This is a genomic window from Oceanobacillus piezotolerans (genome assembly GCF_003665065.1).
Lineage (GTDB): Bacteria > Bacillota > Bacilli > Bacillales > Amphibacillaceae > Oceanobacillus > Oceanobacillus piezotolerans.
This window is the reverse complement of record NZ_RCHR01000003.1, coordinates 57,672-173,014: the sequence shown is the minus strand read 5'-3', so window position 1 is coordinate 173,014 and position 115,343 is coordinate 57,672. Positions and strand designations below refer to the sequence as shown.

112 protein-coding genes, 3 tRNA genes, 1 other RNA gene, 1 riboswitch and 1 other annotated feature (2 of these 118 cut by a window edge) are annotated in these 115,343 nt (G+C 37.6%); of the genes, 27 read left to right on the top strand and 89 right to left on the bottom strand.

What is annotated here, in order from left to right; translation table 11 throughout:
* A protein-coding gene (locus D8M04_RS08870; protein WP_121522566.1) for a class I SAM-dependent DNA methyltransferase crosses the window boundary here: on the bottom strand, positions 1-207 show its beginning. Its footprint begins 435 nt before the window's first position; the window shows 207 of its 642 coding nt (coding positions 1-207); it begins with the start codon at positions 205-207; its stop codon lies off the left edge, out of view.
* Between the two features lie 183 nt (positions 208-390).
* Positions 391-1,062: a YhcN/YlaJ family sporulation lipoprotein gene (locus tag D8M04_RS08865; protein WP_121522565.1), complete on the bottom strand. Its 672-nt coding sequence runs from the start codon at positions 1,060-1,062 to the stop codon at positions 391-393.
* Between the two features lie 173 nt (positions 1,063-1,235).
* On the opposite strand from D8M04_RS08865, the gene D8M04_RS08860 reads away from it, so the two are divergent.
* Positions 1,236-1,469, top strand: coding sequence for a YhdB family protein (locus tag D8M04_RS08860; protein WP_121522564.1), 234 nt, complete (start codon positions 1,236-1,238; stop codon positions 1,467-1,469).
* 42 nt (positions 1,470-1,511) lie between these two features.
* Here the strand turns inward: D8M04_RS08860 and D8M04_RS08855 are convergent, their stop codons facing one another.
* The 5 genes from D8M04_RS08855 to D8M04_RS08835 form a co-directional block, all read right to left on the bottom strand.
* Complete coding sequence (locus D8M04_RS08855; RefSeq protein WP_121522563.1) at positions 1,512-2,738, bottom strand: anti-sigma-I factor RsgI family protein; 1,227 nt, start codon at positions 2,736-2,738, stop codon at positions 1,512-1,514.
* Positions 2,735-3,460 carry an RNA polymerase sigma-I factor gene (gene sigI, locus D8M04_RS08850; RefSeq protein ID WP_425464020.1) on the bottom strand — a complete coding sequence of 242 codons (726 nt, stop codon included), beginning with the start codon at positions 3,458-3,460 and terminating at the stop codon, positions 2,735-2,737. The genes D8M04_RS08855 and sigI overlap by 4 nt, the downstream gene beginning before the upstream one ends.
* A 307-nt stretch (positions 3,461-3,767) precedes the next feature.
* Positions 3,768-4,589 carry a S1C family serine protease gene (locus D8M04_RS08845; protein ID WP_121522562.1) on the bottom strand — a complete coding sequence of 274 codons (822 nt, stop codon included), beginning with the start codon at positions 4,587-4,589 and terminating at the stop codon, positions 3,768-3,770.
* Positions 4,590-4,744: 155 nt separating this feature from the next.
* Positions 4,745-6,781: an ABC transporter ATP-binding protein gene (locus tag D8M04_RS08840; protein ID WP_121522561.1), complete on the bottom strand. Its 2,037-nt coding sequence runs from the start codon at positions 6,779-6,781 to the stop codon at positions 4,745-4,747.
* Positions 6,778-8,529, bottom strand: coding sequence for an ABC transporter ATP-binding protein (locus D8M04_RS08835; RefSeq protein WP_121522560.1), 1,752 nt, complete (start codon positions 8,527-8,529; stop codon positions 6,778-6,780). The genes D8M04_RS08840 and D8M04_RS08835 overlap by 4 nt, the downstream gene beginning before the upstream one ends.
* A 549-nt stretch (positions 8,530-9,078) precedes the next feature.
* Here D8M04_RS08835 and D8M04_RS08830 point away from each other — a divergent pair.
* From D8M04_RS08830 to D8M04_RS08815, 4 genes are all read left to right on the top strand, one after another.
* Positions 9,079-9,636: a beta-class carbonic anhydrase gene (locus D8M04_RS08830; protein WP_121522559.1), complete on the top strand. Its 558-nt coding sequence runs from the start codon at positions 9,079-9,081 to the stop codon at positions 9,634-9,636.
* A gap of 194 nt (positions 9,637-9,830) precedes the next feature.
* Positions 9,831-11,333, top strand: a complete 1,503-nt coding sequence (locus D8M04_RS08825) for a spore germination protein (protein ID WP_121522558.1) — start codon at positions 9,831-9,833, stop codon at positions 11,331-11,333.
* 8 nt (positions 11,334-11,341) lie between these two features.
* Positions 11,342-12,463 (top strand): GerAB/ArcD/ProY family transporter, encoded by a 1,122-nt coding sequence (locus D8M04_RS08820; RefSeq protein ID WP_121522557.1) that lies wholly within the window; start codon positions 11,342-11,344, stop codon positions 12,461-12,463.
* Positions 12,453-13,595: a Ger(x)C family spore germination protein gene (locus D8M04_RS08815; protein ID WP_158595100.1), complete on the top strand. Its 1,143-nt coding sequence runs from the start codon at positions 12,453-12,455 to the stop codon at positions 13,593-13,595. The genes D8M04_RS08820 and D8M04_RS08815 overlap by 11 nt, the downstream gene beginning before the upstream one ends.
* A 51-nt stretch (positions 13,596-13,646) precedes the next feature.
* Here the strand turns inward: D8M04_RS08815 and D8M04_RS08810 are convergent, their stop codons facing one another.
* Positions 13,647-14,717 (bottom strand): undecaprenyldiphospho-muramoylpentapeptide beta-N-acetylglucosaminyltransferase, encoded by a 1,071-nt coding sequence (locus D8M04_RS08810; protein ID WP_121522555.1) that lies wholly within the window; start codon positions 14,715-14,717, stop codon positions 13,647-13,649.
* A gap of 99 nt (positions 14,718-14,816) precedes the next feature.
* Between D8M04_RS08810 and D8M04_RS08805 the strand changes: the two genes are divergently transcribed.
* Complete coding sequence (locus D8M04_RS08805; protein WP_121522554.1) at positions 14,817-16,157, top strand: MATE family efflux transporter; 1,341 nt, start codon at positions 14,817-14,819, stop codon at positions 16,155-16,157.
* 150 nt (positions 16,158-16,307) lie between these two features.
* Here the strand turns inward: D8M04_RS08805 and D8M04_RS08800 are convergent, their stop codons facing one another.
* The 10 genes from D8M04_RS08800 to D8M04_RS08755 form a co-directional block, all read right to left on the bottom strand.
* Positions 16,308-17,495, bottom strand: coding sequence for a NupC/NupG family nucleoside CNT transporter (locus D8M04_RS08800; protein WP_121522553.1), 1,188 nt, complete (start codon positions 17,493-17,495; stop codon positions 16,308-16,310).
* A gap of 435 nt (positions 17,496-17,930) precedes the next feature.
* The gene (gene odhB, locus D8M04_RS08795) at positions 17,931-19,193 is read right to left on the bottom strand and encodes a 2-oxoglutarate dehydrogenase complex dihydrolipoyllysine-residue succinyltransferase (protein WP_121522552.1); all 1,263 of its coding nucleotides are present in this window, start codon (positions 19,191-19,193) and stop codon (positions 17,931-17,933) included.
* Complete coding sequence (locus D8M04_RS08790) at positions 19,180-22,044, bottom strand: 2-oxoglutarate dehydrogenase E1 component (protein WP_425464014.1); 2,865 nt, start codon at positions 22,042-22,044, stop codon at positions 19,180-19,182. Before D8M04_RS08790 ends, odhB begins: the two co-directional genes overlap by 14 nt.
* A gap of 570 nt (positions 22,045-22,614) precedes the next feature.
* Positions 22,615-23,088, bottom strand: coding sequence for a tRNA (uridine(34)/cytosine(34)/5-carboxymethylaminomethyluridine(34)-2'-O)-methyltransferase TrmL (gene trmL / locus D8M04_RS08785; RefSeq protein WP_121522550.1), 474 nt, complete (start codon positions 23,086-23,088; stop codon positions 22,615-22,617).
* Positions 23,089-23,292: 204 nt separating this feature from the next.
* Positions 23,293-24,141 carry an amidase domain-containing protein gene (locus D8M04_RS08780; RefSeq protein ID WP_121522549.1) on the bottom strand — a complete coding sequence of 283 codons (849 nt, stop codon included), beginning with the start codon at positions 24,139-24,141 and terminating at the stop codon, positions 23,293-23,295.
* 55 nt (positions 24,142-24,196) lie between these two features.
* A complete protein-coding gene (locus D8M04_RS08775) occupies positions 24,197-24,481 on the bottom strand; it encodes a DUF5316 family protein (protein ID WP_121522548.1) in 285 nt (94 codons plus the stop codon).
* Between the two features lie 61 nt (positions 24,482-24,542).
* A complete protein-coding gene (locus D8M04_RS08770) occupies positions 24,543-25,061 on the bottom strand; it encodes a methylated-DNA--[protein]-cysteine S-methyltransferase (RefSeq protein WP_121522547.1) in 519 nt (172 codons plus the stop codon).
* A 2-nt stretch (positions 25,062-25,063) separates the two neighbouring features.
* Complete coding sequence (gene queG / locus D8M04_RS08765; RefSeq protein WP_121522546.1) at positions 25,064-26,206, bottom strand: tRNA epoxyqueuosine(34) reductase QueG; 1,143 nt, start codon at positions 26,204-26,206, stop codon at positions 25,064-25,066.
* Positions 26,207-26,397: 191 nt separating this feature from the next.
* Positions 26,398-28,101, bottom strand: a complete 1,704-nt coding sequence (locus tag D8M04_RS08760) for an ABC-ATPase domain-containing protein (protein WP_121522545.1) — start codon at positions 28,099-28,101, stop codon at positions 26,398-26,400.
* Between the two features lie 204 nt (positions 28,102-28,305).
* Positions 28,306-28,379: transfer RNA gene (locus D8M04_RS08755), tRNA-Gly, on the bottom strand.
* A gap of 201 nt (positions 28,380-28,580) precedes the next feature.
* Here D8M04_RS08755 and dat point away from each other — a divergent pair.
* The gene (dat, locus tag D8M04_RS08750; RefSeq protein ID WP_121522544.1) at positions 28,581-29,447 is read left to right on the top strand and encodes a D-amino-acid transaminase; all 867 of its coding nucleotides are present in this window, start codon (positions 28,581-28,583) and stop codon (positions 29,445-29,447) included.
* 70 nt (positions 29,448-29,517) lie between these two features.
* Here dat and carB read toward each other — a convergent pair whose 3' ends face one another.
* The 18 genes from carB to D8M04_RS08660 all read right to left on the bottom strand — a co-directional run bounded on the left by carB (position 29,518) and on the right by D8M04_RS08660 (position 51,549).
* Positions 29,518-32,742 (bottom strand): carbamoyl-phosphate synthase (glutamine-hydrolyzing) large subunit, encoded by a 3,225-nt coding sequence (gene carB, locus D8M04_RS08745; RefSeq protein WP_121522543.1) that lies wholly within the window; start codon positions 32,740-32,742, stop codon positions 29,518-29,520.
* Entirely contained in the window at positions 32,729-33,811 is a 1,083-nt protein-coding gene (locus tag D8M04_RS08740) for a carbamoyl phosphate synthase small subunit (RefSeq protein ID WP_121522542.1), read from the bottom strand. The genes carB and D8M04_RS08740 overlap by 14 nt, the downstream gene beginning before the upstream one ends.
* On the bottom strand, positions 33,808-35,001 hold the full coding sequence (locus D8M04_RS08735; protein ID WP_121522541.1) for an acetylornithine transaminase: 1,194 nt from the start codon (positions 34,999-35,001) through the stop codon (positions 33,808-33,810). The genes D8M04_RS08740 and D8M04_RS08735 overlap by 4 nt, the downstream gene beginning before the upstream one ends.
* Entirely contained in the window at positions 34,994-35,794 is an 801-nt protein-coding gene (gene argB / locus D8M04_RS08730; protein WP_121522540.1) for an acetylglutamate kinase, read from the bottom strand. Before argB ends, D8M04_RS08735 begins: the two co-directional genes overlap by 8 nt.
* A 9-nt stretch (positions 35,795-35,803) precedes the next feature.
* Positions 35,804-37,030: a bifunctional ornithine acetyltransferase/N-acetylglutamate synthase gene (argJ, locus tag D8M04_RS08725; RefSeq protein WP_121522539.1), complete on the bottom strand. Its 1,227-nt coding sequence runs from the start codon at positions 37,028-37,030 to the stop codon at positions 35,804-35,806.
* Positions 37,031-37,047: 17 nt separating this feature from the next.
* A complete protein-coding gene (gene argC, locus D8M04_RS08720) occupies positions 37,048-38,088 on the bottom strand; it encodes an N-acetyl-gamma-glutamyl-phosphate reductase (protein ID WP_121522538.1) in 1,041 nt (346 codons plus the stop codon).
* A gap of 319 nt (positions 38,089-38,407) precedes the next feature.
* Positions 38,408-39,367 carry an alpha/beta hydrolase gene (locus D8M04_RS08715; RefSeq protein ID WP_121522537.1) on the bottom strand — a complete coding sequence of 320 codons (960 nt, stop codon included), beginning with the start codon at positions 39,365-39,367 and terminating at the stop codon, positions 38,408-38,410.
* Between the two features lie 342 nt (positions 39,368-39,709).
* A complete protein-coding gene (locus D8M04_RS08710) occupies positions 39,710-40,822 on the bottom strand; it encodes an ABC transporter permease (protein WP_121522536.1) in 1,113 nt (370 codons plus the stop codon).
* A complete protein-coding gene (locus tag D8M04_RS08705) occupies positions 40,822-42,084 on the bottom strand; it encodes an ABC transporter permease (protein ID WP_121522535.1) in 1,263 nt (420 codons plus the stop codon). Before D8M04_RS08705 ends, D8M04_RS08710 begins: the two co-directional genes overlap by 1 nt.
* Before the next feature lie 10 nt (positions 42,085-42,094).
* Positions 42,095-43,027 carry an ABC transporter ATP-binding protein gene (locus tag D8M04_RS08700; RefSeq protein ID WP_121522534.1) on the bottom strand — a complete coding sequence of 311 codons (933 nt, stop codon included), beginning with the start codon at positions 43,025-43,027 and terminating at the stop codon, positions 42,095-42,097.
* A 272-nt stretch (positions 43,028-43,299) separates the two neighbouring features.
* Positions 43,300-43,944, bottom strand: a complete 645-nt coding sequence (locus D8M04_RS08695; protein ID WP_121522533.1) for a response regulator transcription factor — start codon at positions 43,942-43,944, stop codon at positions 43,300-43,302.
* A gap of 2 nt (positions 43,945-43,946) precedes the next feature.
* Positions 43,947-44,993 (bottom strand): sensor histidine kinase, encoded by a 1,047-nt coding sequence (locus D8M04_RS08690; RefSeq protein WP_246001167.1) that lies wholly within the window; start codon positions 44,991-44,993, stop codon positions 43,947-43,949.
* A 136-nt stretch (positions 44,994-45,129) separates the two neighbouring features.
* Complete coding sequence (locus D8M04_RS08685; protein WP_121522532.1) at positions 45,130-45,960, bottom strand: energy-coupling factor transporter transmembrane component T family protein; 831 nt, start codon at positions 45,958-45,960, stop codon at positions 45,130-45,132.
* A complete protein-coding gene (locus D8M04_RS08680) occupies positions 45,951-47,663 on the bottom strand; it encodes an ABC transporter ATP-binding protein (RefSeq protein ID WP_121522531.1) in 1,713 nt (570 codons plus the stop codon). The genes D8M04_RS08685 and D8M04_RS08680 overlap by 10 nt, the downstream gene beginning before the upstream one ends.
* A 15-nt stretch (positions 47,664-47,678) precedes the next feature.
* On the bottom strand, positions 47,679-48,230 hold the full coding sequence (locus D8M04_RS08675) for an ECF-type riboflavin transporter substrate-binding protein (protein WP_121522530.1): 552 nt from the start codon (positions 48,228-48,230) through the stop codon (positions 47,679-47,681).
* A 36-nt stretch (positions 48,231-48,266) separates the two neighbouring features.
* On the bottom strand, positions 48,267-49,124 hold the full coding sequence (locus tag D8M04_RS08670; RefSeq protein ID WP_121522529.1) for an SAM hydrolase/SAM-dependent halogenase family protein: 858 nt from the start codon (positions 49,122-49,124) through the stop codon (positions 48,267-48,269).
* 127 nt (positions 49,125-49,251) lie between these two features.
* Positions 49,252-49,527, bottom strand: a binding site (T-box leader).
* 902 nt (positions 49,528-50,429) lie between these two features.
* Complete coding sequence (locus tag D8M04_RS08665; protein ID WP_121522528.1) at positions 50,430-50,942, bottom strand: DNA-deoxyinosine glycosylase; 513 nt, start codon at positions 50,940-50,942, stop codon at positions 50,430-50,432.
* A gap of 160 nt (positions 50,943-51,102) precedes the next feature.
* On the bottom strand, positions 51,103-51,549 hold the full coding sequence (locus tag D8M04_RS08660) for a hypothetical protein (protein ID WP_121522527.1): 447 nt from the start codon (positions 51,547-51,549) through the stop codon (positions 51,103-51,105).
* 249 nt (positions 51,550-51,798) lie between these two features.
* Between D8M04_RS08660 and D8M04_RS08655 the strand changes: the two genes are divergently transcribed.
* Positions 51,799-52,758 carry a DMT family transporter gene (locus D8M04_RS08655; RefSeq protein ID WP_121522526.1) on the top strand — a complete coding sequence of 320 codons (960 nt, stop codon included), beginning with the start codon at positions 51,799-51,801 and terminating at the stop codon, positions 52,756-52,758.
* Positions 52,759-52,898: 140 nt separating this feature from the next.
* On the opposite strand, the gene D8M04_RS08650 is transcribed toward D8M04_RS08655, so the two are convergent.
* The 13 genes from D8M04_RS08650 to menC form a co-directional block, all read right to left on the bottom strand.
* Positions 52,899-54,185 carry a nucleobase:cation symporter-2 family protein gene (locus D8M04_RS08650; RefSeq protein WP_121522525.1) on the bottom strand — a complete coding sequence of 429 codons (1,287 nt, stop codon included), beginning with the start codon at positions 54,183-54,185 and terminating at the stop codon, positions 52,899-52,901.
* Positions 54,186-54,764 carry a xanthine phosphoribosyltransferase gene (locus D8M04_RS08645; protein WP_121522524.1) on the bottom strand — a complete coding sequence of 193 codons (579 nt, stop codon included), beginning with the start codon at positions 54,762-54,764 and terminating at the stop codon, positions 54,186-54,188.
* A gap of 118 nt (positions 54,765-54,882) precedes the next feature.
* Positions 54,883-54,984: riboswitch (purine riboswitch) on the bottom strand.
* A gap of 235 nt (positions 54,985-55,219) precedes the next feature.
* The gene (locus tag D8M04_RS08640) at positions 55,220-55,588 is read right to left on the bottom strand and encodes a VOC family protein (RefSeq protein WP_121523106.1); all 369 of its coding nucleotides are present in this window, start codon (positions 55,586-55,588) and stop codon (positions 55,220-55,222) included.
* A 149-nt stretch (positions 55,589-55,737) separates the two neighbouring features.
* A non-coding RNA gene (gene ssrS, locus D8M04_RS08635) (6S RNA) lies at positions 55,738-55,922 on the bottom strand.
* Positions 55,923-55,977: 55 nt separating this feature from the next.
* A complete protein-coding gene (locus D8M04_RS08630; protein WP_121522523.1) occupies positions 55,978-56,226 on the bottom strand; it encodes a sporulation protein in 249 nt (82 codons plus the stop codon).
* 18 nt (positions 56,227-56,244) lie between these two features.
* Entirely contained in the window at positions 56,245-56,385 is a 141-nt protein-coding gene (sspL, locus tag D8M04_RS08625; protein WP_121522522.1) for a small, acid-soluble spore protein L, read from the bottom strand.
* A 163-nt stretch (positions 56,386-56,548) separates the two neighbouring features.
* Positions 56,549-58,141 (bottom strand): acyl-CoA synthetase, encoded by a 1,593-nt coding sequence (locus tag D8M04_RS08620; protein WP_187695430.1) that lies wholly within the window; start codon positions 58,139-58,141, stop codon positions 56,549-56,551.
* A 416-nt stretch (positions 58,142-58,557) separates the two neighbouring features.
* Entirely contained in the window at positions 58,558-59,172 is a 615-nt protein-coding gene (locus tag D8M04_RS08615; protein WP_121522521.1) for a 3'-5' exonuclease, read from the bottom strand.
* A 45-nt stretch (positions 59,173-59,217) separates the two neighbouring features.
* Positions 59,218-60,144 carry an MBL fold metallo-hydrolase gene (locus D8M04_RS08610; RefSeq protein ID WP_121522520.1) on the bottom strand — a complete coding sequence of 309 codons (927 nt, stop codon included), beginning with the start codon at positions 60,142-60,144 and terminating at the stop codon, positions 59,218-59,220.
* A gap of 111 nt (positions 60,145-60,255) precedes the next feature.
* Entirely contained in the window at positions 60,256-61,005 is a 750-nt protein-coding gene (locus D8M04_RS08605) for an amino acid ABC transporter ATP-binding protein (RefSeq protein WP_121522519.1), read from the bottom strand.
* A 15-nt stretch (positions 61,006-61,020) separates the two neighbouring features.
* Positions 61,021-61,725, bottom strand: coding sequence for an amino acid ABC transporter permease (locus D8M04_RS08600; RefSeq protein ID WP_121522518.1), 705 nt, complete (start codon positions 61,723-61,725; stop codon positions 61,021-61,023).
* The gene (locus tag D8M04_RS08595; protein ID WP_121522517.1) at positions 61,709-62,536 is read right to left on the bottom strand and encodes an amino acid ABC transporter substrate-binding protein; all 828 of its coding nucleotides are present in this window, start codon (positions 62,534-62,536) and stop codon (positions 61,709-61,711) included. The genes D8M04_RS08600 and D8M04_RS08595 overlap by 17 nt, the downstream gene beginning before the upstream one ends.
* Positions 62,537-62,837: 301 nt before the next feature.
* On the bottom strand, positions 62,838-63,953 hold the full coding sequence (menC, locus tag D8M04_RS08590; protein WP_121522516.1) for an o-succinylbenzoate synthase: 1,116 nt from the start codon (positions 63,951-63,953) through the stop codon (positions 62,838-62,840).
* 134 nt (positions 63,954-64,087) lie between these two features.
* Between menC and D8M04_RS08585 the strand changes: the two genes are divergently transcribed.
* Positions 64,088-64,552 carry an S-ribosylhomocysteine lyase gene (locus D8M04_RS08585; RefSeq protein ID WP_121523102.1) on the top strand — a complete coding sequence of 155 codons (465 nt, stop codon included), beginning with the start codon at positions 64,088-64,090 and terminating at the stop codon, positions 64,550-64,552.
* A gap of 71 nt (positions 64,553-64,623) precedes the next feature.
* Here the strand turns inward: D8M04_RS08585 and D8M04_RS08580 are convergent, their stop codons facing one another.
* The 3 genes from D8M04_RS08580 to proB are packed head-to-tail and all read right to left on the bottom strand — an operon-like array spanning position 64,624 to position 67,431.
* Complete coding sequence (locus tag D8M04_RS08580) at positions 64,624-65,049, bottom strand: OsmC family protein (RefSeq protein WP_121522515.1); 426 nt, start codon at positions 65,047-65,049, stop codon at positions 64,624-64,626.
* 34 nt (positions 65,050-65,083) lie between these two features.
* Positions 65,084-66,331, bottom strand: coding sequence for a glutamate-5-semialdehyde dehydrogenase (locus D8M04_RS08575; RefSeq protein WP_121522514.1), 1,248 nt, complete (start codon positions 66,329-66,331; stop codon positions 65,084-65,086).
* Positions 66,328-67,431 (bottom strand): glutamate 5-kinase, encoded by a 1,104-nt coding sequence (gene proB, locus D8M04_RS08570; protein ID WP_121522513.1) that lies wholly within the window; start codon positions 67,429-67,431, stop codon positions 66,328-66,330. The genes D8M04_RS08575 and proB overlap by 4 nt, the downstream gene beginning before the upstream one ends.
* Before the next feature lie 486 nt (positions 67,432-67,917).
* On the opposite strand from proB, the gene D8M04_RS08560 reads away from it, so the two are divergent.
* From D8M04_RS08560 to D8M04_RS08545, 5 genes are all read left to right on the top strand, one after another.
* A complete protein-coding gene (locus D8M04_RS08560) occupies positions 67,918-68,691 on the top strand; it encodes an NRDE family protein (RefSeq protein WP_121522511.1) in 774 nt (257 codons plus the stop codon).
* Between the two features lie 311 nt (positions 68,692-69,002).
* The gene (locus tag D8M04_RS08555; RefSeq protein WP_121522510.1) at positions 69,003-70,346 is read left to right on the top strand and encodes a cytochrome ubiquinol oxidase subunit I; all 1,344 of its coding nucleotides are present in this window, start codon (positions 69,003-69,005) and stop codon (positions 70,344-70,346) included.
* On the top strand, positions 70,343-71,365 hold the full coding sequence (locus D8M04_RS08550; RefSeq protein ID WP_121522509.1) for a cytochrome d ubiquinol oxidase subunit II: 1,023 nt from the start codon (positions 70,343-70,345) through the stop codon (positions 71,363-71,365). The genes D8M04_RS08555 and D8M04_RS08550 overlap by 4 nt, the downstream gene beginning before the upstream one ends.
* Positions 71,362-71,484, top strand: a complete 123-nt coding sequence (cydS, locus tag D8M04_RS20715; RefSeq protein ID WP_425464013.1) for a cytochrome bd oxidase small subunit CydS family protein — start codon at positions 71,362-71,364, stop codon at positions 71,482-71,484. The genes D8M04_RS08550 and cydS overlap by 4 nt, the downstream gene beginning before the upstream one ends.
* 209 nt (positions 71,485-71,693) lie before the next feature.
* Positions 71,694-72,686 carry an L-lactate dehydrogenase gene (locus D8M04_RS08545; protein WP_121522508.1) on the top strand — a complete coding sequence of 331 codons (993 nt, stop codon included), beginning with the start codon at positions 71,694-71,696 and terminating at the stop codon, positions 72,684-72,686.
* 117 nt (positions 72,687-72,803) lie between these two features.
* On the opposite strand, the gene D8M04_RS08540 is transcribed toward D8M04_RS08545, so the two are convergent.
* The 5 genes from D8M04_RS08540 to D8M04_RS08520 all read right to left on the bottom strand — a co-directional run bounded on the left by D8M04_RS08540 (position 72,804) and on the right by D8M04_RS08520 (position 76,641).
* A tRNA-Lys gene (locus D8M04_RS08540) sits at positions 72,804-72,876 on the bottom strand.
* Positions 72,877-73,124: 248 nt separating this feature from the next.
* Positions 73,125-73,197, bottom strand: a tRNA-Lys gene (locus tag D8M04_RS08535).
* A 68-nt stretch (positions 73,198-73,265) separates the two neighbouring features.
* On the bottom strand, positions 73,266-73,487 hold the full coding sequence (locus D8M04_RS08530; RefSeq protein ID WP_121522507.1) for a YdbC family protein: 222 nt from the start codon (positions 73,485-73,487) through the stop codon (positions 73,266-73,268).
* Positions 73,488-73,503: 16 nt separating this feature from the next.
* The gene (locus D8M04_RS08525) at positions 73,504-74,958 is read right to left on the bottom strand and encodes a site-specific DNA-methyltransferase (protein WP_121522506.1); all 1,455 of its coding nucleotides are present in this window, start codon (positions 74,956-74,958) and stop codon (positions 73,504-73,506) included.
* Positions 74,959-75,195: 237 nt separating this feature from the next.
* Positions 75,196-76,641: an amidase family protein gene (locus tag D8M04_RS08520; protein WP_121522505.1), complete on the bottom strand. Its 1,446-nt coding sequence runs from the start codon at positions 76,639-76,641 to the stop codon at positions 75,196-75,198.
* Between the two features lie 188 nt (positions 76,642-76,829).
* On the opposite strand from D8M04_RS08520, the gene thiD reads away from it, so the two are divergent.
* Together thiD and D8M04_RS08510 are read left to right on the top strand one after the other, a co-directional pair.
* Positions 76,830-77,645 (top strand): bifunctional hydroxymethylpyrimidine kinase/phosphomethylpyrimidine kinase, encoded by an 816-nt coding sequence (thiD, locus tag D8M04_RS08515; RefSeq protein WP_121522504.1) that lies wholly within the window; start codon positions 76,830-76,832, stop codon positions 77,643-77,645.
* Between the two features lie 89 nt (positions 77,646-77,734).
* On the top strand, positions 77,735-78,955 hold the full coding sequence (locus D8M04_RS08510; RefSeq protein WP_121522503.1) for an MFS transporter: 1,221 nt from the start codon (positions 77,735-77,737) through the stop codon (positions 78,953-78,955).
* 97 nt (positions 78,956-79,052) lie between these two features.
* On the opposite strand, the gene D8M04_RS08505 is transcribed toward D8M04_RS08510, so the two are convergent.
* The 4 genes from D8M04_RS08505 to D8M04_RS08490 all read right to left on the bottom strand — a co-directional run bounded on the left by D8M04_RS08505 (position 79,053) and on the right by D8M04_RS08490 (position 83,564).
* Positions 79,053-80,465 (bottom strand): MDR family MFS transporter, encoded by a 1,413-nt coding sequence (locus D8M04_RS08505; RefSeq protein WP_121522502.1) that lies wholly within the window; start codon positions 80,463-80,465, stop codon positions 79,053-79,055.
* A gap of 188 nt (positions 80,466-80,653) precedes the next feature.
* On the bottom strand, positions 80,654-81,832 hold the full coding sequence (locus D8M04_RS08500; protein ID WP_121522501.1) for a D-alanyl-D-alanine carboxypeptidase family protein: 1,179 nt from the start codon (positions 81,830-81,832) through the stop codon (positions 80,654-80,656).
* A gap of 350 nt (positions 81,833-82,182) precedes the next feature.
* A complete protein-coding gene (locus tag D8M04_RS08495) occupies positions 82,183-82,881 on the bottom strand; it encodes a hypothetical protein (RefSeq protein WP_121522500.1) in 699 nt (232 codons plus the stop codon).
* Between the two features lie 122 nt (positions 82,882-83,003).
* Positions 83,004-83,564: an NADPH-dependent FMN reductase gene (locus tag D8M04_RS08490; RefSeq protein WP_121522499.1), complete on the bottom strand. Its 561-nt coding sequence runs from the start codon at positions 83,562-83,564 to the stop codon at positions 83,004-83,006.
* Positions 83,565-83,841: 277 nt separating this feature from the next.
* On the opposite strand from D8M04_RS08490, the gene D8M04_RS08485 reads away from it, so the two are divergent.
* Positions 83,842-84,882, top strand: a complete 1,041-nt coding sequence (locus tag D8M04_RS08485; protein ID WP_121522498.1) for a C45 family autoproteolytic acyltransferase/hydrolase — start codon at positions 83,842-83,844, stop codon at positions 84,880-84,882.
* Positions 84,883-85,258: 376 nt separating this feature from the next.
* On the opposite strand, the gene fosM is transcribed toward D8M04_RS08485, so the two are convergent.
* The 8 genes from fosM to D8M04_RS08445 all read right to left on the bottom strand — a co-directional run bounded on the left by fosM (position 85,259) and on the right by D8M04_RS08445 (position 92,230).
* Positions 85,259-85,678 carry a FosM family fosfomycin resistance protein gene (fosM, locus tag D8M04_RS08480; RefSeq protein WP_425464019.1) on the bottom strand — a complete coding sequence of 140 codons (420 nt, stop codon included), beginning with the start codon at positions 85,676-85,678 and terminating at the stop codon, positions 85,259-85,261.
* Positions 85,671-86,159, bottom strand: coding sequence for a GNAT family N-acetyltransferase (locus D8M04_RS08475; RefSeq protein WP_121522496.1), 489 nt, complete (start codon positions 86,157-86,159; stop codon positions 85,671-85,673). The genes fosM and D8M04_RS08475 overlap by 8 nt, the downstream gene beginning before the upstream one ends.
* 12 nt (positions 86,160-86,171) lie before the next feature.
* A complete protein-coding gene (locus D8M04_RS08470) occupies positions 86,172-87,059 on the bottom strand; it encodes a TetR/AcrR family transcriptional regulator (protein ID WP_158595099.1) in 888 nt (295 codons plus the stop codon).
* A 235-nt stretch (positions 87,060-87,294) separates the two neighbouring features.
* Positions 87,295-87,855 (bottom strand): 5-formyltetrahydrofolate cyclo-ligase, encoded by a 561-nt coding sequence (locus D8M04_RS08465; RefSeq protein WP_121522494.1) that lies wholly within the window; start codon positions 87,853-87,855, stop codon positions 87,295-87,297.
* 17 nt (positions 87,856-87,872) lie between these two features.
* Positions 87,873-88,430: a GTP cyclohydrolase I FolE gene (gene folE / locus D8M04_RS08460; RefSeq protein ID WP_121522493.1), complete on the bottom strand. Its 558-nt coding sequence runs from the start codon at positions 88,428-88,430 to the stop codon at positions 87,873-87,875.
* Between the two features lie 26 nt (positions 88,431-88,456).
* Entirely contained in the window at positions 88,457-89,731 is a 1,275-nt protein-coding gene (locus D8M04_RS08455; RefSeq protein ID WP_121522492.1) for a bifunctional folylpolyglutamate synthase/dihydrofolate synthase, read from the bottom strand.
* Between the two features lie 17 nt (positions 89,732-89,748).
* Positions 89,749-91,428, bottom strand: a complete 1,680-nt coding sequence (locus tag D8M04_RS08450; protein WP_121522491.1) for a formate--tetrahydrofolate ligase — start codon at positions 91,426-91,428, stop codon at positions 89,749-89,751.
* Between the two features lie 460 nt (positions 91,429-91,888).
* Positions 91,889-92,230, bottom strand: coding sequence for a VOC family protein (locus D8M04_RS08445; protein ID WP_121522490.1), 342 nt, complete (start codon positions 92,228-92,230; stop codon positions 91,889-91,891).
* A 97-nt stretch (positions 92,231-92,327) separates the two neighbouring features.
* On the opposite strand from D8M04_RS08445, the gene D8M04_RS08440 reads away from it, so the two are divergent.
* Both D8M04_RS08440 and D8M04_RS08435 read left to right on the top strand, forming a co-directional pair.
* Positions 92,328-92,855 carry a TetR/AcrR family transcriptional regulator gene (locus tag D8M04_RS08440; RefSeq protein ID WP_121522489.1) on the top strand — a complete coding sequence of 176 codons (528 nt, stop codon included), beginning with the start codon at positions 92,328-92,330 and terminating at the stop codon, positions 92,853-92,855.
* Between the two features lie 38 nt (positions 92,856-92,893).
* Positions 92,894-93,352 (top strand): DinB family protein, encoded by a 459-nt coding sequence (locus D8M04_RS08435; RefSeq protein WP_121522488.1) that lies wholly within the window; start codon positions 92,894-92,896, stop codon positions 93,350-93,352.
* 187 nt (positions 93,353-93,539) lie between these two features.
* Here D8M04_RS08435 and D8M04_RS08430 read toward each other — a convergent pair whose 3' ends face one another.
* From D8M04_RS08430 to D8M04_RS08380, 11 genes are all read right to left on the bottom strand, one after another.
* Complete coding sequence (locus tag D8M04_RS08430) at positions 93,540-94,433, bottom strand: LysR family transcriptional regulator (RefSeq protein ID WP_121522487.1); 894 nt, start codon at positions 94,431-94,433, stop codon at positions 93,540-93,542.
* A gap of 99 nt (positions 94,434-94,532) precedes the next feature.
* Positions 94,533-95,879: an LLM class flavin-dependent oxidoreductase gene (locus tag D8M04_RS08425; RefSeq protein ID WP_121522486.1), complete on the bottom strand. Its 1,347-nt coding sequence runs from the start codon at positions 95,877-95,879 to the stop codon at positions 94,533-94,535.
* A 20-nt stretch (positions 95,880-95,899) separates the two neighbouring features.
* Entirely contained in the window at positions 95,900-96,718 is an 819-nt protein-coding gene (locus D8M04_RS08420; protein WP_425464012.1) for an ABC transporter permease, read from the bottom strand.
* Between the two features lie 17 nt (positions 96,719-96,735).
* On the bottom strand, positions 96,736-97,554 hold the full coding sequence (locus D8M04_RS08415) for an ABC transporter ATP-binding protein (RefSeq protein ID WP_121522485.1): 819 nt from the start codon (positions 97,552-97,554) through the stop codon (positions 96,736-96,738).
* 16 nt (positions 97,555-97,570) lie between these two features.
* Complete coding sequence (locus D8M04_RS08410; RefSeq protein WP_121522484.1) at positions 97,571-98,608, bottom strand: ABC transporter substrate-binding protein; 1,038 nt, start codon at positions 98,606-98,608, stop codon at positions 97,571-97,573.
* A 45-nt stretch (positions 98,609-98,653) separates the two neighbouring features.
* Complete coding sequence (gene fbpA / locus D8M04_RS08405) at positions 98,654-98,854, bottom strand: Fur-regulated basic protein FbpA (protein WP_246001166.1); 201 nt, start codon at positions 98,852-98,854, stop codon at positions 98,654-98,656.
* Positions 98,855-98,901: 47 nt separating this feature from the next.
* The gene (ssuE, locus tag D8M04_RS08400; protein ID WP_121522482.1) at positions 98,902-99,456 is read right to left on the bottom strand and encodes an NADPH-dependent FMN reductase; all 555 of its coding nucleotides are present in this window, start codon (positions 99,454-99,456) and stop codon (positions 98,902-98,904) included.
* Positions 99,457-99,574: 118 nt separating this feature from the next.
* Positions 99,575-99,742: a YezD family protein gene (locus D8M04_RS08395; protein ID WP_121522481.1), complete on the bottom strand. Its 168-nt coding sequence runs from the start codon at positions 99,740-99,742 to the stop codon at positions 99,575-99,577.
* 66 nt (positions 99,743-99,808) lie between these two features.
* Entirely contained in the window at positions 99,809-100,696 is an 888-nt protein-coding gene (locus D8M04_RS08390) for a sulfite exporter TauE/SafE family protein (protein WP_121522480.1), read from the bottom strand.
* 477 nt (positions 100,697-101,173) lie between these two features.
* A complete protein-coding gene (locus D8M04_RS08385; RefSeq protein ID WP_121522479.1) occupies positions 101,174-101,596 on the bottom strand; it encodes a GNAT family N-acetyltransferase in 423 nt (140 codons plus the stop codon).
* Between the two features lie 70 nt (positions 101,597-101,666).
* Positions 101,667-102,224: a maltose acetyltransferase domain-containing protein gene (locus tag D8M04_RS08380; RefSeq protein WP_121522478.1), complete on the bottom strand. Its 558-nt coding sequence runs from the start codon at positions 102,222-102,224 to the stop codon at positions 101,667-101,669.
* A 185-nt stretch (positions 102,225-102,409) separates the two neighbouring features.
* Here D8M04_RS08380 and D8M04_RS08375 point away from each other — a divergent pair, with 185 nt between their 5' ends.
* The gene (locus D8M04_RS08375) at positions 102,410-103,372 is read left to right on the top strand and encodes an ABC transporter ATP-binding protein (RefSeq protein ID WP_121522477.1); all 963 of its coding nucleotides are present in this window, start codon (positions 102,410-102,412) and stop codon (positions 103,370-103,372) included.
* Positions 103,365-104,882: an osmoprotectant update ABC transporter permease/substrate-binding subunit OpuFB gene (opuFB, locus tag D8M04_RS08370; protein WP_121522476.1), complete on the top strand. Its 1,518-nt coding sequence runs from the start codon at positions 103,365-103,367 to the stop codon at positions 104,880-104,882. Before D8M04_RS08375 ends, opuFB begins: the two co-directional genes overlap by 8 nt.
* A 36-nt stretch (positions 104,883-104,918) precedes the next feature.
* Here opuFB and D8M04_RS08365 read toward each other — a convergent pair whose 3' ends face one another.
* From D8M04_RS08365 to D8M04_RS08345, 5 genes are all read right to left on the bottom strand, one after another.
* Positions 104,919-105,215, bottom strand: a complete 297-nt coding sequence (locus D8M04_RS08365; protein WP_121522475.1) for a DNA-binding protein — start codon at positions 105,213-105,215, stop codon at positions 104,919-104,921.
* A gap of 21 nt (positions 105,216-105,236) precedes the next feature.
* A complete protein-coding gene (locus D8M04_RS08360) occupies positions 105,237-106,301 on the bottom strand; it encodes a LolA family protein (protein WP_158595098.1) in 1,065 nt (354 codons plus the stop codon).
* Positions 106,298-107,761: a sensor histidine kinase gene (locus D8M04_RS08355; RefSeq protein ID WP_121522473.1), complete on the bottom strand. Its 1,464-nt coding sequence runs from the start codon at positions 107,759-107,761 to the stop codon at positions 106,298-106,300. The genes D8M04_RS08360 and D8M04_RS08355 overlap by 4 nt, the downstream gene beginning before the upstream one ends.
* Positions 107,758-108,468: a response regulator transcription factor gene (locus tag D8M04_RS08350; protein WP_121522472.1), complete on the bottom strand. Its 711-nt coding sequence runs from the start codon at positions 108,466-108,468 to the stop codon at positions 107,758-107,760. Before D8M04_RS08350 ends, D8M04_RS08355 begins: the two co-directional genes overlap by 4 nt.
* Before the next feature lie 303 nt (positions 108,469-108,771).
* A complete protein-coding gene (locus D8M04_RS08345; RefSeq protein ID WP_246001165.1) occupies positions 108,772-109,044 on the bottom strand; it encodes a hypothetical protein in 273 nt (90 codons plus the stop codon).
* A gap of 241 nt (positions 109,045-109,285) precedes the next feature.
* On the opposite strand from D8M04_RS08345, the gene D8M04_RS08340 reads away from it, so the two are divergent.
* Together D8M04_RS08340 and D8M04_RS08335 are read left to right on the top strand one after the other, a co-directional pair.
* Positions 109,286-109,549 carry a hypothetical protein gene (locus D8M04_RS08340; RefSeq protein WP_121522471.1) on the top strand — a complete coding sequence of 88 codons (264 nt, stop codon included), beginning with the start codon at positions 109,286-109,288 and terminating at the stop codon, positions 109,547-109,549.
* Positions 109,550-109,585: 36 nt separating this feature from the next.
* A complete protein-coding gene (locus tag D8M04_RS08335) occupies positions 109,586-109,807 on the top strand; it encodes a YppG family protein (RefSeq protein WP_121522470.1) in 222 nt (73 codons plus the stop codon).
* Positions 109,808-109,907: 100 nt separating this feature from the next.
* Here the strand turns inward: D8M04_RS08335 and spxA are convergent, their stop codons facing one another.
* The 4 genes from spxA to D8M04_RS08315 all read right to left on the bottom strand — a co-directional run bounded on the left by spxA (position 109,908) and on the right by D8M04_RS08315 (position 112,930).
* Positions 109,908-110,303 (bottom strand): transcriptional regulator SpxA, encoded by a 396-nt coding sequence (gene spxA / locus D8M04_RS08330; RefSeq protein ID WP_121522469.1) that lies wholly within the window; start codon positions 110,301-110,303, stop codon positions 109,908-109,910.
* A 109-nt stretch (positions 110,304-110,412) separates the two neighbouring features.
* Positions 110,413-111,198, bottom strand: coding sequence for an AAA family ATPase (locus D8M04_RS08325; protein WP_121522468.1), 786 nt, complete (start codon positions 111,196-111,198; stop codon positions 110,413-110,415).
* Between the two features lie 87 nt (positions 111,199-111,285).
* The gene (locus tag D8M04_RS08320) at positions 111,286-112,503 is read right to left on the bottom strand and encodes an MFS transporter (RefSeq protein ID WP_121522467.1); all 1,218 of its coding nucleotides are present in this window, start codon (positions 112,501-112,503) and stop codon (positions 111,286-111,288) included.
* 1 nt (position 112,504) lies between these two features.
* Positions 112,505-112,930, bottom strand: a complete 426-nt coding sequence (locus D8M04_RS08315) for a MarR family winged helix-turn-helix transcriptional regulator (RefSeq protein WP_158595097.1) — start codon at positions 112,928-112,930, stop codon at positions 112,505-112,507.
* A gap of 336 nt (positions 112,931-113,266) precedes the next feature.
* On the opposite strand from D8M04_RS08315, the gene D8M04_RS08310 reads away from it, so the two are divergent.
* The 4 genes from D8M04_RS08310 to D8M04_RS08295 all read left to right on the top strand — a co-directional run.
* Positions 113,267-113,572, top strand: coding sequence for a PadR family transcriptional regulator (locus tag D8M04_RS08310; RefSeq protein WP_121522465.1), 306 nt, complete (start codon positions 113,267-113,269; stop codon positions 113,570-113,572).
* Between the two features lie 33 nt (positions 113,573-113,605).
* A complete protein-coding gene (chrA, locus tag D8M04_RS08305) occupies positions 113,606-114,787 on the top strand; it encodes a chromate efflux transporter (protein ID WP_121522464.1) in 1,182 nt (393 codons plus the stop codon).
* Between the two features lie 289 nt (positions 114,788-115,076).
* Positions 115,077-115,292: a hypothetical protein gene (locus D8M04_RS08300; RefSeq protein WP_121522463.1), complete on the top strand. Its 216-nt coding sequence runs from the start codon at positions 115,077-115,079 to the stop codon at positions 115,290-115,292.
* A 22-nt stretch (positions 115,293-115,314) separates the two neighbouring features.
* A protein-coding gene (locus tag D8M04_RS08295; protein ID WP_121522462.1) for a YpzI family protein crosses the window boundary here: on the top strand, positions 115,315-115,343 show its beginning. Its footprint extends 112 nt past the window's final position; 29 of the gene's 141 nt are visible here — the first part of the coding sequence; the start codon lies at positions 115,315-115,317; its stop codon lies beyond the right edge, outside the window.

Genomic DNA, 115,343 nt, shown 5'->3' with positions numbered 1-115,343 from the left:
AGAATGGCCAGCATGCAATAACCGTTGTGTTAAATTCCCTGTGCCGACCCCAAACTCCATCACCGTTCCTTTAGATAACCTTACTACTTCATTCAATATCTCTTCGTAATTCTCGAAAACGCGTTTATATTCGGGATTCAGACCCTGCACACTTTTATCATAATCCTCCGCCCAGCCTTCAAAGATATCAATAAATTCTAATCCCATCCTTTTCACTCCATCCAATTTAATTCCAAGTATATTTATAGCATTAATATAAATTATATGACGTTTTGGTTTCCTTTGTTCCTTCTGTTTTACTAAGTTGGTTAAAGGGAATTCATTTGATTCTTACAGTACCAAATAATTAAAAAAAGCCACCAAAAGCATAGCTTTTGATGACACCTCATATTATCTATTTTGTGGGAAAATACGCTGTACCATATTGCCGAATTGATCAAAGAATCCTTCTACAGGTCTTCCTTGATGAACATCTTCCACGTAATTATTAGTCAAATTGAAGAAATCCGGATTTGTCGAAACATATACATTGTCAATATTATTATCAACAGAACGAACAATATCCCCTATTTCATTTTTCATTTCATCTGACAGTTCATCATTATTATCGTTTCTATTTTGGTTATCATTGTCATTGTTATTGTTATTGTTATCATTGTCATTGTTATTGTTATTGTTATCATTGTCCCGTTCTGCAGCAACATAAGCATTATTATCAGTTGTTAGGACATATGCTGTTTTTATTCCCTGAACCTGATTCACTATTCTATCTGCTGCTTCTTTATCAACATTGTATCTATTCTCGTTGTTGTTCACACGATCTACATTGTTCATGTTTCTTCCATCATTATCTCGATCTGTTTGCAGCCTATCTGCATTACGGTCCATCATATAATCCCAGCGATTTGCATTACCTTCACCGGCGTTATTTTGAAACCTTGTTTGTTCTACATTTTGCCCATTGTTATTAGATCTTGCCGCATCATCATCATTATTGTTAGCTTGACAACCGAACAGAGATATGGCAAGAACTAATCCACCAGTAATAAGTTTTTTCTTCAATGGAAATTCCTCCTTTTTATTTAGGTGTTTCAAGATTAGTATGTAAAAGTTAATTTCCTTTATGCCGTATGTCCTTAGCCTTTTTATGGCAAACAGACCAAGAATGTTTTTCACTTTTATTAAAAACTAGGGCACAATAGAAATAACCCTTTTATCCTGAAGGAGGGGTATCTATGATTCCAGATTATGACAAAGCACTTTACTATACACTATGGGGACAGTGGGATGATTTGCTGGTACTAATGGTACGCACCAATGATGATTTACTTTCAAAGAAAATCCAGCAGTTCCTTCATTCTTACAATTACTCGCTGGACCAAAGGACGATTATCGAGCATCATGACAACCTTCTTTATTATATTGACCATGCCATGAAACAAACTCCAACGTTGACCATGGAAATATAATGGAAGATTTAAAAAGGGAAAAGCAATATAGCTTTTCCCCTCTTATTGATTATTGTTATTTGGTTTTCCATTATTGCTATTATTACCGTTATTACCGTTATTACCGTTATTTCCATTATTTTCGTTGTTTCCGTTATTACCGTTATTTCCATTATCAGCTTTGCTATTTCCATTTCCCTGATTATGATTATTGCCTTTGCCATTATTGTGATTCTTAGGATGCTCAGATTCTTTATCTTTATTATTTGAAGGCCTTGCATTTTTGTTTTTTTCTATTTCTTCACTTTTTTCCTTGTGTGGTCGATTTCCTTCTACATTCCCTTTTCCATTTTTTTCTTTATTGATATCTCCATTTTGTCCTTTTAATTCACTTGGATGTCTTTCGTTATCTTTTTCCTCGATGATTACCGGAGACTCTTCTCCGGTTATACCAATTTTATTAGCAGGAGGGATTGTTTCTTGCCTATCTTTCTCAACCTTTTCCTCTTCAGTATCTTCAGCTTTTTTTTCTCCGTTTTCTTCAGTCATTTCTATCTTTGGTTCTTTCTCTAATTTGTCAGTTTCTTCCTCTTCGGAGTAATCATAAAAAGATTCAATAATTGCTTTTTCTTCGTTATTGATTGAAATATCATTATTATTTGAAGTTGTAGCTAGAAGTTTGTTCATAGAAATATTTTCTTCTTCCGCTTGCTCCATTACTTCTTTCGGAACTTCAAAAGCGGCAAAGTTCCATTCTTTTTCCTCAATTAATAAATTCTCAAGATAGTTTATAAAAGTGTTATGATTCCCTTCATTGACAAAACTTACACCGATTAGCACATTTTTCTCTTCATTAAAAAAACCTAAATCTAAACTCTTATCCAATATTTGCTCAATCAAACGATCTACTGATTGGGAATGTATATTGTCTAGATCATCCGTTATTACCTCAGCATCATCATTCATGGCTTGGATAGATCGTACATTATAGTCTTTGTCAATTTCCACTGTAATACTAGGATTAATATCAACCGTTATGTAAGCATATGTTTTATCATTCCCAGTAAGAATAAAGAAAGGCAGTAGCACAATCAAAAGAATTGCTGCTATCGATACAAACTTCACATAATTTGATAAGTACAATTTCTTTTTCACTATAAATGGCTCGAAGAACATTTCTTCTCCAATTGTTGCATCCGAGTAAATAGGATGTCCTTTCTCAAATATGCCTTCTTTCGTTAAAAAAATAGCATAGTGCTTTTCTTTTTCCATTAAAATTCCTTTTTTCACTGACCCACACCCTTAAGATATTCCTTTAAGTACATATAATTTTCGTTTAGTACAATAAAGATAGCAAGAATATATTTCCGATTACGCTCTAATGTTTTCTTACTAACCTCTACCTTTTTCAGCAATTCCTTTATTGGCAGCTTTTTCTTACGTACTACACTATTTCTCATTTCTGTATCCATATACAAAATACGGGCAGCTTTCACAGCAGAGTCACGAGCATCCCTATGTTTAGGGGATATGACAGTAAGCTCATCTAAGCTTAACTTATACTCTTTAAGCTTTTCCTTATAAGCAAGAATCTCCTCTCTTAGCTCCATCCTATGCCGCTTCTCCATATATTTTTCTTTTGATACGGTGATTTCAGCTGGATTCTCCATTTGCTCATTATCATAGTTTTCATCCAAGGAAACGACCTGAGGGATTTTCTTATTCGCCCGTATGTAATCAATTATCTTTCGTTTAATAACAAGCTTTGCAAATGACAAGAAGCTGCTGCCCTTTTCAGAATTAAATGAAAAAATAGCCTCATTAAAAGCAGTTAATCCGATACTAAATTCTTCATCTCTAGTTTGATCAATATATCGTTTGCATACTTCAGAAATAGTCTTAGCTATAAAAGGCTGATAATTTCTAATGAGATAGTCTTGTGTATCTTTATCTCCATTTTGAGCTAAGAGAACCATTTCTTCAATAGTTTTTTCGGTAAGATATTTCCTTATTACCAAACGGAAACACCTCCGATTACTATAATATTCGATTCAGGAAATTGCTTTTTGGGTGTATAATTATATGTAAATTTATTATTAGTTTGATTTAGATTAGACATCATACTTTAGCCTCTTTTTCTTTTTATATGAAAAATCACCTTAACCATTCCATAAATTTCGACAGATTTCCCATATTATTGCATTTCCTTAATCCTAACATGTAAAAGATTGGAGAAGATTACATTTTGTTTAAATGTAGTTTACTTTTATAAGAAAAATGTCTCAAAGCTGTTAAGCCAGAGACACTGCAGAGATATTTCTAATTCTCGCTCTGATACTTTTTAAATAGTGAGACTGGGACAAATAGTCCTACTTTTCCGTGAGTATCGTGATTTAGTGTAGCAAAAATAATACCAATTACTACTCCGTTTTCATTAATGACAGGACTTCCACTATTACCTCGGTAGACGGGGGCATCGATCATGATTACCTTTTCTTTCCAATCAGGTAACTTTAGAGGCCCAATAACTTCTCCTTCGTTGGCAATGCCATTAAATCTCAAAGGATTACCAATAAAATAGATTGCTTCTTGTTCTTCTATCTGTAAATCAGAATCTGCTAAATTTAATGAGGGTAAATTCTCCCCATCTACTTGCAATAGTGCCAGATCAATATCAGGATACTGTTCGATGACACGTGCAGTAAACAAGCCTTCCTCAGGGAAAGCCACTGTAATGGAATGCTTATCCTCAATAACATGGTGATTAGTCAGTATTCTTCCTTCAGGGGTAAAAGCAAACCCTGTCCCCTTACTATCCTCTGTTTCGATAACGACTACAGCTTCTTTATATTCTTGTATATCTTTATTAGCCGACAGCCTTGCAGAGGTTGTTAAAAAATCGATAGCCGGAATGGAAAAGGTTTGTGGAATTAAAGCAAGTACATTAATAAAGAGCGCTAGCGCTATAACCCAAAACGCCCAGTTAGGAAATGGACGTTTTGTATTTTTTCCTTCTTTCGCTTCCTTTGATCTATTTAAAGCCTTCCTTTTCTCTTCTTGAACGAGTTCATATAACTCCTCATCATCGATTTCTTCATATAAATCTTCATCAATTATGTTATCTTTATCATGATCCTTCATTTATGACACCCCGCAACTTATCCCGCATGAACTGGCTGTATGGTCCCAATTTTAAATTTATTCAAATTATAGGGGGGACAATAGCCAGCATATGCCCGATTCGTTCAACTCCCCCTCAGTGGGGATAAAGAACCCCAACAGAGTGAAGTTTCACTTTAAGAAACTGCCGTTTTCATACTTCCCTGCTGCATCTGATACATTTGATAATATAATCCTTGTTCATGGATTAATTGTTCATGATTTCCTCTTTCCATTATTTTACCATGATTTAGAACAAAAATCGTATCTGCTTTCTGTATCGTCGATAAGCGATGTGCAATAATTAATGTCGTTCTCCCTTTTTTTAATACTTCTAATGCTTCCTGAATCGCACTTTCTGTCTCGGTATCTATATTGGCTGTTGCTTCATCTAAAATAAGGATAGCTGGATCAAAAGCGAGAGCACGAGCGAAAGAAATTAATTGCCTTTCTCCTAATGAGAAAGTAGATCCACCCTCTGTTACCACTTCATCATATTGGTTTGGCAGTTTTGCAATGAAACGATCTGCACCTACTGCTTGTAATGCCTGAATCGCCCGCTCCTTAGAGATAGAGGGATCATTCATGGTAACATTTGACAAAATCGTTCCAGAAAACATAAATGGATCCTGTAATACAATACCCATATGGCTTCTCACCTGTTGGCGGGACCAATCACGAGTGGACATGCCATCTATCGTAATTTCACCCTGCTGCGGATCATAAAAACGGAATAGTAAATTCATAATAGAGCTTTTCCCTGAACCTGTATGCCCTACAAAAGCAACCGTTTGACCAGCACTCACTTCAAATGATATATCCTTCAACACATAATCTGAATCATTATAAGCAAAGGAAACATTTTCAAAGCGAATGTTCCCGCTGTATCTAGATACTTCATCATCCACGACGTCTTCTCCTCTAATATCCATTAAAGCAAAGACCCGACCTCCAGCAACACGTGCCTGCTCTAAAAGTGGCAGCTGATTTACAATATCTGTTACAGGTTCGAATAATCGAGTAATATAATCAACAAAGGCATAGAGCATTCCTATCGAGATAATACTGCTTAATTCGAAAGATGAAGAACCATAATACCAAATGAAACCAACAAACGTTAAGTTTCTTATTACCGTTACTAGATTATAGGAAGTCAAAGCACTTAATCGCAATAGCTTTTTCTGGTATTTAAAGTGTCGTTGGTTTAGTACCTCAAAGTCTTCCTTTACTCTTTTCTCTTGATTAAACGCTTGAATAACAGACATCCCTTGAACAGCTTCATTAATATTTCCATTGATTTCGCTATTTGTACTACGAATCACCTTATTATATTTAGTTCCAAAATATTTATAGACTTTCATCCAAAGGTATAGTAGTGGAATAACTGCTAAACAGAGGGTTGCGAGTCTTGCATCCAGAATGAACAAGGCGACAAAGATTCCTAGCATATAAATAACACTTGTAACAATAATGGATAGAACACGTTCATATAAGTCCCGGATTGCTTCCGTGTCATTTGTAATTCGTGCTACTATGGTCCCGGCAGGCTGATCTACAAAATAATTAATAGGAATACGTTGTGTATGTTGAAATAAATCGTTTCTCATCTTTTTTACAATTTGATTAGCTGACTTTTGCAGGTAATAGGTTTTAAAAAACTGAAAGAAACCGGCAATTACAAGCAGAAGCACATATAGCCCAAGTAAATATATAATTGGCCTCTGTTCTGGCTGAAAGAACGGTGTGACTTCAGTCAGAGATAAGCGTTCTCCTGTATAACTGGACTCCCCTTCAGCAGTAGATATGGTAATCACATTATCTTCTGCAGTTCGCTTCCCTTGTAAAGGCACCTCTTCCCCTATTGTAAAATAGCTCCTGCCAACTTGAAGCAGCGTTACTGGATCCCCAATCACCTGGTCACTTTCCGTAACTCGATCCATTCTTTTAAAATGCCCCTCATTATATGAAACGGTATCCCGATCATCGTTATCTGATACTTCCTGCCAGTAGCCTTCAACCCCGACAATATGATTGTCAATTACCCTCATGGCTATAAACGGCCCTGCAAGTTCCAGTGTGACAGCAACGATTAAGCATGCCAGCCCAATTAAAATACCTTTTTTATAATGGAGTGCATATTTAAATAATTTCTTTTCTGTTGATGGCTTTCTCAAAAGCTCTCCACCTCCCCTTTTTCCAGTTGCTGGTCTTGATATTGCTTTCTATACCAGCCATCTAACTGCATTAATTGTTCATGCGTTCCTTGCTCTGCGATTTTCCCATCCTCTAAAACAATAATATGGTCTGCATGTGTGACAGCACTTAAGCGGTGAGCAGCAATAAAAGTCGTCTTATCCTTCCGCTCCTCTCGCAGGTGCTCGATAATCTTTGCTTCTGTTTTTCCATCTACTGCAGATAAAGAGTCATCTAAAATTAAAATCTCAGGATCTTTAATAAAAGCTCTGGCCAAAGCTACTCGTTGCTTTTGTCCTCCTGATAGGGTGATGCCACTTTCTCCAACTTGCGTATCCAGCCCATCCGGCAATTGCTTGATGTCATTTAGAAAATGCGCCAGCTCCATGACACGATATATTTCCGTATCTGTTGCATCTTCCTTACCAAATTGGATGTTCTCTCGTATTGTTTTAGAAAACATCATTTGGTCCTGAGGAACATAGCCAACCCAAGAACGGATTTGTTTTAAAGCAATATCTTCTAGCGGTACACCTGAGATCGTTATTTCTCCTTTTATTCCTGGATATTGACGTAGCAATAACTTAAACAAAGTTGTTTTTCCTGCTCCTGTTTTCCCTACTACACCAATCGTATCTCCCTTGTTTACATGCAAGGTCATTCCTTTCAGCTGATCATTTTCTGTACCAGGATAAGAGAATGACACTTCATTAAAAATAATCGACCCTACTTCTTCTAAATTAGTCGGATTGCTCTTATCTTGAACATCTGCTTGATACGCCAATGTTTGATTTACTCGGTCCAGAGAAGCATTGCCTCGTTGCATGACATTGATTAGTTCGCCAACTGCGAACATTGGCCAAATTAACATACCCAAGTAAACATTAAAGGTAACCAGATCTCCTAAAGTCATGGTGTTCTGAAAAACAAGAAAGGCACCATAACCAATTCCAATTGTGTAAGAAATCCCTACTAATATCTTCATTGTTGGTTCAAATAGAGCATCTATTTTAGCCACTTCTATATTTTTCTCGTATACGTCATTTGTCATTACTTTAAAACGCTTTGCGTCTTGACGTTCCTGCACAAATGCACGCAGCACACGAACACCACGTATCGATTCCAAAACTTCATTATTCATTTCTCCAAACGCTTCCTGTGCGTCTGTAAATCTTGCATGGATTGCTGCTCCGTATTTATTCATAACCACTGCCATAATTGGCAATGGAATTAGGGATACAATAGTCAACTCCCAGCTAATGGTAAAACCCATCATGGCAATAATCATAAACATAAAAATGCTGGAATCTACTAATGTTAAGACTCCAAATCCTGCCGTTTGACTAATAGCCTTTAAGTCATTTGTTGACCTGGCCATTAGATCCCCTGTTCGATGCTTCCCAAAAAAGGTTGGGGTCATTTTTAGAAAATGTGACATCAAACGACTGCGCATCCACCTTTCCAGAATCGCAGCTCCCCCAAATAATGTATAATCCCAGAAAAAAGATATACAATAATGTACGACAATTAGAACGAGATAACCAAGTATTAACGAGGTTAAAATTGCACTTGTTAAGGTGCCAAATTGAATTTGGTCGATGGTGTATCCGACTAATTTTGGTGGTATTAATCCAATTGCACTCGCCACATTAAGCGCAATGATTGCAATTAAATACCTTTTCCAATAATGTTTAAAAAACCAACCTAACTTATTAAAAACCGCAAACATTCTTCCACCTGCCAATCGATTTCGTTTTTACCATGAAAATTTAAGGGACAAAAAAAGCACACGCCTATGACGTATGCATTTTAGAGAATGAAGGAAAAATCCCCTTAGACTCTGACCGATGCCCTTGTCGGATTTCTGCAGGTAAAGATGTACACCTACAAAAATGACAAAGACAGCCATCACTATTTAAAATACAAAAGGCCACAGACTCATGTGACCTTCCAAAATAAACTAACTGTATATCTCGAATGAGCTATCTTTTCCGATGGAGGTCACAATGGCTTATTAAGTTAATGATGAGTTGCTTTCTTACATTTTCCATAATTGGTAACCTCCCTTCTTTAGTATCCTCAATTATTATAGTATTTAGAAAATACAAAGTCAATGACTTTTTTAATGATACTAAACTTTTATTAGCTCCTTTTGAGAATTTCGATTAATTTCCTTCAAGTAAATCAAGGAAAGCACATCTGAATATATTCTAAAAATTTCCCAATTTTCGATAAAAATGATATAGTCTTTTTTAGAAAATAAAAGGAGTTGAATAAAATGCATCTGGATAAAATGCTGGAATATAATAAGAATTTTGTAGAGAATAAACATTATGAAGCATATTCAACAGATACATTTCCTAATAAAAAGATGGTGATCTTTACCTGTATGGAATCAAGACTTATTGAACTCTTACATCGGGCTTTAAATATTGAAAATGGCGATGTAAAAATGGTCAAAAATGCAGGAGCGATTATTCGAAAACCGTTTGACAGTATTATGAAGAGCATACTTGTAGCAGTCTATAAACTAAAGGCCGAAGAAGTACTTGTCATTGGTCATCATGATTGCGGGATGTCAAATGTGAATATTGAAGAATTAACAAAAAGCATGATTGACAGAGGTATCAATGAGGATACTATCGATGCATTAACACATGCTGGCATTGACTTCCATGAAGAGTTCCATGGTTTTAAGACGGTTCAAGCATCTGTCGAACAAAGTGTAGAAATTATTCGCAACCACCCCCTGCTCCCATCTGAAATAAAAGTTCATGGGCTGGTTATTGATCCTGATACTGGTAAAGTTGATGTCGTTACAAGAGATATAGATTAGAAAAAATAAAACTATCGTAAAGAGGTTGCGATAGTTTTTATGTTTAAAGAGAGAAAAAGTATCTGGAAAAATGCATTTCGAAGTAACCACTAAATCCCCCAATATTAAAAACAACGGTATTCTCTAACATAATTTCTCTTCTTCTACCCATACTAAGGAAATGAAAGAATAAACACCTGACATGAGGTGACAGGATGAAACGAAGCCGAAGTCCTGAAAAGGGATCTATTTTTCCAATCAAAGTAGCCGAACTAAAAAAAATCTTACAAGATCAATTTAATAACAACCCTGATCTTAGCTTTTCCATATATGAAAAAAAGGATAAAAAGCTCGCTGTCTTTTTCATTGCCTATTTAGTGGAATCCGAAAAAATAGAGAACTTCTTGCTAGAGCCATTACTATCAAAAGAAATACCATGGGCAAACACTAGTATAAAAAACGAGATTCCGTTAAACGGACCAGAAGAAGTAGTTAATCTGAAAAACATCCTAGCGAATCTCCTTCTTGGAAAAGTCTATGTATATATCGAACAGGAGCAGACAGCTATTGCTTATATGTTATCAAAAAAAGAGAAGCGCTCACTCCAACAATCTGAAACCGAATCATTGGTACTTGGTCCAAAGATTGGATTTACCGAATCGATGGTCACGAACCTTAATATTGTTCGCTGGAATATCCGTAGTGAAGATCTTGTACTAGAAAGGTTTATGCTCGGAAAAAGAGAGCCTCGTGAAGTGAGAATCATCTATTTGCACTCCATCGCAAATAGTGATGACGTACAAACAATGAGGCAAAGACTAACGGAACTGGATATAGATTTTGTTGAGGACAGCGCTATATTAATGCAATATATTGAAGACTCCTCTTCGACAATCTTCCCTCAGTTTTTATCGACTGAATTACCTGATCGTTTTAGTTATAGCATTAACAAAGGGAAAATTGGTGTGTTAGTAGAAAACAGTCCAACAGCAATTATTGCCCCTACTTCCTTTTTTAGCTATTTTGAGTCTACAGAAGATCTTTATATGCGCTGGAATGTTGGTACATTTCTAAGAGGCTTGCGGTTTATTTCCTTTTTATTATCTACACTGCTTACTCCGATGTATGTAGCGGCAGCTACCTTTCATTATGAAATTATCCCACCAACATTGCTGGTTAATCTGGGATTATCGAGAGCAGCAGTACCTTTTCCACCAATATTAGAGGCTTTATTTTTAGAATTAATGATTGAACTCTTACGTGAATCTGGTGCAAGATTACCGACAAAGGTTGGCCAGACAATTGGTATTGTTGGTGGTGTGGTCGTTGGTACGGCAGCGGTACAAGCAGGAATTACTAGTAATGTATTGATTATTTTTGTAGCATTAAGTGCACTTGCTTCTTTCACAGCACCAAATTATCTAATGGGCACAACAGCACGAATTATTCGCTTTCCTATGATTATACTTGCTGGGTTTCTTGGAATTATAGGTATTCTCTTTGGTGCATGCTTTTTAGTTATTCATTTATTAAAGCTCACTTCGCTTGGAAGACCATATCTATCACCAATTTATCCATTGGAAATGAAAGATTTCAATAAGGTTCTGTTTCGCTTGCCAAATCAATTTCAATACAAACGATTTAAATCTTATCGACCAAAAGACTTAATTAGATATCCGAAGCAAAAGGCAAAAAAGAAGAAGGATATTGACGAATAGGTGAGTAAATGGATATTAATATAAACATCAAAAAAAACTTACAGATTCGTGCATTTTATTTATTTTTCGTGATCGCTTCGATTCAATTAGGTATAGGGATTTTAGGTGTATCTAGGCTTATTTACTTAGAAGTGCAGCAGGATGCTTGGATTTCAATTGTCATTGCATTTTTTTACGTCTCTTTGATCATCATGGTTATGCTTCTCATCCTTAAACAATATGAAAATGCTGACATTTATGGTATTCAAGTAGACATATTTGGTAAGTGGATTGGAAAGCTATTTGGTACTTTCTTTATTTTTCATTTTGCACTTTCCTTTTTCTCCATACTCATTACGTATATTGAAGTTATTAAAGTATTCATCTTTCCAACAGTTAATGATTATATTCTTTCATTTATGTTATTGTGCTTGGTTATCTATAGTGTGCTGGGAGGAATCCGAGTTATTATCGGTGTCTGCGTAATTTTCTTTTTCCTTTCCCACTGGTTATTAATCTTGTTAATTCAGCCAGCACTACAGATGGAGTTAACCCACCTGCAGCCTGTATTCGTTACTCCAATAACAGACTTATTAAAAGGGGCAAGGGTAACCTCTTATACCTTTATGGGATTTGAAATCTTGTTTTTGATTTATCCTTTTATCTTGAATAAAAATAAGGCCAAACTCCCAATATTTTTGGGTTTGGGTTGGACAACATTTCTATTGCTCCTCACTACCATTCTTGTCATTGGATATTTCAGCTTTGATCAAATAGAAAGAAGAGAATGGGTATTACTCGGACTATTCAAAATCCAAAGTTTCGCATTTATTGAGCGCTTTGATTATATTGTTGTTGCCGAATGGATGATGGTAGTAATACCATCGTTGATTCTGCTCATGTGGGGAATAACATACGGAACAAAACGATTGTACCAGGTGCCACAAAGGGCAACATTATATACGATTGCCATCCTTTGCTTCATCGGAAGTTTATTTACGAATGAACATTTTCAAATTCAAAAAGTGATTAACTGGAGTTCAGAATACGGTTTTTGGCTAGTTTATGTCTATCCTCTTCTGCTATTACCTATAGTTTTAATTAAAAAGAAATGGCAGAAAAGAAAGGATGGTGATCACCATGTCCATTAAAAGAATCAGTATTCTATTCTTTTCTGTTATATTTTTGACTGGATGTGTGGCAACAAATGAATTAGAAGAATTAGCAATTATTTCAGCAAGGGGAATTGATTTAAAAGAAGATGATGAAATAGAAACGACTTTAAATATTATTCGATTTGACCCAGAGGCACAGAGCATATATACAACAATAAAAGCAGCTGGGAAAAGTGTCAAACAAGCCCGCGAACACGCTGGATACCAGATTGGCTACGAAATTAGTGAAGGGCAACTAAGAGCAGAAATCTATGGAAGAGAGACAGCAACTAAAGGGATTACACCATTACTCGGCGGTCTAATCCGTGATGCACAGGCTTCTGATACAATGTATTTAGTCATCGCAAATTCAACAGCTTCAGAATTAATGGAACACCAAACAGACAACGCGAAATCTATAGGTCGATATTTAGATGCCCTGTTAACGAAAGAAATAAAAGAAAAGGCAATACCCGCTTCTAATATACAGAAATACACGGTAAGTGCCGGTACTATTGGACAAGACCCCGTTCTTGCCATCATTGATATTAAAGATGATTCACCTGCGATTGTTGGAATTGGTCTACTCAAAGGGGATCGTTTAGTAAAGGAAGTTTCCACTCATGAAGGTACGCTGATAAATATAATCTTGGATAGACTAAAAAATACAGAGATGAGTATTACAGTCCCATTAGCTCCTTTCGAAAGCTATATCGACAAGGAATTAATGCATGAACATTATGCTTCAACAGAAGAGGTTACTATTCAGTATTTGGTTAATAAAGGAAAAGGTAAAATTAAGGTAAAAAATGTGAAGAATCTAACCTTTAAAACAGAAATTCAATTAGATATAGATGTTCGCGGGCTGTCTAAACCAGTCAGTCTCAAAAATAAAAATGCTATCAAATTACTTGAAAAAGAAATGGAAAAGAAATTAACGGATCAATACGAAAATTTATTTAAGGAAACACAGGAAGCCAATATTGACCCATTCGGATTTGGGAAATTCTATAGAGCAAATAGACAAGTAGCCAAGTTAACAGACAATGAATGGCGTAAACTGTACCCAAATATCTCCGTTGACTTTCATGTAGATGTAGACATTTTACAAGCTGGAACCATCCAATAACGCTTGATGAGAAAAGACATCCTTCCATTCTTGGATAGGATGTCTTTTCCCTTACTTACTAACGCTATCTAATATTTCCAAAACACGGTCTCTTGATTTTTCACTTTTATATTGTTTCATTTTATCTAACATAATCGGTGCATACTCTTTTAATTTTAATAGTTCTTCCATAAGTTTTTCATTAGTAAGACTTTCTTCCTGTAATACTCTTGCATAATTCTTTTCTGCAAAGGACTTGGCGTTGACTATTTGGTCTCCCCTGCTTGCTTCCGCTGACAAAGGAATCAAAAGCATCGGAATATGTAATGCTAAGAATTCAAAAATAGCATTTGAACCAGCTCGTGATAATACATAATCGGTCACCGCAAATAGGTCCTTAAGTTCTTCGTTGACATACTCGAATTGTACATATCCCTCTTGCTTCAGCGTTTGATCCACTTTTCCTTTTCCACATAAATGAATAATTTGAAAATGAGGCAATAATTCAGGCAGGCTAGCTCTGACTGTTTCGTTAATCTTAACAGCACCACCACTGCCTCCCATTACAAGCAGAATTGGCTTCTCATGGGTTAACCCTGTAAATGCTAATCCTTTTGATTTGTCTCCTTGGAATAATTCATCACGAATTACAGCGCCAACATATTCTGCTTTTTCCTTAGGTAAGTAGTTCAATGTCTCTGGAAATGTCGCCAGTACTTTCTTTGCAAATGGAATGGAAAGCTTATTGGCGAGACCAGGGGTGAAATCCGATTCATGAATAACAGCTGGAACTCCACGAAGTTTCGCAGCAGCAACAACAGGAACAGATACAAAGCCACCTTTAGAAAAAATGACAGATGGTTTTCTTTTCCCGATAATTCGAAATGCCTGCATGGTTCCTTTTAATACTTTAAATGGGTCTTTCAAATTTTCTATGGATAGATAACGTCTTAGCTTTCCAGTGGAGATAGGATGGTATGTTACCCCTTCAAGATTGCTTATTAAATCCTTTTCTATTCCGTTATATGAACCGATATAGTCAATTTCCCAGCCCTTCTCTTGATATACTGGTATTAAGGCCATATTTACAATGACATGTCCTGCCGTGCCACCACCAGTAAACAAAATCCGATTTGATTTCATCTATGTACGTCCTTTCTTTTATCGTCGTGAAACGTTATAATATTCTTTTGCTGCCTACTCTATCCTATTAAAAAAATGCTAATAAAGGAAGCGTTTATCATGTATGAAACAACAACTTTACAAGGAAAAATAAAACTCTTTATTAAAATTCTTATCCCAATTCTTATCACCCAGGTTGGTATCTATTTAATAAGCTTTTTCGACACGGTAATGTCTGGCCGTGCAGGAGCAACCGATCTCGCCGGAGTTGCTATCGGCTCCAGCTTATGGGTTCCGGTTCTTACTGCCATTAATGGTGTCTTATTAGCAATCACTCCTATTATAGCGCATCTTACAGGTGCGAAAGAAAACAAACTTGTACCTAAAAAAGTTCAGCAAGCTATCTATCTTTCCATTGTACTAGGATTCCTCGTCATATTATTAGGTGGAATGGCTCTTGAACCTGTACTAAATTTAATGGCATTAGAACCAGAAGTTCAGCATATTGCCAAGTATTATCTTATTACATTGGGAGCTGGAATTATACCTTTATTTATTTTTAATACCTTGCGTAATTTCATGGATGCACTTGGACAAACAAGAGTTTCCATGTTTATCATTTTACTTTCCTTGCCAGTGAATATTCTCTTTAATTATCTATTCATATTTGGTAAATTTGGCATCCCTGCTTTAGGCGGGATTGGTGCAGGAATTGCAACAGCTATAACTTATTGGATTATTTGCTTGGTTTCTATTCTAATTATCGCTTTTATGCAACCATTTCGTGGTTACCAATTATTTTCTAACTGGCTCCTTCCAAATGGAAGAGCATGGAGAGAACAATTAAAGATTGGCATGCCAATTGGGATTGCCATGTTTTTTGAAACAAGTATCTTCTCAGCTGTTACGATACTAATGAGCGTGTACTCTACCAATACAATTGCAGCGCATCAGGCAGCAATGAATTTCGCATCCCTGCTCTATATGATTCCACTAAGTGTCGGAATGGCTCTTACCATTCCTATTGGTTATGAGGTTGGGGCTAAACGTTATCAAGAAGCTAAGAAATATGCGTATATTGGGATTAGCGGTTCTATTTTTATTGCCATATTCAACGGAGTCATATTATTCGTATTTAGAGAGCCTGTTGCTTCCTTATATAATTCGGATCCGACAGTAATCGAACTAACAGCTTCTTTTATCGTTTTTGCTGTTTTCTATCAGTTGGCTGATGCATTTGGCGCTCCTATACAAGGTGCATTAAGAGGTTACAAGGATGTGAATATGACGTTGGTTATATCACTCGTTTCCTATTGGCTAATAGGCTTACCAAGTGGATTTCTTTTAGCTAACTATACATCACTAGAAGCTTATGGTTATTGGGTAGGTATCATTATAGGTTTAAGTTGTGGTGCAATCGCACTCTTATGGAGATTATTTCACCTGCAGCGCAAATATTAAAGCGAGGATTAGAATCCTCGCTTTTTTTGCTATGCTGCTTGTCCAAAAAGGCGGTAGAATGACAGAAGCTTATTTCACTTAAGCAATGCAGATAAATGCATCCTTACGAAATTATAAATGTCATTTTTACCACACTTTCTTGTTCATCTCTTATATAAACAAGCCTGCAACAGTGGCAGAAAGGATAGACGTTAAAATAGCATTAAATAATAATTTCATTCCAAATCCAGACACAATAGATGCTTTTTTACTATCTATACCTTTTACTGAACCGGCAATAATTCCAATCGAAGAGAAATTAGCAAAGCTTGTTAGAAATACCGTTACAATACCAATTGTCTTCTCAGACATGGAGTCCATCATTGGTTGGAATTCTAGCATTGCAACAAATTCATTTGTAACAATCTTCAATCCCATTATTGCGCCTGCATCCAATACTTCATTTGTTGGAATACCCATTAAAATAGCGATTGGAGCAAGAATATATCCTAAAATTTGCTGTAAGGTTACTCCAGCAAATACAAATTGGATAATCCAGTTAACTAGTTCTAGTGAGGCGATAAACGCAATTAGCATAGCAGCAACAATAAGTGCTATTTTCCCACCTTCTAGTGCACCATTTCCCATTGCTTCAAAAATACTTTTATCATCTGATATATCTTTCACATCTACAATATCTTTTTCCTTTGGAACGACAACTGGATTCATCACCGAAGCCACCATTAATGCACTGAACATATTAAGCGGCAATGCGACAAATATATATTGAGGAGGCAGCATTTGTATATATGCCCCTACAATAGATGCAGAAACGGAACTCATAGCAGATGCACAAACGATGAAAAGTCGGTTGGCATCTAAATGATGAAACTGCGAACGAATAGCAATTATAGCCTCTGATTGCCCAAAGAATATATTGTTTACTGCATTAAATGATTCAATCCTTGGCAGACCAGTTATCTTTGAAAGCAGACCACCTATATACTTAATCACGACTGGCAATATTTTTAAGTAGGTTAAGACGGATAGAATAGTCGCAAAGAAGATAATTAATAGAAGGACATTAAAGAAGAAAACCCCACCTTCTCCAACTACAAATCCACCTAAAACGAAGTTAATTCCTACGGTCCCAAACTCAATTAATTTATTGAATAAAGCGGAAATTCCATTAATAATGACGGCACCAATTTCCGTTTTAAACATAAACCATGTCAAAACAAGCTGAAGAACGAGCATAATACCTATTCCACGATAGTTAATATGTTTTTTATCATTGGATAATAGGTAAGCAAGTCCAAAAACAACCAAAATGGCAATAATACCTAACAAAATATCCATATTACTCCTCCCGTATATTTTCATTGTTGATTATTTGTACTTTTATCATTATTCCCTTGCATCCTTTTAATTAACATAAAATAATGTAAAACTTCACGTTCCAAATAGTGTTACAGGTTTGTGCACATTAAGAGCGACTGAGTATCTGACTAGACTCTGCAGTTACCATTCATTATGTATATCTTTTAGTAAGGGCTTCTAAGCAGTTGGTTAGACGAAGACTTTCATACTACGTTTTAATATTAACTGCTGCTTGAAGTTCAGAAAAATAACCAACGTTATCTATGATATTAGTTAAGAATGTAAAAAGCAAATCATAAAAAGTTTTCTGTATTTATTTATAAAAAAAACACCCTCAAAAGTTAGATTTTTTAATCAAACTTTTGAGGGTGGAGAGCTTCTCCCTTTTCTAAGGGTTGTTTTCTATATTTCCTATTATCCTTCTAAAAGCAAGGTTTCAGGGTCTTCCAGCATTTCTTTAATACGAACTAAGAAGCTAACAGCCTCTTTACCATCAACAATTCGGTGGTCATAAGAAACCGCTAGATACATCATTGGGCGTACCTCAATGGAATCATCTGGCATAACGACCGCACGTTTAACAATATTATGCATTCCCAAGATACCAACCTGCGGTGCATTTAGAATTGGAGTTGACATCATAGAGCCAAATGTCCCGCCATTTGTAATCGTGAAGGAGCCACCTTGTAAATCTTTTAATCCTAGTTTGTTTTCACGCGCTTTCTGCCCTAAGTCTACGATTGCTTTTTCAATACCAGCAAATGTTAAGCGATCTGCATCACGAACAACTGGAACAACAAGTCCTTCATCCGTAGAAACCGCAATACCGATGTCATAGAATTTCTTCACGACAAGCTCATTGCCTTGTATTTCCGCATTTAGTAGTGGGAACTCTTTTAGCGCGCCTACTACCGCTTTGGTAAAGAAGGACATGAACCCAAGTTTCACACCATGCTTCTGCAGGAATTTATCTTTACGTTGTCTTCTTAATTCCATAATGGCACTCATATCCACCTCGTTGAACGTCGTAAGCATGGCTGCTTCTTGTTGAACGTTCACAAGATTCTTTGCGATCGTTTGACGACGACGTGTCATCTTGATGCGTTCTACCGGCTTATCGAACTGTTGCTTTGCAGGCTCCGCTTTTGGCTTCTCTTCTTTAGGTGCTTTGGAAGGTTCCTGCTTCGCTTGTGCTGCAGCCTCCACATCGTCTGGACGAACACGGCCAAGTGGGTCGCGTGCTGCAATCTCACTCAAGTCAATCCCTAATTCACGTGCGCGTTTTCTGGCAGCAGGAGAAGCAATAATTCCACCATTGGACTCAGATGCAGGCTGTTCAACCTTTTTCGTTTCCTCTTGGGGTTTTGCTTCTTGTTTTGCTTCTTGTTTTTCTTCCTTTACTTCTTCTTTCTGCTCTCCAGTGGACGCAGAACCTTCTGAAGCATTTTCGTCTACTTTTGCAATAACATCTCCTACCGCAACATCGTTACCTTCTTCTTGAAGAATTTCGGTGATTACTCCGGAGATTTCCGCATTTACCTCGACATTTACTTTGTCTGTTTCAAGTTCAACGACGGGGTCCCCTTTTTCAATTTTCTGCCCTTTTTTAACTAGCCATTCTGCGATCGTACCTTCTGTAATGGATTCTGCGAGTTCTGGAATTTTAATTTCTTGCACTGGAATTTCCTCCTTCTAGGTTAATTGCTTGTTGTACAATTAGGTTTTGTTCAAATTTATGAACATTTGGCAATCCAACAGCAGGTGCGGATCGGTCTGGACGACCAATATAACGAAGCTTCTGCCCATCCTTTAGTAAGTCTCTCAGGAAATCATCAACAAAATCCCAAGCCCCCATATTCTTAGGCTCTTCTTGCACCCATACAATTTCTTCTAAGTTAGGTAATTCATTTACTATATCCTGTAATTCCTTTTTAGGAAATGGATAAATTTGTTCAAGACGCAATGCACGTAACCAGTTAACATTCTCATCAGATTTCTCTAACGCTTCTTCTATTTCTATCATTATCTTTCCACTGCCAAGAAGAAGCCGTTTGATCTGATCATTCTTAACCTCTAAATTCGGTTGCTCACGTAAAGCTTTAAATTTACCAGTTGTAAACTCTTCCGCTGCAGAGGCCATTCTCTCACTTCTGATCAAGCTGCTTTTTGGTGTCATTACAATAAGAGGTCTAGCTTCATCTCTGCCATTTAATTGAGATTGTCTACGCAATAAATGGAAGTATTGTGCAGACGATGTTGGATAAGCAACAATCCAGTTATTTTCAGCAGCCATCTGTAAAAACCTCTCCAGCCTTGCACTCGAATGCTCCGGACCTTGACCTTCAAAACCGTGAGGGAGTAACAATACAAGATTAGATTTATCTCCCCATTTTGCACGTGCAGAGGAAATAAATTGATCAAAGATCACTTGAGCCACGTTGGCAAAGTCTCCAAATTGCGCTTCCCAAATGACCAATGTTTCAGGAGATTGTATGCTATAACCATACTCAAATCCTAAAACCGCCACCTCAGATAAAGGACTATTTCTAATATCAAATGATGCATTTGCATCTTCCATTCCCTGGAGCGGGCAATATTTCTCACCTGTTTCAGTGTCGTGCAATATCATATGACGATGAGCAAACGTACCCCGTTCTGTATCCTGACCTGTTAGTCTTACAGGGATACCATCCTTTAAGATGGATGCGTAAGCTAATGCTTCTCCAGTACCCCAATCTGCTTTATTTCCTTCTTCTAGAGCATTTTCACGGCGTTTTAGGATTTTTTCTGTTTTCTTAAATCCATTAAATCCTTCAGGTCGTTTTAATAAGTCTTTATTTAATTTCTTTAAAGTTTCCAACTCAACCGCTGTTTCGAATTTATTTAAACCATTACGTAATATTTCCGGCATGTAGGGTGGTTCTGAATTAATTTGATCATTTTCCTTCATGCTATTGTATATATCACGCAGATTAGTCTGAACTTTCTCAGTGATATTATCAAACTCTTCATTGTTTATATAGTTCTTTTCAATCAAAGCGTTTGCAAACACATGAGTAACAGATGGATGATTGTCAATCTCTTTGTACAGTTTAGGCTGTGTCGTTCTAGGTTCATCCATCTCATTGTGACCGTATCTGCGGTAACCTACTAAATCGATAAGAAAATCCTTCTTAAATTTCTTCCGGTATTCATAAGCTATTTTAATAGCAGATAGGCAAGAAATCGGATCATCTGCATTGACACGTATGATAGGAACTTCAAAACCCTTCGCTAGATCGCTTGCATATCTTGTAGATCGGCCATCCTCTCGGTTCGTTGTGTAGCCTAATAGATTATTTGCGATAATATGAATCGTTCCGCCTGTACTGTATCCCGGAAGACCACCTAAGTTTAATGTTTCAGCTACGACACCCTCTCCAATAAATGCCGCATCCCCATGTATAAGGATAGAAAACGCCTTATTAACATCTTGCTTTGGATATCCTTTACTGGAGCGTTCATCTTGTGCTGCACGAGTAAACCCATCTACAATTGGATTAACAAACTCTAAATGGGAAGGGTTATTTGCTAAGGTAACCGTAGTAGTCGTGTCACCGTTATTGATTACTCTCTTTGCACCAAAATGATATTTGACATCTCCAGTCCAACCATTGTTTATTCTTTTTGATTCATTGGAAGGAAGTAATTCTTTATTAGATGCATGATGGAATTCAGAGAAAATCCTATCAAATGGCTTTCCTAATACATGTGCGAGTACAGCTAAGCGTCCGCGATGAGCCATGCCCATCAGTACATCTTCTACTTTATCATCTATACCGAACTCAACTAGTTGATCAAGCATCGGCACCATTACTTCTAAACCTTGGATGGAGAATCGTTTCTGACCTACAAACGTTTTTTGCAAGAAGTTTTCAAACCCTTCTACTTCTGCAAGTCTGGTTAGAATTTGTATTCTATCATCTTTGGATAATTCTAATCTAGCATTGCCTGATTCGATTAAATCAAATAACCATTTTCTTTCTTCTTCATCATCTACATGATCATACTCAAATGTAATTGTTCCTGTATAATACTTTTTAAGTGTTTCCACCACATCCAAGCCATTTTCAACATTACTTTGCTTCTTATCCCAAAGCCAAGATGCAGGCATCTTTTTTAAATCTTCATTTGTTAACCCGTACGTTTTCGGGTCTATTTCCTCTGATCCCGGTTCCTTATGGCCGCCAACAGGATAAATGTCTGCCTGCAAATGACCATAACGACGAATAGCCTCAACAAGTTTAAATGCTGAGGTTAGCTTCTTGACATCAAATTCGGAAGGCGTTTGTGATGTCGCTAAATCTGTTTCTTTATTACGAAGCAACCAATCAGGAGATCCATAACTGTCGAATATCTCTCTTAATGACTGTTCAACAGCTTCTGGGTCCTCTTTGTACAGTTCATACTGTGCTTCGACATACCCCATGTTTGGACCATAGAACTGCTCCCAAACTTTTCTAGTAGACTCTTCCAATCCTACTGCCACGATGAATACCCCCATAATACTTTGTCCGTCATGTAAACGGTTAATATGTTAATATAATGCCCTCACGACTAATATACCTTATTTTTTCAAACGAAACAACTGAAGTTCAGATATTTGTACAAGAAAATGAATTATCGTATTATTCGGCCACATTGCGACCTAAAACAAAATATTCTTATTATTATAGATTGGTTAACATTGGAAGCGTTTTGATTTATAATATATACTATATTTAACACAAATTGGCATGCCTTAAACAAAGGAGGAAGTACATATGAAATTAGCTTTAATACTAGGGGTAGCACTTACTTTTCTTGTTTCCATGTTTACTGCGGGGTATGATGCAAAGGCAGGAACACCAAAGGATAATCAGTAATAGTGTTTCTTGATGCTGCACTATGACAAGCCCGGAACAAATGCAAGCAAGCAAGGGATTAGAGGAAATTATATTCTCTAATCCTTTTTTTAATTCACACCAGGAGCCAATAAATAAAAAACACACGTTATTTTCAACTTAAAATAGCGTGTGTATAAATGCCCCTTAAGCGTATCACTTATTGGCGAAGCTTTTTATGTTAAAGATGGAAATCCTTGCTGTCTTAATACTTCATAAATAATGATAGCAGCGGTATTCGATAAATTTAAAGAGCGAACCTTATCATTCATATGAATTCGGAGGCAACGATCTTCTTTGCCAATCAACAAACCTTTTGGAATACCGTCTGTCTCCCTGCCAAACACAAAGAAATAATCCTTTGTTGTATCACTATATTTATAGTCTGTATAATGCTTGGCACCAAAGTTCTCAATGTAATAGAATTCAGCTCCAGGATATTTCTCGTATAGTTCCTCTAGGGAATCATATTCTTTAACATCTACATTTTCCCAATAATCGAGCCCAGCTCTACGTACCATTTTATCATCCGTAGAGAAACCAAGCGGCCTAATTAAATGTAAAGTTGTATCTGTAGCTAAACATGTTCTTCCTATATTTCCTGTATTTGCAGGAATCTCTGGTTGATATAATACAACATGTAAACTCACTTCTCATTCTCCTAACCAATTTAATGCAACATCCATTATAACACTTTTAAGGTTGTTCAAAAAGTCCGGTGAAAAGGACACTTCGAATTTCTTCGTTGGCTTACTTTTCCGCTACTCACGTATCAAATGCATACGTTCCGTTGCTCAAAGCTTCGCCGCCTCGAACTTCTCGGTCCTTTTCATCCTCCTTTTGAACTTGAACTCCTACTCTCCTATACGGAAAAATTTATATTGGATATCCGGTGTATATGCGCTAGAATCTTCGTACGACCAATAGCGGTGACGGCTATTATCCGTGTGTGCATTCACAAGTGGCATACCATATGCATCCTTTGTGACAACAATTGTATTGTGATCCCATCTTCCATCACCTTGGAAATCATAACAAATAATATCACCCGGAAGTAAGTCCTCAGCAGAGTATAATTCTTTTCCTTTTAACCCTTGCCTCGAACCCGATAAATACCATCTAAGAGAGTGCGCAACGGCCCAGCTATAGCTCCAACTACTACCTGAATACCACCACCCTCGTTCTCTAACAGGTGCTCCACGCATTGGCGCCCCACCAGCTCGCAGACACTGTGATATATAATTTGTACAATCCACATCAAATATTCGGTATGCTGGGTTGTAGCTATTCCACCATCGTTCCGCATATTGAACTGCAGCTCTTCTATCATAGGAGAATCGTTCTTCTTCAAGGACACTATCTCGCTCTTTTGTTATAAAGGACGGTTGAATTTCGAGGGTTACATTCCTCTTTGTTTCTTTATGGTCCACTACTTTTCCATTTTTCATACGATACTCGTGTGGAATCACCTGTTCCTCTATGTGAAAATGTTTATTCTGCTTGATAAGATAGGTTAAATGCAGTAGATATCGGTACTCCGTTTTCCCCTCCAATTGAAGCGTTTGAAAAATTTCTCCTTTTCCTTTTACTTTTACGATTTCTGCATCTCTTTCCTTCCAGAGCTGTTTCTTCCTTTCCCACCAATCGTTCTGTGAGTTAGTAGATTCAAACTCTTTTAGCCACCATTGCTTTATTTTTTTCAAAAAAATCCCCTCCACCAAAAGTATATGGGGAGGGGAGTCAGCTCAAAACTGAATTTTATATAATGAAGCATATAGCTGCTGCTAAGGGGACAATAGCGAAGATACCAGCTATGCCCATGAGTTGATGGCGCTCGTTCCGACTCTCTTTGGACTCCGAATGATAATTTGCCCTTAATTCAGCGCCAGTTAAAAATGTCCCCGAAAACAAGCCACTAATCAATAAAGAAACGAGACCGATACCAAATAAAATATTACGAAACAAATCCAGCTCACCGGTAATAAAAGCAGTAATAACAAGGATAGCAGACACTCCAACACTTAATAGGAAAGACTTTTTCAAATCGAACCCTCCAGGAGATATGTTTATCTTATTATACGGATATGGTAACCAATGTGTTTCGTTATGATTTAAGTAAAATTCCTTCGTGTTGCAGCAAGAATTCTTTTTTATCCAGCCCCCCATTGTAGCCTACTAATTTCCCGTTTACTCCAATGACTCGATGACAAGGGACAACAATAGAAAATGGATTTTGATTGATCGCTCCACCCACCGCACGAACTGCTTTCGGATTTCCAATGAGACTTGCAATCTCTTTATAGGTCTTCGTCTCTCCAAAGGAAATATGCTCAAATAACGTTTGCCAAACTTCTTTTTGAAAAGGAGTTCCATGAAACAGTAGAGGGATAGAGAATGTCTTTCTTCCTTCAAAAAAATACTCTTCTATCTCGACCCTTATTTCTTTGAATAATTCCTTGTCATAAACATATTCAGGTGTACTGTATTGTTTAAGAAACCATTTAAGCCGCTTTTCATTCATGTTTTGCATCGGCCCATAATCAATACGAATAAGCTGATCTCCATTAGAGATTAAAGTTAATGGCCCAATCGGAGAATCGATTTCATCATAATAGAGTTTCATTCTTACGCCCCCGTTTCGTTTCCAAATGCCAAGCCTTTCTTCATTTCATAAAGAACTCTTTCATCTTTTTCTGCCGTCATCGCAGCTTCAATCGCTCTAAATGCCTCATTCGTCCCTATCTTCCCTAGCGACCAAGCCGCAGTCCCCCGAATCACTGGACGTGGGTCATTATTCATTACGTCAATCATTTCTGCAATTGCGGTTGTATCCTTATAATGACCAAGTGCAAGTAATGCGTTTCGTTGCAATGGTTTTTTTCCACGCCATGAACCCGAGATATGTCCAAATTTCTCCTTAAATTCACGATTAGAAATTCGCAGCATCGGCTTTAGCTTCGGTTTTGCAATATCATGCTCCGGCTCAAATTCTGGATGTAAATGAAAGTCAACTCCCTTGTTGCGTGGACAAACTTGTTGACATGTATCACAGCCATAAACACGGTTACCGATTTTGGTACGGAATTCATCCGGCAGAAAGTCTTTTGTTTGAGTTAAGAAGGCGATACAGCGCTGTGCATTTAATTGGCCTCCCTCTATCAACGCCCCTGTAGGACAAGCGTCTAAGCATTTCCGGCAATCTCCACAGCTATCCTCTACTGGATCATCAGGTATAAATGGGATATTAGTCATCATCTCTCCTAAGTACACAAATGAGCCAAATTCCTTTGTAATGATGGAGGTATTCTTTCCACTAAACCCAATTCCTGCACGCTCGGCAACGGCACGATCAGATAGCTCACCGGTATCCACCATAATTTTATTAACCGCGTTAGGAACGCGTTCTTCGATAAACGCAGTAAGCTTTTCTAAACGGTCTCGTAAGACATGATGGTAGTCCACACCCCAGGATGCTCTTGCAAATAATCCGCGTCGCTCCTCTTTGGTACTTTTTGGAGCATTTTTCATCCTTGTTGGGTAAGCAAGGGCGATTGAGATAATAGCCTGTGCTTCTGGCAATAGACGTTGAGGTTCTGTTCTTTCTTCTAATGTTCCTTTTTCAAAACCCGATTGATAGCCTAGTTCCTGCTGTCTTCTCAACCGCTCTCTCAATTCTCCAAAGACATCTGCTGTTGCAAAACCAATCTTATCAATGCCGATTTCCTTTGCGTATTGCTTGATTTCTTCCTTTAATCTCTCCGTGCGCATGGGCCAGACTCCTACTTTCTAAATTGTCGCTGGTTAACCGGGCTGCAGGACCCTCACTCCAAGAATAAGACAATACAATAAGATTTGTAAGTGGGGACCCAATAGTAAGTTAACACCCGATTCGTTCACTTTACTTATATTTAGTGCTGACACTCAGTGGGGAAGATCAAAAATCCCCTCTGAATTTAGTTTCACTGTATCGTTACACTTAACGTACGCATCCGATTAAGCACCGCCGCAATCTCATGTTTTCTAGGACGTGCTAGATCTCCTGGATGCTGTTCCTTATAAAGAGTGAAGGATGCTAGTCCTTCTTTGTCCAGTTTGATTTCTATTTCCTTAAGTAAATCATGAATTGTTTTATTTGTTAACCCTCTAGTACGGTCCAAATACTGGATAATTTCTGCAATCATTCTTGTTTGAGAAGTGTCCACTAATTGTTCGGTATAGGAGAAGGAAATTTCTACTTTCCCCATGAGGATCGTGTTCAACCCTTTAGCCTGTGTTTTACTTTTCTTCCCTTTGTGTGTCTGTAAAGAATGCTGATTCAACAAACGGTGGGTCACCTTCCCAAAATTGTCGTCTCCAAGCATCTCACGTTCTAACGGATATTTTCCCATAATGCTCTTCGCCCTTTTTGTAACATTCTTAGGTACGTATTCATCCATCATAATAACTGAATCTGCGACATCAAAGTAATCTCCTGAGCCACCCATCACCAGAATGGTAGATACATCCAATTGATCGCGAAGTTGTTCAACCTTATTAATAAATGGCATAATCGGTTCTTTTTCCTTCTCGACTAACTGCTGCATTCGATAATCCCGAATCATAAAGTTCGTTGCACTCGTGTCCTCATCAATTAGCAATGTCGTTGCACCAATCTCTAAAGCTTCCATTACATTTGCTGCTTGTGAAGTGCTGCCACTGGCATTGGGTGTTGTGAAAAAGCGAGTATCCTTTTGATGTGGAAGATGAGTAATAAATGGTGAAATATTTACCCCTGTTATTTTCCTTCCATCTTCCGCACGAATTTTTACTGCATCTGGATCTGTTAACACGAATTCACGGCCATCTCCTGCCACATGTGGATATGCTCCACGTTCTATTGCTTGCAGTAGTGTACTCTTGCCATGGAACCCTCCTCCAACAATTAAGGTGATCCCCTTCTTAATCGCCATGCCCTTTAATGGTGCAGATTGATGTGGAATCGATATAGAAACTTCATTCTCCTCTGGACTTTGGAATGGCACCGCATCTTTTAACGGGCGATCACTGACACCACTTTCTCTCGGTAAAATAGAACCATTGGCAATAAACGCAATCCAGTTGTTATTTCTCATTTCTTGACGAATCATGGCTTGTTGATCTGCTAGCATAATAGCTTCTTCTAATTCTTTATCCTTCACTTTAAAAACAGATTCTTTGAGGATCCGAGGGATAACTTGCAAAAATAATTGCTCTGCCTCTCTACCATTTATTCGCCTTCCATTCGCTGGAAGACCAACAGAAAGACAAACCACAATTTGATGTTTCTCAATTTGAACTGCAGTTCTTTCAAGAATCTCCTGGTGGGGTGTATCAAAGAACACCATTCCGCTTTTTCCTGATCCTTTAATAGAGATGCGACTCTCTTCAATTGCTTTTCCAATTATCCTTGCAAAAGCGTCCTCGACAGCAATTTTTCTTGGTTTTGTTTCCAACCAATGGGATTGAACAATCCGTTTCGTATCTGGGATAGAAATTCGCAGCCTAGAAGGTGTTGCAAATGGATCTCCTTGTACATAATCTATCATAAGCGTAAATGTAGAAAAGAAATAGGTTCCTTGAATGCTTTTATATGCTTTATAACCTTTATTATCAATTGCCTTTAATCGCTTTAAGAGTTCTTTCATTTTGAGATATCCTCCTCAAATAGAGTGTGGTTTCTTTTTAGCATACAATGGAAAGGGAATGTCGTTCAACTGAAGAGGAAAAGCGCAGGATAAATACTGTGAGTCTAGCTTTAAAATGAAGTTTACCGCTAGATAATCGGGATGAAAATTAAAAACGCAACGCTTCGTAGACCAAGTACGAAACACTGCGTTAAGACATATGTATGGAGCGGGTGATGGGAATCGAACCCACGACATCAGCTTGGAAGGCTGAGGTTATACCATTTAACTACACCCGCAAATAAAAAATAAGTCGAAATTTGTTAACGAAATCTATTATAACAATCTCTGATTTTCTTTGCAAGGGGGTTTTTACAAAAAAAATACAAATTTTTTATATTAATTTTACATCTACTTCAATAAAGGGATTAGAAAATTCCCTATTTACAAGCATATCAAAAGGTTTTAAACTAGATATAATTTAGGGAAGGGGAAGAAAGATGACTGTTTATCCAATAATCATGACTCAATCTAAATTTACGCATAAGGATAGCTTAAGATATCCTTATGAAGAGCGCGGCATGCAATTCGGTGACGGAATATATGAAGTTATCCGCATTTATCAAGGGAACTATTATCTTTTTGATGAGCATATTGAGCGCTTATTCCGTTCTGCTGACGCAATAAAGCTCACTCTGCCGTACGATCAATCTGAGCTTCGAAACTTATTATTACAATTAATAAAAAGAAATAACATGAATAAAGATGGAAAGCTATATTTACAAGTAACAAGAGGATCTGCACCGAGGGATCATATTTTTCCAGAAGGCGTATTGCCTAATATTTATGCTTATATTCAAGACCAGCCTAGAAACCTGGAAACACTGGAACACGGAGTTAGTGCAATTACACATCGCGACATTCGCTGGGAGAATTGCTATATTAAAAGTCTTAACCTTCTGCCAAATGTTATGGCCAAACAAGAAGCAAATGAAAAGAACAGTTATGAGGCTATCTTGCACCGTAACGGGATAGTAACAGAGTGCAGCAGTTCCAATGTATATATGGTAAAAGACGGTTCGATTTATACTCATCCTGCTACAAACCAAATTTTGCATGGCTGTGTAAGAATGGCAATTGAACGCTTTGCTGATGAATTAGGAATTCCATTTGTAGAAGATGCATTTTCGGTTGAGGATATTCATTTGGCTGATGAACTTTTCTTATCGAGCAGTACATCAGAAGTTACCCCCATCATTTCTGTTGACAGAGTCCAAATTAAAGATGGGAAGCCAGGAAGCATTACCAAGCAAATTCAAGAAGCATATGAGGTGGATGCTAATATAAAAGCACAGCAAACGATATAGTACTCAGCCTTGTCAACTCAAAATAGTACACAAAAAGCAGATTGAGAAAAATTTCAATCTGCTTTTTGCTTTACTTCTCTAGAGCTGAAGTATGTCCCAGGTACTCTTGCAGAGAATATATCTCTTCACTATCATGTTTTTCTTTTTGGCATTCTACCATTACTTGCAATGTTTCAATGCTTGTAAAATATGGGACTCCATAGCGAACAGCTAATTCACGGATAAAGAAACCTATTTTTTCTTTTTCTCTCCCTTGACTTGGAATATTCAAAACAAGATTTGGTGCAGAACTCTTCCAACCTTCCAGAATTTCTGTTTTGTTTGTAACTACATCCTCCACAGAAATCCCTTGTTGCTCCAGATAAGCTGCTGTTCCAGCCGTAGCAGTTATAGCTGCACCAGTCTCATAAAATTCTTTAACAATCGAGACACTTTCCGGTTTCAATCGGTCTGATATGGAAACAAAAATTCTCTTTACGTCCCCAACCATTCCAACATAGGAAGAAACTTTTTCTAATGCCTCATTCTTTTCGTAACCTATACCAATAATTTCTCCAGTTGATTTCATTTCCGGACCTAATACATGGTCCACTCCTTTTAGCTTGCTTGCAGAAAAGATGGGAGCTTTTATCGTATAATAATCCGGTTCCTGAAGTAGATAAAATTCATTTGTTATCTCCGTCAGTGGAGTGCCGAGCTGGGTCTTGACCGCCCATTCAATCATTGGTACACCTGTAACTTTACTCATTACTGGTACCGTTCTGGATGATCGCGGATTAACTTCAAGTACATAAAGGGTATCTTGATAATAAACAAATTGGATATTCATCATTCCAATAATGGGAACCTTTTTACTTATTTTATGTGCCATCTCTACCATTTCCGCTTTCACTGTATCGGATATGGAAACAGGTGGAAACACACTGATACTGTCTCCGGAATGGACGCCCGCTTTTTCAATATGTTCAAAGATTCCTGGTATAACAATGTTCGTACCATCACTAATAACATCAACCTCACACTCTAATCCTGGAAGGTACTGGTCAATTAGCAATGGCCAGCAGCGATCATTCGTATCTTTTTGTATACGAGAGACATAATGGTAAAGTTCTTTCTCGTTATTACAGATAAACATAGATTGACCACCAATTACATAGGAAGGTCGAATTAAAACTGGGAAACCTAATTCATATGCTGATTCCGATAGCTCATGAAGCCCATGGACGATGTGGCCAGCAATATGAGGTATGTTTAATTCATTTAAAACTTCATAAAACTGTTCCCTATCTTCCATTTGATCAATATTCTCTGGCAATGTTCCTAAGACATTAATGCCTTCCTCTTTTAAAGCATTTGCGAGGTTAATGGCAGTCTGACCACCAAATTGAACGAGTACCCCGCTTACATGTTCTTTCTCAATGACAGCTAGAACATCTTCTAAAGCAAGTGGTTCAAAATACAAGCTATCTGCAACGGAATAATCCGTACTAACTGTCTCAGGGTTATTATTAATTACTACCGCTTTATATCCTAGCCTTTTCACCGCTGAAGCTGCATGCACCGAACAATAGTCAAATTCTACTCCCTGGCCTATACGGATAGGACCCGAACCAAGTACTAGAATTTTATTATTAGTTGGAATGACTTGTACTTCATCCTCACCATGCCATGTGGAATAGTAATAGGGAGTTTCCGCCTCGAATTCACCAGCACATGTATCGACAAGCTTATAGACAGGTGTTATCCCGACTTCCTTATAATAAGCTCTCATTTTTTTCGCTGTGGTGCCAAGCAGTTCCGCAATTCGCTCGTCACTAATATTAAATCGTTTTGCTTCTTTTATATTGTCATAGGTGATGTTCGGCCAGCTTAACTGAGCCAGCTTCTCTTCACATTCTAAAATTCTTTTCAGTTTACGAATAAACCAATAATCAATGCTTGTAAGCTCTATTACTTGCTCCACTGTCCAGCCACGGCGCAGTGACTCAGCAATAGCGAATAAACGTAAATCATTTGCGGTTGTTAAAAGTTCTTCTAATTCTTTATGTGACCGTGCCTCCATACCTGGCCAATTTAAGCTATATACGTTTGTTTCCAGCGAGCGAACTGCCTTGTTTAAGGCTCCTTCAAACGTTCTATCAATTGCCATTACTTCACCAGTGGCTTTCATCTGTGTACCTAGTGTTCGGTCAGCCTCTGTGAATTTATCAAAAGGAAAACGAGGAAGCTTTACAACAATATAATCGAGTGCTGGTTCAAATGATGCATATGTATTTCCTGTAATTGGGTTGATAATTTCATCTAATGAATGACCAATTGCACATTTTGCCGCAATGCGTGCAATCGGATAGCCTGTTGCCTTTGATGCAAGAGCAGAAGATCGGCTTACACGTGGATTCACCTCAATAATACAGTAATCATTGGACTCTGGATTTAAGGCAAATTGGATATTACACCCACCAACAACATTTAATGCACGAATGACTTTTAATGAAGAGGTACGTAATAACTGGTATTGAACATCGGATAAGGTCTGTGAAGGTGCAACAACAATGGAATCACCTGTATGAACACCCACTGGATCCATGTTCTCCATGTTACAAACAATCACACAGGTATCGTTGGCATCACGCATGACTTCATATTCTATCTCTTTCCAGCCTTTAATGCTTTTCTCCACTAATACTTGATGAATCGGGCTAAGCTTTAGCCCATTATCTAGCAACGAGACAAACTCCTCTTCGTGATAAGCAAAGCCACCCCCTTCTCCACCGAGGGTATAGGCAGGACGAAGAATAATCGGAAAACCGATTTCTTTAATAAATTCGAGGCCCTCTTCTACCGTTTCCACTATTTTTGATTCTGCAATTGGTTCCCCGATTTCAATCATTAATTGTCTAAACTTTTCTCGATCCTCCCCTTTTTGAATCGAGTCGACTGATGTTCCAAGTAACTGGACATTGTATTTATCTATAATTCCTTCTTCAAAAAGCTTCACCGTTAGATTTAGACCTGTTTGTCCTCCAAGGGTTCCAATTAGACCGTCTGGCTTTTCCTTTGCGATGATTTTTTCAATCGATTCTACCGTTAACGGCTCCATATAAACAAAATCAGCAATCTGCTCATCTGTCATAATGGTTGCTGGATTATTGTTAACCAGGACAACTTGAATTCCCTCTTCCTTTAACGCAAGACAAGCCTGTGTGCCGGCATAGTCAAATTCTGCTGCTTGCCCAATAACGATTGGCCCTGAACCAATGACAAGAACTTTCTCCAAAGATTTATGCGGTGACATATTTTCTCCCCCTTGCTGCCAATACTTGCCCTATAAAATCTGTAAAAATATATGCTGAGTCACTTGGCCCTGGATGTGCTTCAGGATGGAACTGTACGGATTGGACAGGTAAACGGACGTGCTTCACTCCTTCTACAGATTGATCATTTACGTTTTTAAATACAATCTGGAACTGTTCGCTATCCACGCTATCTTCCACAACGACATAGCCATGATTTTGTGACGTCATTTGTACTTTACCAGTAATTAAATCTTTAACTGGATGATTTCCTCCACGATGACCAAATGGCATTTTTGTTGTTCTCCCACCATACGAAAGTACAATCAACTGATGCCCAAGACAAATTCCTAATGTAGGGTACTGTTCCGTGATTGCCTTAATCGTTGGAAAGACCTCGGTCAACTCCATTGGATCTCCGGGACCATTACTAATTAACACACCATCCGGATTCAACGCGCGAATATAATCCATTGTTGTGTTCCAAGGTACAATACTTACCCTGCAACCTTGATCAAGCAGCGCTTGTAAAATCGATTTTTTATAACCAAAATCAACCATTACAATATGGGGTTCTCCATAACCATAGGATTCGTCTTTCTTAACGGATACACTATGAACAAGCTGTATTGCATTCGGTTTATGCCAGCTGCTTCGTTGAGCTTTTTTTGTTTTGACAATTTTACCACTTACTGTACCATGTTTCCGAATTACAGCCACAAGCGCCCGTGTATCTATATTTACTAAACCAGGAATATTCGCGTGCTTTAACTTCTGTGATAAAGATGCAGTAGATTGATAGTGGCTAGGTTCCTCACAAAGATCATTCATAATAACCCCTGAAACTGCTAATTCTTCACTTTCATTATCCTGTTCATTAATCCCATAGTTACCGATAATCGGGTAACAGAAGGTTAAAATTTGCCCTTTATATGAAGGATCCGTTATCATTTCCTGATAGCCCGTCATACTAGTGTTAAATACTACTTCCCCTTCTACCTCTATATCAGCACCAATTAGATTTCCTGAAAAAGTTTCACCCGTTTCTAATATGAGATATCCACTAGTCATGCTGTATACTCCCCCGTCTCGTTTAGAAGCGCTTGGAATGTATTTACAAATGTTTCTAACTCTTCTTTCGTCGTTGTTAAAGGTGGCAAAATCCGAATCGTCTTTGGTCCTGCTGCTAATACGAGGATCCCTTTATTTCGAAATTTTGTAATCCATTCTGCAACATCACCTGCTATTTCAATCCCAATTAAAAAGCCAACCCCTCGAATTTCTTTTATTTGTTTTTCATATTCCATTAATCGATTCAACTCACTGAAAAGCCAATTGCTGTTCTCTATGACATTTACCATAATAGGTTCACTAAGAATCACTTCTAATGTTGCAAGCCCAGCACTTGTTGCCAATGGATTGCCACCAAAGGTGCTTCCGTGTGTACCTGGGGTAAAGGAGTTTGACACATTATCTTTCGCTAACATTGCCCCTATTGGAAAACCTGACGCCAAACCTTTGGCCAGTGTGATCACATCAGGGTCGACATCGTATTGTTGATAAGCAAATAAAGAGCCAGTTCTTCCAATCCCTGTTTGTATTTCGTCAATCATCAGTAAAATATCATTCTCTTTACAGACCGCTTCCAATTGCTTCAACCAGCTAGGATTAACTGGATGAACCCCGCCTTCTCCCTGAACTAACTCTAATAAAACTGCAGTTGTTTTACCATTATTAATTTGTTCTAACGAATCGCAATCATTGTAAGGTAAATAGCGAAACCCTGGTGTTATAGGTGAAAAACCTTCATGAATTTTTGCTTGTGCTGTTGCAGCCATCGCAGAACCCGTTCTGCCATGAAAAGAATCTAGAAAGGTTACTATTTCAATTCTTTCAGGATTCCCCTTATCCTTTGCATATTTCTTTGCCAGTTTAATTGCTGCTTCATTCGCTTCTGCGCCACTATTACAAAAGAACACTTTATCCAATGCACTGTTTTCCGCCAAAAGCTCAGCAAGTGCTTCTTGGTTAGGATTGTGATAAAGGTTTGAACAGTGCCAGATCAAATCTAACTGTTTATTTAATTTCTCCTGTACTGTATCGGGGACATGCCCTAAATTGCATGTCGCTATACCTGATGTATAATCCAGATATGTGCGGCCTGCTTCATCCCATACATGGCTCCCTTTTCCTTTAACTACTGTTATTGGAAAGCGGCTATATGTTGACATTACCGCAGATTTCACTTCTGTGTTAGACATGGTATACCTCTCCCATCGTAATCTTCGTTCCCACTTCTTTCCCACTAAGAAAATCCGTTATATCTGTTGGATTTAGCCCGTTTATAATCGCGGTTTCCTTGACACCTGCTTTTAAGGCTTCAATTGCTGACTTAACTTTGGGTATCATACCGCCATATATGACTCCAGACTCAATCATGGTAGTAATTTCATGATTTGTTAAAGAGCTATGCAGTGTTTCATTTTCATCCTTTGTTTCCAGAACACCCGGTATATCACTAATAAATACCAATGTGCCCCCTAAAGCGGCTGCTACTCTTGCTGCAGCTACATCTCCATTCACATTATAATGCTGCCCGTCTTCTCCGATTCCAATTGGTGAGATGACAGGAATAGCACCATTTTCTATTAATAGCTGTAACCATCCTACCTCTACTTCTTCTACTTCTCCTACAAACCCAAGCTTACCTGATGGATCATAGGGTACCGTTTTAAGTATGCTGCCATCTACACCACTTAATCCGAAGCCAACTCCCCCTGCCTGAACCACTTGTTTTACGATTTCTTTATTGATAGAACCACTCATGACCATTTCAGCAATCCTTAATACTTCTTTCGTTGTAACCCGTAATCCATCATGAAAGACACTTTTTACTTGAGACTTGCTTAACTCCTTATTAATAGCAGGTCCACCTCCATGAACGATTACAGGGTCACATTGTTTTGATTTTTTTAAGAAAACAATAGTTTGGTAGAAATCAGCTGGCAGTTCATCCAAGATACTTCCACCAATCTTAAAAATCACTTTATCCATATACTCACCTCATGTTCGGTAAGAAGCATTTATTCTGACGTAATCATAGGTTAAATCACAGCCCCATGCAGTTGCTTCATGTAGTCCGTTGTTTAATTCAACCGTTAGTTGCACATATTCATTTTGCATATATTGCTTTGCGTCATCCTCGTTAAAAGGAAGTGCAAGGCCATTTTTCACTACTGCGATATCGCCAATTGCTACCGAAACCTTATCAGGGTCAATCGGTTGCTCACTATAGCCTACAGCACAAACAATTCTTCCCCAATTTGGGTCTGCTCCATAAACTGCTGTTTTTACTAGATTGGAAGAAATAACAGCTTTTGCTACCTGTCTTGCAGCAATGTCGGTTGGTGCTCCTTTTACCGTTACTTCGAGAAGCTTAGTCGCTCCTTCTCCGTCTCTGGCAATCTGTTTTGCCAGATGCTCACTGACAATCTGTAAACCTTCTAAAAACACGTTCCACTCTGGATGTGCTTCATGCAGTGGAATATTATCTTGCTTTCCATTCGCCATTAATAGCACCATATCATTTGTACTTGAATCACCATCAACGGTAATCATGTTAAACGATTGATTCGTCGTCTGTCTTAAAGCACTTTGCAAACTCTCCGCTTCCACCGCTGCATCTGTAGTAATAAAGGCAAGCATCGTAGCCATATTTGGATGGATCATTCCGGAGCCTTTTGCAGCTCCCCCTATTGTTATAAGCTTTCCATCAATTTCAAGTTCTACAGCTACTTGTTTTGTAACTGTATCCGTTGTTAGTATTGCCTCTTCAAAATTCACAGGATCCTCATTTAATCCATCATTAATTGCAGCTATGCCTTTTTTTATTTTTTCCATTTCTAACGGGACTCCAATAATCCCTGTGGATGCTACAGCCACATAATCCTTTTGTACCGCGAATTTCTCTGCAGCTAATTTTTGCATTTCTAATGCATCTTTAAGCCCTTGTTCCCCTGTACAAGAATTGGCATTTCCCGAATTCACAATAACGCTTTGGATTTTCATTTCTTTTTCCAAGCTTTCCTTTGTTACTTTTAATGGTGCCGCCTGAAAAGTATTTAATGTATACACTCCCGCTGCCGTGGCAGGGACTTCTGAATGGATCCAGCCAAAATCAAGTCTTTTTTTGCGAATCCCACAGTGAACGCCGCCTGCTTTGTATCCTTTTGGACTGGTTACATGTCCATCACTTTTAATCTTCACCTTTTCTTTCTTAGTTGTAATCACTTGATTTGTCCCCCTTATTACGGATAAACAGGAACGAACCCTAGTCCGTGTCCTTCCTCCCATCCATTCATTAAATTAGCATTCTGAATCGCTTGACCGCTTGCTCCTTTAACTAAATTATCTATAGCAGAGGCAATAATAAGCTGATTTGTTCGTTCATCTACACAAATGCCAATGTCGCAATAATTACTTCCGGCAACTTCTTTTGTTGTAGGGAAAATCCCTTCTTCCCTGATTCTTATAAATGGATGCCCTTCATAATAGGATTGGTATAAATCTATGATTTCCTTAGTTGACATTGGTTTTGTAAGCTTTCCGTAAATGGTACAAATTAATCCTCTTGTCATCGGAATAAGATGGGTCGTAAATGTTGTTGTAATCGATTCATTCGCAATTTCTGATAAGTATTGCTCTATTTCCGGGATATGCTGATGTTTTCCGATTTTATATGGTTTTACATTTTCATTCGTCTCTGAGAAATGTGTCATAGCAGAAGCTTTCCCACCAGCTCCAGACACCCCTGTTTTCCCATCAATAACAATGGAATCTAGTGAAATGATACGGTGCTTGACTGCTGGAATTAACCCAAGTAAAGCAGAGGTTGGAAAGCAACCAGGATTTGTGATAATTTTTGCTTGCTGTACTTCTTCCTTATAAATTTCCGATAACCCATATACAGCTGCATCAATTGTCTTCTGAGGTGCCGCTTCCTTGCCATACCATGTTTCATATTCTTTTCTATTGTTCAGCCTTAAGTCTCCTGAAAGATCGATGCATTGAAGGGAAGTCTCCTGTAAAAGAGGTACAATTTCCTTTGCTACCCCTGCTGGAGTTGCAAGAAAAACGATGTCAACTTCATCTATTAAACTTTCAATATCTAATTTTTCCATTGGTTCTACAATTACACCATGAAGATGCGGATAACTACTCGTAATTTGCTGTCCATGCTGTGAGTGGGAAATAATCTTTTTGAGATGCATATACTCATGCGCTTGAAGTAACCGTATTAATTCTATTGCCCCATATCCTGTGCCACCTATAATTGCTACTTCCTTCAATGAATAACTTCCTTTCGTTTGTATGAATTATTCATTATTATAGAGATTAAAACTCTATTACGCAAGTATAAATATTAAAAAATATTTATATTTATGCATTATATACAGAAATAACATCTTGTTTCTGTATAATATATGTATAAAATGAAACTTCAATCAGTACAGGGCTTTGCATTTCCTCCACGATTGAAATCGGTTGAAGGAGCAGTTCATCTCTGCTTATCTTAATGTTTATCCTTGCACTAAGGAATTCGTGGCTTTACTGTCCCTTTCTAAAATAAACAGGATGCCTCCCCACTTTGTGGAGTAGCATCCTGTTTTATTCCATATGTTTATCTAAAAATCTATATAATGTTTCTAAATATTTATCCTCAGCTAAAATAATCGATTCTCCATGACTAGCACCATCTATAATCAAGAGTTCTTTCTCACTATTTGTGTTTTCATACAACTCTTCAGTCATTTCTGTCGGTACGAATGTATCATTGCTTCCATGAATATATAAAATAGGAATCTCTGTTTTCCTTACTTGATTCAACGCGGAGGCCTCTTTAAAATTGTAGCCTGCCATTACATTTGTAACCAAGCCAGTTGTAGGAAGAATAGGAAATTCTGGCAAATGGAACATCCGGTCCAGCTGATAAGAAAATAGATCATATACATTGGAATAAGGGCTATCTGCCACAATGGCTTTCACATTAGATGGCAATTCTTCTCCACTTGCCATTAACATCGTAGCCGCTCCCATCGATACTCCGTGCAAGACAATCTCAACGTTGTCCCCAAGTTCTTCCACTACTTTATCAACCCATGCAACTATATCCAAACGATCTGGCCAGCCAAATCCAATATAATCCCCTTCACTTTCTCCGTGTCCTCTTAGGTCTGGAGTAAACATATTATATCCCAAATCCTCGTAGTAACGTTGGCCAAATAGCCCCATATCATTTGCTCGTCCTAAGTATCCATGAGCAAATACAACGGTCTTAGTTGTTGGCTCCTCTGCTTCTAAGTAATATCCATTCAGGATTAATCCGTCTTCCGATTCTATATTCCATCTTTCGAACTGATGACTTCGTACCCAGTCTTTCCAGCCGCCTTGTGTAAAAACATCCATGGCTTCTGCAGAGACTTCCAAATCTTGATTGCCACTCAGAAATTCCTTCACGTTCCGAGCAATTGCTAAATCATACAAGTAATAACCAATAGCAAAATTAGCGAATAATAAGACAGCTAGAAACCCTACGGCGCTTCTTATGATAACTTTCTTTCGCTTCACATATTTTTTCTCCTATCTCTGGGTGGATTTACTAATTCTATTATACTATCACTTAAGAAGGATTCGTACCATTTTTTCTAAGCAATTGAAACCAATCATGGGAAGTCTTGCCACTAATATCATATCTCCTTACTAGCTATTTAACCCCTTGATTTTAAATAACCGACTTAGTCGCTGTTTCTGAATCACGGACATAGTTCATATTGAATCGAAAAAATAAAGAAGAAGCTGGGACAAAAGTGTGTATCAAAAGACCAATTCGAACGATGCCTAGTGGAGAAATACCGCCCCATTCGTCTTCTGAATTAACACATTCAGCTAGCCCCAACCTCTTCTTTATAATTAAATATGTCGTCGCTCCATCAAATGAATCCCTATTCCCATCAGCAATACACCCATAAAAAACAGGATACTTATTGGCAATAATAATTCATCAAATGAATAATCATAAACAGCTACACCATTCAATACCTCCATACCAAAGGTAAGTGGGTTGAACTTTGCAAGAAAAAGCAGAATCTCATTCTCTACAATTTCAATTGGCCAGTATGCTCCACCGATCATTGCCATGCTTACCGCCAGGATTGGCAGTACTGTATTAAATTGCTGTGTGTTTTTAACAAGAGCAGTAATGAAAATAGACAATGAAACAATGGAAAACACATATGGAATCAGAACAAGTAACGTTTCTATAAATCTTCCATTAAAGTCAACTCCAACCCAATAACGGAAAATGAAGAAGATAACAAGTACCTGTATATATCCAATAACAAAACTATACAGCAAGTTTGCAACATACATTTCCCACTTCTTGAGTGGTGATAAAATCATTCGATCCCAAATACCTTCTTTCTTTTCTAATAAAATCGGCAATACAGTGTAGGCTATCGTATATATTACAAAGAATAAAGTAAAGCCAAACAAAGAGTGGGAAGCAGTATCATAGATAAAGGCATCATCGCTTCTAAAGGAGGCTTGCTGAATGGAAAATACAGGATTCTCTTTAGCGGTATCTAATTTATCTTGAATAGCTTGCTTCTCAGTTGCTGTGGTCGCTTTCATTGCAGCGTAAAGTTTCTCTTGTTGTAGGACATCCATATAAATCTCTTTAATAGTCTGCTCAACTAATTGAGAGTTGGCGGAATCAACCCCGATAACCACCTGATAATCCTCCTCTTGAACCATAACACCCGCTTCCGCTTTTCCAGTTTCAACCTGTTCAAGCATATCTTCCTCAGATTTCCAAACGAAATTGTATACCTTATTTTCCTTTAGAGCATCCCCAATTGGAGATTCCTGTACAGCTTCACTACCAGTAACTGGGACCTGAATGGTATTAAAGTTTCCGCTGCTCCCTATTAGTATCGCAAACCCGATAGACATGGCAGTGAACAAAAGGAATGTCCAAGGATTACGAATAAACGAACGTATTTTTGCAAATAGGATTCCTGCCATTAAGACACTCCTTTCTTTGGAAAACTAAGTTCACCAATGATAATAGCAACGAGTGCAAATAGAAAAATATAAATGATGTACTGCGAGATATCCAATAACCCATCTCCACGCAGCAAGGCTAAATACGCAGACATCCCAGCACCATTAGGCGTTAGATTTCCTAGAAAAGCAATTACACTAGAGGATTCTCCAATCGGAAAGAAGCTTCCACCCAATACAGCCATAAATGTGACGATAATACTAGAAAAGAAGGAAATAATCATTTCAGAATTCACTCGATAGCTTAATGCTGTTAATAAAACCGCTAATCCACCAACAGCTAAAGAAATAGCAAGGGTAACAAGAATGAAGGAACCTACACTCGGCCAGTCGACATCAAATGCAATCCAAGCAAAACCAAAAACAATCATTAACTGAACCAAAGCAAATAACATACCTGTCAGTAAAACTCCAATGAAATAAATCCATCGTGACATATTCGCTAAAACAATGCGGTCAAAAACATGTGATGTTTTCTCTTTAAAGGAAATGCTCCCGATTGCTGTTGCCATAAATAAAACATTCATCACGGCCATCCCAATTGTGTAATACCCTTTAGAGCTAACAGACTCTTTTGTATCCACAATAGCTGCAGCACCAGGCATTTCAGAGTCTTCTACTCCTGTAACATTAGGGTCAATCCCATTCTCAGCTAAAAACGTTCCAAATGTCAGCTGCTCCTGAATCACAGATAAAAGTTGATTAATAATATTCGCTCCAATTTCTTGTTCTTCATTTTGGTAAATTTTCATTTCTGCTTTATTTTGTTCATTTAGCATTACACTTTTTAATGTGTCATATGTGAAATTTTCAGGAATTTCTATAACTGCTGAATAAGAATCATCATCCAGAGCTGCTTCCTTTTCAGATGGGTCGATCCTCACCAGTTCCACCATCTCATTCACTTCAGCAGATCGAAAGGCATCTTTAATTAAGGTAACTGGCGCGATGACTGAAGCCGTTTCTTTCATTTTTTCAACCGCTTCAGGAGGTATGCCGCTATTCTCAAATTCACTTATAAATTGATTTATTTCATCCTCTTCATTATTCTGTTCGATAAGCGCTACTTTCAAGTTTATCTCAATTTCACCGCTTTCCATCCAGGTACTTAGTGCGGAGCTAAGAATAGTAATTAGGATTATGGGTAACCCGAATAAAAGTAATAATTCCATACGATTACGCAATAAAATTAATGCTTGCTTTTTCACAATCTGCAGTATCATATCCTTCCCCCTAATCCCTTAAAGCTCTTCCTGTTAAATGGAGGAATACATCCTCCAGGGTAGGAGCTTTTATATCGATGGAACGTAATTCAAGTTTTGATTCATCCGCAATTTTCGCAACTGCAGCAAACATATTTAAATCTTTTGGAACGACAATGGTTATTTCTTTTTCTTCCACTTTCATTCGTTGGATCGTGGGGATATCTTGGAGTCTTTTAATGAACTCGTCATTCCATCGATCAGCTTTTATAGATATACTATTTTCCGAGGATAAGATTTGTTTAATTTCATCTTTCGTTCCTGATGCAATTAAATTTCCTTTATCCATAATGTAGATACGGTCACATAAAAACTCTACTTCTTCCATATAGTGACTAGTGTAAATAACCGTCATTTGTTTCTCTTCATTTAGTCGTTTTACAGTCTCTAAGATATAGTTTCTGGACTGTGGGTCAATACCAACAGTTGGCTCATCCATAATCATAATCTCTGGGTTATGAAGCATTGCAACCCCAATGTTTAGTCTTCGCTTCATCCCGCCTGAAAAAGTTTTTACTACCTCTTTTCGACGTTCATATAGCCCAATCTGATCTAGTACTTCCTCTATTTTGTTTTGCAGTTGCTGTCCTTTTAAGCCGTATATTCTTCCAAAAAACTTAAGATTTTCTAATGCTGTTAAATCCTCATATAATGCAATCTCCTGTGGAACAAGTCCAAGCACTTCCCTAAGTGATTGCGGATTTTTAATCATGCTTTTATTGCGAAAACGCACATCTCCACTTGTCGGCTCTACTAAGGAAGAAAGCATGGAAATAGCCGTAGATTTCCCCGCCCCATTTGGTCCAAGCAACCCAACTATTTCACCCTTTTCTATAAACATATTGACATTCTTTACTGCTTCTGTATGTTTAAATGTCTTTGTCAGATCCATCAATTCAAGCATCTTCATCCCTCCTACCTTTATATTACTTATTTTGAAATACAAGAAACACTGTCTGCAGTCACTTCGTTTGCCTTATAAATAGTGACTGAGGTCATTTTTAAGTTGAAAAGAAGTGGGACAAAAGTGTTTTATCAAAAGAAAATGCGAACGATGCACCCTGGAGAATTACTGCCCAAGAATATAGTGCTTCCTTCGTCTTTTGAGTTAAAACATACGTTATGTAACTTTATAATTCCGGAATAAGGCTTGATTGAAAAGAATTAACAGTATCTTTACAATGGTTGCTCCCCAATATGATGCTTAAGTGCAAAGATAGCCAACTGAGTTCGATCTCGTAGATCTGTTTTATGTAAGATGGTAGTAATATGGTTCTTTACTGTTCCAATGGAAAGATGCAGTTCCTCTGCAATCTCTTTATTCGTCTTCCCTTGTCCAACACATTTTGTAATCGCTAGTTCCCTCTGGGATAGTTCTACCGAAATGGCAGGATGCTCTGAGTATTGAAGCAAACGTGGCATTACTTTTGCAGCAACCTCATCATGTAAAGTTAATCCGCCATTCATACAGCTATGCACCGCTTCGATTAATTTCTTTGGTTCGGACGTTTTTAATAAAAAACCATTAGCACCTTCCTTTAATGCTTGAAGCGCGTATTCATCATCGTTAAACGTAGTTAAAATTAGAATTTTCACTTTAGGCCAATTCCGTTTTATTAATCGGGTTGCTTCTATCCCATTCATTTCAGGCATTCTAATATCCATTAATACAAAGTCAATTATATGCTGTTCTAATATCGAGATGGCTTGATTGCCATTTTCCGCTTCGTGTGTAACTTTGATATTTGGGTCCTGCTCCAAGATTACCTTCAATCCCTGTCTAACAATGGTTTGATCTTCTACCAGTAAAACCCGCCACATATTTATTCTCCCTCCCTTGGAATGGTACCAGCCACAATAAACATTTCTTCTGTTTGATATATGGATATCATTCCATGGACTTCTTCCACTCGTTTTTTCATATTGGATAATCCAAAGCCATAACTCCATTTTCTTGGCTCAAATACTCTATTTTTAACTTCAAAACTCAGATCTCCAATAGCTGACTTTCCTAAAGTTACATACACTTCTCTTGCTCCAGCATGGCGCATTGCATTCGTAAGAGATTCTTGTATGATTCTGTATAAGACTACATTTTTAACATTGGAAAGAGGAATGGAAAGAACCCCCTGTTTCATTGTGAATTGCACTAATAAATGGCTTTCTGCTTCTAATTTCCGAATCAAATTTACAACTGTGGATATTCCTTCATTATCTTCGGCTTGCAATGCTTTTACTGCATCTCTGGTTTCCTCTAAGCTCGCTTTAGCTAGTTCCTTCAGTTCATCATAGGCCACCGTATTATTCTGAATGGAAAGCATCTCTAGCTTCATAATTAATGCAGTCAGCCGATGTCCCACCGAATCGTGAATATCTCTAGCAATTCTTGTCCTTTCCTCTAAACGCGCCTGCTGTTCTAACCCTAAGCTCAATCGTTTTAATCTCCGATACTCCCCTGCAACTTCTTCATAGATTTCAATTTGTTCCAATCTATCTCTTTGCATCCTATTAATCTTAAATAAAAGAATAAAAACAAAGGAAATCACCAATAGATTTTCTAATTGGATTCGAGACTGCCAAATCATCATAAAAAGTATTAAGACCATTGTTAGTATCCAAAACCTTATATACTCTTTTTCGGTCAATTGAATAGATGAATCAATGGCCAAAAACAAAGCAAGCAAAATAGTGAAAGCAGCTTGTTCTGTGAAGAATATAAAATGCAGCAACAAAATAAGTTGTATAGAAGCATAATTCCAGAGCATTGCTTTATGTGTTGATAAGAAAAAGAACAGGCCTAAAGCTATAGCGAATGCCAGCATACTTGGAGCAAAATAACTACTTTCATCGTAAATTAACCATACCCACAATAAAACAAACCCCACAAATCTTAGAGTGAACACCTTCAATTTTAAACACTCCGCTTTCTAATAAACTTCCTTTTTACCATAGCAAAGAATGGAAAAGATGGGAATAGAAAGAAGGAATACCATTTTAGGCATTCCTTTACATAAACGGGTTATAAAATCTATTTCCATCATAAAACGTAATGATTAAAGATAATATCAGTAGCAAAATACTTACGATGATTACTATATAGTCTCCACGTTTAAAAGGCTTTGCACTATACCACGACCGTTTCTTATTCTTTCCAAATCCTCTAAGCTCCATTGCATTACTTACTACTTCTATTCTATCTAAACTTGATAGGATTAAAGGGAAAATAATAGTGGACGCATTCCCGACTCTTTTCCATAGCTTTTCATTTTTAGACATATCGATTCCTCGTGCTTGTTGTGATTGAGCTATGGTTCGGAATTCACGTTGAATATCTGGGATATAACGCAAAGTTAAGGAAATAGCATACGAAATTTTATAACTCACACCTATTCGATTAAGTGAAGCAGCGAACTCACTTGGATGTGTTGTTACAATGAATAACAACGCAGCAGGTGTGACAACAAAATATTTCAAGGTAATATTAAGCTGATAAAACAGTTGCTCAATTGTAATGTTATAACGACCGATGATATCGATGATCACATGGCTTGAGCCATATATTTTCACACCTTCTTGCGGTGAAAATATATAAATAGCAATATTATTCAATAGTAGAAAAGCGAGGATAAAATACAGCACAAAGCTAATATCCCGAATCTGAACTTTAGAAATAGCAAAAATTGCTAAACTCAACAAAAGCATCACAAGTAGGACCCGTGTATCGTACGTTAGCATCGCCGCTGATGACCATGCTAGAAAGACAATTAGCTTCGTTGCTCCAGAAAGAGAATGCACAGGAGATTTGCGCTCAATATAGGATAGCAATTCTACTGCCATGTGTCTCTAACCTCCTTATCAAACGCGATAAAACGTGTAACAAAGTCTCTAGGATTATCTATCTGTGTTCGAACAGCAAGGTCAAATAATGACGTTTTCTTTAGATTCGCTTGTTCAATTACAGCTTCATTTGTCAAAATATTAACCGCTGAATCATCGGCTATCACTTGTCCATCTGCAATAGCTATCGCTCTTGGTGTGTACTCAAGCATCAAATGCATGTCATGGGTAATCATAATAATCGTAACCCCACGCTTATTAAGTTCACACAGGAATTCCATAATCTCGGTATAATGTTTCAAGTCCTGCCCTGCAGTTGGTTCATCCAAAATAATTATGTCTGGATTCAAAACAAGAATAGATGCAATGGTCACTCGTTTCTTTTGCCCGAAGCTAAGTGCGGAAATCGGCCAATTACGAAATGGATGTAAACCACATACCTTTAAGGTGGCTTCCACTCTTTCTTTAATTTCTCGCTCCCCTACACCGCGCATGACTAACCCTAGCGCGACTTCATCATAAATCATATGCTTTGAAATCATTTGATTTGGGTTTTGCATCACCATTCCAATCGATTCTGCTCGCTTGAAGATGGTGGCTCTGGTAATATCTTCTCCCATTAAGCGAATCTTTCCTGAATTTACCTTTTCAAATCCACAAATCAATTTAATAATTGTTGATTTACCTGCTCCGTTTTTTCCTACGATACTAACCATTTCCCCTTTATTAATAGAAAAAGATACATTATTTATCGTTTGATTTGGTTGATTGTAACCAAAGGAGACGTTCTCCAACGATAAAATAGGGTCATTCCTACTTTCCTTTTCAACGACCTTTTTCGCTTCAAACCATTTCTGCAATTTGTCCTGACTTCCATCTAATACGATTGTATCTAGATATGCTGCATGCATTTCAGGTGTAATGTTACACCCAGCATACTTAAGGGCTTTTACATAGAGCGGTTCACGGATATTACTAGATTGTAATACATCAGAAGCCATTAATTCATGAGGAGTCGTATCGCTTACAATGCGTCCTTCATCGACGACCACGATTCTGTCAACCTTTCGATGCAGAACATCTTCTAAACGATGTTCGATCATGATTATTGTTTTATTGGTTTCTTGTTGAATTTGATCAATTAAGGCAATAGCTTGTTGTCCTGTAGCGGGATCCAAGTTTGCTAAAGGCTCGTCAAACAATAAAATATCCACATCATCCACTAGAACACCAGCTAAAGAAACCCTTTGTTTTTGCCCACCAGACAATTCATGAATGGAGTTTTCTACTTTAGTCTCTAAATCAACTAGTTTAGAAACTTCCATCACTTGATATCGCATCTGGTCTTGCGGAATCATATCATTTTCAAGAGCAAAAGCGATATCTTCTCCAACCGACAATCCAATAAATTGACCATCCGGGTCCTGCAATACAGTTCCTACCATTTTAGAAAGACTAAAAATACCTAGTTCCTTCGTCTCTTCCCCTTTTATCTTTAAGGAACCTTTCATATCCCCTTTACAGGAAAAAGGTACTAGACCATTAATACAATGGGCTAAAGTACTTTTACCTGATCCAGATGGTCCGACAATGACCACCTTTTCTCCTTCATGAATGGTTAAATTGATATTTTGTAGAGAAGGTTCTGTCTGACTTCTATATTTAAATGAGTAATTCTCAAATGTAATAATTGACTTTTTCATGATGCTCTCTCCGATTTACTGCTTTCGAAGGCTGTTGCTTTGGCTACGAGTCTTAGAATATGCAATAAGTAATAATGTCCCAATAATTCCAACAGTAATGATATTAGACAAGCCTGCTACAATGCCTTGAACAAATACTTTGTTAGCTGGTTCTGCATAGATAAGTATATCTAACACCGGGGCTAACAGGAACCAACCAATCGCTTGGACTACTGCTTGAATAATATTAAACGAAATAATTTGTTTCTTACCAAATATGCCACTCTCAATATCTAGCTTTTTCCAGAATAAACCAATAAATAGTCCGATAAATAAAGAGACAAATACCCAACTCCACCAAACCGAGCCATAGGATAATGCATCATTTAATGTATGTCCGATAAACCCAATTAATCCTCCAGCTATAGGACCGAATACAACAGCCATCAATGCTAAGAATGCATAAGAAGTTTGAATGGTTGTATTTGGAATTCCTGTTGGGATAGCAACAAATCTTGCTAAGATAATAAATACTGCGGCCCCAATCCCAATTGCAACAATCGTTTTAATAGATAATTGATTATTCATTTTTTGTATTCCCTTCTTTTCTATATTTTACAAAAACTAATTATATATAATTTCTGATGTTTTACGTATACTTATTTTCCAATTTGCCCCCGTCTCAATATGGTAAGCTTTAGCAAAAGAACCTTGGTTAATCGCAACCCCAATATTATTAAGAGAATTCACGAATAATAGCGGCTCTCCTAAACGGCTATCTGCAAATGAACGACCGAACTTCATAATATTTTTGTAGATATGGCGACGGTTATTTTCAATGGTTACTTCTAAGGAATCGCCATAGTGGATACCTGCTTCTACAAATAATTCACGATTGATATTCGTCCATAAATTTCCAAATCGCACATCAAGAATATCAATATTTCCTTTTATTCCTGTTTCATCTAGAGTTGCTTCAGTCATTTGTAGCTCAACTAACTCTTCTACATTAAGTGCTGGCCCTACCTCTTCATATGTAATCACACCAGAGGCAAGTCTTGCTCCAGTATAGGCATAAACATCTCTCCCATGAAATGTGTACGATTCACCTGAATTTGGCAATCGATTCACTTTTTCATCAATGATTCTTGCTTCTTTAATGCCATGGCGATGGATAATGTGTGTCAGAGTCCCGTTATCAGGAGTTACAATATATTGATTTGTGAATGTTTTTACGACTACACTTAATCGCTCTGTTCCTACACCAGGGTCGACAACAGAAATAAACACCGTCTCTTCCGGCCAATAGTTAATCGTTTGATATAGACGATATGATGCATCCCATATATTGTATTGTGGTATATCGTGGGTTAAGTTAAAAATACGTAGGCTGGAATCCACCGATAAAGCTACTCCATACATTGCACTTACTGCACCATCACTCAACCCAAAATCTGTTTGTAAAACTAAATTCTTACTCATTCTAATTCCTCCAATACATTTCTATAGTTTAACAATATGATGGCATTCACCTTATAATTTGGGAGAATACCAACAGAATAGGAAATTCCTTTTCTGCAAATAAAAACCACGTCCTCCCCGAAAAATCGGTAAGGACGTGGTTGAACAAACGTGGTACCACCTTACTTTACTGCATGCTCACACATGCAGCCTCATCAAGTACTAAAGGAAATCTCCTTTTTTATACTGTGGTTTGGATAACGAGTACCAAATCTCGTCGGAACCTACTAAGATTAGGGATACTAATCATTTCAGCACGAAGCTCCAAGGCCATTGTTCAGATTCGAATTCTTGCTTCTTCCCAGCTACCGAAGCTCTCTGTGAAAAATTACTAAATCCTACTTTTCCTTTTCAACGCTTTTATTAAGTGTTACTTTATAAGATTAAATTTATTATAGATAATACATTTTTAAAAAGCAAGATATTTTTATTAAATTTACAAATCATTTAAAAATAAGCAAAGTCAAATTTATGCGCCGAATGTTAATTAATCTTTAAGGATGCAAAGAATACAATAAGGTCAGATGTATCCACCGAATGAAAACTTTTTAGCTAATCCCTTATTAAACCACTGGATAAATTTATGAGTAGATCACAGAAAAAAAAACGCCCTTAATATTCATAAAGAATAATTAGCGCTAAAGAATCCATAACGGAAGTACTATAATATTTAATCCTTATAGGAAATTGATTCTAAAAACACATTCCTTTAAATATCACTAGGTATTTTTTATCACAAAAACCTATATTGCCTTTCTTTCCCTACCAATTAACCAAAGAGAAAGACAGCATACTAGGTTATTGCAATCATTTTTTAATAATTATAACTTTTTGGAAAATTTGTATAGTATACTATAGGGGACAGGTGTTTGTAAAGAGCGCAGGAGTAATTCTATACGCAGTGGTAAATCCCCTATGAAAGGGGTGAAGCCTGTGATACCAATTGACAAAACAATAGAGTTGATGCTTGCATTTGCCACACTCGTATTGTTAATTGTGAACAGCCAGGTAAAAAAGTAATCATTCCTGTATCGAACATCATCGTCAGGAGCATTACTTTTTTCAAACCCATAAAATCCACTGCGTACGAATCTCTTTTAACCCTGTCAGAGTCGTAAGTTGCCGCTTACGGCTCTTTTCTGGGCGGATAAGAATAAACACTCTTTCATGTATAAAATGCTACTAAAGCTGCCTTCTGAAAAGCTTGGCAAAAATGAAATTTGCAATTGTCTTTTTGCACACTAATCATCTTATTTTTCGATTGATTTAAATATGATTTAAAATTTCTCTCCAAGCATCCACTTTCTCATCGAATGATTTTGTATACCTGCCAGGTATAGGACTTGTAGAAGGCAATTTAATAACCTTTATTATATCTTCCTCGATTTCTGGAAAATACTTTTTAAATGTAGTATATGATTTCCCCCCATTGCAAGCAATCAAACTAATCGAAGGATGCTTTCCTAATAAATGGGGAATATTATTTGGTTCTTCCTCTGTAATTGCTGCATCCAGACTCCCTTCCCTATAACAAGCGCCAATTGTATCCCATAAAGCAATTCCATGGTTTTTAATAAATAGAATCTTTTCATAATAATCATCTACCGGTTCTCGTTCAAATAACCTGAACATTATCGGCCAAAAATGATTACGCGGATTGCCGTAATACTGCTTTTTCTCTAACGACTTTTTACCAGGGATGGAGCCAAGTATTAATACTTTCGGGTTCTCAGGCAGAACAGGAGGGAAAGAAGATATTTTCGGCTGATTTACGGTCATAATAAATCCTCCTAACATTTCTATATTAAAGATTTTACCCACTCCAGAAGGAAATTGCAATTCCCATACAATTCGCCTTTTATACCTCTATATCTAGAGTCATAAGATTAAGCTCTTTTGCTCACGGAAGTAATTTTGAATTTATGATCCCCTACTCTCCTTATTTACTTTCCACTTTCTTTTCTCCCTCAACGTCTCTTTTCTTATTGAATTTCCATTTCTTAGAGATTCTCTTATAATATGAAATAAATTTACTCCAAAATACCTCTGATTTGGATCTTACAACTTTATTACTGGATAGATAAACGCTTAGGTCGACAATTAATAATATAAACCAACCTATTAAATAAACATAACCAACTGTAAGGAATATAGCCCAATAGTTGCCTTGCTGTATTTCTTTCACATAGTAATCAAATTCATTAAAGTTATCTGGTCGCTGAACAGAAAAAACAAAGGCTATTAATGGAATTAATAGAGATAGAATGATAGATATAGCAGCAAATGCGCTATATCGGCGGAATATCCAATATAGAATGCTGCTTACAAGTGTCATAAAAAGAAATATTAGATAAATTATCCATACTAAATGCGGTATCGTCTCCATCTCTTTCCCCCTCGTAATCTTTCTATCTATCCACTTATATATGTATTTCGGCAAAAGTCACGAATTTCCTGCTTTTTTCATCATAACAAGCATATTTTACTAATCTATACCCAATCGTCTATACCCAATTTATCCTAATATCCCCTCTTCACATAATACAGGAAACGAAACTTATGATAATTGAATTTTAAGATAATTTATATTTTCTTATGATATACTTTAAATATACACATACAGGGGTGATCAATAATGAAGGCAATTTTGATTGGGCTTTTAGGAGCTTTCTTTTTTTCTGTTACGTTTGTGTTAAATCGATCCATGGAATTGGAAGGTGGAAGTTGGGCATGGAGTGCATCTCTTCGTTTCATTTTCATGCTGCCTATCTTATTTCTTATTGTTGGGATTAATAGGAATATAAAACCAGTAATTAACCACCTAAAGCAATATCCATTAGAATGGCTGACATGGAGCACGATAGGATTTGGTTTATTTTACGCCCCATTAACTTTCGCCACGATGTACGGTCCAGGCTGGCTCGTAGCTGCAACCTTTCAGTTAACCATTGTTGCTGGCTCCTTACTTGTCCCTTTCTTAAACAACCAAACGAAAGAAAAAATCCCTGTACAGAGTTTATACATATCGCTGATTATTCTATTAGGTGTTTTCCTAATGCAATCGGTGCATGCATCATCCGTATCAATTCCCGCTATTGCGTTATGCGTGGGGCCACTTATCATTTCTGCCTTTGCCTATCCCTTAGGAAATCGAAAAATGATGCAGATCGTAAAAGGAGAATTAAATACATTTCAACGATTATTAGGAATGACGATGGCTTCAATCCCTTTTTGGATTATTGTCTCTCTTTATGGATTCTTGACAACAGGGCTGCCGTCTGCAAGTCAATTATCCCAAACATTCATCATTGCCGTATCTTCCGGTATTATAGCCACAGCATTATTTTTCTATGCTACAGAACTTGTACAACAAGATAATCGTAAATTGGCGGGCGTAGAAGCAACACAGTCTGGTGAAGTCATATTTGCATTAATCGGAGAAATGATTCTCTTGAGCATCCCGCTACCTAGTTACCTATCCTTTATCGGAATGGCACTTGTTATTATTGGAATGCTTTTGCATAGTGTAGTATCTAGTTATCTAAATAAGAAGGTCTTGCCTGAAAAAGGAGTATTTAACGAAGATGTTCAATAGTTACATTGTAGAGGATTACAGAATCTAAGAATATTTCTATTACATATATTATATTTTCCGCCGGCGGATCGCATGCCTGAGATGCGAGAATTAAATCTCCACCGACGGACTTTTTATACTTTAATAATTCTTTGCATTAATTATGCTTCTTTTTCTTGTAATACAACAACAGGTTTTCTTTCTGGAATCATGTTGAAAATAATATTAAGCACGATAGCTGTCATACTTCCTGCTACAATTCCATTACTAGTTAAAATTTGAATACCGGTTGGCAATACAGCAAATATTTCAGGAACGACAGTAACACCTAACCCCATTCCAACAGAGCAAGCAATAATCATCGAATTCCCGGGTGCTTTTCCAATTTCACTACTTAACATTTTAATCCCTTGAGAGATCACCATTCCAAACATCGCAATCATGGCACCCCCTAATACAGAAGTAGGTATAATGGTAGTAATGGCAGCAATTTTAGGTACTAGCCCTAATCCTACAAGCATAAATCCTGCAACTGCGATTACCTTGCGCGATTTCACACCTGACATTTGCAGTAATCCAACATTCTGTGAGAAAGCTGTGTATTGAAATGCATTGAATATACCGCCTATAAATACGGCAAGCCCTTCTGCACGATAACCTTTTGCAAGATCTTTCTCCGTTAATTTCTTCTCTGTCATATCACTTACAGCAAAATAAACACCTGTCGATTCTACTAATGAAACCATTGCAACTAACGTCATTGTAATAATCGCAGACCAATGGAATGTTGGAGTTCCGAAGTAAAATGGCTGAATAAGATGGAAATAAGAAGCTTCCCCAACCGCTGTAAAATCTACTCTACCCATAAATACTGCAGCAACAGTGCCTAAGATTAAACCAAGAAGAATTGAAATCGAACGCATGAAGCCTTTAGAAAATCGGTAAATCAATACAATTAAAATGAGTGTACCAAATCCCAATGTAATGTTTTGAACAGATCCAAAGTCTGGTGCTCCTTGACCACCACCTAAGTTGTTAATTGCCACAGGGATAAGCGTAATCCCGATAATGGTAACCACTGTACCTGTTACGATCGGTGGAAAGAAACGGACGAGCTTACCGAAGAAACCAGCAATTAGAAAAATAATTAATCCAGAAACGATAATGGAACCATATATAGCTGAAATCCCGTACTCTCCTCCAATTGCAATCATCGGCCCCACAGCAGTGAACGTACACCCAAGAACTACTGGTAATCCAATTCCAAAGAATCTATTACTAACGATTTGCAGAAGGGTAGCAACCCCACACATAAAAATATCAATCGCAACTAGATAGGTAAGTTGCTCTGGTGTTAAACCTAAAGCTCCTCCAACGATAAGTGGTACAAGAATTGCTCCTGCATACATTGCAAGTACGTGCTGTAATCCTAATGCTGCTGTTTTCATCTATTTCTCCTCCTTGAATGTTACTTTTTCATTTTCTAATGATTCAATAATTGCTAGAGATTCCACTCGAATACCACGTTCTCTTAATTCCTTACCACCTGTTTGGAATCCTTTTTCAATCACTATCCCAAAACCTGCTAAAGACGCGCCAGCTTGCTCTACAATATCCATTAAACCAAGGGCAGCTTGCCCATTTGCAAGAAAATCATCGATTATGAGTACGGTATCTTCCGCAGTAATGAATTTTTGTGAAATCGATATTTCATTGGTTTCCTGCTTTGTAAAGGAATGCACTTTAGCTGTGTAGAGATTGTCAATCAAAGTCAGCGATTTCCTCTTTCTAGCAAAAACAGTTGGCACCCCAAGCTTTAGTGATGTCATGACCGATGGAGCAATACCAGAAGACTCTAATGTTAGAATTTTTGTTATCCCTGCGTCCTTGAATCTCTCAGAGAATTCTTCTCCTACTTGCTGCATAAGTTCTGCATCTATTTGATGATTTAGGAACGAATCTACCTTTAATACAGAATTAGACAGAACATTACCTTCTTCTATAATTTTGTTTTTTAATGCTTGCATGCTGATTATCCTCCCTTGTAAAAAAAAAAAAAGCTCGAAACGCTGTTTCACTACGGAAACAAGCATTTCGAGCTTTGAAAAGTCGAAAAACAGGTAAAGAAAAAGGAAACTCCTTGTTCTTCCCAGCGCTTATTTTCATAGTCGGTTTATTTACGGTAAACCGGTAGAAACTTGCAGGCCATATTCCCGCGATTATATGAAAATCGTATTCTTTTGTTTGGTTGAAACTAGTATAGCACGTACACATATAATTACAACCCGTACATTAGATAAAAAATCATTCCGATAATTTGGATTTAACCATTATTCTAGTGGAATATTCGTGTTTTTAGTATACAAAATCTTAATTTCTGTTGCAACTAGCAAATATTCCCATTTTGTAAATTACCTTTACTCAGTGAAGTTTTCTTTTATTCCCATAGAACTATTGCCTTCACAAGGAGAGATTAAGCAAATCATCTTTCTAGAAATTCTAACCGATTACCAAAAGGATCCATAACATAGAAACGGTTGACACTTGGTATTTTATTATCTACTGTTATTTCTATTTCGCTTTCTTTTAGATGTTCCATTAATGCATCTAAACGCTTCACTTGGATTGCTGGGTGAGCCTTTTTTGCAGGGGTAAAGGAAGGTTCCACACCAACATGAATTTCTACATTTCCAGCCTTAAACCAGACCCCTCCATTTCTTCGCAGTAGTGGCGGTTTTTCTATCTCTTGGAACCCAAGAATAGCTTGGTAAAATGCACGTGCTTTTTCTTCTGCTCCAATAGGCGCGGCTAATTGTACATGGTCAATATCTGTATACTTAAATTTATCCATCATTTATCGGCTCCTTTATTACCAGTATACAATTGATATCATTATCTGATTAATACAAAAACATAATCGGTTAATATTATGATTTGTTATCACATAAAAAAAGACCAGTCCAAAAAGGAACTGATCTTCTGTGTTTTTGTTATGTATATATACGAGCCACAATGCCGTATTTATATAATAAAAAGTTTTAAACCACCACTTCACCAAGTGGGTGTTCGCAGAAACCTTCCTGTCTTCCGCTCTTGGCGGCCCGACATTATGATTTCAATGTAAAACTCCCTATTATTTCATTAGAGGTTAAAACTTAAATTAAATACGCACAATGCAGCCTGTAGTAATATAATACACATTTGGATACAGATTTTCAATAGGAATTTATTCCCAATTCACTAAAACAATAATTCGTAAACTTCTGTTAGCTCTTGAACACGTAAATCATTCTCCACGTTTTTTGCATAGTTCAATTCATTGTCTAAAACATTATCTAAGTATTCCATCTCAGACTCACTAAGGTCATCTACAAATTGTTTTTCACCTGCATATTGATTAGCTCTTAATTTTTCTAGTATCTGCCTGCAAACCTCATTCTCACTGTAATTAGAGAGTGACTCTCGTAAATATCTTAATGTCTTATCGATGATTATTCACCTCAATATTTAAATCTTTGTGTTTTTCTTCTTCGCTCGTTGCTCTAATTGTGATTTTGGGTTTTGATACGCCTCATCTTCTGTTAAGCCTTGTGGATTTATACTGGAAGTCACTCTTTTTTTACTGTAGTTATTATTTTTTTGACTCATCATTCCACCTCCTACTGTTATTATTTCTAAGAAGTGACTATCTATGCTAAGAGATGGACTAAGATATCATTGTAAAAAAGTCGAACTACTTCAGAATTCTTCCTTTCGATTCTGAAGTAGCTCGGATTTACTTTATATAAAGATTTATGTCAGCCAGAGCATATTACTCTAAAGCTTTATTATCATAGCGATCTCTTAATGCTCGTTTTAGTACTTTTCCACTTGGATTTTTCGGTAATTCATCGGTTATTTCGACGCGCTTTGGAATTTTAAATTTAGACAACTTATCCTTACAAAACTCCAAAACTGCTTCTTGAGTTAAATCTGTTCCTTTCTTCGGCACAACTATAGCGGTTACCGCCTCAATCCAGTACGCATCAGGGGTTCCGATTACTGCAACCTCTGAGACATCCTTTAGTTGATAAATAACTTCTTCGACTTCTCTACTGGAAACATTCACTCCACCCGTATTAATCATGTCCTTCTTCCGGTCGATAATGGTAATATAGCCTTCCTCATCCATCACACCTAAATCTCCACTGTGAAACCAGCCATTTTTAAATGCCTCTGCAGTCTTTTCTGGTTCATGTAAATAACCATTCATCGCATGGGGAGTACGATGTACAATTTCACCAATTTCTCCTCTAGGCACTTCCTTATCTTGATTATCTACAATCCTCGTTTGTACGTTCAGGACTGTTGTTCCAGCTGAACCAAGCTTCCTGAGCTGATCCTTTGGCTTTAGAACAGTAACTAATGGGGCAACCTCTGTTTGTCCATAGCAATTCCAAAGCCCCATATTAGGAAGTCTCTCACTCAACTCTTTGATAATCTCCCTTGGCATAATCGCTGCACCATAGTATCCCTTTTTCAATGAAGATAAATCTCTTTGATCAAAATCAGGATGGCGAAGTAATCCAATCCAAACTGTAGGTGGACAAAATAAGGATGTTACTTTTTCTTCTTCTACCGTTTTTAATATGGCCTCTGGAGTTGCTGCTTCTAATATAACTCCGCTAGAACCAACATAGATACTTGGGCCCAAGAACACGTGCAATTGTGCACTGTGATAGAGAGGCAGCGCGTGTACAGCAATATCTTCAGCTTCTATTTGAGCATCTACAACCGTACTTACATATTCACTGATGATATTTCTATGGGATAACATGACACCCTTTGGTCTTGATTCTGTACCACTTGTGTAAAGAACATGTGCTAAATCATCATCAGAGATATCTGTTTCTATCTCATATACAGACTGTCCATCTCTTATTTGAGATAAGGGTCTCCAGGCACGTTCATCTATCTCATCTACTGCGTCCATTAAATAGCGATATGGAATATTCATGTTTTGAGAGGCTTCCTGAAGTACTGGAATAAATTCCTTCGAAGCAAATAGTCCTGTCACACCTGCATGTTCAAGAATATAATGTATGTCGGAGGGAGTCAGCATGTAATTAATTGGAATCATTACAGCCCCTATTCTTGCCAAAGCAAAATTAATAATAACAAAATCCAAACTGTTCTTGGACATGACTGTAAGCATATCGCCTTTTTTAACACCATCCGAAAGTAAGCCACGTGCTGTTTGGTTTACTAAATTATCAAGTTCTGCGTACGTAAGCCTTTTCCCTTTGTAAGCGATTGCATTTTTGTTAGGATATCGTTCTTTCGTTCTTTCCAATAAATCTCCTAACGTATTTCGATTAGCACGTCCAATCATTCTGCTTATAGTTTCTTGAATATTCGCTTCCATTTGCTTTCCTCCCTTAGATTTCATAATTTTATATTAATTCAAACATTAGGAGTTAGCAAGTGACACAAACTGATTTTTTCAGGTAGACTGTCGTTAAAATAGTCTATGGCGTGGGGTATGATTGATATTGCACAGTAATTTCTGTGACGAGGACTAAAGTGATTAAGGTAAAGTATTTAACAATTTGCTGCGGATATAGCTGACACGCTGCGGGTATCTCCACGTTTGCTAACGGTATGTTTCACGTCATACAGGTATTTACAGTTGGCTGAAATTAACGAGTGAATGTTCCTTTTGCTGAATGATCCTCTTCTCAGCATGAACATAAACATTAATTTCAGCTTAAAGCAACCTAAATACTTTGCGTTTAGTTCGCCCACTTTTGATATTTCGTACGCATTTTTTATAGATTCACGTTATCTTAAATACAATTTTTTCTTTCTTTTTACCTGTTTTAACTTCGGTGGATAATAGCCATGCTCATAAATACGGCCTTTTACCATTTGATATTTTTCTAGAATCGAATCTATGGATTCCAGCTGCGAGTCTTGCAATGATTGAATAACCAGCTGTGCTGCGAGTCTAGCATCCTCTAACGCATGATGGTGAATTAATTCGAATCCATGATACGCTGCAAGAGTATCAAGTTTATGATTCTCTAATTCTGGCCAGACTTGTTGTGATAATTTTACAGTACACAGATATTCCATATCCGGATAAGCTAGCTTATTGTAATCTAACGTATGTCTAATTACGCTCATATCAAAGCTGGCATTGTGTGCAACAACAAGATTATTAGAAAAATAACGCTGTAATGTTGGCCAAAGTTCAGTAAAGGTGGGAGCATCCATCACGTCTTGTTCATGAATTCCATGTATATAAGTATTATAAGAATGAAAAGCCTGCATTGGATTAATTAAACTATAAAACTCATCTACAATTTCTTTTTCATTCGCAACTACCACACCAATGGAACATGGGCTAAATCGTTTTTCATTCGCTGTTTCAAAATCTATTGCTACAAATTGCACGCTTCCCTCTCCTCTTTTTCTTATTTTTATATTAGCCTTTTATACCTAAAGAGCTTGGAAGGAAATAATACCGTTTTGTTCGATGCGTTCAGCTTTCCCCAATGATTCCAGGTAAATTAATCTAGTTAACGTTGCCATAAAGGAGCTCAAATGAATAATTACATCTGTTGTCCCATATATTTCTTGGCAAATTTCTCGGGCTGTTTTCGGCTGATTTTCTATCGATTCGAGCACTTGTTTCAGTCGTTCATGATGTCTTTCTTCAATTTCATTAATTCTTCGCTGGAAATGTTCGATATTCTCCCCATGACCTGTAAGAGCAACTTTTACTGGATACTCTTTTATTCTTTCAAGTGATGTAAAATATTCCTCAAGCGGATTTCTTTCTACTGCATTCCATAAACCTATAACTGGAGATAATTCTTTTAAAATATGATCGCCTACAATCATTATTTCTGATTCCCTATTATAAAAGCAGAAGTGATCATATGCATGGCCTGGCGTCCAAATTGTTTCATATTTTTCATCGCCAAGCATTATTTCTTCCTTATCTTCAAACAACACATCCGGAGTAAAAGTATAAATGGAGGGATCTTGTTTATATTTCTCAGGAACTTCTGGCCCACCGAATTTCGTAATAAATTGATTAAATTCCTCTACTGTTAATTCCGCAGTTCGTGACATCTCATGATACCCTAATCTTGATACAACAATTGGTATACTATATTTCTCTTGAAACCAGCTTGCCAGGCCAATGTGGTCCTCATGGGTATGGGTCAGGACAACCTTCTCCACCTTTACACCCGTCTCCATAAAAGCTTTCCACCTAGTGATTGCTTCCTTTAGTTTCATTCCTGTATCAATAATGGTATAACCATTCGCTCCTGTTATTAAATAAGAATTAACATCTCCCATTCCACCAGGAAATGTAATCACTTGCTTTTGGATTGTGTCCATTACCTTAGATTGCATCAGAAAATGCCCCTTTTTCCCTTTGTAAAAAAACATACTTATTGTTATTTTAACTCTACCTATCTCAAATGCAAGAAATAAAAAACCAGTCTCCAAATTGGAGATGCTGGTTTATGATGGATTAAGCACCCTTTGCAGAAATTGTTGGGTTCTTACTTCTTTAGGCGCTTTTAATACTTCTTTAGGTGTTCCTTGTTCTACGATATACCCACCATCCATAAAGATAACTTTATCTGATACATCTGCAGCAAATTGAATTTCATGAGTTACAAATACCATCGTCCATTCCTCTTTGACAAGGTCACGCATAACATTTAATACCTCACCAATCAGCTCTGGATCAAGCGCAGAAGTTGGCTCATCAAATAGCATTAATTCTGGCTCCATTGCCAGTGCACGAGCAATCCCTACACGCTGCTGTTGACCACCTGATAGTTGGTGTGGATACAAGTTCATTTTATCCTTTAAGCCCACCTTCTCCAACAGGCCTTCAGCTATGTCCTTCACTTCCTTGGAATTGCGCCTTTGAACGATGATTGGACCTTCTGTTACATTTTCCAATGCTGTTTTATGTGGAAAAAGATTATAGGACTGGAATACCATTCCAGACTTTCTTCTTAAACTTTGGATACTTTGTTTACTTACTTTATTCTCAAAATTTATTTCAAATCCATCATCAAAGGTAATTATCCCTTTGTCCGGCTGTTCCAATGCATTTATACATCGAAGTAAAGTTGTTTTCCCGGAACCAGATGGACCGATTATGGATAATACCTGGCCTTTCTCCACCTCTACATCGATACCTTTCAATACTTTATTATCACCAAATGATTTAGCTAAGCCTTTAATGGTTAAAAACATTTCTCTTCCCCCTTTCTACTTTGCAACAAAGCGGTCCAATCGTCTCTCTAGTGCTGCTTGAACGAGGGATAAGATAAAGCAAATAACCCAATAAATAATTGCCGCCTCTACGTAAAGCAGTAAGAAATCATAGGTTCTAGCCGCTATTTCCTGAGCTTTTCGAAACAGTTCGGCAACAAGAATTAACGAAGCAAGAGATGTATCCTTCACCAAACTAATAAATGAGTTTGATAGCGGCGGGACAGAAACTCTGGCCGCCTGAGGTAAAATAATTCTTCTGAGTGCAGTCCCTTTTGACATTCCAATCGTAAATGCCGCCTCCCATTGTCCTTTAGGAATAGAAAGAATGGATGCTCGGATGATTTCCGAAGCATATGCTCCGACATTTAATGTAAAAGCTATAACTGCGCTTGGAAAAGGGTCAATCGTCACACCAATACTCGGCAGTCCATAAAAGATAATAAATAATTGCACCAATAATGGCGTTCCGCGAACTGCAGATACATATATAGCAGCTGGCACTCTAAACAGGCTCGATTTCGAAAGACGCATCATAGCTGTTAATAACGCTACGACCAAACCAAGTATAAATGAAATTAACGTAAGTGGTATTGTAGCCTGGATGGCTCCTGTAATCATAGGAAGAAGAGAGTTAGAAAATAACTCCCATCCTTCCATATTGGCTGTAATCGTAAATAGCTTATTATTTAATGGATACATCTTCACCAAACCACTCTTCGGAAATTTCAGCTAAAGTTCCGTCTTCTAACATTGCTTCTAATTGTTCATTGACAGCTTCCACTAACTCCTCATTTCCTTTGTTGAACGTAAATGCCATTTCTGAGTGTTCATCTGCTTCAGCAACTACTTTAATGCTTTCATCACCTTGCTGTTTGATATAATCTAAGACAGCCAATTTATCATTAACAGTTACATCCGCACGGCCTTGTTTTATTAATTCAATTGCTTGTGAAAGACCTTCAACTCCAACAAGCTCAGCACCATTTTCTTCAGCGATGGAACCATAATTACTTGTTAATGACTGTGCGGATTGTTTCCCTTCTAAATCTTCAAACGAAGTAATGTCCTCATTATCGGCAGGTACAACTACTACCGCAGACGAGTACGTATAAGGTATAGAGAAATCATAATTCTCTAAGCGTTCCTCATTGATGCCAACTTGATTTGCAATTAAATCAAATCGTTCAGAGTTGAGCCCTGCAAACATAGAATCCCACTGCGTTTCTTGAAAATCGACTTCCACTCCCAAACGATTGGCAACTTCCTTGATAACCTCTACATCATAACCTGTAAGCTCGCCCTCTTCATTATGGAAACTAAAAGGAGCATAAACCCCCTCAGTTCCAACCGTAAGGACGCCTTCTTCTATCACTTTATCATATAGATTTCCAGATCCATTTGTTTTGGTTGATTCATCTGTAGCAGCGTTATTATTATCTTCTTTTGTACCACAAGCTACTAACAATCCAGTAATTAATAGTAAAATAATTCCCAATGCCAACTTTTTCATCTTTTATTAACCCCCAGTAAGTTTATAAGAATTATTAGTATAATACATAATTAATGGTTCGTAAATTATTATTTACTGAAGACGACGTTTTATTATGTAAAAAAGAATAAAGTAATACTTCATTCAGTGGAGGGTGGGACTACAGGTTGCAGGATAAAGCAAGCGAAGACATAAGGAGGTGGCCTTCTTAGTCTGCGTTCTGATTTTTACCCTCTACGAAACAATAATTCTATCTTAAGTAATATTATTTACATGAAATGAAACGCTTAAAGCTAAACTTACCTCTGGTCGATTCTCTATCTCAGAAGTCATATTCCTTCTTCCACTCTGTATATTTTTCAATCACTTCGAAATTCATATCATAACCAATCCCAGGTTTTTTTGGAACTTTAATGATTCCATCGTGCACAATGACCTCGGGTTTTATAATGTCTTGTTCCCAATAGTGTGAGGAACCAGCTGTGTCGCCTGGCAACACAAACTGTGGCAGGCTAGTCAATGCAATATTATGCGCTCTTCCAACACCCGCTTCGAGCATTCCACCACACCATACAGCTATATCATGTTCATAGCAAAAGTCATGAATCCGCTTAGCCTCCGTTAACCCTCCGACACGTCCAATTTTAATATTGATTACCTTGCAGCTTCCAAGCTCCCATGCTTTCCGTACATCTTCAACTGAGTGTATACTCTCGTCAAGGCATATCGGTGTTTGAATCGCAGCTTGCAGCTTAGCGTGGTCTATAATATCATCGTGGCCCAACGGCTGTTCTATCATCAGCAGGTTTAGATCATCCAATTTCTTTAACCGATCTATATCGCCTAACGTATAGGCAGAATTAGCATCTGCCATGATTGATATGGCAGGAAAATGACTTCGCACCTGGCTTAATAGATCTACATCCAGTCCTGGCTTAATTTTTAGCTTGATTCGTTTATAGCCATTATCCAAAGCTCCCTGTATTTTTTCCAACAATTGATTCATCGTTGGTTGAATACCTATTGCTATCCCTACTTCAATTTCTTTTCTCTCTCCTCCAAGCGCTTCCGCTAGTGGAATATCCAATCTTTTTGCGTAAAGATCCCATACAGCTCCTTCAATAGCTGCTTTTGCCATATTATTCCGCTTCACTGGAAGAAAAAGCTCGGAAACTTCATCAGGATGGGTCACCATGTTACTCTGTAAAGTCGGAATGAGTATATCTTCTAACATATGAAATGTTGTAGCTACCGTTTCCTCCGTATACCATGGGGTGGTGAAGGCAACAGATTCCCCGTAACCTCTATTTCCATCTCTGTCGATTAATTCCAGAAGGAAAAATTCTTTATCCTGAACGGTTCCATAGCTCGTTGAAAAGGGATTTTTCAATTTCATTTTTAATTTACGTAAAACTAGCTTATGTAATGGTAATTCCATTTTTACGGTCCCCAATCTGAGTTTTAATTACAGTATACGATAAGTTTGTAAAACGATGAAAGAGATGGCTTAATGGGAGGGGTAAAATATGTTACTATGAAACTACCATAGTAATGAGGAGTGAGCGTGTAGTGGTGAAAAAAATGAATGTGGAGAGTTTTAACCTCGATCATACAAAAGTAAAAGCGCCTTATATTCGTTTAGCTGGAGTAACAGAAGGTGCAAATGGAGATGTTATTCATAAATATGACTTGCGTTTCAAGCAACCAAACAAGACTCATATGGAAATGCCTGCACTTCATTCACTGGAGCATTTGATGGCAGAACTTATCCGCAACCATCATAATACAGTAGTGGACTTAAGCCCCATGGGGTGCCAAACAGGATTTTATTTAACGGTTCTTAACCATGATAATTATGATGAAATACTAGATACCGTTGAAAAAACGTTGAATGATGTATTAACAGCTACAGAAGTCCCTGCTTGTAATGAAGTACAATGCGGCTGGGCGGCAAGTCATAGTTTAGAAGGTGCAAAAGAATTAGCACGTGAAATGTTAGAAAATCGTAACGAATGGCAACATGTTTTTGCCCAGTAATGAAGGAAGGGAATCACCCGGTTTTGGGTGGCTCCCTTTTTTATCGGTGTTTATTTCAATATATCGGCGGCTTATGCCAATGTTATTTTTTCACCCTCATTTATCGAATAGCTTGCAGTTATTTCTGCGTTTAAGGAATGTGCCACAGAGCAATATTTATCCTTCGATAATCTAATGGCACGAACCACCTTATCTTCGGGTAATTCTCCAACTAATACATAGTGAATATGGATGTTTGTAAACCGTTTCGGATGCTCGCCTGCACGTTCTGCTTTTACTTCCATATGAAAAGCTTTAGTTTCTAAACGCATCTTATCTAAGATAGAAATTAAATCTATCCCTGTACAACCAGCTACTGCATTTAATAATAATTCAGTCGGTCGGGAGCCGGTGTTTTCTCCGCCAATTTCGGGAGCAGCATCCATCTTAACTAGGTGTCCCGATGGTGTTTCACCAGAGAAAGCCATTTTTCCATCCCATTTTACTGTTAATTCCATACGTATCGTCCTTTCTACTAAAAACCAATCTCAGTTACTTCCTGATTTGACCATTTCCTGTTATGAAGTATTTGGAAGAGGTTAATGCTTGTAATCCCATCGGGCCTCTCGCATGAAGCTTTTGTGTACTAATTCCTATCTCAGCCCCATAACCGAATTCGAATCCATCTGTGAAGCGAGTCGAGGCGTTATGATATACCGCTGCAGCATCAACAGACTGCAGGAACCTATTCGCATTATTTTCATCTTCCGTAATAATTGCTTCAGAATGCCTTGTTCCATATTGATTAATATGGGCTATCGCTTCTTCAACATTCTCTACTAGTTTAACACTTATCTCTCCGCCAAGATATTCAGTTGCCCAATCTTCTTCTGTAGCTAGCTGTGCATCAGGAAACACTGCAAGCGTTTCTTCATCAGCATGAATGCTCACTTTCTTCTCTTGTAATGCATGTAAAATCCCAGTCCCATTATTCTCAAACCAATCCTTATGGATCAGTAAGGATTCTGCCGCATTACAAACAGAAGGCCGCTGTAGTTTGGCATTAAGAACAATTTCAGTGGCCATCGCCTCATTTGCGGTTTCGTCAATAAAGATGTGACAATTGCCAGCGCCAGTTTCAATAACAGGAACCGTTGACTCCTGAACGACTGTTTCAATTAGCTGTTTCCCACCTCTTGGAATCAAAACATCCAAATAAGCATTTAAGCGAAATAGTTCCTTTGCAGCTTCTCTACTTGTATTTTCTATTAGCTGGACCACATCCACTGGGATATCCGTCTTCGCCAAGGCTGTGTGAATAGATTCCACTAATTGAATATTAGAAAATTTAGCTGATGAACTGCCTCTTAATAAAACAGCATTCCCCGTTTTTAAAGTTAAGGCAGCTGCATCGACTGTTACATTTGGTCTTGCCTCATAAATCATTCCTACCACTCCAATTGGAACGGTTCTTTTTTCAATTACTAATCCATTTTCCTTTTCTATTGCCTTGAGCGTTTCTCCTATTGGATCTTTTAAGTCAATGACTTGCCTTATCCCCTCTGCCATGCCGTCGATTCGCTCGGACGTTAATAAAATCCGGTCTAGAATAGCATTCGATAACCCTTTTTCTTTTCCCATTTCCAGATCTTTTTTGTTCGCTTCTATTAACTTTTGCGCATCGGCTATAAGCTGATCTGCAATCTTGGCTAATGCCTCATTTTTTTGCTCTGTTGTCAAGCTCACCAATTGATAACTAGCCTGTTTTGCTCTTCTTCCTTTCTCTTGTACCTCGGTCATTTCTTCTTCTCCCCTTCCTTTTTTAGTGTTACCCAATTATTGCGATGAATTACTTCTTGGCTGGTGACTGGCTTATGAGTTTGTAAGACTTCCATTAGCACAGCAGACGAGCAATTTACTTCCCCTTTTCCAAGGATCTCTCCCGCACCAATTACTTCAACCACATCCCCAGCCTGAAATGTTCCTTCTACTTTCGTAATTCCCGGTGATAAAAGACTTTTCCCCCGATAAAGAATGGCCTCTTCCGCTCCATTATCTACATAGATTCTTCCGTGTATATCGGAGTGAAGGGCAATCCACTGTTTCCTCGTATTCAGACCATGTTGCCTGAACCTGCCAAGATATGTTCCGTCCCCTTTCTCTTCTAACACTTCAAGAAGCTTCTTCTCTCCATTTCCTTTCCCAATGAAAACTGGTACCCCCAGAGAGATCGCAGTGTTTGCAGCTAGCAGCTTGGACCTCATTCCACCGGTTCCAACCTTTGATCCTGACTCATCTGTTCCTTCAATCATCGCGGCTGATACTTCCTCGATAAAATCATATCTCTGTGCCTGAGGATTTTTGCGAGGATTACTATCGTAAATGCCATTAATATCCGTTAAAATGATTAATCGATCCGCATGTACAAACCCACTCACTAATGCAGACAGCATATCATTGTCGCCGAATGTCAGTTCATCAACAGCCACGGTGTCATTTTCATTAATGATGGGGATAATCCCTCTTTCTAATAGTTCACTTATCGTTGCAAAAGCATTTCGATATCTTGCTTGACTGGAGAAATCGGAACGTGTTAATAAAAGCAATGCTACTTTTAAATCATAGGCTTGGAATTTGTCCATATAACGCTGGATGAGCAAGCTCTGTCCAATTGCTGCTGCCGCTTGCTTGCCCTTTAGTGTAACAGGACGGGAAGAATACCCTAATAAACGAAAACCTGCCGCAACTGCACCAGAACTCACTAAAACTACTTCATGATTCGCCTCTCTTAAAGCAGCCATAGCCTGTACATGCTCCGTCAGCTTCTCTTCATCTATTTCCCCTTTTTCGTTTGTGAGCGAACTACTTCCAATTTTGACGACAATCCGTTCCTTTGCCATGTTTTCATACTCCTTTATATAAATCACTAATGAGCTTTTCTCTACTACTGATTTACTAACTGTTTATATAACAATGTTATGATAAAAAGTAATCTGTTTAGAATTCCTGTTCTCGCCTTATACGGTCACTACCCAAGTTAAAAGCACAAAAAAAGCCCATTCATCCCCTTGTATAAAGGACGAAAGAGCTTCCGCGGTACCACCTAAATTGAATGCTTGCACATTCCTCTCGAATTCGTAACGTGAATAAGACGCCCATGTTTTCATGAGACTAGAAGGCAGGTTCAATGGATATTTTGTGACAAAACCTTTCAGCTCATAGGTTTTGCTCTCTTTCACAACTTATGCCATTTACTAGCCCTTCATTAACGTTCACTTTTTAACCTATTATCAATACTTTAACGGTTTTTGTCAATAGATAAAACTATTTATTATGTTTGAAAGCAGTCACCATATATACTATGAAAAGAGAGGAGAGTATAGAAGATGTGCTTAATTAATTTTCATTTTCAGGATCATTCAACCTATAAATTAATCATTACTGCTAATCGTGATGAAGGATACAACCGACCGACAAAGGAAGCTCATTTTTGGGAAGATACTCCATACATATTAGCTGGCCGAGATCTACTGCAAATGGGGACTTGGCTCGGAATTACTAAACAAGGGAGATTTGCGGCATTAACCAATTATCGTGACCCTCGCCTCCCCGAAACAGGAAGACACTCTAGAGGAGCCATCGTGCGGGACTTTTTATCCCAAAGTACTGAAACAGGAGATTTTTTGACCAGATTACAAAAACATAAGAGTGATTATGCAGGGTTTAATCTGTTAGTTGGGAATTCAGATGAATTGGTTCATTACAACAATATATTGGACAAGATTACGAAAATAGCGCCTGGAACACACGGCTTAAGCAACCACACTTTAAACACACCATGGCCAAAGGTAACGAAAGGAAGGGAACGTTTATCAAGATATTTCAAAGACTCTAATTCCGTATCCGCTGATAAATTATTTGAAATTACAGCAGATGCTGAAAGAGCCCCAGATCACATGTTGCCTGACACCGGGGTTGGAATAGAGCTGGAGCGAATGCTATCACCACTTTTTATTACCTCTCCCGAATATGGGACAAGGTCCTCTACTGTCCTTCTCATAGACAAGAATAATAATGTTACATTTGTGGAGCGGACCTTTGAAAAAGGACGTTTAAAACAAGAAAACACATTTGAATTTACCATTCAGCCTTCAATTTGAAGGCTTTTTTTATGCTTAGGAAACTATAAAATTCTGAACTGTGTATAACTCTTGCTTGAAGAACGGCCACGTCCGGCTCCAGCGCCCAGCGACTAGCGAGACTTCCCTCACCTCCGTACGATAAGTCAACATCGACTTCCTTCGGGCGTCGTGTTTCCTTTATCTCCTACGGCTCAGTCCAGTCCGTACGTCGCTACCCGGGCGCTTGCGCCTTTGTTCTGCAAATTTCTATCTGGATAAATCAACAGCAATACGGACAAGATATAAGATGTTCTATATCTTATAGAAAGTTCACATAAGGAGGGGTGACATTGATTTTTGATGACCCTGTTGCTGCCAGCAGATTTTTAACGATAATAACACTTTCATTCCATATTATCTATGCAACAATTGGAGTTGGAGTCCCCTTACTAATAATGATTGCACAATGGATTGGAATTAAAAGAAATGATGAGCATTATCTCCTTATGGCGAGACGCTGGTCTAAAGGATTTATTGTACCCGTCGCTGTCGGTGTGGTAACTGGAACAGCTATTGGGTTACAGCTTTCTTTATTATGGCCTAGTTTTATGGAGCTTGCGGGAAACGTAATTGCCTTGCCTTTATTTATGGAGACCTTTGCCTTCTTTTTCGAAGCTATTTTTCTTGGCATTTATTTATATACTTGGGACCGATTCGATAATCCTAAAAAACACTTCTTATTGCTAATCCCTGTTGCCATAGGAGGTGCAATGTCGGCCTTCTTTATTACCATTGTTAATTCATTTATGAACTCACCACAAGGATTTGATCTAGTAAATGGTCAGATTGTAAATGTGAATCCACTTGCTGCTATGTTTACACCTGCTATGCCAACAAAGGTGACGCATGTCATTGTTACCGCTTATATGACCATTGCTTTTCTAATGGCTGCTATAGCTGCTTTTCGCCTTTTAAAGGGATCCAACCATGTTTATCATAAAAAGGCTCTATATTTGACAATGAAAATAGGTCTTATTTTTTCTATCGCTACAGCCATTATTGGTGACTTTTCTGGTAAATATTTAGCTGCATACCAACCGGAAAAGCTGGCCGCAGCAGAATGGCATTTTGAGACAGAAGGTGCTGCACCACTATTAATGTGGGGCTTACTAGACGAAGATACCCAAGAAGTCAGCTATGCCTTAAAGGTACCATACGCGTTAAGCATTCTAGCACATGGTGATCCGATGGCAGAAGTAATCGGTTTAAATGAATTCCCAAAAGAGGTACAGCCACCTTTGATTATCCATTATTATTTTGATTCAATGGTATCAATTGGTGTCTTCATGATGGGTCTCGCCCTTTTATATTGGTTCGGAATTAGGATGGGATGGGCCTTTGTTAAGTCTAAATGGTTTCGCTGGATTATCGTGCTTGGCGCGCCATTATCTTTCCTTGCGATTGAATTTGGCTGGTGGATGGCCGAAGTAGGCAGATATCCTTGGATTCTTCGTGGTTTATTAACAATTCAAGATGCAGCCACTACCAGTGAATATGTTGGGATTATTTCCATTCTGTTTATCCTTTTATATTTCGTTTTAGGTGTAGGAACTGTTGTAGTGCTGCGGCGGATGTTCAAAAATAACCCAATTGAAAAAGATATTACCAAGTATGAAGGTGGTGGGCCATCATGATGCTAGAATTAATCGGTATATCTGTTCTTTGGCTCTTCCTTTTCGGGTATATTATTGTTGGCTCCATTGATTATGGCGCTGGATTCTTTAATGCCTATAGCATCATTACTGGAAAAGAACACATATTATCCAAGATTATTCAGCGTTATTTATCTCCTGTTTGGGAAGTGACAAATGTATTTTTTGTGTTTTTCTTTGTCGGTATTGTTGGCTTCTTTCCTCAGACTGCATATTATTTTGGTACTGTATTTTTAGTTCCAGGGAGCATCGCATTAATTCTCCTTGGGGTCAGAGGGGCTTATTATGCATTTGAAACATATGGTTCTAGAGGACATAAAGGCTATGCTTTTATGTATGGTTTATCAGGACTGCTCTTCCCTGCTTCTTTATCGATTGTCTTAACGATTTCTGAAGGCGGTTTTGTTTATATAGAAGAAGGGAATCCAAAGCTCGACTATCAAGCCTTGTTTGCAAGTCCGTTAACTTGGGCGATTGTTGTTCTAAGCATTATAGCAGTACTCTACATTTCAGCTGTTTTCTTAACATGGTATGCCAATAAAACAGGAGACCAGACAGCTACAGCTTTATTCCGAAAGTATGCACTTATTTGGGCAATCCCTTTAATCCTAACAGCAAGTGGAATTGTCTATGAATTAAGCAGTCATAATCCTCCACATTATGAAAGAATTTTTAATCTATGGTGGATGTTCGCCATCTCTCTTATCCTGTGGATTGTAACTGTCTGGCTCATTTGGCATAAAAAGAGATATGATGTCGCAGTTTGGCTGATGATTTTCCAATTTGCTTTTGCTTTCTTCGGGTATGGTGCAGCTCATTACCCTTATCTGCTTTATCCATACCTGACTATTAATGAAGGATTTACAAACCAAGCAATGGCAATTTCACTCATTGTTGCGTTTATTCTAGGGCTTTCATTACTACTTCCGTCCCTCTATCTAATTTTCAAGCTGTTCCTATTTAATGAAGATTATGTACGGGGACGTAAAGAAAAGGAGTGATTATTTTGCTTAATAATTTCCTAATGTTTGTCGCTCCCTTTCTCTTTATGTTTGCAGCTATATTCGTTTCATTTTGGGCATCTCTTAAAGATGATATAGTAAAAAAGGAAGAAGAATGAAAGCATAAAATGTTGTTTCTGAATTCTGGGGAGATGCTGACTAAAAAAGGTTCTAAATTGTTAATACAAAAGATACAAATTTTTGATCTCTAGAGGATGAATTTTTCTTATTACTCGTTCTCTATTAATATTTCATAGCCTTGTTGTCATATCCTTTCAGGTTTTAAGCATACTATAACAAGATTCTTTACCTTTTAGGAGGAATAAAATTGGATAAAACGAGAATTAGTCGAGTAGCATTAATTGGTACCGGGTTTGTTGGTTCTAGTTATGCCTTTGCACTCATGAATCAAGGTGTAGCAAATGAACTTATTATGATCGATATTAATGAGGAAAAAGCAAAGGGGGATGTGCTAGACCTTAATCATGGAAAAGCTTTTGCACCAAGCCCGACAAATATCCATTTTGGTACATATGCAGATTGTAAAAATGTTGATCTAGTTGTCATTTGTGCTGGAGCCAATCAAAAACCGGGTGAAACTAGACTTGACCTAGTAGAAAAGAACTTACAAATCTTTAAGAGTATTGTAACAGAAGTAATGGATAGTGGTTTTAATGGCATTTTCCTAGTGGCAACGAACCCTGTCGATATTCTGACGTATGCAACCTGGAAGTTTAGTGGTTTACCTAAAGAACGCGTTATCGGTTCTGGCACCATTCTTGATACTGCGCGTTTCCGCTATTCATTAGGTGAGTACTTTCAAATTGCACCTACCAATGTGCACGCGTATATCATCGGTGAACACGGGGACAGTGAGCTCCCTGTTTATAGCTCAGCAAGCCTGGGTGCAACCCCAATTAAGAATATCATCAATCGAAGCGATGAATATAAATTAGAGGATTTAGATGTCATATTTACTAATGTCCGAGACGCGGCCTATAAAATCATTGAAAGCAAAGGTGCGACTTATTACGGAATTGCGATGGGATTGGTTCGTATAACCAAAGCAATTCTTACTAATGAAAATTCAATTCTGACCATTTCTGCACACCTAAGTGGAAAATACGGCGAGGATGATGTATATATCGGAGTTCCTGCCGTAATTAACCGTAATGGTATCCGAGAAATAGTAGAACTTGAATTAGATGAACGTGAAAAAGAGCTATTTCAGAATAGTGTCGATGTATTGAAAAATATTCTTGCACCACACTTTGATGAAGTAAAGGCGAATCCATTAAAGCAGACCGCAGAGCATGAATAGAAAACATCTTTATGATGTGGTTTATTCCAAGTTTGGTCCAACCCGCCAAACCTTTTATAAGAAAGCAAAAAAGCACCTCTGCTAGAAAACTAGCGAAGGTGCTCTTTGTTTTGTAAATGGGACATGTAGGGATCGAACCTACGACCCGCTGATTAAGAGTCAGCTGCTCTACCAACTGAGCTAATGTCCCGTATCTTTTGGACGACTTAAATATAATATCACAACTTCAAGTTCATAGCAAGTCTTTTTTACATTTTTTAACAATCTTTTTAGCAAGCATTGGTTTTAACACCTTTATTTCTCTTTATTTATGAACCAGATTTCATATCATCTCTAAAATAGTACTTTGATTCACGGCAGTAAAGATAAATAACTCTAGTTTATACAAAAAAGAGCACATTCTCTAGAAAACTAGTAAATGTGCTCTTTGTTATGCAATGGGACATGTAGGGATCGAACCTACGACCCGCTGATTAAGAGTCAGCTGCTCTACCAACTGAGCTAATGTCCCGTATCTTTTGTCGACTTAAATATAATACCACATCCTCAAGTTCATGACAAGTCTTTTTTCACATTTTTTCAAAACTCTTTTTCAGCAAGCAATGTTTTTAAAGCAATCAATTCTTCTTTTGTTAACGTAATCCCTTTGCCCATCTTCTCTTTATTCGGCGCCCAATCTCTTAAGTCGTATTTCGGTTCACGGCCATTCCAGCTAATTATATTCAATTCTTTTGTCCAGCCTTTAGGTGATTGGGATAGTACTGCAATAGTTTCCATGATTTCATATTTAATTTCTGCCATGTTATATCCTCCCATCTTAGTTCTCAAATTTATAGTAACGAAATCCAGTGTCCTGTTTATTTCCTGAATGGGCAAGGCCTTCCCTTACACGATTCAACCTTTCCATACCTAACTCGCTGATCGTTCTGTATCCTTCTTTATAAGCTTCCGATTTAGGATGAATTTCTTCAGGCGACTGTACAAGGATGAATGACAACCTCTTCCGTAAAGTTTGATTTAGTTGCCAAACCGCTTCTCCTGTTGTTCCTGTTCCGGAGAAAAAATCCAATACAATTGCTTCATCATCTCCATATAAAAGTGATTCTATTAAGGTGCGAATCAGACCTACTGGTTTAGCATAGTCAAATACTTTCTTGCCAAACAGCTTTGTCAATTCCCTATCTGCATCTTCATAGGTTGGAAGGCCATAGCCACTAAGAGTGAAAAGATTTTTTAACTTCTTAACTCCCCCACCTTCTCGCACATAATTTGGCCGGAAAGGAATTTTACTAATACTAATGGTTTCCCCTTTTTGAACAATTTCATTCAGTTTCACTTGGGAATAACGCCATTCGCCTCGAAGTCTAAAAGGGTGTTTATTTACTCCATTCTCAATTTTAACATCATCCAGAAGCTCTGTCCTAATCTTTCCTCTCGACATGTCCTGTGCCTTTACGATTCCATCTCGTAAGTGAAATTGCACCGAGCCTTCAGGAAAAGTAAGTACCCGTTCTGGGTTACCTGCATTATTAAATGGATACTTCTTCCCTTTCTCCGTTCTCTCTAAAGATAGCGCATGTGTCTTCCCCTTGTTTCTGGAGTAGACTACTATATACTCCGTTACATTCCCCACATTACGATCAAGGAAGGACGGTTTTTTCTTTTTTTCCCAGATCAATGTCGTCACAAAGTTATCTTCTCCAAAAATCTCGTCACACATCTTCTTCAAATTATATAATTCTCTGTCTCCAATACTTATAAAAATCATGCCATCTTCCGTAAGCAGGTTGCATGCCAGCATTAATCTTGGATACATAAAATTAAGCCAATTAGTATGCATGCTAGTTAAACGTTCCTGAATGGTCCGTAAGCCCGGGTCCATAAATGTATCATGGTAGATAAAATCCATCCCTGTATTATAAGGTGGATCAATATAAATCATTTTTATTTTATGATGATGAGTCTGTTTTAGCCAGCGTAACGTCTCTAAATTATCGCCTTCTATATACAGGTTTCTGGTTTCATCCCAGTTTACACTTTTAGATATACATGGATACAATACTTTTGTCGGCTCTTGGGTGGCCTCCGTTCTAGCTTCCTGTTTCCCTTTCCAAACGAGCTCATATGGTAACGATTCCACATGGTCCCCTAACATGTATTGCAACTTTTCCATATCAATTTTTGACCCTGTGAATAATTCTGGAAAAACTTCCTTTATAACTTTAAGCTTCTGTTGTATTGGAACATTGTTTACTTCACTTATATTTTTCATATCCAATAATCCACCTTTATTTATTATAAAGTGAAGCTTCTTTTTATAAGTGCTTTTTCATGCAAGCTATATAACAGGATATCCTCAGCTCGGCTTTTATCTACTTATCTTACATCACGTTAACCTATATAAAAAAAGTAACCGCCAGCACATGAATGTCTATGACGATTACTTGAAGTTCAACGAATTATGATGTTATTTTATTATAATTGCAATTAAATTTACAGTCAATTCAAATTATACAGTTTCCTTATCTAAAAGTGGGGCTTTTCGATGCTTCGTAGCTTGTTCAAAAGCATATGCTAGCTTTAATAACTCAGGTTCACTAAATGCTTGACCCGTGAAGGTGATTCCAATAGGCTCTCCTAGTTTTGTGTATCCAGCTGGAACAGTAATAGAAGGATAACCTGCTTTTGCCGCTATGCCGGAACCATAATAACTTGGGAAGAGGAGCGCATCCAATTGATGTTTCTTCATTACTGCATCAATTCCATTCTCTCTAGAATGATAGCCATCTTCCATTAAGCGTTTTAAATAAACCGGATCCGTTAAATTACCACTCGTTGCTTCTGCTTTTAGAAAGATTTCTTGTCCGTAATTTAGAGCATCTTCTCCGATTTCTTTATTTTTCTCAATGAGATCTTTCAGTGTTTTCACTCCTAAGCTACATTCTACTGTGGCTAAATACGAATGAATGTCCCGTTTAAATTCATAAAGCATAACATCGATATTCCAATCTTCATCCGGAGTCGGAAACTTAACTGAATCTACTATTTCTGCTCCAAGCTTTTCTAATACCTTGATTGCAGATTGTACAACCTCTAACCTCTCGTCAGTTAATTCCGTATAGTATGGATCCCTTGCTATCCCTAACCTTTTCCCTTTTAAGCCGTCTTTATCTAAAAAATTAGTAAAGTCTTCTTGCAAAAGAGGGTTAGATAAGGTGACAGGATCAGATTCATCCTGACCAACAAGCACATTTAATATAATAGCGGCATCTTCTACTGTTTTTGTCATTGGACCTGGTGTGTCTTGTGTATGAGAAATCGGGATAACCCCACTTCTGCTAATCAAACCAATAGTCGGTTTGATCCCGACGAGTGAATTTTGACTGGAAGGGCTAAGAATAGAACCAGAGGTTTCTGTCCCAATCGCAGCAGCAGCAAAACTTGCCGCAATCGCAGCACCTGAACCTGAACTAGAGCCACCCACATCAAAACTATCACCATAAGGATTGAGGACTTGTCCACCTCGTGAGCTGTACCCATTTGGCATATCATCGGCAATAAAATTTGCCCATTCCGTCAGGTTGGTTTTCCCAAGAATAATAGCTCCTGCTCTGCGTAAATTTTTCACTAAGAAAGCATCCTCTTTGGCAAATGAGTCTTTAAGCAGCAAGGAACCTGCTGATGTATGCATTTTATCTTTCGTATCAATATTATCCTTTATCACAATGGGGATGCCGTGTAATATTCCTCTTTTCCCTGTCGTTTTTCTCTCATAATCTAACATTTCAGCCAAATGAACCGCTTGTGGATTTATTTCAATCATTGCATTTATCTTCGGATTAAAGGAAGCAATTTGTTCAAGATAAAGAAAAACTAATTGTTTGGACGTAATCTCAAAAGTATCAAGCTTATGTTTAAGCTCTTTTATAGTCGCATTTATAAACCAACTTACCAAATCAAATACACTCCTTTATATTAAGTTATTTCAACTTAATTTAGTTATACCATTTGAAACGTGATTAGACTAATTTGACTGTAAACACCTGAATTAACTAACTCTTTACACATTTCTTCAAAAGGTATATCATTTAAAAAGAACTATTCTAGACTAAGATGCAGTATTGAACAAGAGGGGGAGTCAACATGACAATAAAAAAGACACTAACACTTGCCGGAAATGATTCAAGTGGTGGAGCTGGACAGGCTGCAGATTTGAAGACTTTCCAAGAGTATAACGTATATGGAATGACTGCTTTAACAAGTATAGTAAGTATGACCCCAGAAGGTTGGCATCATCAAGTAGCATCTGTAGATGTCGATACCGTGGAAAAACAATTAGATACCATACTTTCTGTTGGTGTTGATGCTGGAAAATCAGGAATGCTCGGAACAGTTGATATTATTGAACTTGCAGCAAAGAAATTTGCACAACATAAATTAAAGAATTATGTTTTGGACCCTGTTATGGTTTGTAAGGGTGAGGATGAAGTGCTTCTCCCTGAGAATACAGATGCAATGCGGGAATTACTTCTGCCACTTGCGTTAGTAACCACACCAAATCTGTTTGAAGCTTGGCAGCTTGCGCAAACTGACGGTCCTATCAAGGATATCGACGGGATGAAGGAAGCTGCAGTGAAGATCCATGAGCTCGGTGCCAGGAATGTCGTTATCAAGGGTGGAAGAACGCTTGATAACGCGGCAGACCTTTTCTATGATGGGAAAGAATTTATTGTGTTGGAAGGCGAAAAATACGATACAATCTATACTCATGGTGCAGGATGTACATTCGCCGCAGCAGTAACAGCTAATTTAGCACATGGTAAATCTGCAAAAGAGGCAGTTACAAATGCGAAAAAATTTGTGAATGCAGCCATTAAGCATGGCTGGAAGCTTAACCAATATGTTGGCCCAGTAATGCATGGCGCGTATAATCGATTCCCTGAAGAAGTTAAAAATTAAGACCGTTTAAAACAAACCTTGGGAAATGTATACAGATCATTTCCTAAGGTTTTTTCTATTCATTTGCTTTGTTATAGGAGGAATGACGATTGTCTAAATTTCAATCTCTGCATCGCTCTATTAAAATCCGAATTTATTTACAATTCGCAACAACTTTGGCTACCATGATGATTATGCCGTTTATTGCTATCTACTTTAGTAAATTAGTAGGCGAAACTATTACTGGTATTCTACTAATATGTGTGATTATTGCAGGCATCATCGGTGGATTACTAGGAGGATATTGGTCCGACCGAATTGGAAGAAAGAAATTACTAGTGCTATCAGAACTTGGGATAGGAATTACCTATTTAGTGATTGCCTTTCTAAATTCACCATGGCTCGTTTTGCCATATCTTACTTTTCTATTATTCTTAGTAAACTCTTTTTGCAGTGGTATCTTCTACCCTGTTTCCACTGCCATGGTTTATGACTTAATCAAAAAGGATCAACGGAGCTTTGTCTTTACCGCTATGTATTGGGTAAACAATCTAGCTATCGCAATTGGAAGTATTACTGGTGCTTTCCTATTTGAAGATTATTATTTCTTTTTATTTATATTTGTAGCAATCGTCTCGCTAGCTTCCGCAATAATAACATTTCTCTACATTGATGAGACTTTTACTAGAAAAGATGCGAGCATATCTGCAGCTTCTTTATCGATTTGGGCAAATTATCGTAACGTTTTACAAGATCATATTTTTGTGTTCTTTTTAATTGGTTCTGTATTGGTGTTCTCTATAGAGGGACATTTAACAAACTATATTGCTATTCAATTAGAGAAAAACATGAATTCCACCACATTATTCGATACCTTTAGTATTAACGGATTAAATATGGTTGGGATATTACAGGCAGAGAACACTATGCTTGTCGTACTTACGGTTGGGATTGTTGCATGGATGGTGAAGCATCGCTCCAATTCGTGGAAACTCCTTGCGGGGATGAGCTTTTATGTGATTGGTTATGCATGGATAAGCTATACATCTTCTCCATGGTTTCTTATTGGGCTAATGGTTATTGCATCCATTGGAGAACTTATTTATGTACCGGTTCACCAGACATTACTGGCAGAGCTTGCAGATGGAGACCATAAAAGCTCCTACCTTGCCTTGGATAGCCTAGCAGGCCAAGCACAAATGATTATTGCTGGAGGGGCGGTAACCCTCGGGGGCTTTGTCGCCCCAGCTTTCATGAGCGCAGGCCTCCTCCTTTTAGGACTCGTTGGGATAGGATTGATTTATTACGTTATGCGAAAGAAGGAAATTTAAGCTAGTTAGAGAAAACGACGAATGTAATCCAAGCGAGAACTTAAGCTAAACGTTGGATCGTATCTACTACTATAGAATCGAAGAAAACAGAACAGGCTCATCCACGAGCTTGTTCTGTTTTTCTATCTTGAATAAAGAAAGTGATTATTAAACCGATTAGCGCAATGATGCCTGCTACGACAAAAGAAATATTAACGCCATGAATCAGTCCTTCTATTCCTCTATTAGGGATGGCTGTTGTAGTCATAACAGTAATTGGCAGTGCTGTGCCGATTGCACCGGCCACCTGTCTAAACGTATTATTAACAGCAGTTCCATGGGAAATTAAATCGGTAGGCAGTACATTTAAGCCAGCTGTAGTTGTCGGCATCATGACCATAGCAATTCCAAGCATACGAAATGCATGTACGGCTGCAATATACGTAAAGGTTGTTTCCGTTGTAAGGAAAGCAAGCATAAATGTTGTAATAACAATAAGAGACAGCCCTGTAATTCCTAGCCATCTAGCCCCGTATTTATCAAACATCCTCCCTGTTATCGGGTTCATAATTCCTTGAAGAATGGCACCAGGTAAAAGGGCAAGTCCAGATTCAAACGCTGTAAACCCAAGCATATTTTGCATATACAATGGCAGCACCACGGCAGCACCAATCATCGCCATAAATGTAACCATTCCGAGTGCGGTTGTTAAGGTAAACATTTTATACTGAAATACACGCATTTCAAGAATCGGCTGTTTAAGATTCAATTGTCTTAAGATAAACCAGGTAAGTGTAATCGTTCCAACAATAAAGGAAAGGATGACCTGCATGCTTCCCCAACCTTCACTTCCCGCTATACTAAATCCATATAAGAAGCCTCCAAATCCAAAAGTAGATAGGATAATGGACAACACATCGATTTTAGGGAAGGTTTGCTTGGTTACATTTTTAAGTATAAAATAGGCGACAATAATATCGATAATCGCAATTGGAAGAATCATAAAGAATAAGGTTCGCCAAGGAAAATGTTCCACTATGTAGCCGGACAAAGAAGGTCCTATTGCTGGTGCAAAAGCAATAATCAGACCGAACATTCCCATAACTGAACCTCTTTTTTCAATTGGGTAAATGAGCATCATAATGGTTTGCATTAACGGCATTAGAATACCAGCCCCTGCCGCCTGAAGGATCCTGCCAGACAATAACATCGAGAATCCCGGTGCTATAGCTGCCATTAATGTTCCTGCTGTAAACAAAGCCATCGCAGTGATAAATAGACCCCTGGTTGTAAAAGTACCGATTAAAAATGCTGTAACCGGAATCATAATCCCATTAACGAGCATAAAAACAGACTGAAGCCACTGTACTGTACTTTCATTTATTTGCAGATCATTCATGATATGTGGTAATGCTGTTCCTAGTAATGTTTGATTTAAAATAGCTATAAAGGCCCCAGATATAAGCACGATCATGATCGGTGTTTTATTCAATCTTTCATAAGAAGACACATCGTCTCTTTGATCTCCCATCACTTTCATCCCCTTTCGAACAAGCAACATAGTTTCTATATTCTACCATACCTGTTTTGTCCTATACAGGGAATAAAATACTCATTCTATCTCACCTGATTTTTTATTCTTTTTTGGTCCGACTTCCAAGGTTACCCCCTACTATAATGAAAGGCGCATGAATGATATCATGCGCCTTTACTACGATTTTATTTTATAAGAGTGTTTCTCGCACTCTGCCAGAAGAGCAATCCTACTACACTGATCACAACAAAGACAAAAGCAAAAATAAATATCCAGTGACTTCCCATACCAAACAACTCGGATGGCTTATCGTTAGAAACCCTTTGAACAGGAGCTGGTTTATTTTTTTCTACTTTCTCTAATTCTATAGTGGTTGAAGTCAGTGAATCACTTAGTGTAAGAACCCCGTCTTCACTAATGTCCTCATTCGTTGTTTGCTGTGAAGCGTGTGTATAAGATGTGGTTTCCGGAACTTGGAATTCTTTGTTATTCACTGTGTAAGTTTTTCCTTCTTCAAGACTGGAATTTGCAAAATTATCAAATCCATAATCTAGCAATTCCACGGTATCCTCATAGCTTTGAATATCTGAACTTGCTTTCATGGTTACCGCGATAAGTTCCAACCCATTACGCTCGGCGGTTGTGACGAGCGTAAAACCTGATTGATTTACATAACCATTTTTTCCACCGGTAATTGTCTCATAAGGTATCTCACCTTTTAGTAACCGATGATGCGTTTGGATGGTCGTATCCCAGGTTTCTCCATCCCACGCTAATTCCTTTGTACTAAAAATATCCATAAAGGTTTCATTGTCCATCGCATATTGTGTAATCTTCGCCATGTCTTCTGCTGTAGTCATATGCTCAGCGTCAAACAATCCATGTGAATTTTCAAAATGCGTATTCTTTGTTCCAACTTTCTCTTCTAGGTATGTATTGAAATCTGAAGAAAACTGCTCCACACTTCCGCTTAAATGCTCCGCAATAGCGGTTCCTGCATCATTTCCTGAATTAATGAGCATCCCTTGAACGAGCTTTCCTAAAGGAGCTTGCTCACCTTCCTCCAGAAAAACGGATGAACCTTTCGTATTTGCAGCATTTTCACTGATTGTGACAATATCGTCTAAGTTACCATTTTCAATTGCATAAATGGCGGATGCGATTTTCGTAATACTTGCTGGGTACATTGGAGTATCCGCATTTTTCTCATAAAGTATCTGACCACTATTTGCTTCTATTAAAATAGCTGCTTCACTCATTAATCCAGGTTCCTCAGGCACATTTTTTTCGTGCGCTGCTACACCCTGAGCGTTCATGTTACTGAATAAAAAAAAAGCCACTGCCATTGCTATCCACTTTTTCATAAAAACACCTATCCCTAGTTTCATAGATTCTGTTGTAAAGTCACAAATTCTATTCTAGGGTGAAATTACGGAATAAATGTGGCATTTTGGTAACGAATTGTAACAAAATCTAACAATTAAAGACAAAAAGGTACATATTTCGATATAAATCTTTCGACACCAATATTCATGAATTCTATTAATAGGTAAATGTCCTTAAAAAAATGGACAAGTTAGCTTTCTTGTTCAGAGTTTCATGAGTATCCAGCGTTTTACACTATTATCAAAATAAAAGGGCGATAGGTGTTAGTCATGCTTAACACCGATCACCCTTTCTTATCACTTGGATGGTGGCTGAAATCTAATCTTCCTTAATGGTACATATATCTCTCACTAAAAGGATATAGGCTTTTTTCCTTTGCCTCTTCATAGTGATTAGTGATAATCTCTTCAAGCAGGCTTTCTACATCTCTTCCAGTTGTAGCGATACCTAATAAATCTGCTGTTTGTTTTGCTTTCGTTGCATGTATTTCCGAAATCAATGTTTCCACATCCTTTCCTTCTGTTTCCAATCCTAATGCTTTTGCTTCCATTGTTAACCTTGTTCGCATTACCTCTTTTTTCAGTTCTTTTGTATCCTTACCTACCGTATATATGCCCAGATCATTTACATGCTTATTTACTTTTTGTTTCTTAACTTCTTTGGCTAATTCCTTTATATTCTTACCCTCAGTCTTGATACCAAGCACTTCTGCTTGTTTTATTACTTTAGCTTCAAACACCTCAGCCTTTAACATTTCTAATTGTTTCCCTTCCGCTTCTATCCCTAGTTCATCAGCTGCATTTCTAATCATAGTTTGATGAACTTCCTTAGAAAGCGTTTCTGTATCCTTGCCTTCTGCTTCAATTCCCAGTTCTTTCGCATGGATTTTTAGAATGGCTTTGCTTTCCACAACAGAAGGATGGCCCTTCTCCATTACCTCCAAAGCCAGTTTGTCATACTCATTTGCTGATGCTAAGAAAGGAAAAGCTATATATAAACTAAACACCACTCCATAGAAAATATTCATCTGTAAAACTCCTTTCTATGTAGGATAAAAACCTGAAAGTTTACTTTTGTATTATGGACTGGATTCTCATTTTTTATGTATAAAAAATACCCGCCTCAACTAGAGACGAGTATATCATTCTATTAATATGCGCTTGCGTAAATTACTACTTTTTCAATCCAATTCATAAAATTATCTACTACAGTATCAATAAACTGAATAGTTGATTCATCTATAAGGTTGCCATTCTCATCAATCTTTTCGTGTACAGAGCCAACATATACTTCATTTCCTGGCAATGTTAAAGTAGAAACCCCTTGAGAATTCAAAATCTGACGAAGCTGTAATTGTGCCTTTACCGTTCCTAAAGCACCCATTGAAGCGCCAACTATCATTGCTGGTTTGTTTACCATTACCTTCTCCACACGTGAGAACCAATCAATAGCATTTTTTAATACGCCCGGGATGGAGGCATTGTATTCCGGAGTCACAAACAGGATTCCGTCACTTTCTTTAATTTTGTTTCTAATTTCTTTAACAATCTCGGGTGGATTCAATTCATCATCCTGATTATAAAATGGTAGTTTATTAATCGGTAAAATCTCGATTTCTACTTTTTGTGCGTATCTTTTTTGCATAAAAGTAGCAAGCTGCATATTATATGAGTCACTGCGGTTGCTTCCAACCATGGCTACGATTTTCATTTAGTAATTCCCCCATATGTATTGTAATTCTTCCTATAAACTATTATTCCAAAAACAACAAACGTTTTCAAGTGATGGTTTTTTCATAATTTGGTATTATTTGCCTTCATGGTAATATGTAGATATTTCCTTGTAATGAGAGGGACAACTTCAACCCATTTACCAAACTAAAGGTTCCATCATTCTCAAGTCTCGAATTTATTCGCTTCCATTCTTTTCACATCGATTATTTTTTCCTGTACAATTACATATATACTGAAAAACAAGGATGGGGAAAATGCAGCAAATATACAGCGATATTATCCAGTTTAGAGGCAGTCATTATGAGTTAGGGCAGATTCAAGGAAATCAATTGAGTGATTCTCTTATTATGAAAAACAGAAGAAGGCAATGGCAGCTACGAAGACCCCGCTTCGATATTAATGTCCAGGAAACAAAGGACATTTTTCAGAAGTATGCACCTGCCATTCGGGAGGAATTAATCGGAATGCAGGATTCACTGAAGCAGCCGATGGAGGAAATTCTTCGTGACTTTGGTGGATATAGAATTGAAGCGCCACGTAGTGGGTGCTCGACATTTACTGGAAAAGATTTTCTAGTGCGTAATTACGATTATCACCCAAAGACATACGAGGGAAGATTTCATGTTTTTGCCCCATCAGATAGTGGCTATGCAGTCATTGGGCCAGCACAGCGAATCACTGGACGGATGGATGGAATGAATGAAAAAGGGTTAGCTATGGGATATAATTCCATTCATCGCAAAAAGCCTGGCAGTGGATTTGTCTGCCATATGATAGGAAGAATGATGCTAGAAAATTGTGCAACGACACAAGAAGCAGAAGACTTTTTAAAAGAGATTCCGCACCGTCACTCTTTTAGTTATATTGTGTTGGATTCAAATGGAGAAACATCAATTATTGAGGCTACTCCTAGATCAGTAGAAGTACGTAAAGGCAATGCTTGTACAAATCACTTTGAGATATTAAAAGAAGAGAATCGCCATTACTTAGATGAGTCTCATAAACGACTAAATGCGATTCATGAACAGCAGAACGACGCTGATAATATTCATCAAGCATTTCATTTATTAAATGACATAAATAAAGGCGTCTTTGCTACGGATTATAAAAGTTGGTCAGGAACCATCCATACTTCTGGTTACCTGCCAAAAGAAAAGAAGGTTTGGTTTGCGCTTGGCGGAGATCAAGAGCCAACTGTGTTTGATTTTGGGGAATGGTTAAATGGCGAAGATTATGATAGCAATCGCATTTATGGAGAAGTAGATACAGATTTAGGGTTTGCTCATATGAAATAATTTAGCTGAGGGTTGCTTTAATAGAGGAGCAGCCTCTTTTTTTGGTCTATGAGTGTACGACATTTCGTGTGGTGCCACTTCTCCAAATGGAAATTAAAGAAAAGAACCAACAAAATAGCGGAGATAACCGCTACGGAAATATACTTCGCTTTCCACGGGCGGCTGCTGAGCCTCCTCGTGCTAACGCACTGCGGGGTCTCACCTAGGCCTATCCTCCCGTAGGAGTCTACGTATATTTCCTCCGCTAGAATAGCAGAATGTTCGTCTTTTTTGTTAAGCAGATTAATTGTCTCCCAGCCACCAAGCCTGGCGGATGGGCATGCACTCGAAATGCATTAGGACAGGCGCCGCTTTGCTGGTTCCGTGTTGGTAACCTTTAATCGAAAAATTCCATATGATTCTTCTCCGTTTTATAATAATCTATTCTATCCTGCAATGTCCCTGTATGAAATTCAAATTTATGTCCATCTGGATCTGTAAAATATATAGACTTTTTATCCCGCTCATCTCTATCTCGACCAGGCAAAATATTTACACCTAAATCTATTAAACGTTCATACATTCGATCAAAGTCTTTTTCATCAATAGAAAAAGCAATATGTGTATAAGATTGATTAATTTCGTTTCTCGGAATGTCCTTTTCAACATTCAGTGCCAGCCAGATACCATTTAAATCAAAGTAAGCTGTGTTCCTACCTTTCACTAGTAACTTTGCATGAAAAACATGTTGATAAAATGCAATGGATTTTTCTAAATGAGATACAGAGAACAATAGATGATTAATTCCATCAACCACCAATCATACCATCCTTTCTCTTAATCATCGTCATAAATTCCGTGTCATTCTTGTAAAATCGTATTTGTTCTTTAAAACCTACATTTTCATATAACTTAATTGCTCGCTTATTAAAGGTTGCTACTGTGAGCCGAATATCTCGTGAGTCACTTTCTTCGAGAAAGCGAAGGATAAAAGTTAAGAACGTCTTCCCATTCCCTTTGCCCGTCAGTTCCGGTTTTAGCCCAATCCCAATGTCGACACAATCTTCTTCGTATATATAGAATTTTTCTCCCAATGGTACTCGTGCTGGCTTTCCTGTACAGAAAAAGCCAATAACCTTAAGATAATCATCCAATACGACATAATATTTATAAGTAAGCAGTTCCATTATTGCTCCACTGGAAAGAATCTGATTATAAAAATCATATGGCTTGTCATATTTCCAACAGAGAACCTCTGTTGCATACTTTTCTGTCATTTTCCGAACCTGTAAAAGCATGGTCTCAGCTCCTTACTTTAACCGCTTCCTTTTCTCCCTTTCAATCAAACGCCATGCAAGTGAAGAAACTTTTCTTATCTTTCCTTCGTTTATGGTTCCTTCTACTTCTTTACTTAAGGTAAGAAAAATACTCTCAAGAAGGACCATCCTTGGTTTCTCCCGCTGTAATTCCTCTATTATAAAAGCATAATACTCCTTTTCTGGAAAACGGGCTTCGTTTATCTCATTTAAGGTTTCAACAATTTGCTGCTTTAAAACATCCAGGCTGGGCTCTTCCACGTTTAAGAATTTATAGAAATCCTCTTCATGGAAAAATGCGTTACCCACACCACTTTGTGTTTCAATTAGCGAGCTTATCCGATTTAAAGAGAACTGAATCATCGCTTCTGTTTGATCAATACTAGGTTTGGTCCGTTTCACTACATAGGCTGCCTGCTGTACAATCCCAAGAAATATAATGGCATAATCATAAGATAGCGAGTCAATCTCCTGGCCATAAATTTCCTTTAACCTATTAGCAACCCAGTGCAGTTCCATAACATACTGTTTATCTAGAAAAGCTTGTAAGTCTTTATCCTCACTTCCACGTACAGTGGAAAAAAGTGCCATTAAATTATGTTTTTTATCTATATTAAATCGTACAGCCATTTGAGCAGCAAACACCGATTCATCGTCACGCTCCTTACCGTATGCTAGATGAATTCGTTCTTGTATTATTTCTTCGCTTATTAATTCTAATATTGCCATTAAGCATTCATTTTTGGAGCTGAAATAATTATAAAAGGTCCCCTTTGCAATTTCTGCTTCGTCTAAAATATCCTGAATCGAAGTGGATGAGAATCCTTTTTTAATAAAGAGCCTTTGTGCTGCGTCAATAATTTGCTTCTTCTTTTGATTCATCTTTCCACCTTTTCTCATATTTCTTTATACTGTTAGTCTAGTTTTATTCTAATACGAATATATCCTTTATTCAAATCATTTATTAGATTAAATAGACATTTAGTATAGAATATTCTTTTCAGTCCCATAGTTGTATTTGGCCACTCGTTTGTTACTTCCAAAATATACACAGTACCATGCCACTGTTTGCATGATATAGCTTGTAAGCTCTGGAATTATCAAAAAAAGCTTCGTTTTATAAATCAACGAAGCCTTTTTCTGTAATTAAAGTGTTTATCGCAATATCATGTTCATCAACCGGAATCTCATCCATTAATTGAAGCGAGTGCAGGATGGAGACCGTATGCTTTTTATAATTAGCTAAAAACCGGTCATAATACCCGCCGCCAAATCCAATACGATAGCCCCTTCTATCAAAAACAATACCAGGTACGATGATTAAATCCATCTCATTCTTTTTTACTTCAATTGTTTCTGAAGGCTTTGGCTCTTGTAAATTGTAATAAACAATCTCAAGCTGATCAAATTTTTCCAGTTCAAAAAACTTCAGCTCTTTTAGAGTAGGATAGCACTTCGGGACACACATCGCTTTCCCTTGCTTCCAGCCTTCCTCAATGATAGGTTTAGTATTCCATTCGAAGCCATTGGAAACTGTAACACCAATTCTTTTTGCATTTTTCCAGTAAGAAGAAGAAATTAGCTCCTCAAAGAGCTTAGCGTCTACCCTGTTTCTCTCTGTTTCTGATACGTTTTTCAGCTTCTTAATGATATTTTGCCTTATATCTGCTTTATTCAACGCACACTCACTCCATGTTAACGATTGATTAATGCCAGCACTTCATTTCGTGACTTACTATTTGTTTTAAATTCCCCTCGCACTGCACTTGTTACTGTCGTAGAGCCCTGCTTTTTCACCCCACGGATGCTCATGCACATATGCTCTGCTTCAATGACTACCATGACACCAATCGGAGCTAATTCCTCCATTAATAAGTCAGCCACTGATTTAGTTATTCTTTCTTGGAGCTGTGGACGTTTACTTATATCATCCACAATACGGGCAAGCTTGCTTAATCCTATGACTCGGCCATTCTTCGGCATATAGGCAACGTGAGCTACTCCAATAAACGGAACTAAATGGTGCTCACACATAGAGGAGAATTGAATATCCTTCACTAAAACCATTTCTTCATGTGGTTCATCAAATACAGTCTGAGCGTGAATCGCTGGGTCTTTCTCTATCCCGGCAAACACTTCCTCATACATATCTGCTACTCTTCTTGGGGTGTCCATTAATCCTTGACGATCTGGGTTTTCTCCGATCGCTTCTAGGATCATTCGAACTGCACTTTGAATTTTTTCTTTATCCATCACTAATCGACCCTTTCAATATACTGTCACTTTTCCAATTGATTAAAAACACGGCGAATGGAGCCAATATAATAAAGGGAACCAAACGAACAGATAATATCCTCAGTGTTCGCCATCTTGAGTGCAAGCTCCACAGCTTCTTCATAACTTTCACTGGATATTGCATTCAAATTTTTATCTCTTAGCTCATCCGCTAGTTCACCTGCAAGCATTGCTCTTGGGCTGTCCGGTGTTACGGTTATAAAAGTCTGTATTCGACTTGACACTTCTTCTATCATCTGAGAGACATCTTTATCCTTCAATACTCCAAAAATCGCAATCATTCTCTTGTCATGAAAATACGTTGTTAAATTTCCCATTAATGTACGAACACTGTCAATATTATGTGCTCCATCGATAATAACTGTGGGACGCTGCTTTATGACCTCAAATCGACCTGGCCATTTTGTTGCAGCCAGTCCTCTAATCAAAGCTGCTCCATCGATTTTGAAACCTTCTGCGCGTATGGATTCTATTGCTTCTATAACTAAGGCCGCATTCTTTAACTGATGTTCTCCAAGCAATGAAATGTTAATCTGTTTGCAGTCTTTATAATCAAAGGTTTGTCCTTCCAAGCTTTTTTCTATTAGCTTGATTTGTGAAAAATCCGGTATAACCACTTTGCTATTTTTCTCAGAGGCAACTCCTAAGATGACATCTTCCGTTTCCTTTTCCTGAGGGTATAGAATAACTGGACGACCTTCCTTTATTATTCCTGCTTTTTCCCCAGCAATTTCTGGTAGAGTATCCCCTAAATACGCTTGGTGGTCATAACCAATGGATGTAATGATGGATAAAACTGGCGAATGAATAATATTCGTCGAATCTAATCTTCCGCCCAGCCCTACCTCAAGTACAACCACATCACATTGTTCTTCATGAAAGTATTGGAAAGCAATAGCCGTAATTAGCTCAAATTCGCTTAGGCTTACTTGCACAGCCTCCACTTTTTCTTTCACTAACCCCGTAATCCGGCTTAAAGCTTCATTTTCGATTTCCTGGTTGTTAATCTTAAACCGCTCATTAAAGGCTTCTAAAAACGGCGAGGTAAAGAGTCCTGTTTTATATCCAGCGCTGGTTAGAACATGTGATAGATAGGAAGCAACCGAGCCCTTTCCATTTGTTCCAGCAATATGAATCACTTTTAGTTTATCCTGTGGGTTTCCTAGAGCTTCCATGATAAGCTGCATTCTTTCTAACCCAAATTTCATCCCATTTATCATTGGTGTATGGATATAATTTAATGCTTCTTGATAATTCATTTCATAAGGACCCTCCCTTAGAACAATCCCGATATTTTACCGTTTTCATCCACATTAATTTGCTCTGCTTGAGGTCTTTTCGGCAAGCCTGGCATGGTCATTATTTCGCCAGTCAGAACAACAATAAAACCTGCTCCAGCTGATATTCTCACGTTGCGAATATGGATAGTGAAGTCAGTTGGACGTCCGAGTTGCGTTGCATCATCGGAAAATGAATATTGTGTTTTGGCAACACAGATCGGCAGTCTTCCAAATCCTAAAGCTTCCAATCGTTGAATCTCCCGCTCAGCCCCACGTGAAAGTTCGATTCCTTTCCCGCCATATACCTTTTTAACAAGTTTTTCAATTTTTTGCGTAATTGTATCTTCAAGTTCATAGGCATAATGAAGCTCGGCATGCTCTTCCTTAGTAAGACGAATAACTTCTTTCGCTAAAGCCTCTCCGCCAGCTCCACCATTTGCCCATACATCAGATAAAACAACAGTAACACCAAGAGCACGGCATTTTTCTTCAATTACCTGTAATTCTTCTGCCGTATCGGTTGGGAATTTATTAATTGCAACCACGGCAGGCATTCCGTAAACATTCTGAATGTTTTCTAAATGCTTCATTAGATTTGGTAAGCCGGCTTCAACGGCAGCTACATTTTCATCGTTTAATTCCGTTTTTGCTACTCCACCATGCATCTTTAAAGCACGAACCGTAGCAACAAGTACTACTGCAGATGGTCTCACACCTGAAACTCGACATTTAATATCAAAAAACTTCTCTGCACCAAGGTCAGCTCCAAACCCAGCTTCTGTCACGACATAATCGGCATACTTTAATGCCATTTTAGTTGCCATCACACTGTTACAACCATGTGCGATATTTGCAAACGGGCCACCATGAACAAGTGCAGGTGTATGTTCTAATGTCTGAACTAGATTCGGCTTAAGTGCGTCTTTTAATAAAGCAGCCATAGCGCCGTGTGCTTTTATGTCTCCAGCGGTCACTGGTTTATCATCATATGTATAACCAACAATAATATTTTTCAACTTATCTTTAAGTTCCACCATAGAATTGGACAGACAAAGAATTGCCATCACTTCTGATGCTACCGTTATATCAAAGCCATCCTCCCGTGGAACACCATTTACCTTGCCATGTAGACCATCTACAATAAAACGAAGTTGGCGATCATTCATATCCACTGCTCGTTTCCAAGTGATTTTGCGTGAGTCTATGTTCAATTCATTTCCGTGATGAATATGGTTATCAATCATAGCAGCAAGCAAATTATTCGCAGCTCCAATGGCGTGGAAGTCGCCTGTGAAATGCAGGTTGATATCTTCCATCGGTACAACTTGTGCATAGCCCCCGCCAGCCGCTCCACCTTTTATGCCAAAAACAGGTCCCAAGGATGGCTCACGAATAGCAATCATTGTGTTTTCACCTAGGCGATGAAGTGCATCACCAAGGCCAACGGAAGTTGTCGTTTTCCCTTCTCCTGCCGGGGTCGGTGTAATCGCTGTAACAAGAATTAACTTGCCATCCTCCCGTTCCTTTAATTTATCCATTGCCTGGTAATCAATTTTTGCTTTATGATTCCCGTACATTTCAAGGTCTTCTCGATCAATACCTGCTTGTTTTGCTATTTCTTCAATCGGTTTAAGTTGTACTTCTTGAGCAATTTCGATGTCTGTTTTGTGTGTCATAATTTCCCTCCTCAATACAATAATCCTATTATAGAACAAATCGAAAGAAATCGACAGAATTTGTTAGAAATTAGGTCTGAAAGTCTATTTCTCAAAATGGCTGGGAAGTTCATGTATTGGTCTTGTTCTACAAAAAAAGACCGGGACAAAAGTTTTTTATCAAAAGAAAAATCCGAACGATGCTTAGTGGAGAAATACCGTTCCGGAAATATACTTCGCTTTCCGCGGGCAACGTCTCAGCCTCCTCGGAAGAAGGGCACTTCCTGCGGGGTCTTCGCTTGTTGCTTTTCCCGCAGGAGTCTACGTATATTTCCTCCACTAACTTGGTGCTTCGTTCGTCTTTTGGATTAAAAAAATTAGTTATGTCCCAGCCTCAAATAGTATAATAAAAATTCTCTACTCTAAAAAATTGTATTCCTCTAACAAAATGGATAGACTCCAATTGACTTCCCTTTATACACTATCTTTCCTTAGACATATCAATAATTCTCATCACATTCCCATCTATATCTTGGAAAATAGCATATCTGCCTGGCGGAATATCACAAGGTGTTTTTACAAAATTAATTTTCTCCTTATTTTCTTCATAAAATTGATCCACACTCACTACTACGAATACCCCACCTGCTGAAAAACCTTCATCATCATCCTCAATCATTAACTTGATTTCTGAATCTGGCAGTTTTAATGCAGCGGTATGGTCCCCTTCCCTCCATGCTTCCTCGAATCCAAAAACTTCTCGGTAATAATTCAGGGATGCTTTTAGATCTTTTACCGGATGTGATAAAAATGCTAATTTCATCTTAATCCCTCCATAATGGTTTTATTCTGTCTGCATAATCAAGTTACGTTAAACATAATTTATTTACGCACACCTGTCAATATGCTATGATGAAAATATGAAGAATTGGATACCTATACCTGGAACAAAGAAAGAAAAAATTATTGGAGTGGCATTAGAAGCATTTAGTAAGCATGGATATAAAGGAGTCCATATTGCAGAGCTAGCCAAGGCTGCTGAAGTTACGACCGGAGCGATTTATCACCATTTTGGCTCGAAACAAAATCTCTATGAAGTGGTAAAAGCTGAAATAGAACAGCGAATATTGGACCGAATGGAGGGAGCTGCATCATTATTTGAAGATCCGGATAGGAAATTAGAGGCTGCGTTCATCGTTGGATTAGAATTTGCAATAAAGAATGAAGTAAGTGTGTTAATGAGTGAAGAAATCAATCATAATAAGGTAACAAAATTAGAAGAATTTTTTGCTTCTATAAATGATAATGACATTGCTGGACTTGATCGTCTGGTCCTTGCCTTATGGCGATCTGTTTTAAAGGAAATAAACGAGGAGCAAATCACCCCCGAGCAAGGAAAGAGGCTGATTAAGTGGGTGTTTAAAGGAAAAAGGCCTGAATTATCATGATATCAGGCTTTTTAAAAATTAGGAGGATAAAAGTAAAAGTGAAAACACGCCATGAAGTGCTGTTCAAGCAGCTTAATACCTATCGTAAGGAAATAATTGATGCAGTAGAAAACATATCGGAAGAGCAAGCAGATATTATTCCAAAAGGGTTTAGAAATAATATCCGTTGGAATCTCGGTCATGTTTATCTTGATCAATACCTTTGGATGGAAGCTATAACAAAAGAAAAACAGCCTATCCAGAAGGAGTTCTCATCTTGGTTTGGTTTTGGAACTACACCGGCCAATTTTGATGAAACTACCCCATCCTTATTAGATTTAAAGATATTACTCCTCGAGCAACCTTCGCAAATCAGAGCATTATACGGAAATCGGTTAGAGGAAGAATTTCCACCTTCAGAAATGGGTATGCAAACCATAGAACAAGTGCTGATCCGTACTATTTTTCATGAGGGTATGCATTTACAAGCAATTAATGATTTAAAGAAACTTCTTTAAACATAAAATGAACTTCAATCAGTCAGAGAACTTTCCTTCCTGAACCAAATGGTTGGCAGCAACATAAAAAGGGGTCCTATCGACTAAAAGAAATTAAACTTTAACTGGCCGTTTGGCCCCTACTTCTCGTGCTTTTTTCTAAGGATTCTTAAGGTAGAGGCTTACGGCATATAAGTCAAACTGTCATCTATATTTGTGATAAAGAAAGAATATATTTCACAAATGTTTCCGTACTTTTTTTATTAAATCTCTCCGATTTTTGAACTAACCATAAGTCCCTGTTTAATTGAAAGTTGGATACTTTGACTTCCCGAAGATCTCCCTGTTCGAGTTCCTTTTTAACGGTAATTCTAGGAAGAATACTAATCCCTAATCCAGCTTCTACTGCACTTTTGATCGCTTGTGTACTTCCTAGCTCCATGTAACCTCTGATTTCATCTAATTGAATAAATTCCCTTAACGCTTTTTCTACAATCATTCTTGTACCAGAAGTGGACTCCCTCCATATTAAATGTTCCTTCGTGATTTCTTGAATCTCAATGCTTTCTCTTTCATTCCATGGGTGTTCTTTATCACATATTAAGATTAGCTCATCGTCTGCAAACTTCTGGATTTCAAACGCTTTATTTTCCACCACACCTTCTACCATTGCTACGTCAATCACATTATTTTCGAGCATATCAAGAATATGGGCTGTATTTAAAATTTGCAGGGAAAGGTTTATATTAGGATGTTTCTTTTTAAAGTTACCTAAAGCAATTGGCAATAAGTATTCTCCAATCGTTAGAGAGGCTCCAACACTGAGTTTTTGCTCATTTTTTCCAATTACTTGTTGAATGGCCTCTTTAGAGAATTGAAAGCCTCTAACAATTTCCTTCGCAATAGGATATAGTGCTTCACCAGCATCTGTAAGGTATAGCTTTCCATTTGTTCGGTCAAATAATAACGTGCCATATGTATTCTCCATTTGATGAATTTGTCTTGTAACAGCTGGTTGAGAAAGTTCTTTTAGACGGGCTGCCTGGCTTATACTGCCCTCCTCCACCACTAGACAAAAGATACTTAAACTCTCTATGTTCATTTAATCACCCTTATACTAATAGATTAGATTCTTTTATTTCTATTATAGCAAAAAGGAGCCATACATATATGCCCCCTTTAAGTATAAAAAATCTTATGCTCAATGAACGTTCTGTCTAGTGAATGAATTAACTGGAAAACGCAAACCTAGATTCTCCCTTAAAGTACTTCCTTCATACTCTTCTCTAAACAGCCCTCTCTCCTGCAATATCGGAATAACAAGCTGAACAAAATCCTCTAGACCATCTGGAAAATAAGGTGGCATAATATTAAATCCATCTGCTGCCCCATTTTCAAACCACTCTTGCAATTGATCCGCAATTTGCTCTGGAGTGCCTTTAATTTCACGATGGCCTCTTGCCCCAGATACACGTTGGTACAATTGTCGTATCGTAAGATTTTCACGTTCTGCAAGGTCTTTTATTAACTTAAATCGAGTTTTTGCTCCATTCACATCCTCCAATGAAGGTAAATCAGGTAACGGACCATCAACTGGATAACCAGATAGATCTATATTTAAGTGACTAGATAATAAAGCAACACCAGCTTCTTCTGGTATAAGCGATTCTAAAAATGCTTTATTTTCTTCTGCCTCCTTTTCTGTCCTACCAATAACAGGAAAAACACCCGGCATAATCTTTAACTCATCAGGAGAACGACCATATTTTTTCATTCTTCCTTTGACATCTTTGTAAAACACTTGCGCTTCTTCAAGTGTCTGCCAAGCAGTAAAAATAACCTCTGCAGTTCTGGCTGCTAGCTCCTTCCCATCTTCAGATGAACCAGCTTGTATGATCACTGGATATCCTTGTGGAGGGCGAGATATATTTAACGGACCTTCAACAGAGAACCATTCTCCTTTATGGTTTACTCTATGAACTTTTGAAGGGTCATAATACTGTGCTTTCTCTTTATCTATCATTATTGCATCATCTTCCCAGCTATCCCATAACTTAGCTGCAACATCAACAAATTCCTCTGCTCTTTCGTAACGTTTGGAATGAAGCAAATGATGATCCTTACTAAAGTTCCTTGCCTCCGCTTCACCACTAGAAGTAACCACATTCCATGCTGCACGTCCATTACTTAGATGGTCAAGTGCTGCAAATTTCCTTGCAACATGAAATGGTTCGTTATAGGTAGTGGATACCGTTCCTGCTAAACCGATATGCTCTGTAACTGCGGAAAGTGCAGATAATAATACAAAAGGCTCCATACGTATTCCAACAGATTGAGCATTTGCCAAGGAATGTCCATGACCTGCAGTATATCCATCTGCTAGAAAGATCATATCAAATTTCCCTCGTTCAGCTGTTTGGGCCACTTCCTTATAGAATTCTAGATTTAAGATGTTATGGGTCTCTGCTTTTGGATGACGCCAAGCTGCCACATGGTGACCCGGTATCATAAAAAAGGCTCCTAATTTCATTTTTTTATCACTTTTCATTTCCCTTCCCCCTCATAAAATTAAACAGATTTCCATCTGGAGAATCTTTTTTCCAAGCTAACCAGTAATTGATTCAGTAATAAACCAAGTAAGGAAATCGTAATGATTCCTGCGTACATTTCTGCAATTTGAAAATTAAACTGCGTGTAACTAATAAAGAAACCAAGTCCTTCCTTTGCACCTACCATCTCTGCGGCGATTAAAACAAGAATGGAAGACGTACCCGCTAAACGTATTCCAGTAAATATAGTAGGGACAGAAGCTGGAATAATTACTTTGTAAAACAATTGAAAGGAAGTTAGATTCATAGATTTAGCACACTTAATAAGCAATGGGTCTACATTTCGAACTGCGTTAATGGTATTCAGCAATAATGGCCATAAGCATGCGAAAAGGATAATCGCAACTTTTGACGTTTCCCCTATTCCCAAGATCAGGATAAAAACAGGGAGCAGAGCCAGTGCAGCAGTATTTCGAAACAATTCTAATATTGGACTAAATAATTCATGGACAATGGGATACCATCCAATCATAAGCCCCAATGGAATAGCAATAGCTATGGCTAAAATGAATCCCAAAAAAGATCGAGTAATACTTGCCGAGAAGTGGGTAAATAAATCGCCCGATCTTATTAATTCAAACCATGCGACTAGCACTTCCGATAGAGGCGGCAGGAAAATCGCATCTACTAAACCTATTCTTGGTGCTACCTCCCAAATCACAGCGAATAATAAAATGATAATCATTTTCTTGAAGGCATTTTTTAACGTTCGGAAAGGTAAAACGAAAACGGACTGAGCGGATTTCATTGGAATGGCAATTGTTTTTTCACTGTTCAATTTAATCACCTCTTTATTTATACCGTTAAGGTTTCTTTATAACGAGTTTTATTAACTTCTTCGCTTAAGAGTGTCCAAACTTGGTGACGTGCCACAGTAAATTCAGGAGTGGAGCGTAAATCTCCTTCTTCTGTTCTTGAATCAAACGATATATCAATCATTCCCTTTAACGTACCTGGGCGGGATGTCATGACCGCAACTCGTTGACCTAAATAGACTGCTTCGTCTATTCCATGTGTGATAAAAACAATCGTCTTTTTTGTCTTCTCCCAAATTTGCAGCAATTCTTCCTGGAGTGATTCTCGCGTTTGGGCATCGAGTGCTGCAAAGGGTTCATCCATTAATAATACTTCTGGGTCGTATGCAAGACTTCGAGCTATCGCTACTCGTTGTTTCATCCCTCCAGATAACTCATGAGGGTATCGATACGCAAATTCGGACAATCCAACCAGTGCCAAGTATTCTTGAGCTTTTTCTTGTCTTTCCTTCTTAGGGACTTTTTTAGCCTCAAGGCCAAACTCAATGTTAGCTAGGGCTGTTTTCCAGGGAAATAATGCATATTGTTGAAAGACAACTCCCCGCTCTAACCCGGGGCCTTCAATAGGTGTTCCATTTAATAAAACCCTTCCTGTAGTTGGTTTTATTAACCCTCCAAGCATATCTAATAAAGTGGACTTTCCACATCCTGAAGGTCCTACCACTGTAAGAAATTCTCCATCTTTCACTGTAAAATTAAGATCCTTAACTGCAGTAAATTCTCGTGTTGCATTCTTTTTCTGGCTGTCTCTTAACCTAAACACTTTACTTACTCCATCAAATTTTATTTTTTCGGACATGATTTCCCTCCCCTGCCTAATCTTCAAACTCATCTTTATACGGATTAAATTCATTTGTAAATAAATCTTCTACCTTTACTTCACCTTCTTCTAGCTCTCCATTCTTCACTAACCAATCGATCCATAGTTGGAAACTCTCTGGCTGCATATATCCGCCAATTTCTGAAACACCAGCGCTTTTCCAATATTGTAAAGCCTCTGTATCTTCCTGCCTGTCTCTCTCTTCAATAATCTTTTCAAATCTTGCAATTACTTCTTCACGAGGTGTGTCTCTTGCCCATTCAATTGCTTTAGCTGTTCCTTCTACTAATTTTCTAACAGTATTTGGATTCTCCTGGATAAATCTCTCTGTCATCATGAGACTTCCAGCCGTAAATGAACCAAATAACTCATAGTCCTTGAAGATTGGGCGAATTCCACCATTTTCTACTGCTAGTTCACGAGACATACCACTTAGTGTCGCAACATCAATCTGCTTCTCTCTTAAAGCTTGTTCCGTATTAACTGGTGGAACAACAACCATTGTTACTTGTTCGATTTCCTTATCAGTAAGCCCACTTTGTTTGAGGTATTCCTTTAGCATAAATTCTGCATGTGCACCCAACGTATTCATCCCTACTGTTTTTCCGATAAAATCTTTTGCTTCCTTAATTGGACTGTCTTCCAAAACATAATATCCATAAAACTCTTCCTCATCACTGCCGTAATAACCAATTACAGATTTGACAGGCGCACCATTTGCCCTTAGTTGGACAATTGCCCCGTTAAAGGCCCAGCCAAAGTCTGTATCACCTGTTGCCGCTGTTTGTATACTTTGTGGCCCACTTATCGTATTATTCACCCACTCTAATTTGATCGGATCTAAATATCCTAAGTCTTCAGCCAGTTCGGGGAAAAGCACTCTTCCCGCATTCCCTTGATACCTGATCGTCAATGTTTCATACTCGCCTTCTGCTTGAGTGGTGCTGGCTTCTTGTTGACATCCAGCTAAAATAAAGATGCCAATCATTGCAAATAGAATAAAGATTGACTTAGATTTTGAAATGATTTCCATGTTACTTCTCCCCCTTTGAAATAATTTGACACCGAAAATCGTTTCTTAATGATTATTTTTCCACCGAATAGAACGAACGCTGTCATGCGGATGGCTTTCTAATATTAAATTCTTATATTCTCTTTCTAATTCTGTTAAGGACAGGTCGTTTAGACTTTCCTCATTTTCATAGACGTTCCATTTTATTAATATATCTGTTAGTTTCTTTCTCCTTTCCATTACTCCTTTACGAAAAATTTCTCCCAACATGAATTCCCCCTTTCCCTTCTTCAACCTGTTTCTTAATTACCAATTTAATTTGTTGGTTGGTATAAAGCTAACGAGTGATTATTTACCAATTCGATAAAATAATGAAGCTGTTTCTTAGAACGTTGTAATAGATCGTCGTCTATAATGGGAATTGCACTATGCTTATCAATCTGCTTATCTTGTAGATATAAGCCTTTTAAATTATGTGCTTTGAGTGAGGACAATACCGGCTTCAATGCATACTCCAGTGCTAATAGATGGGAAGAGCTCCCACCAGTCATTAAAGGAAGAACTGGCGTGTGTTTTAAGATATCCTGTGGCAGAACATCAAGGAGTGCTTTCAGTACCCCTGAATAGGCTCCTTTATAGACTGGGGAGCCAACAATAACTCCTCTTGCAGCAATTAACGATGCCTTCACCCTTAATACTTCAACATCATCAAACTTTGCCCCAAGAAGTACATCAGGAGAAATTTCTTTAACAGATATATATTGAACTGACAAACCCTCGCTCTCCACTAAAGAACCCAAGTAATGAAGTACTTTATCTGATCTTGACTCAAGAGATGGACTACCAGAAATAATCACAATATCAGACATATATTTATTCATCCTTCCTCATCATTTTTTTAGAAATATTTATTTTTGGCAAATATAAAAGGACACAGAAAGAAATCATCTTCTGTATCCTTTGGTTTTCCAATCGGATATACACTTATCAACTTTTACGTAATTTTGTTGTTTTCGGTAATGCAAATCTTTTCTTTTCCGTTATATCAATTTGTGTAATTTCGCCATCATGAACAGTAATATTTAGAGACCCATAATCCAGATTCTCCAGTTTAGATATAATAATATCTAGCTTATTATTATCAATCTTTTTCATTCGGAACCTCCATTCAATAGAAATGTTCAAATTAAAGCGTCCGATAGCAACACATAATTATGAATTCTAAGAGGCTTTTTCCTTAGCGATTATTTTATTATGTTTTAGCTTTACAACAGCGGCTACTATGGAAATGACCCATACCAAAGCGATAAACACATATATAAAAGGATAAATCGCTTCATTTTCAACCCAAGTCGACAATATTGTACGCGAATTCGTTAAGATGATAAATCCACCAACTAGTACTCCCATTAATTGTCCTGGAATAATTCTTACTAACCAAGCTGCGATTGGAGCTGCGATGACACCACCAATCATTAATGCAATGACCCAGGTCCAGTTAATTCCAGCTGACCCAAGAGCAAGGAGGAATCCAATTGATGCGGAGACCGCTATTGCAAATTCACTTGTATCCACTGTACCTACTGCTTTCCTTGCACTTATTCCCTTTTTGGAAAGTAAAACCGGGGTAGTAATTGGGCCCCAACCGCCACCACCTGTTGCATCGAAAAAGCCTGCAATAAATCCGAGAGGAACCGATTGTTTCACTGATAATCGAGTACCAGCCCTTTCCTCACTCGCTTGATACAAAAATAGAAAGCGGATGAGAACATATACCCCTAACAGAAGTAGAAATAATGACATATAAGGAGCCACTATTTCACCGGGCAAATTGCTTAAAAAAGTTGCCCCTAAAAAAGCACCGATTGATCCTGGGATAATTAATCGATAAATCATTTTTTTATCGACATTTCCAAATTTGATATGAGAAATCCCTGACGCTGCTGTTGTGACAACCTCTGAAATGTGTACTGATGCAGATGCTATTGCAGGACTTACCCCAAAAGCCAGCAATAAAGTTGTTGATGTGACGCCGTATGCCATACCTAGTGAACCATCTATAAGCTGTGCCAATAAACCAATAAAAGCAAATACGATTAGGTTTTTCACCTTACTCCCCCTCTATATACTCTTGTTATTACTTTTTGATACATAAACGGTAAAATGAGATGGCTTTGTCTTTGCTGGAAAAATTCACTATTACATTTTGTTATACCGTATTTAATTATTTTATATTCTAATCACTTAATTCCTATATGTCAACTAGGAAATTGAATTTTTTTATTATTTTTTTAAATAGTATCTATATTTAGATTAGAATTCTAAGTAAAGAATTAATGTGGTTAGAACATGCTTCATAAATAATGGTCCATACTTCTCTTTTAGATGAAAATCTTAAAATTTGTGCATGTAGAAGACTTTAAATTCACGGATATAATACCAGAATAATCACTCTGGAAAAGGAAATAAAAAATGTTTGGATAAGATTATCCGAACATTTTTTGTCCAGCTATAAGAAACAACTAAAACTTTTATAAGTAATTTTATATTGCTAGAATAAATTCTGTTTCCATGATCTCCTCTTGATCACAATTCCTTCTTAAACACATAACTAACTTTGTCGTACTTCATTTTCGTTTCATAAAAACGATGCGCATTCTGTCTTTGTAACCCTGAAGATAAAGCAACTCGTTCAAAGTTATGATTATCTGCCCAATCCTGTACATAATTTAGAAGCTTCTCTCCATACCCTTTTGACCTTTCATGAGAATCTGTCACTAGATCACAAATCCAAATAAATCGTCCGTAGTAAAGGGTAATCATCGGTTGAAAGCCAATCACTGCGACAACCTTACTCTCTGCATATAATGCGAACATCCGATAATGCTCTTTCTCTCTTGCTTCGAGTACCAATTCAATATATGATTCCTCATCAAGGTGGGTTCTTAACTGATTCATCACTGGAAAAGCAGCTAAGATATCCTTTGTAGTAAGTAGTTCTTTTATCATAATTCATTCCCCCAACTAATATTAATTTTGTTTAACCCAAAAAAGGTTGCCTTTCAAGACAACCTTTTTCTTAATTAACGGTTTTAATGACTCTAGCAGGATTTCCACCGACTACAACATTATCCCGCACGTCCTTGGTTACCACTGCACCAGATGCGATAACAACATTGTCCCCAATTGTAATACCAGGATTGATAATTGCACCCCCACCAATCCAAACATTATCACCGATAGTCACTGGCTTGCCAAATTCTATCCCGCTTGTTCTTTCCACTGGATTAATCGGATGAGCAGCCGTATAAATATGTACACCAGGTGCAACAAAACAATTTTTTCCTATTCTTATTTCACAAACATCCAAAAATACGCAATTGAAGTTTGCATAAAAGTTTTCTCCAACATGAATGTTATATCCATAGTCACATCGGAAAGTTGGTTCTATATAAATGTCATCTCCTGTTGAACCAAAAAGGTCCTTTAACAGCTTCTTTCGCTCTTCATCTTCTGTTTCCAATGTTGCATTAAATATTCTTGTTTTGCTGCGGGCGTTGATTCTATCTCTTACAAGCTCTTGATCTGCCGGATTATAAATTTCTCCTTCAATCATTTTTTCTTTTTCAGACACCATGCAAACAAATCCTTCCAATATTCTTGTTTATATACTATCATCATAAACTTAAAACAGATTACGCGCGTTAGCAAGTGAGAAATGTTAAAATAAAAGCGCTTATTACGTTTAACTAGTTTATACCTAGGGTAGATACTATAGAGTTTTTTTACCATGTACAACATTATAATGATAGAGGTGACAATGTGATTAAATTAGAAAATGTAACAAAAAAGTACCCCGATGGAACAACTGCTGTTGAATCCTTAGATCTTGAAATACATAATGGTGAATTTTTTGTCCTTATTGGACCTAGTGGTTGTGGAAAAACCACTACATTAAAAATGATGAATCGCTTAATTCCTTTAAGCGATGGAACACTGTACATAGATGGAAAGAAAATTAGTGAATACAATATTCATGAATTGCGCTGGAATATTGGCTATGTTCTGCAGCAAATTGCGCTATTCCCTCATATGACAATTGAAGAAAATATTGCTATTGTACCTGAACTGAAAAAATGGAGTCCAGATAAAATAAAAGAACGAGTAACTGAACTTCTTGAAATGGTGGGTCTTGAACCTAATACATATCGAAAAAGAAAACCAAACGAGCTTTCAGGAGGAGAGCAACAGCGAATTGGAGTTGCTCGCGCCTTGGCAGCCGATCCAGATATTATTTTAATGGATGAGCCCTTTAGTGCACTTGATCCAATAAGCCGGGAAAAACTGCAGGATGATATGCTCCATTTAAAAAAGACGATTAACAAAACAATCGTTTTTGTTACACATGATATGCAAGAAGCATTAAAACTAGCTGATCGCATTTGCGTGATGCAGGATGGCAAGTGTATTCAAATTGGGACACCAGCGGAGCTTGTATCTAATCCAGCAACAGACTTTGTAAAAGACTTTGTTGGCTCAAAAGGGTTACCAGTTTCCACAGAATTCACTTTAAGTGACTTTATACAGCCGCTGCCTGAGGCAGAAATGGAACCTATCGCTTCTCTACCAAGGACAGCCTCACTAGAAGACGCATTACAAAAATTAAGTATGTATGAATTGGTTGCAATAACAGAAAATGACCAAACCATCGGGATAATTGATCGCCAAATCATCATCCAATATTTCTCTAACCAACTAGGAGAGAGAGGTGCCCTAAATGGCTAACCTTTTGAATGAATTCCAAGCAAGACAAGGACAGTTGTGGCAGGCACTTATGGAGCATATTCAAATATCCTTTACGGCTTTATTCTTTGCTGTATTAATCTCCATTCCTTTAGGGATATATTTAACCAAGAAGGAACGAATTGCGGAACCAATTATTAACGTTACCGCTGTGTTACAAACCATTCCTTCACTCGCCTTACTTGGTCTGTTTATTCCATTGTTTGGCATTGGAAAAATTCCAGCCATTATTGCCCTCGTCATTTATGCGTTGCTTCCAATTTTACGGAACACGTATACGGGTATAAAAGAAGTAGATCCTTCTTTAGTGGAAGCTGCTCGGGCAATGGGAATGAATACACGAAGAAGGCTTATGAGAATTGAACTTCCACTAGCAATGCCTGTTATTATGGCTGGTATTCGAACAGCCATGGTACTGATAATTGGTACAGCCACACTTGCTGCTTTAATCGGTGCAGGAGGATTAGGGGATATTATTTTATTAGGTATAGATAGAAATAATACAGCACTTATTATTCTTGGTGCCATTCCAGCAGCTCTTTTAGCAATACTGTTTGATCTGGTCCTTCGCAAAATGGAAAAACTTCCATATAAACAAACGATGATTACCATTATTGTTATTTTCATAGTTGCCTTTGCTATTACTATTATTCCTAGTCTCATGAAGAGCCAGGAGGAAACCATTGTGATTGGCGGTAAATTGGGAGCAGAGCCTGAAATTCTAATCAATATGTACAAACTGTTAATTGAGGACGAAACGGATTTAAACGTCGAACTTGAGGCCGGGCTTGGTAAGACTACCTTTGTGTTCGATGCTTTAGTGAATGATAGTATTGATATATACCCAGAATTCACTGGAACAGCTATCGCGGAGTTCTTAAAAGAAACTGCGGTTAGCAATGACAGACAGGAAGTATATGAACAGGCGAAAAAAGGATTAGAAGAACAGTATAACCTTGCCTATCTGGAACCGATGGAGTTTAATAACACCTATGCATTAGCTATACCGACCACGTTTGCAGAAGAACATCAAGTAGAATCGATATCCGATTTAGATGGCTTGGAAGATGAAATTCGTGCAGGTTTTACACTCGAATTCTCTGACCGTGAAGATGGATATTTAGGAATTCAGGAGGTCTATGGAATCCAATTCCCGAACTTAGTTACCATGGAACCTCAATTAAGATATAACGCGGTAGAACAGGGTGATATTAACTTAATAGATGCGTATTCTACAGACAGTGAGTTAGAACGTTATGATTTAACCGTATTAGAAGATGATAAAGAGCTTTTCCCACCATATCAGGGTGCACCATTAATGAGAAAAGAAACAGCGGAAGAATATCCAGAAATCGTTAACGTGTTAAATCAACTTGGTGGCAAAATCACGGATGATGAGATGCGTGAAATGAACTATATGGTTGACGTAGAGGGCGTTTCAGCAGGAGAAGTGGCTAGAGAATATTTAACAAATGAAGGTTTACTAGAATAGGAAGAAGCGTGCAATGGACAGATTGCACGCTTTTCTTTATTCTCCTATTTTCATTAACCATTGGCGTAATTTTGCTTTTGGATAATAGATAGATCCATTCAGTTCTATGTGTGGAATATCGGGATACTTTTCTACCAACAGCTTAGCATCCTCTTTGCTTATTCCCATAAAATGGTGCACATCTTTATCCTTTATTAATTCATGCTGGTCATCATCATAAGAATCTCCTAATAAATCCTTCCCATCCGGATTATTAAAATTCTTAATGCCTTCACCAATAAAATACCCTGCAGCAGCTATTCCTATAGCTAGCCAGAAAAAATCAAATTCCATGAACTTACTAACCTCCATTAATTATTGCTCCGAACTAAGGACCATTTCATCTGTTAATTTCTCAATATCCTCTATAGCAATATCTGGATTTGTGATTAATAGATTGTAACGTAAGCCATTTTCATCCCAACTGATTCCGTTAATCATCTTATCATATTCCGCATTATTCCCTCGAATTTTTCTATCTCCTTCGGCAATTGGCATATCCTCTGGTGTTGGAAAAACAGATAGAGAGAACATTGGAATATCTTCTGCTGAGCTGTATTGCAAATCTATTTCACTTCGCTGAAGTTGCTCGGAATAAGGATATAACTGCACATCAGTCAGCTTTATCTCTTCTTCAGGGAAGACGAGAAAGGATTGACCCATCGCTTCTTCTGCTTCCTCAATAGAGACACTGCTTGGACCGAAATCTTCCTCTAAATCAACCTTCTCAGCATTTTCAGGTATTTCCATCGTAAATGTATCCTCAGCAAATTCTGGGGAATAATCTAGTGTTGTATATTGCACTTCTGATTTAGAATCTCCTATCTCTGTCTTCATCTTAACTACAAACCATGTTTTCTGGTCTATCCACAGCTCCATATCACCAATTAAATTATCTTTCTCTTTGGTTGTCATTTTTATATGAAACACATCAAAGTCTAATACCTTATCTTCTCCTACCATTTCATAATCATGGGTAGACTTCATGTTTTCCATCATATTTTTAAATTGTTCTTTTGGACTCATCGAAGCGAGTCCAGCCATTTCTTCCGTTCCCATTTCAAAAACCTGTCCTGTTGCTTCATCATAAACTGTTAATTTATTGTCTATGTTAAGAGCAGTCGACTTCTGATCAAGTATCTTGTCTTGTGTGATAAGTTTCTTCTTCCCATCCTCAGCTACAAACTCTTCTATTGAAAATTCATTAATAAGCTCTTCCCCTTCAAATAGCTTCATTTCTGACTTTCCATAATAAGAGCCTATATCCTTTTCTGATTCGATTGCATTGTGGATGATTTCTTCAGCAGATACATTCATGTCCATAGAACAACCTCCCAAAAGTAATGCAGTAATACTTAATAATGCTAATACTTTTTTCAATATCCTCTCTCCTTCAGCCAACAGGCAATTAATGTTCCTTGCTCCTCTTTCGACCATATCTTTATCTTTCCATCATGTTTTTCCATAATCATTTTCGCTATACTTAACCCAAGACCTGAGGTAGCTCCCTTCCCTCTAGAAGCATTATCTTGATAGAATGGGAGAAACAATTTCTCTAGTTGTTCGGATCGGATTCCCATTCCTTCATTTTGAATGAGCAATACAGTTCCCCCCTGTCTCCATTCTTCTATTTCTTCCTTAAAACTTAAGAAAATCCATTCAGGCAGGGATTTTGTTGAACCAATTGCTGCTAGACCAATTCGACGATTTATTGCTGTATAGCGCATGCTATTGTCCATCAAATTATCGACAACACGAATGACTTGTTTCGGATCTAGCCTATAAGCATTATTAACTTTTAAATCGGTAACTAATTTAATTCCTTTTTTTGCACAGGGTGCTTCATATCCAGCGAATAGCATGTCAAAGAATTCATGGCCATTTACCTGAACAGGATGAATACTATTTCCTGATGATTGCAATGCGGTATAAACAGAAAGATCATCAATCATCTGTTTCATATGGTCCAACTTCTGAAATAAAATAGCTCGGTATTCTTCTCTTTCTTTTTCAGAAAGAGAAGTATCTTCCAATGCCTCAGTATACGTGCGAATAACCGTTAGTGGAGTCTTTAAATCATGAGAAAGAGAGGCAACCATATATTCCTTTTCCTTTTGTTGATTGGCTAGTTCTTCCCTTGTTTGAATGATTTGTTCTTTCATTTTCACAAAGTGGGATGCAAGCTCACCTATTTCATCCTTTGACTCTACTAATGCTTCTTTTGCTTCTTCTCCCTTAGCAAAAGCTCTCATATGAGCTTGTAGTATTTTTAATGGTCGATTCAATTTACGTTGAAGCAAAAGGAAGACTAAGGCATATAACCCAATAAAGAAAACAGAAAACAGAATAATCATCCATAGAGATCGGTTGCTGGCTGTATCTACCCAGGCATTTCTTCCAACCGTAATCTCATATAATCCTATAATACGGTTATCTTCATCCAACATCAGTTTTTTTACATTATGGGTTTGCGGATTTTTTTTATATTCATTTAATCCCTTATACAAATTCTCAATAGTATCTGTTATAAAATGAGTAGTTCCAGGAGAATCCAATGATGAAAATACTTGCACTCCATCATATCGGTACAAATCAATCTTTATATTATTATTTGTTAAATCTCGTAAGTGCTGATAGTTTTCCTCAGGCTGAATGTCGTATAATGAGGCATCCTGCAAATAAGTTTCCGTGTTCGTGACTAGTTCCTGAAATTCTAGATATTCCTTTAAATCTTGTTGCTGATCATAGTGGCTTAAACTAACATAGAGAAGATACAGCGCTGCGATTGGTAAAAGCATAACTATGAGGTAAGTGCCAATAAGCCAATATTTTATCTTCATCCTATTTGTTCACCGATAAACCGATATCCGACTCCCCAGACGGTTTGAATAAATTTAGCAGTTCGACTAGTATCCTGAATCTTTGTTCGTAAACTCTTTATATGCACAGTCACCGTATTATTCCCCTCCACATTTTCCAACTGCCAAATATGCTGGTATATCTTGGGTTTTTCAAAGGTAATAAATGGATTCTTTGCAAGCAATAACAAAATTTCGAGCTCTTTAGCGGTTAGGTTTATTAGCTGCTCATCGAGAAATACTGCACCATTTAAGAAATCGATAGCTAATCCATGCTTATAGTAATACTTTTCTTCATTGTAATGCTTGTTTGTATAACGCTGATACCTTCTCAAATGAGAATGAACTCGTGCTGTCAGTTCTTTTAAACTGAATGGCTTTGTTAAATAATCATCGGCACCAAGGTCAAGTCCATGAATTTTACTCTCATCCTCATTTTTCGCACTGACAATCAACAAAGGAACATCACTTTCTAAGCGAATCGTTTTACAAAGCGTAAAACCATCCATTTCTGGAAGCATTAAGTCAACTAACACCATTGAGTACCTATCTTGCTTAAAATCTTCCCAACCTTCTGTACCAGTTGATGCCCAGGTTACTTCAAAGTTCTCTCTTCGCAGGTGATCACACATAATACGAGCAATTTCATAATCATCTTCTACTATCAGAATTTTACTTTTCTCTGTCATTGTCCTCCCTCTTCCCACACCTAGTATAATTTATATCGATATGTTATATTGAAAAGTTTATTTTTACTTAATATTCTTTGGCAAAACTTTGACAAAACTAATAATTTTCAATTGCTGAGATTCTTTACTCCGAAATCTATCATAACAGAAAAATGTCTAACTACCTTTAGAAAGGTAGTTAGACATTTTTCAGTTCCTTTTCAGAGTTATAGTCATTTACAAAATGGGTACTTAAACACATTTACAGGATTATGCAGGAAAAGAACTCTACAGTAGGATAAAACTTTAAAACACTGAAGATTATTACAATATATCATGGTTGTTTTGCTGAGCTTCCTGCACTTGCTGACGTACATCATGCAATTCCTCATAAGCTTGCTGAAACTGTGAATTTTTAGTTATTTCTAGGCCGCCATGCTCTTGAATATTTTGCAGGACATCTGCAGCACGCTTTATTTTCTGCTCTGCTTGTTCTAATAAATGTTCATCTCTTCCTTGTGCCTGAAGAACTGCCTCTTGTGCTTCATTTATCTCTCTACTTGCCTGTTGTAATTCCGTATGAATATTTTCCATCATTATAATCCCTCCACTTCTTTTACTAATTTGTATTGTTTCTAACAAAGCAGAAATTATGTATTCCTTTTATATCAATTGAAAAACAAAATATCTATCAAAACTCCACTCATTGCCTGATTGATTTATCCTATACAACATCTAGCCATAGACATATCATGCAGTAATGGAGCTTATATAAACTATTTTAATGTATATATATATATCTAGCTTCAGTTGTTTAAAACTATACGGAGGTGTTAGTGTGTCTGTTGGTCATTATCATACTTTATGCAATCGTTATCGAGGAAGAGCAGTAGAAATAAGAACACGTGATGGCAGAGTGCATAGAGGTATAATTCGACATGTAGATAATAGAAGAGTTTATTTACGTCCTCTAGGTGGCGGAAGAAACATTAGAGGATTTGGATACGGCTATTATGGTGGTTATGGTTATGGCGGATTTGGATTTGGAGTAGCTCTAGGTGCAATCGCAACATTAGCGTTAGTTCCCTTCTTCTTCTGGTAATAACTATTTATAAACAAGGTAAAGGAGTGGTATTTCATGTTTATGGAGAGGCCGAGAAGACGTCCAGCCCCCCAACGGCGCCCATTTTCATCACGTCGACCTGTCAAACAAGAGATATCAACTAGTGAACGGTTACTATCGATGTTTCAGGATGATGACGGAAATTTGGATTTTGAAAAGATGACTGGTACCTTTCATAAGCTAAATGATATTTACGGCCAAGTAAGTCCACTAATTACGCGATTCAGGAAAAAATAATGAGAAGACTATTCAATGACTCAGAATATGAAGGATGCTATTATTAAAAAAATACGAATCCATTCATGATATTCCTGAATGGATTCGTATTTTTTTATTTTTAATTAATCATACGTTGTGCTTCTTTTAAATAAAATGTACGTACAGATCTTGGTAGGAATCGACGAATTTCATCCTCATTATATCCAACCTGGAGTCTTTTATCATCATGGATAATTGGGCGCTTCAGCATCCCAGGATTTTCTTGAATCACGCGATATAATTCTTTCATCGGCATCTGATTGAGGTCAAGGTTCAACTCTTGGAAAACCTTTGATCGCGTAGATATAATCTCCTCTGTTCCATCCTCAGTTAACCGTAAAATCCCCTTAATCTCATCTAAAGTAAGCCCTTCTGAAAAGATATTCCTCTCTTTGAATGGAATATTGTTCTTTTTAAACCATGCTTTTGCTTTTCTGCATGAAGTACAGCTCGGTGTAACATATAATGTTACCATTATTCATTCCCCACTTTTTAATCAGTTTTCTCTATCTATATACTGTAAATGTGATATATGTTCTAAGAGTTTATATCTCGAATCTAAATATGTTTAATTAAGTATAATTTTACTCTTTTTCTTTCCTTGTGTCAAACATATCTTCATTAAATAAATGGTGCAATAGCCTGTCCTTATCCTCAAAGAATTGTTTCATAATAGTGTAATGGCCTGTTTTCTCTAGGGGCTTTTCTTCCATACCTTCCACACTTAGCTCTAATATTTTAGCATTAGGATATGCCATTAGGATAGAAGAGTGTGTCGATATAATAAATTGTGATTCCTGTTCAACAAGCTCATGGATACGTGCTAGTATAGATAGTTGCCGCAGTGGTGATAATGCAGATTCCGGCTCATCTAAAATGTACAATCCTTTACCGCGAAAACGATGATTGAAAGCAGCAAAAAAAGACTCACCATGTGACTGCTGATGAAGCGACTCCCCTCCAAAACCATCGATTATCTTTCTCCCTCCGCCAGCTGAATCTAATTCCTCTATATTTGTAGCTAGGTTATAATAACTCTCTGCGCGAAAGAAAAAACCATCTTCTGGCAAATAAGGTCCTTTTGCAATTCGTAAATAGGCATCTAAATTTGAATGAGAAGGATAGCTTATAAAGTTAAAATTTTTCGTTCCTCCCTCAGGATTATATCCTAAGTGAATGGCGATTGCTTCTAAAAGCGTCGACTTCCCTACTCCATTCTTACCTACAATAAATGTTACATTAGGATGGAGAGTCAAGTTATGTAAGGTTTTTACCACGGATAATGTAAAGGGATATACTTTAAAGCTGGGAATAGCATCCCTCCTCAGCTCAATCCTTTTTATGTATTGTGTATCTCGATCTAACCTCATATTGGTATTCCTTTCTCTACTCTACTATATATTCCATAAATACATGGCAAATTCCTTCTTTCTATAGAAAAAAAGAATGTAGTATGCTTAAGAAACTACATCCTTTTCATAAGTTAATTTTTCTGTTGAACTTCCATTTTTTGTTCGTTTTTTACCATGGGCAAAATAATAAACAATAATAGATAGAAAAGCAATAATAGCCATCATCAAATATAAACCACGAAACTCAATATAAGGGAGGATGAATCCTAATAAGAATGGCCCTACTCCTATTCCGAAATCATAAAATACAAAGAAGGTCGATGTAGCCAAACCAATTCTGTTTCTCTCTGCCAAATTAACTGCTACAGTTTGCGCACTAGATTGCAGTGTACCAAATCCTACCCCAATAATCGCCCCCGCTAAAAGTAATATCCATCCAGCATGAGCTTGACTTAAAAGGATTAACCCTACTCCCAGCAATAGAATAGACGGATATATGACCATGTTCTCCCCTTTTGAGTCAAAAAGTTTACCTGTAAACGGTCTTGAAAGCAGTAGAAAAATAGCATACATAACAAAGAAGAAGCTAGCAGCATCAACTAAGTTGATTTCTGTCGCATAGGACGTTAAAAAAGATAGAATACTTGAGTAGACGAACCCACAGATCATAATAAATATCCCTATTGGTATGGTCGTTTTTTCAAAGTAGTCTTTTAAACGGAAGCCCGGCCCTTCCGTTTTCGCTTTAACTGATTCTTCCTCTGGCACACGTAAGAATAATGTTGCAATAAATGCAATAACAGAAAAAACAGTTGTAGTAACAAAAATCATCGAATCTTCAAAGTAACGACTAAGAATTAAACCTATGAAAGGTCCAATTGCCATTGCTAAATTCATACTCGTTGCAAAATATCCCATTCCCTCACCACGTCTTGCCATGGGAATAATGTCCGCAGCGATTGTACCAGTTGCTGTGGTCGAGATCCCAAAAGCAAAACCATGGATAAAACGAATAACTAATAACAATCCTAAATGATTAATCGGAAAATACAAAAGCATCATTCCGAGGAATAATGCAAGCCCAAAAAGCAATAATTTTTTCTTTCCTACATTCTCAATAAATTTCCCTGCAATTGGTCGAACAAGAACAGCCCCTAAAACAAATATACTCGACGCAAGTCCTGCTTCACTTTGTGAGGCTTGAAATTGATTAATCGAGTAAACAGCCAGCGTAACCATGAGCATGTAAAAAGATACAAATAACAAAAAGTTTGATGTAGATACCATAATAAAATCTTTAGTCCATAATTTTGGTTTTCCCAATTTAACCCTCCTGTAGTCTCTCTATTAAATGTTTAATAGTGTTTTCTGTTGCATTTAAATCCTGACTAGATAAATCTTCAAGGAGTTTCCGTTCAAATTCGTCTACCACTTGTTTTGCTTCCTCGAAAACTTTTATCCCCTTTTCCGTTAGCATGATTCGTCTTTCCCGCTTGTCATTACTAGGTATTTTTTTAATTAATTCTTGCTCCTCTAACCGATGAACCGTCCGAGTAATTGTAGGTTTTTCCACATTTAAATAATTGCTGATTTCCACTAATGTTGCCGTTTCAAATTGCTTGAGATAAAAAACGATTAGCCACTGGGAGTGGAAAATACCTGCCTTTTTCAGCTGTTCATTTAATTTTTTTGTGAAAGTTCTTGTGAATTGAAGCTGTTGATGGAAAAAATTAGGATCCAGATGAGTCACCCCTAAAATTAGTTACTTAAGTAACTATATCCCATTTCTTAGTAATTGTAAATTAAGTTAATATTCGCCTGATTGGATTTCCTTTTCATCTCACCGATTGTACGGTCTTACTGCGAGTTAACCCCACTAAAGTATTTCTAAATGACTTGCAGCATTAACTAAACATCTCTTTAGTACATCCCTGTTCTTTTACTGATTTCAATACATTACTTTGTATCTTTAAATTAACGTAAATATTTGCTTTATCACATTGTTTAGTAGCTTAGTCTATGTTAATTTAAATTCGATATCGAATCACGATATTAAAAATCGATATAGGGAAAGGAGTCATTTATAATCGAAGACCGAATTCTTAGAAAGTTATTTTTAGGTTTTATTCAAATACATATTCTACATCATGCAAAAGAACATCCCATATATGGTGCCTGGATGCATGAAGAACTTGAAAACCACGGCTATGAAATTAGTGCAGGAACTCTCTATCCCATCCTTCACAACATGGAGTCAGATGGATTGCTAAAGCGCGAAGATAGGAATGTCAACGGAAAAATTCGCAAGTATTATACAGCTACAAGTAAAGGAGAAGAAGTTCTCATGCAAGCAAGAGAAAAAGCTTACGAATTATTTAAGGAGATTAAATAAAATATTATATATTAAAGAAAGCTGGTGATTTGTATGAACAACAACACCTTTAAAACATGGCTTGAGATTCTAATGGTCTCGACAAGATTGGGACTTACTTCATTCGGCGGCCCTGTTGCACACTTAGGTTATTTCCATGAAGAGTATATCCATCGACGTAAATGGATGGATGAGAAAAGCTATGCAGATTTAGTAGCACTTTGCCAGTTTCTGCCAGGTCCTGCAAGCAGTCAGGTTGGAATTGGAATAGGCGTGATACGGGGCGGTATTATTGGCGGCATTATATCTTTTATCGGTTTCACTCTGCCTTCTGTTATCGCGCTGATTTTGTTTGCATACCTTCTTTATACTTTTAATATGGAAGATGCTGGTTGGATTAATGGCTTAAAGATTGTTGCTGTTGTAGTCGTTGCTCATGCAGTAATGGGAATGGCTAAAAACCTTACACCTGATATTCAGAGGAAAACAATTGCGTTATTTGCACTTGTCGTAACATTGCTATGGCAAACAGCTTATTCTCAGATTACTGTTATCATGTTAGCTGCTTTATTTGGCTTCTTTTTCTATAGGAAGCAGAATCTTCAAACGATAAATGAGAAAGTATCGCAGTTTCCGATTTCACGTCGAGTTGGATTTCTTATTTTAACTATTTTCTTTGGTTTATTATTCTTTCTTCCCTTTTTGCGCAATGTAACATCCCTTGAATGGATTGCCCTATTGGACAGCTTTTATCGCTCGGGTGCTCTTGTATTTGGTGGCGGACATGTCGTTCTTCCACTCTTAGAGCAGGAGTTTGTCCCAACTGGCTGGATAACGAAGGAAGAATTTCTGGCTGGATACGGAGCAGCACAAGCTGTTCCTGGACCTTTATTCACCTTTGCTTCGTATATTGGTGCAGTAGTCGGGGGTTGGAAAGGTGGACTATTCGCGACGTTCGCCATCTTCCTGCCAGCCTTCCTATTGATTGTCGGTACTTTGCCATTTTGGAATGCTCTCCGTAACAACCCGAAAATTAAGGGAGCATTAATGGGAGTAAATGCTTCCGTGGTTGGCATCCTTATTTCAGCACTCTACCACCCTATTTGGACCAGTTCCATTTTTAATCCAGCAGATTTTGCCCTTGCAGCTGTTCTATTTAGTATGTTGGTTTATTGGAAGCTCCCCCCGTGGGTAGTTGTATTAGCTGGCGCGGTTGGTGGAATGATCATTTCCTAAATTTATTAAAAACGGCGGAGCCTATTGTAGGTTCTGCCGTTTTCATGTATTCGTATTCATATCTAAACCAAGATAAATACGTTGAACTACCGTTAGAAACGGTAATCCTTACTCTCCGAATTTTCTTGCCCTTTTGCATACTACATAAAAATGATAAGCATAATCAAACTTGTAAGAATTTCAGAAGTTTTACTTCACCTTACTATAACAATTCCTAAAAATGTTATTAATAAGTTACCAAATAAAGCATAACATATAGCTGTAATTAAATCTGTAGGAGTGAATGACGATGACTCAGCAACCAATTGATGTAAACACATTAAATAAAGCAAAAGCGAACATTTCATTAACACAAACTTTGTTAACACAAGCAATAGAAAAATCGATGTCTGATACTGCTATGGCAGAAGAAGCGATGAAACAGGCTGCTGTTGAAATTGCACAGGCACAAACGTCTCTTAGCCAAGTCCAAAGTGCAATGCAAACACAAAGCGTTTCCGAATAATTATAAAAAGAAGGTGAGCAATATGGGTAGAGACCGTCAAGAAAAAAAGCT

Coding starts and splice junctions, on each gene's coding strand:
- sspL (WP_121522522.1), bottom strand. CDS start 56,385: ATGAGTCAAAAAAATAATAACTACAGTAAAAAAAGAGTGACTTCCAGT.
- D8M04_RS08385 (WP_121522479.1), bottom strand. CDS start 101,596: ATGATAAAAGAACTACTTACTACAAAGGATATCTTAGCTGCTTTTCCA.
- D8M04_RS08595 (WP_121522517.1), bottom strand. CDS start 62,536: ATGAAAAAGTTGGCATTGGGAATTATTTTACTATTAATTACTGGATTG.
- D8M04_RS08490 (WP_121522499.1), bottom strand. CDS start 83,564: ATGAAAATCGTAGCCATGGTTGGAAGCAACCGCAGTGACTCATATAAT.
- D8M04_RS08365 (WP_121522475.1), bottom strand. CDS start 105,215: ATGGAATTTGATTTTTTCTGGCTAGCTATAGGAATAGCTGCTGCAGGG.
- D8M04_RS08640 (WP_121523106.1), bottom strand. CDS start 55,588: ATGGATAAATTTAAGTATACAGATATTGACCATGTACAATTAGCCGCG.
- D8M04_RS08475 (WP_121522496.1), bottom strand. CDS start 86,159: ATGCTTTTACAGGTTCGGAAAATGACAGAAAAGTATGCAACAGAGGTT.
- D8M04_RS08805 (WP_121522554.1), top strand. CDS start 14,817: ATGTATGAAACAACAACTTTACAAGGAAAAATAAAACTCTTTATTAAA.
- ssuE (WP_121522482.1), bottom strand. CDS start 99,456: ATGTCTGATATTGTGATTATTTCTGGTAGTCCATCTCTTGAGTCAAGA.
- D8M04_RS08740 (WP_121522542.1), bottom strand. CDS start 33,811: ATGACTAGTGGATATCTCATATTAGAAACGGGTGAAACTTTTTCAGGA.
- D8M04_RS08410 (WP_121522484.1), bottom strand. CDS start 98,608: ATGGAAATCATTTCAAAATCTAAGTCAATCTTTATTCTATTTGCAATG.
- D8M04_RS08815 (WP_158595100.1), top strand. CDS start 12,453: ATGTCCATTAAAAGAATCAGTATTCTATTCTTTTCTGTTATATTTTTG.
- D8M04_RS08680 (WP_121522531.1), bottom strand. CDS start 47,663: ATGAAAAAGTCAATTATTACATTTGAGAATTACTCATTTAAATATAGA.
- D8M04_RS08415 (WP_121522485.1), bottom strand. CDS start 97,554: ATGTCCGAAAAAATAAAATTTGATGGAGTAAGTAAAGTGTTTAGGTTA.
- D8M04_RS08430 (WP_121522487.1), bottom strand. CDS start 94,433: ATGAACATAGAGAGTTTAAGTATCTTTTGTCTAGTGGTGGAGGAGGGC.
- D8M04_RS08675 (WP_121522530.1), bottom strand. CDS start 48,230: ATGAATAATCAATTATCTATTAAAACGATTGTTGCAATTGGGATTGGG.
- D8M04_RS08470 (WP_158595099.1), bottom strand. CDS start 87,059: ATGAATCAAAAGAAGAAGCAAATTATTGACGCAGCACAAAGGCTCTTT.
- D8M04_RS08665 (WP_121522528.1), bottom strand. CDS start 50,942: ATGACCGTAAATCAGCCGAAAATATCTTCTTTCCCTCCTGTTCTGCCT.
- D8M04_RS08645 (WP_121522524.1), bottom strand. CDS start 54,764: ATGCAAGCATTAAAAAACAAAATTATAGAAGAAGGTAATGTTCTGTCT.
- D8M04_RS08525 (WP_121522506.1), bottom strand. CDS start 74,958: ATGAAAAATATAAGTGAAGTAAACAATGTTCCAATACAACAGAAGCTT.
- D8M04_RS08335 (WP_121522470.1), top strand. CDS start 109,586: ATGTTTATGGAGAGGCCGAGAAGACGTCCAGCCCCCCAACGGCGCCCA.
- D8M04_RS08345 (WP_246001165.1), bottom strand. CDS start 109,044: ATGATGGAAAATATTCATACGGAATTACAACAGGCAAGTAGAGAGATA.
- D8M04_RS08770 (WP_121522547.1), bottom strand. CDS start 25,061: ATGAAACTCTATTATGATGAAATCGATTCTCCGATTGGGCCATTAACT.
- D8M04_RS08760 (WP_121522545.1), bottom strand. CDS start 28,101: ATGAAAGAACTCTTAAAGCGATTAAAGGCAATTGATAATAAAGGTTAT.
- D8M04_RS08505 (WP_121522502.1), bottom strand. CDS start 80,465: ATGGGAGATCAAAGAGACGATGTGTCTTCTTATGAAAGATTGAATAAA.
- D8M04_RS08560 (WP_121522511.1), top strand. CDS start 67,918: ATGTGCTTAATTAATTTTCATTTTCAGGATCATTCAACCTATAAATTA.
- menC (WP_121522516.1), bottom strand. CDS start 63,953: ATGGAATTACCATTACATAAGCTAGTTTTACGTAAATTAAAAATGAAA.
- queG (WP_121522546.1), bottom strand. CDS start 26,206: ATGCGCACGGAGAGATTAAAGGAAGAAATCAAGCAATACGCAAAGGAA.
- dat (WP_121522544.1), top strand. CDS start 28,581: ATGACTGTTTATCCAATAATCATGACTCAATCTAAATTTACGCATAAG.
- D8M04_RS08845 (WP_121522562.1), bottom strand. CDS start 4,589: ATGAAGGATCATGATAAAGATAACATAATTGATGAAGATTTATATGAA.
- D8M04_RS08835 (WP_121522560.1), bottom strand. CDS start 8,529: ATGTTTGCGGTTTTTAATAAGTTAGGTTGGTTTTTTAAACATTATTGG.
- D8M04_RS08695 (WP_121522533.1), bottom strand. CDS start 43,944: ATGTGGCGGGTTTTACTGGTAGAAGATCAAACCATTGTTAGACAGGGA.
- proB (WP_121522513.1), bottom strand. CDS start 67,431: ATGGCAAAGGAACGGATTGTCGTCAAAATTGGAAGTAGTTCGCTCACA.
- D8M04_RS08580 (WP_121522515.1), bottom strand. CDS start 65,049: ATGGAATTAACAGTAAAATGGGATGGAAAAATGGCTTTCTCTGGTGAA.
- D8M04_RS08700 (WP_121522534.1), bottom strand. CDS start 43,027: ATGCTTGAATTGATGGATCTGACAAAGACATTTAAACATACAGAAGCA.
- D8M04_RS08820 (WP_121522557.1), top strand. CDS start 11,342: ATGGATATTAATATAAACATCAAAAAAAACTTACAGATTCGTGCATTT.
- D8M04_RS08650 (WP_121522525.1), bottom strand. CDS start 54,185: ATGAAAACAGCAGCATTAGGATTACAGCACGTACTTGCAATGTATGCA.
- D8M04_RS08530 (WP_121522507.1), bottom strand. CDS start 73,487: ATGGCAGAAATTAAATATGAAATCATGGAAACTATTGCAGTACTATCC.
- carB (WP_121522543.1), bottom strand. CDS start 32,742: ATGTCACCGCATAAATCTTTGGAGAAAGTTCTTGTCATTGGTTCAGGG.
- D8M04_RS08620 (WP_187695430.1), bottom strand. CDS start 58,141: ATGGAAGCGAATATTCAAGAAACTATAAGCAGAATGATTGGACGTGCT.
- D8M04_RS08450 (WP_121522491.1), bottom strand. CDS start 91,428: ATGACACACAAAACAGACATCGAAATTGCTCAAGAAGTACAACTTAAA.
- D8M04_RS08350 (WP_121522472.1), bottom strand. CDS start 108,468: ATGACAGAGAAAAGTAAAATTCTGATAGTAGAAGATGATTATGAAATT.
- D8M04_RS08660 (WP_121522527.1), bottom strand. CDS start 51,549: ATGGAGACGATACCGCATTTAGTATGGATAATTTATCTAATATTTCTT.
- D8M04_RS08705 (WP_121522535.1), bottom strand. CDS start 42,084: ATGATACTGCAGATTGTGAAAAAGCAAGCATTAATTTTATTGCGTAAT.
- D8M04_RS08445 (WP_121522490.1), bottom strand. CDS start 92,230: ATGAAATTAGCATTTTTATCACATCCGGTAAAAGATCTAAAAGCATCC.
- D8M04_RS08670 (WP_121522529.1), bottom strand. CDS start 49,124: ATGAGTAAGAATTTAGTTTTACAAACAGATTTTGGGTTGAGTGATGGT.
- D8M04_RS08425 (WP_121522486.1), bottom strand. CDS start 95,879: ATGAAAAGTGATAAAAAAATGAAATTAGGAGCCTTTTTTATGATACCG.
- D8M04_RS08355 (WP_121522473.1), bottom strand. CDS start 107,761: ATGAAGATAAAATATTGGCTTATTGGCACTTACCTCATAGTTATGCTT.
- chrA (WP_121522464.1), top strand. CDS start 113,606: ATGAACAACAACACCTTTAAAACATGGCTTGAGATTCTAATGGTCTCG.
- D8M04_RS08500 (WP_121522501.1), bottom strand. CDS start 81,832: ATGAAAAAGTGGATAGCAATGGCAGTGGCTTTTTTTTTATTCAGTAAC.
- D8M04_RS08605 (WP_121522519.1), bottom strand. CDS start 61,005: ATGTTTTTAACCATTAAAGGCTTAGCTAAATCATTTGGTGATAATAAA.
- D8M04_RS08685 (WP_121522532.1), bottom strand. CDS start 45,960: ATGGCAGTAGAATTGCTATCCTATATTGAGCGCAAATCTCCTGTGCAT.
- D8M04_RS08825 (WP_121522558.1), top strand. CDS start 9,831: ATGAAACGAAGCCGAAGTCCTGAAAAGGGATCTATTTTTCCAATCAAA.
- D8M04_RS08600 (WP_121522518.1), bottom strand. CDS start 61,725: ATGTATCCATTAAATAATAAGCTATTTACGATTACAGCCAATATGGAA.
- D8M04_RS08300 (WP_121522463.1), top strand. CDS start 115,077: ATGACTCAGCAACCAATTGATGTAAACACATTAAATAAAGCAAAAGCG.
- D8M04_RS08495 (WP_121522500.1), bottom strand. CDS start 82,881: ATGAATATTTTCTATGGAGTGGTGTTTAGTTTATATATAGCTTTTCCT.
- D8M04_RS08610 (WP_121522520.1), bottom strand. CDS start 60,144: ATGCAATCTAAGGTAATGGACACAATCCAAAAGCAAGTGATTACATTT.
- D8M04_RS08440 (WP_121522489.1), top strand. CDS start 92,328: ATGAAGAATTGGATACCTATACCTGGAACAAAGAAAGAAAAAATTATT.
- D8M04_RS08380 (WP_121522478.1), bottom strand. CDS start 102,224: ATGGTGTCTGAAAAAGAAAAAATGATTGAAGGAGAAATTTATAATCCG.
- D8M04_RS08860 (WP_121522564.1), top strand. CDS start 1,236: ATGATTCCAGATTATGACAAAGCACTTTACTATACACTATGGGGACAG.
- D8M04_RS08830 (WP_121522559.1), top strand. CDS start 9,079: ATGCATCTGGATAAAATGCTGGAATATAATAAGAATTTTGTAGAGAAT.
- D8M04_RS08395 (WP_121522481.1), bottom strand. CDS start 99,742: ATGAAAAAGATTGATAATAATAAGCTAGATATTATTATATCTAAACTG.
- D8M04_RS08455 (WP_121522492.1), bottom strand. CDS start 89,731: ATGAATTATCAAGAAGCATTAAATTATATCCATACACCAATGATAAAT.
- D8M04_RS08485 (WP_121522498.1), top strand. CDS start 83,842: ATGCAGCAAATATACAGCGATATTATCCAGTTTAGAGGCAGTCATTAT.
- D8M04_RS08735 (WP_121522541.1), bottom strand. CDS start 35,001: ATGTCTAACACAGAAGTGAAATCTGCGGTAATGTCAACATATAGCCGC.
- argB (WP_121522540.1), bottom strand. CDS start 35,794: ATGGATAAAGTGATTTTTAAGATTGGTGGAAGTATCTTGGATGAACTG.
- D8M04_RS08325 (WP_121522468.1), bottom strand. CDS start 111,198: ATGAGGTTAGATCGAGATACACAATACATAAAAAGGATTGAGCTGAGG.
- D8M04_RS08575 (WP_121522514.1), bottom strand. CDS start 66,331: ATGACCGAGGTACAAGAGAAAGGAAGAAGAGCAAAACAGGCTAGTTAT.
- D8M04_RS08710 (WP_121522536.1), bottom strand. CDS start 40,822: ATGGCAGGAATCCTATTTGCAAAAATACGTTCGTTTATTCGTAATCCT.
- D8M04_RS08800 (WP_121522553.1), bottom strand. CDS start 17,495: ATGGATATTTTGTTAGGTATTATTGCCATTTTGGTTGTTTTTGGACTT.
- opuFB (WP_121522476.1), top strand. CDS start 103,365: ATGGCTAACCTTTTGAATGAATTCCAAGCAAGACAAGGACAGTTGTGG.
- spxA (WP_121522469.1), bottom strand. CDS start 110,303: ATGGTAACATTATATGTTACACCGAGCTGTACTTCATGCAGAAAAGCA.
- D8M04_RS08655 (WP_121522526.1), top strand. CDS start 51,799: ATGAAGGCAATTTTGATTGGGCTTTTAGGAGCTTTCTTTTTTTCTGTT.
- thiD (WP_121522504.1), top strand. CDS start 76,830: ATGACAATAAAAAAGACACTAACACTTGCCGGAAATGATTCAAGTGGT.
- D8M04_RS08810 (WP_121522555.1), bottom strand. CDS start 14,717: ATGAAATCAAATCGGATTTTGTTTACTGGTGGTGGCACGGCAGGACAT.
- folE (WP_121522493.1), bottom strand. CDS start 88,430: ATGGATAAAGAAAAAATTCAAAGTGCAGTTCGAATGATCCTAGAAGCG.
- D8M04_RS08550 (WP_121522509.1), top strand. CDS start 70,343: ATGATGCTAGAATTAATCGGTATATCTGTTCTTTGGCTCTTCCTTTTC.